At 71.2% G+C, this 89,737-nt stretch carries 82 protein-coding genes and 6 pseudogenes; 40 read left to right on the top strand and 48 right to left on the bottom strand.

Features of this window, described 5'->3' with window-relative positions:
• Both AQJ91_RS52895 and AQJ91_RS39895 read left to right on the top strand, forming a co-directional pair.
• Window positions 1-125, top strand: a pseudogene (locus AQJ91_RS52895) (alkene reductase); the annotation flags it as partial.
• 157 nt (window positions 126-282) lie between these two features.
• A complete protein-coding gene (locus AQJ91_RS39895) occupies window positions 283-711 on the top strand; it encodes an ester cyclase (protein ID WP_067032237.1) in 429 nt (142 codons plus the stop codon).
• 77 nt (window positions 712-788) lie between these two features.
• On the opposite strand, the gene AQJ91_RS54830 is transcribed toward AQJ91_RS39895, so the two are convergent.
• Complete coding sequence (locus AQJ91_RS54830) at window positions 789-1,136, bottom strand: hypothetical protein (protein ID WP_199848146.1); 348 nt, start codon at window positions 1,134-1,136, stop codon at window positions 789-791.
• Window positions 1,137-1,271: 135 nt separating this feature from the next.
• Between AQJ91_RS54830 and AQJ91_RS39885 the strand changes: the two genes are divergently transcribed.
• A complete protein-coding gene (locus tag AQJ91_RS39885) occupies window positions 1,272-2,375 on the top strand; it encodes a winged helix DNA-binding domain-containing protein (RefSeq protein ID WP_067032230.1) in 1,104 nt (367 codons plus the stop codon).
• 94 nt (window positions 2,376-2,469) lie between these two features.
• On the opposite strand, the gene AQJ91_RS39880 is transcribed toward AQJ91_RS39885, so the two are convergent.
• From AQJ91_RS39880 to AQJ91_RS39870, 3 genes are all read right to left on the bottom strand, one after another.
• Window positions 2,470-3,258 (bottom strand): S1 family peptidase, encoded by a 789-nt coding sequence (locus tag AQJ91_RS39880; protein ID WP_067032227.1) that lies wholly within the window; start codon window positions 3,256-3,258, stop codon window positions 2,470-2,472.
• A gap of 206 nt (window positions 3,259-3,464) precedes the next feature.
• Window positions 3,465-6,323: a helix-turn-helix transcriptional regulator gene (locus AQJ91_RS39875; protein ID WP_067032224.1), complete on the bottom strand. Its 2,859-nt coding sequence runs from the start codon at window positions 6,321-6,323 to the stop codon at window positions 3,465-3,467.
• A 141-nt stretch (window positions 6,324-6,464) separates the two neighbouring features.
• Window positions 6,465-7,310, bottom strand: coding sequence for a response regulator transcription factor (locus AQJ91_RS39870; protein WP_067032221.1), 846 nt, complete (start codon window positions 7,308-7,310; stop codon window positions 6,465-6,467).
• Between the two features lie 177 nt (window positions 7,311-7,487).
• Here AQJ91_RS39870 and AQJ91_RS39865 point away from each other — a divergent pair, with 177 nt between their 5' ends.
• The 3 genes and pseudogenes from AQJ91_RS39865 to AQJ91_RS39855 all read left to right on the top strand — a co-directional run bounded on the left by AQJ91_RS39865 (window position 7,488) and on the right by AQJ91_RS39855 (window position 11,339).
• Window positions 7,488-9,164 (top strand): AMP-binding protein, encoded by a 1,677-nt coding sequence (locus AQJ91_RS39865; protein WP_067032218.1) that lies wholly within the window; start codon window positions 7,488-7,490, stop codon window positions 9,162-9,164.
• A pseudogene (locus AQJ91_RS39860) lies at window positions 9,161-9,868 on the top strand (AMP-binding protein); the annotation flags it as partial. The gene AQJ91_RS39865 and the pseudogene AQJ91_RS39860, both read left to right, overlap by 4 nt.
• Before the next feature lie 31 nt (window positions 9,869-9,899).
• A complete protein-coding gene (locus AQJ91_RS39855; protein ID WP_067032215.1) occupies window positions 9,900-11,339 on the top strand; it encodes a recombinase family protein in 1,440 nt (479 codons plus the stop codon).
• Between the two features lie 156 nt (window positions 11,340-11,495).
• On the opposite strand, the gene AQJ91_RS39850 is transcribed toward AQJ91_RS39855, so the two are convergent.
• The gene (locus AQJ91_RS39850; protein ID WP_234383329.1) at window positions 11,496-12,230 is read right to left on the bottom strand and encodes a hypothetical protein; all 735 of its coding nucleotides are present in this window, start codon (window positions 12,228-12,230) and stop codon (window positions 11,496-11,498) included.
• A gap of 160 nt (window positions 12,231-12,390) precedes the next feature.
• Here AQJ91_RS39850 and gcl point away from each other — a divergent pair, with 160 nt between their 5' ends.
• Window positions 12,391-14,175, top strand: coding sequence for a glyoxylate carboligase (gcl, locus tag AQJ91_RS39845; RefSeq protein WP_067032212.1), 1,785 nt, complete (start codon window positions 12,391-12,393; stop codon window positions 14,173-14,175).
• Window positions 14,176-14,254: 79 nt separating this feature from the next.
• On the opposite strand, the gene AQJ91_RS39840 is transcribed toward gcl, so the two are convergent.
• The 16 genes from AQJ91_RS39840 to AQJ91_RS39765 form a co-directional block, all read right to left on the bottom strand.
• Window positions 14,255-14,848, bottom strand: a complete 594-nt coding sequence (locus tag AQJ91_RS39840) for a DUF2207 domain-containing protein (RefSeq protein ID WP_067032209.1) — start codon at window positions 14,846-14,848, stop codon at window positions 14,255-14,257.
• Between the two features lie 174 nt (window positions 14,849-15,022).
• Entirely contained in the window at window positions 15,023-15,259 is a 237-nt protein-coding gene (locus AQJ91_RS39835) for a hypothetical protein (protein WP_067032206.1), read from the bottom strand.
• Between the two features lie 400 nt (window positions 15,260-15,659).
• The gene (locus AQJ91_RS39830) at window positions 15,660-16,577 is read right to left on the bottom strand and encodes a 2-hydroxy-3-oxopropionate reductase (protein WP_067032203.1); all 918 of its coding nucleotides are present in this window, start codon (window positions 16,575-16,577) and stop codon (window positions 15,660-15,662) included.
• A 26-nt stretch (window positions 16,578-16,603) separates the two neighbouring features.
• Window positions 16,604-17,425 carry a TIM barrel protein gene (locus AQJ91_RS39825; protein ID WP_067032199.1) on the bottom strand — a complete coding sequence of 274 codons (822 nt, stop codon included), beginning with the start codon at window positions 17,423-17,425 and terminating at the stop codon, window positions 16,604-16,606.
• Between the two features lie 154 nt (window positions 17,426-17,579).
• Entirely contained in the window at window positions 17,580-18,245 is a 666-nt protein-coding gene (locus AQJ91_RS39820) for a hypothetical protein (RefSeq protein WP_067032263.1), read from the bottom strand.
• 76 nt (window positions 18,246-18,321) lie between these two features.
• Window positions 18,322-18,840: a hypothetical protein gene (locus AQJ91_RS39815; RefSeq protein WP_067032196.1), complete on the bottom strand. Its 519-nt coding sequence runs from the start codon at window positions 18,838-18,840 to the stop codon at window positions 18,322-18,324.
• Entirely contained in the window at window positions 18,837-20,114 is a 1,278-nt protein-coding gene (locus AQJ91_RS39810) for an MCE family protein (RefSeq protein WP_067032193.1), read from the bottom strand. The genes AQJ91_RS39815 and AQJ91_RS39810 overlap by 4 nt, the downstream gene beginning before the upstream one ends.
• A complete protein-coding gene (locus tag AQJ91_RS39805; RefSeq protein ID WP_067032190.1) occupies window positions 20,111-21,388 on the bottom strand; it encodes an MCE family protein in 1,278 nt (425 codons plus the stop codon). The genes AQJ91_RS39810 and AQJ91_RS39805 overlap by 4 nt, the downstream gene beginning before the upstream one ends.
• Window positions 21,385-22,509, bottom strand: coding sequence for an MCE family protein (locus AQJ91_RS39800; RefSeq protein WP_407696994.1), 1,125 nt, complete (start codon window positions 22,507-22,509; stop codon window positions 21,385-21,387). Before AQJ91_RS39800 ends, AQJ91_RS39805 begins: the two co-directional genes overlap by 4 nt.
• Window positions 22,509-23,561 carry an MCE family protein gene (locus AQJ91_RS39795; protein ID WP_079085568.1) on the bottom strand — a complete coding sequence of 351 codons (1,053 nt, stop codon included), beginning with the start codon at window positions 23,559-23,561 and terminating at the stop codon, window positions 22,509-22,511. Before AQJ91_RS39795 ends, AQJ91_RS39800 begins: the two co-directional genes overlap by 1 nt.
• Window positions 23,558-24,595, bottom strand: a complete 1,038-nt coding sequence (locus AQJ91_RS39790; RefSeq protein ID WP_067032184.1) for an MCE family protein — start codon at window positions 24,593-24,595, stop codon at window positions 23,558-23,560. The genes AQJ91_RS39795 and AQJ91_RS39790 overlap by 4 nt, the downstream gene beginning before the upstream one ends.
• Window positions 24,592-25,827: an MCE family protein gene (locus tag AQJ91_RS39785; RefSeq protein ID WP_067032260.1), complete on the bottom strand. Its 1,236-nt coding sequence runs from the start codon at window positions 25,825-25,827 to the stop codon at window positions 24,592-24,594. The genes AQJ91_RS39790 and AQJ91_RS39785 overlap by 4 nt, the downstream gene beginning before the upstream one ends.
• Window positions 25,828-25,832: 5 nt before the next feature.
• Window positions 25,833-26,648 (bottom strand): MlaE family ABC transporter permease, encoded by an 816-nt coding sequence (locus AQJ91_RS39780; RefSeq protein ID WP_067032181.1) that lies wholly within the window; start codon window positions 26,646-26,648, stop codon window positions 25,833-25,835.
• Between the two features lie 3 nt (window positions 26,649-26,651).
• On the bottom strand, window positions 26,652-27,422 hold the full coding sequence (locus AQJ91_RS39775) for an MlaE family ABC transporter permease (protein ID WP_067032178.1): 771 nt from the start codon (window positions 27,420-27,422) through the stop codon (window positions 26,652-26,654).
• Complete coding sequence (locus AQJ91_RS39770; protein ID WP_067032175.1) at window positions 27,419-28,348, bottom strand: ABC transporter ATP-binding protein; 930 nt, start codon at window positions 28,346-28,348, stop codon at window positions 27,419-27,421. The genes AQJ91_RS39775 and AQJ91_RS39770 overlap by 4 nt, the downstream gene beginning before the upstream one ends.
• Window positions 28,349-28,761: 413 nt before the next feature.
• Window positions 28,762-29,793 carry a sigma-70 family RNA polymerase sigma factor gene (locus AQJ91_RS39765; RefSeq protein WP_067032172.1) on the bottom strand — a complete coding sequence of 344 codons (1,032 nt, stop codon included), beginning with the start codon at window positions 29,791-29,793 and terminating at the stop codon, window positions 28,762-28,764.
• 215 nt (window positions 29,794-30,008) lie between these two features.
• Here AQJ91_RS39765 and AQJ91_RS39760 point away from each other — a divergent pair, with 215 nt between their 5' ends.
• Window positions 30,009-30,767, top strand: coding sequence for a hypothetical protein (locus AQJ91_RS39760; RefSeq protein WP_067032169.1), 759 nt, complete (start codon window positions 30,009-30,011; stop codon window positions 30,765-30,767).
• A gap of 220 nt (window positions 30,768-30,987) precedes the next feature.
• Here the strand turns inward: AQJ91_RS39760 and AQJ91_RS54080 are convergent, their stop codons facing one another.
• Together AQJ91_RS54080 and pgm are read right to left on the bottom strand one after the other, a co-directional pair.
• On the bottom strand, window positions 30,988-31,131 hold the full coding sequence (locus AQJ91_RS54080; RefSeq protein WP_159054763.1) for a hypothetical protein: 144 nt from the start codon (window positions 31,129-31,131) through the stop codon (window positions 30,988-30,990).
• A gap of 239 nt (window positions 31,132-31,370) precedes the next feature.
• Window positions 31,371-33,011 carry a phosphoglucomutase (alpha-D-glucose-1,6-bisphosphate-dependent) gene (pgm, locus tag AQJ91_RS39750; protein WP_067032163.1) on the bottom strand — a complete coding sequence of 547 codons (1,641 nt, stop codon included), beginning with the start codon at window positions 33,009-33,011 and terminating at the stop codon, window positions 31,371-31,373.
• 114 nt (window positions 33,012-33,125) lie between these two features.
• Between pgm and AQJ91_RS39745 the strand changes: the two genes are divergently transcribed.
• The 8 genes and pseudogenes from AQJ91_RS39745 to AQJ91_RS39710 form a co-directional block, all read left to right on the top strand.
• A complete protein-coding gene (locus AQJ91_RS39745) occupies window positions 33,126-33,803 on the top strand; it encodes a class I SAM-dependent methyltransferase (RefSeq protein WP_067032160.1) in 678 nt (225 codons plus the stop codon).
• A gap of 303 nt (window positions 33,804-34,106) precedes the next feature.
• On the top strand, window positions 34,107-34,358 hold the full coding sequence (locus AQJ91_RS39740) for a YkoF family thiamine-binding protein (protein WP_067032157.1): 252 nt from the start codon (window positions 34,107-34,109) through the stop codon (window positions 34,356-34,358).
• Window positions 34,355-34,723, top strand: a complete 369-nt coding sequence (locus AQJ91_RS39735) for a helix-turn-helix domain-containing protein (protein WP_067032154.1) — start codon at window positions 34,355-34,357, stop codon at window positions 34,721-34,723. The genes AQJ91_RS39740 and AQJ91_RS39735 overlap by 4 nt, the downstream gene beginning before the upstream one ends.
• Window positions 34,724-34,827: 104 nt before the next feature.
• A complete protein-coding gene (gene uraD, locus AQJ91_RS39730) occupies window positions 34,828-35,340 on the top strand; it encodes a 2-oxo-4-hydroxy-4-carboxy-5-ureidoimidazoline decarboxylase (RefSeq protein WP_067032151.1) in 513 nt (170 codons plus the stop codon).
• A 15-nt stretch (window positions 35,341-35,355) separates the two neighbouring features.
• Entirely contained in the window at window positions 35,356-35,772 is a 417-nt protein-coding gene (gene uraH, locus AQJ91_RS39725; protein ID WP_067032148.1) for a hydroxyisourate hydrolase, read from the top strand.
• A 6-nt stretch (window positions 35,773-35,778) separates the two neighbouring features.
• Complete coding sequence (pucL, locus tag AQJ91_RS39720; protein WP_067032145.1) at window positions 35,779-36,735, top strand: factor-independent urate hydroxylase; 957 nt, start codon at window positions 35,779-35,781, stop codon at window positions 36,733-36,735.
• Window positions 36,736-36,852: 117 nt separating this feature from the next.
• On the top strand, window positions 36,853-38,232 hold the full coding sequence (locus AQJ91_RS39715; protein WP_067032143.1) for an 8-oxoguanine deaminase: 1,380 nt from the start codon (window positions 36,853-36,855) through the stop codon (window positions 38,230-38,232).
• 271 nt (window positions 38,233-38,503) lie between these two features.
• Window positions 38,504-38,840: pseudogene (locus tag AQJ91_RS39710) on the top strand (solute carrier family 23 protein); the annotation flags it as partial.
• Here the strand turns inward: AQJ91_RS39710 and AQJ91_RS39705 are convergent.
• On the bottom strand, window positions 38,806-39,195 hold the full coding sequence (locus AQJ91_RS39705; RefSeq protein ID WP_234383326.1) for a 3'-5' exoribonuclease domain-containing protein: 390 nt from the start codon (window positions 39,193-39,195) through the stop codon (window positions 38,806-38,808). The pseudogene AQJ91_RS39710 and the gene AQJ91_RS39705 sit on opposite strands and share 35 nt — an antisense overlap.
• 83 nt (window positions 39,196-39,278) lie before the next feature.
• Here AQJ91_RS39705 and AQJ91_RS39700 point away from each other — a divergent pair, with 83 nt between their 5' ends.
• Window positions 39,279-39,749, top strand: a complete 471-nt coding sequence (locus AQJ91_RS39700; protein WP_067032137.1) for a hypothetical protein — start codon at window positions 39,279-39,281, stop codon at window positions 39,747-39,749.
• A 47-nt stretch (window positions 39,750-39,796) separates the two neighbouring features.
• Here AQJ91_RS39700 and AQJ91_RS39695 read toward each other — a convergent pair whose 3' ends face one another.
• The 5 genes from AQJ91_RS39695 to AQJ91_RS39675 all read right to left on the bottom strand — a co-directional run bounded on the left by AQJ91_RS39695 (window position 39,797) and on the right by AQJ91_RS39675 (window position 45,053).
• On the bottom strand, window positions 39,797-40,219 hold the full coding sequence (locus AQJ91_RS39695) for an acyl-CoA thioesterase (RefSeq protein ID WP_067032133.1): 423 nt from the start codon (window positions 40,217-40,219) through the stop codon (window positions 39,797-39,799).
• A gap of 55 nt (window positions 40,220-40,274) precedes the next feature.
• The gene (locus tag AQJ91_RS39690; RefSeq protein WP_067032131.1) at window positions 40,275-40,904 is read right to left on the bottom strand and encodes a hypothetical protein; all 630 of its coding nucleotides are present in this window, start codon (window positions 40,902-40,904) and stop codon (window positions 40,275-40,277) included.
• Between the two features lie 113 nt (window positions 40,905-41,017).
• The gene (locus AQJ91_RS39685; protein WP_067032128.1) at window positions 41,018-41,410 is read right to left on the bottom strand and encodes a hypothetical protein; all 393 of its coding nucleotides are present in this window, start codon (window positions 41,408-41,410) and stop codon (window positions 41,018-41,020) included.
• A gap of 11 nt (window positions 41,411-41,421) precedes the next feature.
• Complete coding sequence (locus tag AQJ91_RS39680; protein WP_407696992.1) at window positions 41,422-43,719, bottom strand: hypothetical protein; 2,298 nt, start codon at window positions 43,717-43,719, stop codon at window positions 41,422-41,424.
• A gap of 125 nt (window positions 43,720-43,844) precedes the next feature.
• A complete protein-coding gene (locus AQJ91_RS39675; protein WP_067032125.1) occupies window positions 43,845-45,053 on the bottom strand; it encodes a pyridoxal phosphate-dependent aminotransferase in 1,209 nt (402 codons plus the stop codon).
• Window positions 45,054-45,140: 87 nt separating this feature from the next.
• Here AQJ91_RS39675 and AQJ91_RS39670 point away from each other — a divergent pair, with 87 nt between their 5' ends.
• Entirely contained in the window at window positions 45,141-45,779 is a 639-nt protein-coding gene (locus tag AQJ91_RS39670; protein WP_067032122.1) for a winged helix-turn-helix transcriptional regulator, read from the top strand.
• A gap of 93 nt (window positions 45,780-45,872) precedes the next feature.
• On the opposite strand, the gene AQJ91_RS39665 is transcribed toward AQJ91_RS39670, so the two are convergent.
• From AQJ91_RS39665 to AQJ91_RS39655, 3 genes are read right to left on the bottom strand one after another with little or no spacing between them, the layout of a single operon-like run.
• Window positions 45,873-46,676, bottom strand: coding sequence for a hypothetical protein (locus tag AQJ91_RS39665; protein WP_067032119.1), 804 nt, complete (start codon window positions 46,674-46,676; stop codon window positions 45,873-45,875).
• The gene (locus AQJ91_RS39660) at window positions 46,676-47,941 is read right to left on the bottom strand and encodes a VWA domain-containing protein (RefSeq protein WP_067032116.1); all 1,266 of its coding nucleotides are present in this window, start codon (window positions 47,939-47,941) and stop codon (window positions 46,676-46,678) included. The genes AQJ91_RS39665 and AQJ91_RS39660 overlap by 1 nt, the downstream gene beginning before the upstream one ends.
• Before the next feature lie 45 nt (window positions 47,942-47,986).
• On the bottom strand, window positions 47,987-49,483 hold the full coding sequence (locus tag AQJ91_RS39655) for an IucA/IucC family protein (protein WP_067032113.1): 1,497 nt from the start codon (window positions 49,481-49,483) through the stop codon (window positions 47,987-47,989).
• A 102-nt stretch (window positions 49,484-49,585) separates the two neighbouring features.
• Between AQJ91_RS39655 and AQJ91_RS39650 the strand changes: the two genes are divergently transcribed.
• On the top strand, window positions 49,586-51,073 hold the full coding sequence (locus AQJ91_RS39650; RefSeq protein WP_067032110.1) for an IucA/IucC family protein: 1,488 nt from the start codon (window positions 49,586-49,588) through the stop codon (window positions 51,071-51,073).
• 36 nt (window positions 51,074-51,109) lie between these two features.
• Here AQJ91_RS39650 and AQJ91_RS56680 read toward each other — a convergent pair whose 3' ends face one another.
• The 3 genes from AQJ91_RS56680 to AQJ91_RS56675 all read right to left on the bottom strand — a co-directional run bounded on the left by AQJ91_RS56680 (window position 51,110) and on the right by AQJ91_RS56675 (window position 52,429).
• Entirely contained in the window at window positions 51,110-51,490 is a 381-nt protein-coding gene (locus AQJ91_RS56680; RefSeq protein ID WP_067032107.1) for a hypothetical protein, read from the bottom strand.
• Between the two features lie 442 nt (window positions 51,491-51,932).
• Complete coding sequence (locus AQJ91_RS54075) at window positions 51,933-52,100, bottom strand: hypothetical protein (RefSeq protein ID WP_159054762.1); 168 nt, start codon at window positions 52,098-52,100, stop codon at window positions 51,933-51,935.
• 5 nt (window positions 52,101-52,105) lie between these two features.
• On the bottom strand, window positions 52,106-52,429 hold the full coding sequence (locus tag AQJ91_RS56675) for a respiratory nitrate reductase subunit gamma (RefSeq protein ID WP_234383325.1): 324 nt from the start codon (window positions 52,427-52,429) through the stop codon (window positions 52,106-52,108).
• Here AQJ91_RS56675 and AQJ91_RS56670 point away from each other — a divergent pair.
• From AQJ91_RS56670 to narI, 5 genes are all read left to right on the top strand, one after another.
• Window positions 52,418-52,720, top strand: a complete 303-nt coding sequence (locus AQJ91_RS56670) for a hemerythrin domain-containing protein (protein ID WP_234383324.1) — start codon at window positions 52,418-52,420, stop codon at window positions 52,718-52,720. The two genes, AQJ91_RS56675 and AQJ91_RS56670, sit on opposite strands and share 12 nt — an antisense overlap.
• A 232-nt stretch (window positions 52,721-52,952) precedes the next feature.
• Complete coding sequence (locus AQJ91_RS39635) at window positions 52,953-56,636, top strand: nitrate reductase subunit alpha (protein WP_067032104.1); 3,684 nt, start codon at window positions 52,953-52,955, stop codon at window positions 56,634-56,636.
• Window positions 56,636-58,333: a nitrate reductase subunit beta gene (narH, locus tag AQJ91_RS39630; protein ID WP_067032100.1), complete on the top strand. Its 1,698-nt coding sequence runs from the start codon at window positions 56,636-56,638 to the stop codon at window positions 58,331-58,333. Before AQJ91_RS39635 ends, narH begins: the two co-directional genes overlap by 1 nt.
• Window positions 58,330-58,971, top strand: a complete 642-nt coding sequence (narJ, locus tag AQJ91_RS39625) for a nitrate reductase molybdenum cofactor assembly chaperone (RefSeq protein ID WP_067032097.1) — start codon at window positions 58,330-58,332, stop codon at window positions 58,969-58,971. The genes narH and narJ overlap by 4 nt, the downstream gene beginning before the upstream one ends.
• Complete coding sequence (gene narI / locus AQJ91_RS39620; RefSeq protein WP_067032094.1) at window positions 58,968-59,735, top strand: respiratory nitrate reductase subunit gamma; 768 nt, start codon at window positions 58,968-58,970, stop codon at window positions 59,733-59,735. Before narJ ends, narI begins: the two co-directional genes overlap by 4 nt.
• Before the next feature lie 312 nt (window positions 59,736-60,047).
• Here the strand turns inward: narI and AQJ91_RS39615 are convergent, their stop codons facing one another.
• Together AQJ91_RS39615 and AQJ91_RS56665 are read right to left on the bottom strand one after the other, a co-directional pair.
• Complete coding sequence (locus tag AQJ91_RS39615) at window positions 60,048-61,517, bottom strand: nitronate monooxygenase (protein WP_067032090.1); 1,470 nt, start codon at window positions 61,515-61,517, stop codon at window positions 60,048-60,050.
• 768 nt (window positions 61,518-62,285) lie between these two features.
• Window positions 62,286-62,535, bottom strand: a pseudogene (locus tag AQJ91_RS56665) (DNA-binding protein); the annotation flags it as partial.
• 143 nt (window positions 62,536-62,678) lie between these two features.
• Between AQJ91_RS56665 and AQJ91_RS39610 the strand changes: the two are divergent.
• Both AQJ91_RS39610 and AQJ91_RS39605 read left to right on the top strand, forming a co-directional pair.
• Window positions 62,679-63,593 carry a HipA family kinase gene (locus AQJ91_RS39610; protein WP_067032087.1) on the top strand — a complete coding sequence of 305 codons (915 nt, stop codon included), beginning with the start codon at window positions 62,679-62,681 and terminating at the stop codon, window positions 63,591-63,593.
• Window positions 63,594-63,604: 11 nt separating this feature from the next.
• Complete coding sequence (locus tag AQJ91_RS39605; protein WP_234383323.1) at window positions 63,605-63,880, top strand: Rdx family protein; 276 nt, start codon at window positions 63,605-63,607, stop codon at window positions 63,878-63,880.
• A gap of 7 nt (window positions 63,881-63,887) precedes the next feature.
• Here the strand turns inward: AQJ91_RS39605 and aceB are convergent, their stop codons facing one another.
• Window positions 63,888-65,519, bottom strand: a complete 1,632-nt coding sequence (gene aceB / locus AQJ91_RS39600) for a malate synthase A (protein WP_067032081.1) — start codon at window positions 65,517-65,519, stop codon at window positions 63,888-63,890.
• A gap of 187 nt (window positions 65,520-65,706) precedes the next feature.
• Entirely contained in the window at window positions 65,707-66,306 is a 600-nt protein-coding gene (locus AQJ91_RS39595; protein WP_067032078.1) for a nucleotidyltransferase family protein, read from the bottom strand.
• A gap of 188 nt (window positions 66,307-66,494) precedes the next feature.
• On the opposite strand from AQJ91_RS39595, the gene AQJ91_RS39590 reads away from it, so the two are divergent.
• Complete coding sequence (locus AQJ91_RS39590; RefSeq protein WP_079085564.1) at window positions 66,495-66,809, top strand: DUF5955 family protein; 315 nt, start codon at window positions 66,495-66,497, stop codon at window positions 66,807-66,809.
• A gap of 3 nt (window positions 66,810-66,812) precedes the next feature.
• Here AQJ91_RS39590 and AQJ91_RS39585 read toward each other — a convergent pair whose 3' ends face one another.
• Window positions 66,813-67,484 carry an SUKH-4 family immunity protein gene (locus AQJ91_RS39585; RefSeq protein ID WP_067032073.1) on the bottom strand — a complete coding sequence of 224 codons (672 nt, stop codon included), beginning with the start codon at window positions 67,482-67,484 and terminating at the stop codon, window positions 66,813-66,815.
• Window positions 67,485-67,489: 5 nt separating this feature from the next.
• The gene (locus AQJ91_RS39580; protein ID WP_067032069.1) at window positions 67,490-68,293 is read right to left on the bottom strand and encodes an IclR family transcriptional regulator; all 804 of its coding nucleotides are present in this window, start codon (window positions 68,291-68,293) and stop codon (window positions 67,490-67,492) included.
• A 250-nt stretch (window positions 68,294-68,543) separates the two neighbouring features.
• Here AQJ91_RS39580 and allB point away from each other — a divergent pair, with 250 nt between their 5' ends.
• The 3 genes from allB (at window position 68,544) to AQJ91_RS39565 (ending at window position 71,887) form a co-directional block, all read left to right on the top strand.
• Complete coding sequence (allB, locus tag AQJ91_RS39575; protein ID WP_067032066.1) at window positions 68,544-69,881, top strand: allantoinase AllB; 1,338 nt, start codon at window positions 68,544-68,546, stop codon at window positions 69,879-69,881.
• 61 nt (window positions 69,882-69,942) lie between these two features.
• Window positions 69,943-71,058, top strand: coding sequence for an allantoicase (alc, locus tag AQJ91_RS39570; RefSeq protein WP_067032063.1), 1,116 nt, complete (start codon window positions 69,943-69,945; stop codon window positions 71,056-71,058).
• Between the two features lie 208 nt (window positions 71,059-71,266).
• Complete coding sequence (locus AQJ91_RS39565) at window positions 71,267-71,887, top strand: dihydrofolate reductase family protein (protein ID WP_067032060.1); 621 nt, start codon at window positions 71,267-71,269, stop codon at window positions 71,885-71,887.
• On the opposite strand, the gene AQJ91_RS39560 is transcribed toward AQJ91_RS39565, so the two are convergent.
• From AQJ91_RS39560 to AQJ91_RS39535, 6 genes are all read right to left on the bottom strand, one after another.
• Window positions 71,880-72,848: an ABC transporter substrate-binding protein gene (locus AQJ91_RS39560; protein WP_067032057.1), complete on the bottom strand. Its 969-nt coding sequence runs from the start codon at window positions 72,846-72,848 to the stop codon at window positions 71,880-71,882. The genes AQJ91_RS39565 and AQJ91_RS39560 overlap by 8 nt on opposite strands.
• An 82-nt stretch (window positions 72,849-72,930) precedes the next feature.
• Entirely contained in the window at window positions 72,931-73,734 is an 804-nt protein-coding gene (locus tag AQJ91_RS39555; protein WP_067032054.1) for a formylglycine-generating enzyme family protein, read from the bottom strand.
• 83 nt (window positions 73,735-73,817) lie between these two features.
• The gene (locus AQJ91_RS39550) at window positions 73,818-76,178 is read right to left on the bottom strand and encodes an arylsulfatase (protein ID WP_067032251.1); all 2,361 of its coding nucleotides are present in this window, start codon (window positions 76,176-76,178) and stop codon (window positions 73,818-73,820) included.
• 259 nt (window positions 76,179-76,437) lie between these two features.
• Entirely contained in the window at window positions 76,438-77,304 is an 867-nt protein-coding gene (locus tag AQJ91_RS39545) for a LysR family transcriptional regulator (RefSeq protein WP_067032050.1), read from the bottom strand.
• 138 nt (window positions 77,305-77,442) lie between these two features.
• On the bottom strand, window positions 77,443-77,838 hold the full coding sequence (locus AQJ91_RS39540) for a guanyl-specific ribonuclease (protein WP_067032046.1): 396 nt from the start codon (window positions 77,836-77,838) through the stop codon (window positions 77,443-77,445).
• A gap of 115 nt (window positions 77,839-77,953) precedes the next feature.
• Window positions 77,954-78,154, bottom strand: coding sequence for a hypothetical protein (locus tag AQJ91_RS39535; protein ID WP_067032042.1), 201 nt, complete (start codon window positions 78,152-78,154; stop codon window positions 77,954-77,956).
• A gap of 180 nt (window positions 78,155-78,334) precedes the next feature.
• On the opposite strand from AQJ91_RS39535, the gene AQJ91_RS39530 reads away from it, so the two are divergent.
• The 4 genes from AQJ91_RS39530 (at window position 78,335) to AQJ91_RS39515 (ending at window position 82,163) form a co-directional block, all read left to right on the top strand.
• A complete protein-coding gene (locus AQJ91_RS39530; RefSeq protein ID WP_234383322.1) occupies window positions 78,335-79,585 on the top strand; it encodes a histidine kinase in 1,251 nt (416 codons plus the stop codon).
• 210 nt (window positions 79,586-79,795) lie between these two features.
• On the top strand, window positions 79,796-80,743 hold the full coding sequence (locus AQJ91_RS39525; protein ID WP_234383321.1) for a hypothetical protein: 948 nt from the start codon (window positions 79,796-79,798) through the stop codon (window positions 80,741-80,743).
• 3 nt (window positions 80,744-80,746) lie between these two features.
• Window positions 80,747-81,412, top strand: a complete 666-nt coding sequence (locus AQJ91_RS39520) for an RES family NAD+ phosphorylase (protein WP_067032036.1) — start codon at window positions 80,747-80,749, stop codon at window positions 81,410-81,412.
• Window positions 81,413-81,473: 61 nt separating this feature from the next.
• Window positions 81,474-82,163: a response regulator transcription factor gene (locus tag AQJ91_RS39515; RefSeq protein WP_067032033.1), complete on the top strand. Its 690-nt coding sequence runs from the start codon at window positions 81,474-81,476 to the stop codon at window positions 82,161-82,163.
• Window positions 82,164-82,357: 194 nt separating this feature from the next.
• Here AQJ91_RS39515 and AQJ91_RS39510 read toward each other — a convergent pair whose 3' ends face one another.
• Window positions 82,358-83,380, bottom strand: coding sequence for a Gfo/Idh/MocA family protein (locus tag AQJ91_RS39510; protein WP_067032030.1), 1,023 nt, complete (start codon window positions 83,378-83,380; stop codon window positions 82,358-82,360).
• 129 nt (window positions 83,381-83,509) lie between these two features.
• Here AQJ91_RS39510 and AQJ91_RS39505 point away from each other — a divergent pair, with 129 nt between their 5' ends.
• From AQJ91_RS39505 to AQJ91_RS56650, 6 genes and pseudogenes are all read left to right on the top strand, one after another.
• The gene (locus tag AQJ91_RS39505; protein WP_199848145.1) at window positions 83,510-84,247 is read left to right on the top strand and encodes a GntR family transcriptional regulator; all 738 of its coding nucleotides are present in this window, start codon (window positions 83,510-83,512) and stop codon (window positions 84,245-84,247) included.
• A 119-nt stretch (window positions 84,248-84,366) separates the two neighbouring features.
• Window positions 84,367-84,507, top strand: a pseudogene (locus tag AQJ91_RS56655) (ATP-binding cassette domain-containing protein); the annotation flags it as partial.
• A 142-nt stretch (window positions 84,508-84,649) separates the two neighbouring features.
• Window positions 84,650-85,801, top strand: coding sequence for an ROK family glucokinase (locus tag AQJ91_RS39500; RefSeq protein WP_067032023.1), 1,152 nt, complete (start codon window positions 84,650-84,652; stop codon window positions 85,799-85,801).
• Window positions 85,798-86,379, top strand: a complete 582-nt coding sequence (locus AQJ91_RS39495; protein WP_067032020.1) for a sugar kinase — start codon at window positions 85,798-85,800, stop codon at window positions 86,377-86,379. Before AQJ91_RS39500 ends, AQJ91_RS39495 begins: the two co-directional genes overlap by 4 nt.
• A gap of 135 nt (window positions 86,380-86,514) precedes the next feature.
• Entirely contained in the window at window positions 86,515-89,358 is a 2,844-nt protein-coding gene (locus AQJ91_RS39490; protein WP_067032017.1) for a DEAD/DEAH box helicase, read from the top strand.
• A pseudogene (locus tag AQJ91_RS56650) lies at window positions 89,355-89,737 on the top strand (hypothetical protein); the annotation flags it as partial. The gene AQJ91_RS39490 and the pseudogene AQJ91_RS56650, both read left to right, overlap by 4 nt.

The raw sequence follows: 89,737 nt of genomic DNA, 5'->3' as shown, positions 1-89,737 counted from the left end.
CCCTCGCCAACCCCGACCTGGTCGAGCGCGTACGCACCGGCGCGCCGCTGAACACCCCCGACCCCGCCACCATCTACGGCGGCGGCGCAGCCGGCTACACCGACTACCCCACCCTCACCGCCTGACAAACCCCGACCGGGCGCTTCGCCGCCGCGAGAAGAAGCAGCCGCTGCCCGGCGCCATCGCCAGACCCTGCTCGTCCAACCCGCCAGCTCGACCCGATTCCACTGTCCATCACCGGGGCGGAGCCGCTCCGTCCATCCATCCATATTGGAGAAGCACATGTCTTCCTCGAACGTCGAGACCCGAACGTCCACCGCCGACTTGCACCGACTTGCCGATGAGTACGTCAGGCGCGTCAACCTGCGTGACCTCGACGCCCTGTTCGCCCTGTACGCGCCGGACTTCCGCAACCACGCCGCCGACGGCACCGCCACCGGCCTCGAGGAGACCCGCGCGGTGCTGGCGTCGTTCCTCGACGCGGTCCCCGACTTCGCCGCCACGCCGGTCCGTGTCATCGCCGAGGACGACTGGTTCGCGGTCAGCTTCATCCTCACCGGCACGAACACCGGGCCCTTCAACGGCACTCCCGCCACCGGCCGATCGATCAAGGTGCTGGAGGTCCGCATGTTCAAGGTGGCCGACGGGAAGCTCACCGAGCACTGGGGCCTCATCGACCTGGCGACGCTCTTCGCCCAGTTGCAGTCCTGAGAGGGTCGTACGTGAGTTGATGTCTGTTCCACCCTTTCGGGAGGAGCAGGCGGGCCGGCCGCAGCGTCGCCGGGCGGCTACGGCCGCGGCTGGGTGCACAAGCCCTGCTCGGTCTCGACCAGGATTCCGCGCTCGGTCAGCCGCGTGGGATTCAGGCGGGTGTTGTTGATGTCGCTGGGCGCGATCTCCATGCCCATCGCCTCGCACACCCGCCGCACCCACAGCGGCGCGTCGGCCGCAGCAAGCAGCGCCGTGATCTGCTGGTAGGCCGGTTGGGCCGGCAGTTTCGGGGCCGGCGCGGGCGGCTGCGGATCCGGCAGCTCCAGCAGCGTCGAGCCCGTCGTGGGGGAGCACGACGTGCTCGTGCGGGTGGAGGCCGCCGGGCTCAGCCCGCTGGGCGAGAAGGCCCGCGCAGGTGAGTTCAAGCAGGTCCTGGCCGACATGCTGCCAGCGCGACGCCCACCGCGCAGGAGGCTCCGTCGTACGCGTGGCCACGCACTGCGGGATTCGGTGAGAGTTGCGGACCGAGGGTGTCCGCAAGTCTCACTAGCGTGGGCCGCATGACGAAGACGACCGCGACGGCCCCCGTGCTCGGCACCCGCGCCCTCAACCGCGCGACCCTCGACCGGCAACTGCTGCTGCGCCGCTCGCCCCGGTCGGCGAAGGCGGCCGTCGAGCACCTCCTCGGCCTCCAGGCGCAGAACGTCAAGCCGCCGTACTACGCGCTCGCCACCCGCCTCGACGGGTTCGCCCCGCGGGAGCTGTCCACGCTCATGGCCGACCGCGAGGTCGTCCGCATCGTGACCATGCGCTCGACCATCCACACCCACACAGCTGACGACTGTCTCACCCTGCGCCCGCTGGTGCAGGCGGCCCGGGACCGTGAGCTCACCAACTTCCGCGAGGGTCTCGTCGGCGTCGACCTCGACCGCCTCGCCGCCCTCGCCCGTGACTTCGTCGAGACTGAGCCGCGCACCATGAAGCAGCTGCGCGAGGCCCTGCTCGCCGAGTGGCCGGCCGCCGACCCGCAGGCCCTGGCCGTCGCCGCCCGCTGCAAGCTCCCGCTCGTCCAGGTCACCCCGCGCGGACTGTGGGGCAGCAGCGGCCAGGTCGCCCTCACCACCGCAGAGCACTGGCTGGGCCGCCCCGCCGAGCCCGTCCCGGTGCCGGACGCCACCGCCCTGCGCTACCTCGCCGCCTTCGGGCCGGCCTCCGTCAAGGACATGCAGACCTGGGCCGGGCTGACCCGTCTGCGCGACGCCTTCGAACGGCTCCGCCCCGACCTCGTCACCTTCCGCGACGACAACGGCGTCGAACTCTTCGATCTCCCCGACGCCCCGCGCCCCGACCCGGACACCCCGGCCCCGCCCCGCTTCCTCCCCGAGTTCGACAACCTCCTGCTCTCCCACGCCGACCGCACCCGAGTCGTACCGCCCGAGCACCGGGGCAGCAACTGGCAGGGCAACCAGGCATACCGCACCCTCCTCGTCGACGGATTCCTGGCAGGCGTATGGAAGTTGGCGGAGGACACGCTGATCGTCGAGCCCTTCGGCACGCTCACCGAGGCGCAGCGGGCGGACGTCGCCGCCGAGGGGGAGCGGATGCTGAAGGTCCTGCACCCGGAGGTGTCGCACGACATCCGGTTCGGGACCGTACGGGCATGACGGCCCCATGGATAGGGGGCGCTGCGGGCCGCTCGTGGAGGCCCGCAACGCCCCCTGGTTTTTCACCTGAGGGGTGCTCAGGAGTTCAGCCGGGTTACGAGTTGACCTGTGTGGTCACCAGGTTGGAGAAGGTGGTCAGCCGGGTGTAGACACCCGGGTAACCGGCCGCCGCGCAGCCCTCGCCCCAGGAAGTGATCCCTGCCAGGACGCCCCCGATGAGCAGGGGACCGCCGCTGTCGCCCTGGCAGGTGTCGGTGCCGCCGGAGGTGTATCCGGCGCAGACCATGTCGCTCGCGATGTAGTCGGAGCCGTACGAGCCGCCGCAGCTGGAATCGGAGACCGTCGGCACGGTCGCCGTGCGCAGCTGGTTGGAGGAGCTGCCGCCCGAGGAGGTGGTGCCCCAGCCGACGATGCGGGCCGTGGTGCCGGCCGCGTACACGCCTGTCTGGGAGGAGGAGACGTACGACGCCGTGGTGTAGGGCATCGAGGTCGACAGGGTCAGCACGGCCACGTCGTCGCCGTTGGTGGCGTCCGTGTAGCTGGGGTGGATCCAGATCTTGCTGACCTGGCTGACCGTGCCGTTCGTGCCGTTGCGGTAGGTGCGGCCTCCGACGACGCGGACGCTGCTGGTGGACTCGCCGACCATGCAGTGGGCCGCGGTGACGACCTTCGTGGGCGAGACGAGGGTGCCGCCGCAGAACTGGTTCTGCGAGGCGTCCGTGATCTGCATCATGAACGGGTACGCGGTCGTCGTGGTGGTCGTACCGCCGACGATGGGCTGGGGAGCGGCCTGAGCGGTGGGGGCGCTCAGCAGGGCCGCGGCAGCGGCGGCGACGGTCGCCGTGGCGGCGGCGGTCCTCTTGGCACGGGTGAGCCCGAACATGAGTCTCCTCATTGGGAATTGCCGGTGGGGGGTCGCGCGGGTGTGGGGGGTTGAGCACGGGGGCCGCGGGACCGGCCCCCGTGTGCCCGAGCGAGCGGCACATCCATAAGCTAGAACCTGGAGGTTCCCGTTCCCAATGAGGGAACCCCCTAAGGGAGTTGGGCAGGGATAACCCTCGGTCGGCGCTCAGTGAACCCGCGAGCCGTTCACTGTGTACGCCGGCCCGCCGCGAGTCTGACGATGTCGACCCGCGATCGGATCCCCAGTTTCCGGTACACCCGGGTCAGGGTCGCTTCGACCGTTTTGACGCTGATGAACAGCCGTGCGGCGATCTCCCGGTTGGTCGCGCCCTCCATGACGAGCGAGGCGACCTGACGCTCCATCGAGGCGAGGCCGTCCAGACCGTCCGGGCCGGCCGGTGCGGGGGCGGGGGTGGGGACCGCCTCCGCGGGACGCGCCTCGGCGGCCGCCTCGACCTGCCGCAGCCAGGGCAGCGCCCGGCAGCGCCGGAACAGCCGTGCCGCCTCGTCGTACGACGTCGGCCCCGGCCTGGGGGTCCCGCCCGCCCGGGCGAGGCCGATGGCCCGGGGGAGGGTGCGCAGCTGGGCCAGCGCGAACGCGGCCCGCGCCTCCTCCAGGCCGTAGCCCAGCTTGGCGAGCCGGTCCTGCACGGACGTCAACTGGGCGACAGCGGCGTCGTGTTCACCGCGGGCCGCCCGCACCAGCGCCTCGGTCCGGTCGATGACGGCCAGCACACTCTCCCGGCCCAGCCGCAGCGCGTGCGCGCGGGTGACGTCGATGACGTCCTGCGCCTCCGACACCTCGCCGATCCGGACCAGTGCCTCGGCGAGATCGCCGTGCCAGCGCCCGCGCGCCGGGTCGGTGATGCCCAGGCCCTGCTCCAACTCCCTTACCCGGCGCAGCGATTGGACGGCACCCTGCGCGTCCCCGGCGACCAGCTGGGCGTACCCGAGGGCGGCCAGGGCGCGGGAGACGTACATCTGGTCGCCGTCCTCCTCGGCGTGCTCCACCGCCTCCCGGGCCAGCGCCAGCGCCTGCTCGACGTCGCCGCCGGAGGCCTCGGCGAGCGAGGTGAGGACGGCGGAGGCGACCTCGCCGATGGCGGTGTCCCGGGCCAGCATGAGGCTCTCCCGGGCCAGGTCCAGGGCCCGGCCGCAGTGCCCGGAGCGCAGCTCGGTCTCGGCGACCCCGCGCAGGAAGTGCACCTCGCTCTCCACCGACCCGCGCCGGCGCACCTCACGCAGCAGCGCGGTGACCGTCGCGCGGGCCTCGGGCAGCTGGTCGCTCATGATCAGCCAGCGGAACCGCGAGTACCCGGCCCCGTTGTGGTGGCAGGCCACCCTTGGGTCCTGCGGCTCCTTCAGCGCCCGTTTGATCGTCGCGGGCGCGTCCGGGTGGCCCATCAGGGTCTCGATCTGCGCCTGGAAGGCGAGCGCCATCAGCTCGGTGTACCGGTCGCCGGCCCGCTCGGCCAGCTCCGCGGCGTACGCGGCCTCCCCGCGCGCCTCGTCGAAGTCGCCCTCGACGAGCAGCGCCCGCCAGGTCAGCTGGTAGTGGATCAGGGCGAGCAGCTTGGGGTCGTCGCCCGCGTCGGCCAGGGCCTGCGGGAAGACGGCGTCGACCTCCGTCATGGCGTGGCCCGCGGTGTCGATCACGATGATCCAGGCCCGCACCCGGTCCGCGGGCAGCGTCGCCCGGCTGAGCACCTCGCGGGCGACGTCCCGGGCGAGGTCCAGCTCACCGGCGGTGATCGCGTCCTCGGCGGCCTGCAGACGCAGCACCTCCGGGCTCGGGGTGCCGTCCGCCGGGGTGTGCCGGGCGGCGAGCAGCCCGAGCTGCGCGGCCACCGAGGGCGCCCCGCGGTCCCTGGCCAACGTGGCCGCCTCGGAGAGCCGGGCCGCCACCTCCGGGTCGGTGCCGGTGGTCGCCAGGGCGAGGTGCCGGGCCCGCTCGATCGGGTCGGAGGCCGCGGTGGACAGCGCGGCGTGCGCGGCCCGCCGTTCCTGCGCGGGCGCCTCCGCGTACAGGGCCGCCGACACCATCGGGTGCGCGAACCGTACGGCGGGACCCTCCGGCTCGGTGGCCAGCAGCCCGAGGGCGGCCGCCTGCGCGGTCTCGGCCTCGGCGTTCTCCCGGCCGGCCGCGTGCAGCAGGGCCAGGGTGGGGCGAGCGCCCGCGCTGGCCACGAGGAGGGTGCGGCGGGCGTCGTCCGACAGCATCTCCAGGCGGTTCAGGACCAGGGCCCGCAGCGAGGTGGGCACGGGCAGCGGCTCACCGGGCCGGGGCGGGGTGGGGTTGTCGGCGAGGGCGCGGCCCAGTTCGAGGGCGAACAGGGCGTTGCCGCCGCTGGTGCGGTGGATGTCCCGGACGGTGGAGCGGGGCAGGCCGGTGTAGCCGCGTTTCTCGAGCAGTGTGGACAGCTGGGCGCGGGACAGCGGGCCCAGCCGGACGGCGAGGGTGTCCGGCGGGGACGCGCGTAGATGACGGTCGTGCTCCTGTCCCTCGGTCCGCACCGCGCACAGCATCCGCACCGGGGTGTCGCCCAGGCGGCGGGCGGCGAAGCCGAGGAGTTCCGCGCTGGCCGGATCCAGCCACTGGAGGTCGTCGGCGACGACCAAGACGGGGCCCGCGGCGGCGAGGGCGCGCAGCGCGGAGAGCACGGCCAGGCGCAGCGCCAGTCCGTCGCGCTGGAGGGTGGACTCGCCGCGGCCGGTCAGCGCCGACTCCAGGGCGGTGAGCTGGGCGGCGGGCAGCTGGTCGGACACCTCGTCCAGCACCAGGCCGAGGAGGTCGGCGAGGGCGAGGAAGGGGAGATGGGATTCGGACTCGGTGGGCGAGCAGCGCAACACGGTGCGTGCCGCCTCGCCGCTTTCCGCGGCCAATGCCCGCAGGACGGTCGACTTTCCTATTCCGGCGGGGCCGTGGAGCAGCACGCTGCCGCCCGAGGCGAGCTGCTCACGCGCCGCGGTGAACAGCTCCGCCCGGCCGATGACCTGGTCGGGGCGGTCTCTCGCAGGCTCCTTGAAGTCCCGTCCCACGGGCACCGCTCCCCTCCGTGTGTCGTGTCTCGGCCAATATTAGGCAACCAGCCTTTGAATTTATGACCCACGACGTCGTGAGGGAAATAACAGCCATGAAGCATAGGTAAATTCAAGGCCTGGCTGAATGAATCGTGGGTCGACGGGCTACGGCAGCAACCCCGCCCTGCGGGCCGCGGCCACGGCCTCGGTGCGGGAGTGGGCGCCGAGCCTGCGCATGGCCGAGCGCAGATACCCCTTGACCGTCTCCGCCCGCAGGCCCAGCCGCTCGGCGGCCACCGCGTTCGTGGCGCCGGCGGCCACACAGGCCAGAACGTCCAGCTCGCGGGGTGCGAGGCGGACCTCAGCCGTCGGGGGCCCGGCGGTGAGCAGACCGCAGGCGTCGAGGAGTTCGGCCCGCAGTGCCGGGTCGGTGATCCGCGGCGCCAGCGCCCGCAGCGCCGTGTGCGCCTCCCGGACCTGCTCCCAGGAAGCGGCGCCCGCCGGGTCCGAGGCGGGAGGTCCTGCGGCCGCCGGGTGCGTGGCCGCCAGCAGCGCCCGCACCTCCTCCCGCAGCAGCAGCGCCTGCTCCACGTCCCGCGCCGCCTCCACCGCCGCGCTCAGCGTGCGGTCGCCGAGCGGCTGGGGTGTGCGCAGGGCGCCGTAGAGCACGCCGCGGACCCGGCGCCGTACGACGACGGGTACCGCCACCACGGAGCACAGTCCCTCGGCGGCGACGGCGGTGTCGTACTCGTGGCTGATCTGCCGTGAGGTGGAGTAGTCCGTCACGGCGCACGGGCGGGCCAGGGCCACCGCCTTGCCGCCCAGGCCGTTGCCGGCGACGACCGCGAATCTGCTCAGCGACTGGGTCGCGGTCCCGTTCAGTTCGCTGATGCGCATCTGCCGTCGCCCGGATTCCACCAGGCCGCCGAAGGCGACCGGAAGTCCGGTCGTGCGCCGCAGCCGTGCCAGCGCACCCCGTATCTCCACGGCCCCGGTCGCGTCTGTCGCCACGTGCTCGCCCCTTCATTGCGGCTTCCTGCGGGCGCACACCCCCGTTCGGGGGTAGTGAGACCCGCATCACGGATTACACGATGGCAGAGAGCCGCCCGGCAAGGTCCGGCACCACGGGAGTGAGCCGCAGGGGCTGAGAGCGCCCCGAGGTGAACGACCAGAGAGCAAGGAGGACACATGACGACGGCGACGGCGACGGAGCTGTTCCGCAGTGCTCGGGATTTCCTGCTGGAACACCGCGAGGACTACGCCACGGCGTACGAGGGCTTCGCCTGGCCCCGTCCCGAGCGCTTCAACTGGGCGCTCGACTGGTTCGACGTCATCGCGGACGGGAACGACCGCACCGCCCTGCACATCGTCGAGGAGGACGGCGGCGAGACCCGGCTGACCTTCGCCGAGATGTCCGAGCGCTCGAACCGGGCCGCCAACTGGCTGCGCGCGCGGGGCGTCCGCCCCGAGGACCGGATCATGGTCATGCTCGGCAACCAGGCCGAGCTGTGGGAGACCGCGCTGGCCGCGATGAAGCTGCGCGCCGTCGTCATCCCGGCCACCCCGCTGCTCGGCCCCGCCGACCTGCGGGACCGGGTGGAGCGCGGCCGCGTCCGGCATGTGCTCGTACGGGCCGAGGACACCGGCAAGTTCGACGAGGTGCCCGGCCGTTACACCCGTATCTCGGTCGGCGGCGCGCGCGAGGGCTGGCAGTCGTACGAGGACGCGTACACCGCCTCCGCCGACTTCACCCCCGACGGCCCGACCATGGCCGACGACCCGCTGATGCTCTACTTCACCTCGGGCACCACCGCCCGCCCCAAGCTGGTCGAGCACACCCACACCTCGTACCCGGTCGGCCATCTGTCGACCATGTACTGGATCGGCCTGAAGCCCGGCGACGTGCACCTCAACATCTCCTCGCCCGGCTGGGCCAAGCACGCCTGGTCGAACCTGTTCGCACCGTGGAACGCCGAGGCGACCGTCTTCATCCACAACTACACACGCTTCGACGCCGCCCGTCTGATGGCGGAGATGGACCGCGCGGGCGTGACGACGTTCTGCGCCCCGCCGACCGTGTGGCGCATGCTCATCCAGGCCGACCTGACCCAGCTGGGCACGCCGCCGCGCGAGGCAGTCGCCGCCGGTGAGCCCCTCAACCCCGAGGTCATCGAGCAGGTCCGCCGTGCCTGGGGCGTGACCATCCGGGACGGCTTCGGCCAGACCGAGACCGCCGTCCAGGTCTCCAACAGCCCCGGCCAGCCCCTGAAGACCGGCTCCATGGGCCGCCCCAGCCCCGGCTTCCGCGTCGAACTCCTCGACCCCGTCTCCGGCGCACCCGGCGCCGCGGAGGGCGAGATCGCGCTGGACCTCGCGGCGCGGCCGGTCGGCGTGATGACCGGCTACCACGGCGACGCCGACCGTACGACGGAGGCGATGGCCGGCGGCTACTACCGCACCGGCGACATCGGCTCGCGCGACGCGGACGGCTACATCACGTACGTGGGGCGCGCGGACGACGTGTTCAAGGCGAGTGACTACAAGATCTCGCCCTTCGAGCTGGAGAGCGCCCTGCTGGAGCACGACGCGGTGGCCGAGGCGGCCGTCGTGCCCGCGCCGGACGAGCTGCGGCTCGCGGTGCCGAAGGCGTACGTCGTCCTGGCGGACGGCTGGGAGCCGGGCGCCGACACCGCGAAGGTGCTGTTCGAGCACTCCCGCGAGGCCCTCGCCCCCTACAAGCGGGTCCGCCGCCTGGAGTTCGCCGCCCTGCCCAAGACCGTCTCCGGCAAGATCCGCCGGATCGAGCTGCGCGAGGCCACGGCGGCCGGCTCGGCGGACGAGTACCGCGAGGAGGACTTCCGGTGACCGAACCGTCGTACACGCACGGAACGAGCGGGACCCTCCTGCTCGGCGACACCATCGGTGCCAACCTCGACCGGGCGGTGGCCGGCTGGCCGGACCGCGAGGCGCTCGTCGACGTCCCGTCCGGGCGGCGCTGGACGTACGCACAATTCGCCGCGGACGTCGACGAGTTGGCGTACGCGCTGCTCGCGAGTGGCGTCGCCAAGGGTGACCGGGTGGGGATCTGGGCGGTCAACTGCCCCGAGTGGATGCTCGTCCAGTACGCCACCGCCCGCATCGGCGCGATCATGGTGAACATCAACCCGGCCTACCGCACCCACGAGGTCGAGTACGTCCTCAAGCAGGCCGGGATCTCCCTGCTCTTCGCCTCCCTCAGCCACAAGGCGAGCGACTACCGGGCGATGGTCGGCCAGGTGCGCGGCAACTGCCGGGAGTTGCGCGAGGTCGTGTACATCGGCGACCCGAGCTGGGACGCGCTGACCGCACGCGGGACGCCCGGGCGGCGCGAGGAACTCCGGGCGCGCGAGGGCGAGTTGTCGTGCGACGACCCCATCAACATCCAGTACACCTCGGGCACGACGGGCTTCCCCAAAGGGGCCACGCTCTCCCACCACAACATCCTCAACAATGGCTATTTCGTAGGGGAGTTGGTCGCCTACACCGAACAGGACCGGATCTGCGTCCCCGTGCCCTACTACCACTGCTTCGAGCAGTACCGATTGCAGGTAATATCCCGCCATGAGGAAACCCAAGGGGGGCGGCCCCGTACGGGCCAGCATCTACGTCCGTATCTCCAAGGATCTCACCGGCGAAGAACTCGGCGTAGCGAGGCAAGAAGAGGAGTGCCGGGAGCTCTGCGCGCGCCTCGGCTTCGATGTGGGTGAGGTGTTCTCGGACAACGACATCAGCGCCACGAAGGGGAAGGTCCGGCCAGGCTTCGAGGCGCTGTTGGCCAGTCGGCCGGAAGCGGTCGTGTGCTGGCACACGGACCGGCTAGTCCGGGTGACGAAGGACCTTGAACGAGTGATCGCGCTCGGCGTGAACGTGCACGCGGCGCGTGCAGGACACCTCGACCTGTCGACTCCCGCCGGTCGAGCCGTAGCCCGCACAGTCACGGCGTGGGCGACCTACGAGGGAGAGCAGAAGGCGGAGCGTCAGGCTCTCGCGAACCTGCAAGCGGCGAAGGCGGGCAAGCCCTACACGGCTGGCATCCGACCCTTCGGGTACGGCGAGGATCACGCGACGATCGTTCCGGCCGAGGCTGCGGCCGTCCGCGAAGGTGCCTCGATGATCCTTGCCGGTGAGTCCCTGTCCGCCGTCGCCCGGAAGTGGACCGGGGCCGGTCTCCTGTCGCCTCGCTCGGTCGCCGCCGGAGCGAAGGCGTGGACCCTGCGAGGAGTGAAGAAGGTACTCACCTCCCCGAGGTACATCGGCCAGCGAACCTACCGAGGTGAAGTCATGGGCGAGGCCGAGTGGCCCGCCATCCTCGACGACGCCACCCACTATGCGGTGGTGGCCATCCTGTCGAGCCCCGACAGGTTCAGCGGAGGGCCGAGGACCGGTAGGACGGCGACGACGCTCCTGTCCGGCATCGCCCTGTGCGGTGTGTGCGGCGAGACCGTGAGCGGCAGGGGGCACCGGGGAACGAAGGTCTACGGATGCCGTCAGACCCACACGCGTACGCCTCGGGACGTTGCCAACAGGAGGGCCGAGAAGGCGACGCTCGCCCGCATGGTGCGGCCAGACTTCCTGCCGGCCGTCCTGGCCATGCACGCGGGGGGCGGAGACGGCGACACGGCACACCTCCACGCCGAGGTGGAGAGCCTGCGGGAACGGCTCGACGGCCTCGCCCTGGCTTACGCCGAGGGAGCCATCAGCCTCTCGCAGATGACGGCTGGAAGCGAAGCGCTGCGGGCCAAGCTGGAGGATGTCGAGTCCAAGCTGACCGGGGTCACCGGTCTGCCTCCCCTTGACCCCGTTACCGGCATCGCCGGACTCATCGAAGGATGGGCCGACACTCCCTTGCCCGTGCAGCGGTCATGGGTCCAGTTCTGCACCGTCGTGACCCTGATGCCGGCCAACGGGAGGCATGCCCGGAACATGACCCCGGACGATCATGTGTCCGTCGACTGGCATCACCTCGACACGTCCGAGGAGGAGGATGGCGAGGGGTTGTAGGCCGAACGCAAGGCAGAGCCTCAGTTGTCCAGTTCCGGCCCCCTTGACCAGTGCTGTCCGGCGGAGTGAAGGTCGTGCAACGAGCTTCTCCGCCATGACTCTCAACTTCCCCTGCAGTCACAGCCTCAACGCTACGAGGGGAAGGTCAGCCCCGGCCTACCGCGCCCCCGTCGCGTCGAGTTCGTCCGCGTGGCTATTGACCGGCTGGGGCGCGCCCGTGAGGTCGAGGACGAACAGGGGGACGCCCAGAGCGTCGGCGCGGGTACGGGCGTCGGGGGTGTAGCCGGCGAGGGAGAAGTACACGCAGTCCGCCGTTTCCGTCATTGCTGTCAGCCACAGGCATTCCACGTCCCGTAGGGAAGCCGGGCGTATCGTCGGGTCGACCTGGGCCAGCAGGCCGCGGGCGGCGATGCCGATGCCGGACGAGGGGCGTCGGTCGGCGCGGCGGATGTCGCGGTAGCCGAGCCAGCGCAGATAGACGGCGGCGGCCGTGACCGCGTCGCGGGCGGTGCGGGTCGTGACCGGCTGGAAGGCGCGCCGCCGCGGGGTCCCGACGGCGGTGTTCCCGGCGGCCGGGGCTGACGACGCGTCCGGGCCCGCCACCGGGATCCGCAGTACCGTCCCGCACGGGCAGCCCAGCTCCGGGTACGGCCACTGGTCCCGGCGCCCGCAGGCCCCGCACCTGACCGCCGCCCATTCCTCGTCCCACACCCGGTGCGTCACAGCCGTCGGCGTCCCGCGCTGATCGAGCCGCGGCGCGACGGACGCGCCGCACACGCACGGGTACGACGGTGCCGCGTAGAGACGCTCGCGCCGGCAGGCCGGGCAGCGCACCGGCACGCTCTCGGTCATGGCCCACTCCAGGACGTCACGGCTGGACAGCGGTCCCATCGTCCTCCAGGTGACCCCGGCTTGTCCGTCTCTTGACGGCCTTCCCCCACCCACCTACATTACTTCCAGATCGTAGAAAAGGTTTTCCGTAATGCGGAAGAAGTGCTCACCGCGGGGCGCGACGGGAGTGCGTATCCGACAGCCGAAGCAGGAGTACTCAATGGCTCGTATGACCGCTGCCCGCGCGGCAGTCGAGATCCTCAGGCGCGAGGGCGTCAGCAACGCGTTCGGAGTCCCGGGCGCGGCGATCAACCCCTTCTACGCGGCGCTCAAGGCCTCCGGCGGCATTCAGCACACCCTCGCCCGCCATGTGGAGGGCGCCTCGCACATGGCCGAGGGCTACACCCGCACCCACCCGGGCAACATCGGCGTCTGCGTCGGCACCTCAGGACCGGCCGGCACCGACATGATCACCGGCCTGTACTCGGCCATCGGCGACTCGATCCCGATCCTGTGCGTCACCGGGCAGGCCCCGACCGCCGTGATCCACAAAGAGGACTTCCAGGCCGTCGACATCGCCTCCATCGCCGAGCCGGTCACGAAGATGGCGGTGACCGTGCTGGAGGCCGCGCAGGTTCCCGGGGTCTTCCAGCAGGCCTTCCATCTGATGCGTTCCGGGCGTCCCGGTCCGGTCCTCATCGACCTGCCGGTCGACGTCCAGCTGACCGAGATCGAGTTCGACCCGGAGACGTACGAGCCGCTCCCGGTCTACAAGCCCGCCGCGAGCCACGCCCAGATCGAGAAGGCGATCGGGATGCTGAACGCCGCCGAGCGGCCGCTGATCGTCGCCGGCGGCGGTGTCATCAACGCCGACGCCGCCGAACTCCTCGTCGAGTTCGCCGAGTTGACGGGCACTCCGGTCGTCCCCACCCTCATGGGCTGGGGCGTGCTGCCCGACGACCACGACCTCAACGCCGGCATGGTCGGCCTCCAGACCTCGCACCGCTACGGCAACGCGACCTTCCTGGAGTCCGACTTCGTCCTCGGCATCGGCAACCGCTGGGCCAACCGCCACACCGGCAAGCTGGACGTCTACACGGCCGGCCGGAAGTTCGTCCACGTCGACGTCGAGCCCACCCAGATCGGCAGGATCTTCGCCCCGGACTACGGCATCGCCTCCGACGCCAAGGCCGCGCTGGAGCTGTTCGTCGAGGTGGCACGGGAGTTGAAGGGGGCGGGCAAACTGCCCGACCGCTCCGCCTGGGCCGCCGCCGCGCAGGAGAAGAAGGCCACACTCCAGCGCCGTACGCACTTCGACGACATCCCGATCAAGCCGCAGCGCGTCTACGAGGAGATGAACAAGGCCTTCGGACCGGAGACCCGGTACGTCACCACCATCGGCCTCTCGCAGATCGCGGGCGCCCAGATGCTGCACGTCTACCGGCCCCGCCACTGGATCAACTGCGGCCAGGCCGGCCCCCTCGGCTGGACCGTCCCGGCCGCACTGGGCGTGGCGAAGGCCGACCCGGAGGCGTCCGTGGTCGCGCTCTCCGGCGACTACGACTTCCAGTTCATGATCGAGGAACTGGCCGTCGGGGCGCAGCACAAGATCCCGTACGTCCATGTTCTCGTCAACAACGCCTACCTGGGCCTGATCCGCCAGGCGCAGCGGGCGTTCGACATCGACTTCCAGGTCAAGCTGGAGTTCGAGAACATCAACTCGCCCGAGCTGGGCGTCTACGGCGTCGACCACGTCAAGGTCGCCGAGGGCCTCGGCTGCAAGGCGATCCGGGTGACCGACCCGAACGAGCTGGGCGCGGCCCTCGAGCAGGCCAAGAAGCTCGCCGCCGAGCACCAGGTGCCCGTCGTCGTCGAGGCGATCCTGGAGCGCGTCACCAACATCTCCATGTCGACCACCAACGACATCAGCAACGTCGTCGAGTTCGAGGAGATCGCGACCGAGCCCGGCCATGCGCCGACCTCGGTCAAGACGCTGAAGGTCTGACAGGGCGCAGCGATCACGGTCTGAGTGAGGGGCGGGTCCGTCCGGGGGACGGGCCGCCCCTTCTGGAGTCCTCGTGCGCTCAGTCCGCGGGCCCGCCCCCGCTGCACGCGTACGCCCCGCCTCCGCCGCCGCCCCAGGAGTGCGGGAAGAGTCCGTCGTCCGCCACCTTGGCCCGGCCGGTCAGCCCGGCCCGCATGGCGAAGCGCGCCGCGAGGAGGCGCAGCGCCGGATCGCCGTGGAGGGCCACCGCGAGCAGCATGTCGTCCTGCGGTACGCCCTTCCGCCGGGTCGGCAGGGGATGGGCGGCGCGCAGCGCCTGGAGGGCGCTCCGGGCGGCGCGGGTCCGTCCCGGCGGCAGGGCGCGCAGGAACCCCGCGTCCCTGAGCTCGCTCCGCAGCTCGGCGAGCGCCTGCCGCACACCGGGCCGTTTCAGCAACTCGGCCAGGCCCGCGGGCTGGTGCAGCGTCCCGTGCACGGCCGTCATCAGAGGCGGCAGGGCCGGCCCGGCGTCGTCTGCGGACACCCCCGTCGTCCGCATCGTCCCGGGCCGGCCCGCGTCCACGGCGCCCCGCAGATGCAGGGCGAGCGCGGTCACCGTGAGCGCGGCGCGCGAGCCGCCCCGCAGCAACGCGATCTCGTGCGGCGCCAACCGGACCGTCGTACCGCCGCTCATCGCATCCCCCTCGAACAGGGGCCCGCCGCCCCCGTGCCGGCGGGCCCCGTGTGACCGAGAATGTGCCCTGCCACGGGGTGGGTTGAAGCCCCTGGCGCCGTGTTCAGAGCTTGATTTGAGGGTTGCGTAGCCCGGGTACGCACCGCGGCGTACATGGCCGGGACATGGCCGGCCTCACTGCTCGTGGTGCTCCGACAGCCCGGGCCAGTCGTCCGGCCCGCCACCCTGCCACTCGATGAGATCGCTCTCGGCCACGTCGGTCACGTACAGGTCGGCCAGCCGCAGGATCTCGCTGACGTCGTCGGCGTGCGAGGCGATCCCCAGCGTCTCGTCGCCCGAGGTGACCCGCCGGGAGCCGTCCAGGGCCGGGGCGTGCACCACGATGTGCGGATGCTCGATGGGATGTGCCATGCCTTCAGGCTCCTGCGGACGGGGCCGTTCCGCACCCCGGAGACGCCGGAGAGCGCCGGATACGGGACCGTCCGTATCCGGCGCTCGCTCTCTTGAACGGGTGCTCGGGAGATGTCGGGACCGCGGCGGCCGCGATGGAGTCCGGGATGCCCTTCCTTCGGGTCAAGAAGTCAAGAAGGGGATCCCGGGTCCTTCACCACCGCACTGGCTCGCACGCCGCCGCGGTCCACACCCTGCCCGCGCCCCGACCGAAGCCGGTGACGTCGTCGGTCACCTCGAGGAAGCCGGCGTGGTCGCGCCGTCAGCAGTTTGTTGAAGTGGATTCCGGGCGGCGCCGGCGCCTGGGCGCGACAGGACAGATGTCAGCGCCGACGCCGCCCGGAGGCTTTGGGGGCCCGGATCAGACCTGGGTGCCGGAGAGGCGCTCGACGGCCCGCAGCAGGGCCGAGTGGTCCAGGCCGCCGTCGCCCTGCGTACGCAGGCTTGCGACCAGCTGGGCGACCACGGCCCCGACCGGCAGGGCGGCACCGACGTTGCGGGCGGCGTCCGTGACGATGCCCATGTCCTTGTGGTGCAGGTCGATCCGGAAACCCGGCTTGAAGTCGCGGTTCAGGAAGTTGTCCTTCTTGCGCGTCAGCACGGTCGAGCCCGCCAGGCCGCCGTTCAGGACGTCCAGCGCCGCCTTCAGGTCCACGCCGGACTTATCCAGGAAGACCACGGCCTCGGCGCACGCCTGGATGTTCACGGCGACGATCAGCTGGTTGGCGGCCTTCACGGTCTGACCCGAGCCATGCGGACCGCACAGCACGATGGTCCTGCCCAGCGCCTCGAAGATCGGCTTCGCGATGTCGAAGTCCGCCTGCTCGCCGCCGACCATGATCGACAGCACGGCCTCGACGGCACCGGCCTCACCGCCGGACACGGGAGCGTCGAGGACACGGATGCCCTTGTCCTTGGCGGCCTTCGCGAGGTCGACCGAGGTCTGCGGGGTGATGGACGACATGTCGATCAGCAGGGCGCCGGACCCGGCGTTCTCCAGGATGCCGTCCGGGCCGTACGCGATGGCCTCGACCTGCGGGGAGGCGGGCACCATCGTGATGACGACGTCGGCGTCCTTGACGGCCTCGGCGATCGAACCGGCGGCCGTGCCCCCGGCGGCGGCCAGGCGGTCCAGCTTGTCCTGCTCCAGGGTGAAGCCGGTGACGTCGTAACCCGCCTTGATGAGGTTCTCGGACATGGGGGAGCCCATGATGCCGAGGCCGATCCAGGCAATCGCCGGGCGGGCCGGGTGGGAAGAAGCTGCGAGTGCGTTGCTCATAAGTGGGCGCCTCTCAGTGCGGGGGATCAGTGGGAAAGCCAGTCGAAGGCCTCGGCGCTCGGGCGGTCGCCCGGCTTGTACTCGAGGCCGACCCAGCCGTCGTAACCCGCCTTCTTCAGCTGGTCGAGGAGGTCCTCCAGCGGCAGCGATCCCGTGCCCGGGGCGCCGCGGCCGGGGCTGTCGGCGATCTGGACGTGGCCGGTCCTCGACGCGTACCGCTCGATCACCGACGGCAGGTCCTCGCCGTTCATGGACAGGTGGTAGAGGTCCATGAGGAAGCGCGCGTTGCCGAGGCCGGTGGCCTCGTTGACCTTGTCGACGAGGCCGACGCCGGCCGGGGCGGTCACCAGCGGGTAGCGCGGCGACTCCGGCTGGTTGAGCGTCTCGATCAGCAGGATCGCGCCGATCCCGTCGGCCGCCCGGGCCGCGAGAACGAGGTTCTCCAGCGCGAGCGCGTCCTGCTCGGCCGGGTCCACGCCCTCGACGCGGTTGCCGTACAGGGCGTTGAGCGCCGTACAGCCCAGGGAGGCGGCGAAGTCGGCGGCCACGTCGATGTTGGCGCGGAACTTCTCCGACTCCGTGCCCGGGATCGACAGGGCGCCGCGGTCCGGGCCGGGCAGCTGTCCGGCATAGAAGTTCAGGCCGGTGAGCTGGACGCCCGCGTCCTCGATCGCCTTCTTCAGGGCGTCGAGCTCGGACTGCTCGGGGGTGGGGGAGTCGACCCAGGGCCACCACAGCTCGACCGCGGTGAAGCCGGCCGCGGCGGCGGCCGCGGGGCGCTCCAGGAGCGGGAGTTCCGTGAAGAGGATCGACAGGTTGACGTTGAAGCGCTGCTCTGCGAATCCCATCTGAGTCGGCGCTCCCTCCCGTGTTGAAATTCCGTATGGCGGAAGTTTGTTTCTGCGTAATGGAAGATTGCCTGTGGTTGTGGACGGCTGTCAAGAGCGCGCGCACGAAAATGCCCCCGCGCGGGATGCGCGGGGGCAGGTCCGAAAGGGCTGATCACAGGGCGTCGACGGCACTCACCTTCCATCCCTCTGACGTGCGGCTCATCGTCATCCGCACCCGGTTCAGATCCAGGCGGGACCCCGAGACCTGGGTGCTCTGCGTGACCTGGTTGACGAAGAGCAGGACCACGACCTTCTCCGGAGCGGCCGACACGACGGAGGCCGTGGCGACCGTCGCCTTCACCACCCCGTGGTACTTCTCGGCGGTCGGCGCGACCACGGCCGTCGTGGTCTTGCGGTACTCGTCGCGGAAGCCGCCGGTCAGATGGGTACGGGCCCGGGTGAAATCGCGGTCCAGGTGCTGGTAGTCGTACGACAGCACGACGGGCGCCGCCTGCCGGGCGGCGGTGAGCGCCTCGCCCCGGGCGTCCTGGGTCCGCCGCGCCTCCCGGTACTGCCACCCCAGAACCGCGACCGCGACCAGGCCCGCCACGAGCAGGAGGGCCAGGACCGCCGTGAGCAGCCGTCGTCGGCGCGGCTCCTCGGACGCGTCTGCCTCGAAGGCCTCTGGTGTCGGCTCGGGCGGGTCGTCCCAGCCGTCCTTCGGGGCCTCGACGAGCACGGTGCGTCCGGCGAGCGGCGCCTCTTCGTCGGTGGCCGGGCCGGGGGCGTGCTGGCCGCGCTCCGCGCGCTTGGCCGCGGCCCGGGCGGCCGCGGTCATGGTGCGCCCGCGGGCTTGCGTCGTCGTCGTCTTCGTCTTCGGCACGGTCGTACTCCTCACTGGGCGGCGGGGCCGGTCAGCCGACGAACTCGACGTCGGAGGTCAGCCAGCGGCCGTCCCGGTGCACGAGGTCGAGCTGCAGCCGGTAGGTGCGCGCCGCCCCCTCGGGCACGGCGGTGTTGGTCACCTTGCTGTCGGCGACCACCAGGACGCGGGCCGAGTCCGCGTCGGAGCGCACGATGCCCGCCTCGAGGACCTGGCCGTCGGACACGGACTTGTTCTCGGCGACGAGCCTGGTCAGCTCCTTGGTCTGGGCGGCGAACTGCTTCTTGAAATCGCCGGTGGCGCCTTGGAGCACATGCGCGCTGTCCCGGTCGTAGTGCCGGTAGTCGAGCGAGGTGAAGTTGAGCGCGGACTGGCGGGCCGCGGCGAGGATGTCCTGGCGCCGCTGCTCCGCCTCGCGCCCTTCGTAGAGCCCGAGGCTCAGCCAGACCGACAGCGCGGTGGTGAGCACGGTCGCCACCACCAGCCCCACCGACCAGGCCCTGCCTGACCGGGTCCCACCCGACAGGGCCCTGTGCACGGCCCTTCTCATGCCATCGGTCCGACGAGCAGCCATTGCCACGACTCCTTTCCGAATACGGCCTGTTGGCCGCCCGTCGAGCCGAACTCGACCGGTGTTCCGTCCGGGCCGGTGGCGGCACCGGTCTCCGGGTCGTACGGCGTCACGAACGCCGCCTGATTCGCGCCGCCGGAACCGGCCGACGCGCCGGGGGCGTTCTGCGCGCCCCGCACCGACGTCTCACTGCCGCGCGGCGCCGTGCAGCGCGCGTCGGTGTTCGCCTCCCGCGTGCTGGTGTCGGCGGGGTCGCGCCGTGCCGTGCCGTAGCCCTGGGTGCAGGCAGGCGGGTCGTCGGCGTTCACCACCAGGCCGAAGTGGGTGGTGCCGTCGCCGGGGACGACGGTGTAGCTGCCCGCGACCATCAGCGGGAAGGTGACCAGCGCCTGTTCCACGCCGGGCAGCCGGGCGACCATGACCTGGCCGCCGCTGATCAGGTTGGCCAGCAGGACCGACAGCCGCGGCGAGATGGACTTCAGGAGGGAGTTGAGCTCCTGCGAGGCCGGCCGGGCGTTGCCGATCAGCTTGCGCAGGTCCGCGTCGCTCGACTTCAACTGCTCGGTGAGCGCCGCCAGATCGCGGGCGAACGACTTGATGGACGAGCCCTGGTCGGCCTGCGTCTTGAGGACCTTCCGCGAGTCCTCGATCAGCGAGATCGTCTCGGGCAGCGACTCGGACGCCGACTCCACCAGCGCGTTGCCCGAGTCCACCAGGCGGCTGAGGTGCGGCCCGGTGCCGGCGAACGCCTCGCCCAACTCGTCGACGGTGACCCGCAGATCGTCCTTGCCGACCGAGTTCACCAGCCGGTCCAGGCCGAGGACGAGGTCCGTCACGGGCAGCGGCACCCGGGTGCTCTCGCGCGGGATGCCGCTGCCGTCGAGGAGATACGGCCCGCCGGCCGTGCGCGGCTGCAGGTCGACGTACTGCTCACCCACCGCCGAACGGTTCGCGACCACCGCGAGGGTGTCCGCGGGGATGCGCGGCGCCTCGTCGTCGATGTCGAGGGCGACCGAGACACCGCCGGACCCGGTCAGCGACAGCGCGCCGACGCGGCCCACCGGCACCCCGCGATAGGTGACCTCGGCGCCGGGGAAGATGCCCCCGGAGTCGGCGAAGTCCGCCCGCACGGTGTAGCCGCGGTCCAGGAGGCCGTCCACCAGGCCGGTGTACTCGGCGCCGACGTACGACACCCCGACGGCGGTGACGGTGGCGAAGGCGAGCAGTTGGGTCTTGACCGTACGGGTGATCACGGCTGAACCCCCTTCAGCATCAGCTCGGCGAGTGCGAGGTCGATGCCCTCGGGCAGGCCACCGCCCGCGGTGGAGTAGCTACTGCTGCACACCGGCGGACACAGCAGGTCGCCGCCGGAAGGAGCGGACGGCACGCCGGGCGTGCTCGGCAGCGCGGTGGGCGTCGGGACGGCCGGCGGGTCCGGGAGGTCCGGCAGATCGGGTACGCCGGGTACATCGGGGACATCGGGCTCCTGGGGGTTCCCGTCGCCCTCGCCCGGGTCGCCGGGCTCGTCCGTCAGGTTGCCGTAGAGGCCGGCCAGGTCGAGGTCGGCGGTGAGGTGGAGGTTGACGTAGTCGCCCTTGATCGCGTCCACCACGTTGCGCGGGAACGGGTAAGTGGTGAGCAGTTCGAGGGAGTTGGGCAGGTCGGCGCCCGCGGCGTTCAGCTGCCGAAGGATCGGCCTGAGCTGCTTCAGGATCGCGACCGTGTCGTCGTGGGAGGCGTTGATCACCTTGGTGCCGGTCTTGCCGAGCTTCGACAGGGCGGTGAGCATCCTCGTCAGATCGCGCCGCTGGTCGGCGAGCACCTTCAGCGCCGGCGGCATCGTGTCGACGGCCTCGGCGATCGCCTTCTGCTCCTTCCCGAGCCGCTTGGCCAGCCGGTCCACGGCCTTGAGGGCGCGGACGATGTCCGCGCGCTGGTCGTCCAGGCCGCCGAGGAAGGTGTCCAGTTCCCCGAGCAGGGACCGGACCCGGTTCTCCCGGCCGTCCAGGGCCTTGTTCAGCTCCACGGTGATCGTCTTGAGCTGGGCCACCCCGCCGCCGTTGAGCAGCGCGGACAGGGCGGACAGCACCTCCTCGATCTCCGGGTTGCGGCCGCTGCGGGACAGCGGGATGCGGTCGCCGTCGCCGAGCCGGCCCACGGGCGCGGTCCCGGTCGGCGCGGCGAGCGCCACGTACTTCTCGCCGAGCACGCTGGTCTGCCGCAGTTCGGCGACCGCGTTGGCGGGCAGCTTCACCGAGTCGGCGATCCGGAGGCGTACGCGCGCGTGCCAGCCCTCCAGCTCCACCTTCTCGACCGCTCCCACGGTGACGTTGTTGACCTTCACCGCCGACTGCGGCACCAGGTCGAGGACGTCCCGGAACTCGACGGTGACGTGGTAGGCGTGGCCGTCCGCGGCGGCACCGCCGGGCAGCCGGACGTCGTACCAGCCGTTGAACCCGCAGCCCGACAGCAGCAGCGAACCGGCGGCCGCCCAGGCGACGGCCCCGCCCTTGCGTCCCGCGCTCATGCGCTCGCCCCCAGGATGCCGCCGAGGGTCCGGTCCACCGTGCCGGTGACGGCCGGGCCCCGCGGCACCTCGGGCAGGGAGTCGAAGAGTTCCCTCAGCTCCTGGCAGTCGGGGTTCTTGCCGCCCTCGTCGCCGGTCGTCCGCAGCATGGAACACAGCAGCGACGCCGGATCCTGCGGCTGGTTGGGGTTGTTGCGGGTGTCGAGGGTGCCCGCGGACGGGTTGTAGGCGTTGTTCAGGTTCGACATGCCCGTGGGCGCGACCTCCAACAGCTCCTCCAGCGCGGCCCGTTGGGTGACGAGCACCTTGGTCACCTTGCTCAGGCCTTTCACGTTCGAGGTCAGCGACTTCTTGTTGTTCTTCACGAAGGCGGACACGTCGCCCAGCGCCGTCCCCAGGTTCTTCAGCGCGGCCGCGAGGTCCTTGCGTTCGCCCGCGAGCTGCTCGGCGACCTCGGCGAGGCTGGTGTTGAACGACCGCACGCTCTTGTCGTCGGCGGCCAGCGCCGCCGTGAACACCTGAAGGTTCCGGACCGTGCCGAACAGGTCGGTGCGGCCGTCGGACAGCGTGCTGACCGCCGCCGAGAGGTCCTCGACCGTCTGGTTGAGCTGCTCGCCCTGGCCGTCGAGGTTGTCGGCGCTCACCCCGAGCAGCCGCGACAGCGAGCCGTCCTTGTTGGCGCCGTCGGGGCCGAGGGCCTCGGCCGTGGTGTGCAGGCTGTCGAAGACCCGGTCCAGCTCGACCGGTACGGCCGTCCGCGCCTCGGGGATGACGTCCCCGTCCCGCATCGCCGGACCCGTCCGGTACACCGGCAGCAGCTGCACGTAACGGTCGCTGACCACCGAGGAGTTGATGATCGCGGCCTGCGCGTCCGCCGGTACCCTGCGGCCCGCGTCGTACTCCAGCTCGACCCGCACCCGGCCGCCCTCCGGCGTGATCCCCCTGACCTCGCCGATCCGGACGCCGAGGACACGGACGTCCGAGCCGGGGTAGATGCCGACCGTGCGCGGGAAGTAGGCGGTCACCTGGACCTTGTCGGGCCCCGGCCAGAGCACGGATGCGACGACGGCGACGACGGCCAGTGCCGTGAGCAGGGCCAGAGGCCGCTTGAAACGCTTGATCACTGTCCGCCTCCCGTGCGCGGCACCACCGGAGCGGCGACCATGTTCTGGACGTAGGAGTCGAACCAGCGCCCGTTGCCGAGGGTGTTGGTGAAGACCCGGACATAGGGCGCGAGCAGCCGCACACTCCGGTCGAGGCTCGCCTGATTCCGTTCGAGCATGTCCACCACGCGGTTGAGGCTCTTGAGCGCGGGCCCGATCTCCTTCTCGTTGTCCTCGACCAGGCCGGAGAGCTCGATGCCGAGCGCGGCGGAGCCCTTCAGCAGCTTGTGGATCGCCTCGCGCCGCTTGCTGATCTCCTTGAACAGCGCGTCGCCGTCCTTGACCAGCGCGGTGAAGTCCGAGGAACGCTCCGCCAGCACGCCCGTGACGCCGTTGGCGTGGTCGAGCAGCTCCCGCAGTGCCTTGTCGCGTGAGGCGACCGTCCGGGAGATCCTCGACAGGCCCTTGATGGACGCCCGTACCTCGGCGGGGGAGTCCTCGAAGGTGGTGGAGATGGTGTCCAGCGCCGTCGCCAGCCGGTCGGTGTCGACCTCCTCCGACGTGGTCGTCAGATCGCTGAACGCCTGCACGACGTCGTACGCCGGAACCGTCCGCCCGAGCGGGATCTCACTGCCGGGCCTCAACTGCCCCCGCCCCTTGGGGTGCAGGGCGAGGTACTTCGCACCGAGGACCGTCTTGACTCGGATCGACGCGCCGGTGTCGGTGCCGAACCCGGGCTCGCCCTTGATCTTGAAGGTGACCTTGACGTGGTCGCCGTCGAGGTCGACGTCCTCGACCTTGCCGACCTTGACCCCGGCGATCCGCACCTCGTCGCCGGGCTTCAGTCCGCCCGCCTCCGAGAAGGCCGCGCTGTACGTGTCGCCGCCGCCGATCACCGGCAGGCTGTCGGCGTTGAACGCGGCCACCGTCAGCAGCGCCAGGGTGGTGAGGCCGACGGCGCCGATGACGACGGGGTTGCTCCCCCACTGCCCGAAAGGCATGGGAGGTGCCCCCACCCGGAAGGGGCCCAGGCGTGGGCGGCGGATCCGCAGGCGGGGGAGCCGTATCATGCGCCGCACCTCGCCCTCGCCACGTGCAGCTCGGGAGTGAGCACCTGCTTCGTCTTCGGCAGCACGATCCGGCCGTCGAAGTCGCAGAGGTAGAAGTTGAACCACGAGCCGTAGGACGCCGTCCCCGTCAGCTCGTTGAGCTTGTTCGGCAGCCTCTTCAGCACGCCCTCCACGGTCTCCTCGTTGTCGTTCAGCGTTCCGGTGAGCTCGGTCAGCTCGGCGATGTCGTCCTTCAGCGGCGGACGGGCGTCCGTCAGCAGCCCCGAGGTGGCCTCCGTCAGATCGCCGATGCTCACCAGCGACTCCCCGATGGGCTTGCGGTCGGCGGACAGCCCCGAGATCACCTGGCGCAGCTGCTTGAGCAGCCCGGAGAAGCGGCCACCGCGCTGATCGAGGGTCTCCAGCACGGTGTTGAGGTTGTCGATCACCGAGCCGATCAGCTGATCCCGCCCGGCCAGCGTCGTGGTGAGCGACGCCGTGTGCGCGAGCAGGCTGTTGACGGTGCCGCCCTCGCCCTGGAGCGTCTTGATGATCTCGGTGGCCAACTGGTTGACGTCCTTGGGGCTGAGCGCGGCGAACAGCGGTTTGAAGCCGTTCAGCAGCGCGTTGAGGTCAAGGGCCGGCTGGGTGCGGGACAGCGGGATGGTGGCGCCGGGCCGCATCCGGGTGCCGTCGCCCGTGCCCTCGGTGAGCGCGACGTACCGCTGCCCGACGAGGTTGCGGTAGCGGATGACCGCGCCGGTGCCGGTGAGCAGCGGCCGCTCCGCGCTCACCGTGAAGGTGATCTCGGCCAGGGTCCGGTCCTTGATCCGGATGCCCTCGACCTCGCCGACCCGCACCCCGGCGACCCGGATGTCGTCGCCCTCCTCCAGCCCGGTGACGTCGCTGAACACGGCGCGGTAGGTGCGCTCGGGAGTGAAGGAGATGTTGACGATGGTGGCGGCGAGCAGGGCCGTCGCCAGGATCGTCACCAGCGCGAAGAGACTGAACTTGATCAGCGGGGCGGCGGTCTGCCGGGCTCCTGCGGTCCTCATGCGACGCTCACCGCCGTCCCGCGCGCCATCGGCCCGAACAGCAGGGTCGCGACCGGCGGCACCTCGTCGGCGGGCACACCGAGGACGGGCGCCACCAGCGAACCGACGGCGCGCTGCTCGGCCCGGGTGGCGGAGACGCCGGACGAACCGGACGAACTCCCGTTCTTCGAACCGTCGTTGAGGTGAGCGCCGGGTGCCGGCACCGGCGGGTTCGGCAGGGCACGGCAGTTGGGCCCCGACCGCTCCCGGTAGCGGGGTTCCTCACCGGGCTCGTACGCCCCCTGCTGGCGTACCACTTCGAGCGTGATGTGCATCTTGCCGCCCCGGAACGCCGCCTCGGACGCCTTCTCCTGCCGGACCAGACCGGCGAAGAGGCACGGGTACTCGGGCGAGTAGCGGGCGAAGAGGTCCAGCGTGGGGCGGGAGACCCGGCCGAGGGTGATCAGCCGGTCGCCGTTCACGTCGAGGAAGTCCTCCGCGGTGCCCGCGACGGTCGCCGTCGAGGTGAGCGCCGCCGCGAGCTGTTCCTTCCGCTCGACGATCGTGCGGCTGGTGGTGACGGTGTTGCGCAGGATCTCCAGCAGGTCGGGCGCCGCGTCGCCGTACACCTCGGCGACGTCGGCGAAGCGGGCGATGTCCTCCTTGAGGGACGGCAGATGCGGATTGAGCCGGCGCAGATAGGCCTCCAGGCGCGTGAGGTTGTCGCCGATCCGGTCGCCGCGCCCTTCGAGGGCGGTGGCGAACGCGGAGAGCGTGGCGTTGAGCTTGCCGGGCTGGACGGTGCGCAGCAGCGGCAGCAGGTCGTTCATCAGCTGCTGGAGCTCGATGCCGACGCGGGTGCGGTCCTGGGTGATGACGTCCCCGGCGCGTATGGGCCGAGCCGAAGAGTGCGCCGGCGGGACCAGGTCGACGTACTTCTCGCCGAACAGGGTCTTGGGCAGCAGGCGGGCGTGCACGTCGGAGGGGATGTACGCCACGTGCTCCGGCTTGAGCGCGATGTCGAGCGTCGCCTTCGTCCCGTCGGCGCGCACCTCACGCACCTCGCCGACCAGCAGCCCGCGCAGCTTGACGTCGGCCCGTGGATCGAGCTGGTTGCCGAGGCTGCCGGCCTCCAGCGTGATCCGTACGACCGGCGTGAACACCTGCCGGTAGACGGCGACGGACAGGGACAGCAGCAGCGCGAGCACGGCGATGAAGACGACGCCGTACAACCGCAGTCTCAGCACTCTCACCCGGCTCACCCCGCTATCCGTACGGTCGTGTTGGCGCCCCAGATCGCGAGCGACAGAAAGAAGTCGAGGACGTTGATCGCCACGATCGAGGTCCGCACCGCGCGCCCCACCGCGACGCCGACGCCTGCCGGGCCGCCGCTCGCGTAGTAGCCGTAGAAGCAGTGCACCAGGATGATCAGCACGGCGAAGACGAGCACCTTGCCGAACGACCACAGCACGTCGACCGGCGGCAGGTACTGCGCGAAGTAGTGGTCGTAGGTGCCCGCGGACTGCCCGTAGTAGCCGGTGGTGATGGTGCGGGCGGCGAGGTAGGAGGACAGCAGCCCGACCACGTACAGAGGGACGACGGCGACGAAACCCGCGATCATCCTCGTCGTCACCAGGAACGGCAGCGAGGGCACGCCCATGACCTCGAGGGCGTCGGTCTCCTCGCTGATCCGCATCGCGCCGAGCTGCGCCGTGAACCCGGCGCCGACGGTCGCGGACAGCGCGAGCCCGGCCACCAGCGGGGCGATCTCACGGGTGTTGAAGTACGCCGACAGGAACGCCACGAAGTTGGAGGTGCCGAGCTGGTTGAGCGCGGCGTAGCCCTGGAGGCCGACCTCGGTGCCGGTGAAGAAGGACAGGAAGGCGATCACACCGACCGTGCCGCCGACGACGGCGAGCGCGCCGCGGCCGAAGCTCACCTCGGCGAGCAGCCGCAGGATCTCCTTCTTGTAGCGGCGCAGAGTGCGGGGCGTCCAGGCCAACGAGCGGCCGTAGAAGGCGAGTTGGGTGCCGAGCGCTTCGAGGGAGCGCAGGGGTCTTTCGAGCAGTCGCATCGGCTAACCCCTCTGGGGGACGACCTGGAAGTACACCGCGGTCATCACGAAGTTCGTCACGAACAGCAACATGAAGGTGATCACCACCGACTGGTTCACGGCGTCGCCCACGCCCTTCGGCCCGCCCTTCGCGGTCAGTCCCTTGTACGAGGCGACGATCCCGGCGATCGCGCCGAACACCAGTGCCTTGACCTCGGCCGCCCACAGGTCGGACAGCTGGGCGAGCGTGGTGAAGGAGGCGAGGTAGGCGCCCGGGGTGCCGTTCTGCAGGACGACGTTGAAGAAGTAGCCGCCGGCGACGCCGACCACCGACACCAGGCCGTTCAGCAGCACCGCCACCAGCATCGAAGCCAGCACGCGCGGGACGACGAGCCGATGGATGGGGTCGATGCCCAGGACCTGCATGGCGTCGATCTCCTCGCGGATCTTCCGCGCCCCGAGGTCCGCGCAGATCGCCGTACCGCCGGCGCCCGCGATCAGCAGCGCGGTGACGATGGGCGAGGCCTCCCGCAGCACGGCCAGCACCGAGGCGGCGCCGGAGAAGGACTGTGCGCCGAGCTGTCGCGTCAGGCTGCCGATCTGCAGTGCGATGACCGCCCCGAAGGGGATGGAGACGAGGGCCGTCGGCAGGATGGTCACGCTCGCGACGAACCAGGCCTGCTGGATGAACTCCCGTGCCTGGAACGGCCGTCGGGGGAAGGTCCGGACGACGTCCAGAGCCATGGCGAACAGGCTCCCGGAGTGCCGCAGCGCTCCGATGGGGGACAGGCTCATGCGTTCGCCCCGCTCTTCCGGTGCAGCTCGGCTTCGCGCCTCGCGATCGCCTCCCAGCGGGGCGACCGGGGGATGCCCGGCCCCGGCAGCAGGCGGGGCGTCAGCTCCTGAACGGGCGCCCTGTCGACGAGTTGGGCGAGCTCCTGCTCGACCTGCCCGGCGTCCTTCTCCTCCGCCATCCCGATCGGACCCTGCATCCGGCCGTTCAGGAACTGCCGCACCACCGGCTCCTCGCTGGTCAGCAGCTGCTCGCGGGGCCCGAACATGACCAGCTCACGGCGGAACAGCAGCCCGATGTTGTCCGGCACCTGGCGGGCCGAGGCGATGTCGTGCGTGACGATCAGGAAGGTCGCGTCGATCTGGGCGTTGAGGTCGACGATGAGCTGGTTGAGGTAGGCGACGCGTACGGGGTCGAGGCCGGAGTCGGGCTCATCGAAGAGGATGATCTCGGGGTCGAGGACCAGGGCCCGTGCCAGCCCCGCCCGCTTGCGCATCCCGCCCGAGATCTCCCCGGGCAGCTTCTCCTCGGCGCCGATCAGACCGACCAGGTCCATCTTCTCCAGCACGATGCGCCGGATCTCGCTCTCGGCCTTGCGGGTGTGCTCGCGCAACGGGAAGGCGATGTTGTCGTACAGATTCATCGAGCCGAACAGCGCGCCGTCCTGGAACAGCACGCCGAAGAGCTTCCGCACCTCGTACAGCTCGTGCTCACGCAGCTTGGTGATGTCCCGGCCCGCGACCTTCACCGACCCCCGCTCCGGCTTCAGCAGCCCGACGAGCGTCTTGAGGAACACCGACTTGCCCGTGCCCGAGGGGCCGAGCATGACCGAGACCTCCCCGGCGGGCAGCGTCAGCGAGACGTCCCGCCAGATGACCTGGTGACCGAAGGACTTGGTCAGCCCTTCCACACAGATCTCGACACCCATCCGGTTCACCCTTCAGCCCGTGGAGCAGCTCCGACATCTGCTCTACGGGGAGGGGCGGGGGGTCCGTCGCTGCGGACGCGGATTTTTTTCCGACGTGGCAGTGCGGGGATGCGGGGGAGCTGAGGGAGCTCCCGGCCGGGGGCCGTGGCTGGTGTCAGGGTGGCCTGGGTGGACCTCCGGTACTGCCACGGTGGGCAGTCCCGTCACCGGCATCTCCGGCAGGGCCGGCGCGGACAGTGGGAGCGGCGCTCCGTTGGTGGCCGGCCCGGTCGGCAGGGCTGTCACTGGCACCGCGGGTAGGGGCGGCACGGATACGGGGAGTATCGGACCGTCGTCGGCCGGCCCGGTCGTCTCCCGGCCGAGGCGCGGCATCCGCCGCTACGGACCCGGTTCTTCGAGCGCCCTCAGGGCGTCTACGGCAGGGCGGCCGGGGTGCCGCCGGGCAGTGAGGCGGATGGAACGGCGGGGACGGCGGACCGGACCGGCAGCTCCGGCGTGGTGGGCCCGTCCTCGACGTCCGGTAGGTCCGTGACCTGCGGGAGAGAGGGGACGCTGGGCAGCTGCGGGACCTCCGGTGCCGCCACGGTCGGCAGTGCCGTCACCGGCACCTCGGGCAGGGGCGGCACGGACAACGGGAGCAGTGGAGCGTCGTCGGCCGACCCGGTCGTCTCCCGGGCGGGTGCCGTGGCCGACGGCTCGCCCGGTCGCAGGGCACCCGATCCGTCGCCGGAGCCGTCGGGGCGTAGCGCCTCCGGGGCGTGCGACGCCGGCGGGCGGGGTGCGGGGGCGGTTCCGTTGCCGTCGCCGTCGAGCGCGTACGGCAGTACGAAGCCCGCCACCGCCAGGGTCGCCGCCGTAGATGCCGCCGCTACGGCCTGGGCCCTGCCGGTTCCGCGCGGTCGCCCCCAGCCGATCAGGAACAGCGCGAATCCGAGCGTCGCGGCCAGTGAGTTCCGCAGGGTCCGGCGGGCGCGGGCCAGCAGGGACTCGACGGTCCGGTAGCTCAGCCCCATCTTCACGGCGACCTGGCCGACGTCCAGGTCCTCGGACTTCAGCCGGAGCGCCTCCGCCTGCCGGGCGGGCAGCTCCCCACTGCGCACCGCCAGCCACCTCGCCTCGGCCCGGTCGCACACCGCCTCCTCGACGGGCACCGGGCCGGGGGCGTGCAGCGTAGGGCGGGTGTGGACCTCGGCCTCGCGGTTGACCTGCCGGTAGCGGTCCACGCACAGCCGCATCGTCACCGTCGTCAGCCAGGCCGCGAGCCGCTCGTCGTCCAGGTCGGGGCGCTCGGCGGCGCGCAGCATCGCCTCGTGCACCGCGTCCTCGGCGTCCTCCTGGCTCACCGACCTGCGCCGGGCCACCTTGAGCAGCTGCTCGCGGTGGCTCCACATGCGTTCCCAGCGGTCCCCGGCCGCTGCCGTCTCCGCGGACATGTCCGTCGCCATGAGGGCCCCTTCGCGCTCATCCGCCGGAATCTTGCTGTCCGGCGAGGGGCGACATTACCTGCCAGTAGTCGCGGTTGTGGAGGGGGAGGCGGTCATCCTGTTCGCGTTCGCTGAAGATCCTCAGGTATCACGTGCTTGACTCCGCTCTTCGGGGAAGGCGAACGCCCATGGCCGGCAGGGGACTTGGGGGGCGGACGATGAATGGATCCCGGGCTGTGCCCACGGACGGACTCTGCCCGGTCTACGACGAGACCGGCGCCGCGTCCGCACGCTTCCTGCTCTGGCTGACCGGGGAGACCGGCGGCACCGCCGGACACCGGGTGCCCAGCGCCGCCTACGCACCCCACGAGCCGTGCAGCCTGGACCTCGTCGAGGGCGTCGTGGAACGCCTGGCCGCGCTCGGCTGGATCGCCGTGCACAACGACTCCGGCGCCGTGCCACCCCTGGTCAGCCCCACCGGCACCGGGCTCGAAGAGGCCCGCGCCTGGGACGAGGCGTACGCCGACCGGGACGCCCGGCGCCGGTACGCCAAGGCGGCCCTGTTCGCCTGGTGGGACCGGGCCGGGCAGCATCGGGACGGCGAGTCGGACGCCGAGGACTTCCTCTGGGCGCGGGAGGCCTTCTACTGCGGCCGGCAGCTCGGGTTGGAGGACCTGGAGTACGCCAGGGACCACCTGGACCTGCCCACCCCGGTGCATGTCGGCGTCGGAGAACAGGGCGCCGGGGTGTTCCTGTCCTTCGAGCAGCTGGCCCAGCTGGTGCAGGCGTCCCGCCCCGACCTCTCCGAGAGCGACAGCGAGGTACGGCAGGTGCGCGAGCTCGCCGGCGCCCTGACCGAGGCCTCACGGCGCGGCGCCGAGCCGGACGCGGGCATGCTGGAGCGCTTCCTGAAGCACAGCAGGGACCTGGTGGGCCGGGACATGGCGTCCGGCATCGTCTCCGAGATCATCAACTCGATGCTGAGGCTGGGATGAGGGACCCCGCGGGCCGCACACCCGCGTCGGAGGAGCAGATCCCGGAGGCGTACGCCCGCCAGCCGCTGCTGCGCCAGCTGGTGCCCCGCCTGGTCGGCCTGGAACGTGACCGGCACCGCAGACGACGTCACCACGAGTTCGCCGAGGACCTGCCGGTGGTCCTGCTCAGCGGGCGGCACGGCACCGGTAAGAGCGCCATGCTGGACGACCTCCAGCAGGCCTACGCCCCCGACGCCGGCCCCTGGCCGGGACCGCGCGTGCCGTTCGCGCGGATCAACTGCACGGAACTCCAGGAGCGGGCCCGGGTGGGCCCGGAGATCTCCAACAACTCCTTCGCGGTGGAGGTCCTCGTCGAGCTCGTCACCCAGCTGTCCCGTCCGGTCGCCGGGTTCGGGCGGCTCCGCTTTCCCCGGACCACCGCCGGGCTGCTCGCCGTGGTGTCCGCCCGGCGCCCCGGCAACGACGACGAGCTGCGGGTGGCCGACCGGCACACGGCCGCCCTGATGGGCCCGACTCGGACGCCCCTCCCGATCCACCGGACCGGCAGCTGTACGTCAGGGCCGCCACCACGGCCTCGTCCATCCCCGCCCCCCTCTTGTCGCATCAGGCGCCGAGCGCCGCCAGCACGACGGACCCGGCCTCCTCCTGGACCTGGCGCAGATGGTCCGGGCCGAGGAAGGACTCCGCGTAGATCTTGTAGACGTCCTCGGTGCCCGAAGGGCGGGCCGCGAACCAGGCGTTGGCGGTGGCGACCTTGATCCCGCCGAGGGCGGCGCCGTTGCCGGGGGCCTCGGTGAGCACCGTGGTGACCGGTTCGCCGGCGAGGGTGTCGGCGGTGACCTGGCGCGGGGACAGCTTGGCGAGTAGCGCCTTCTCCTCGCGGGAGGCCGGGGCGTCGACGCGCGCATAGGCGGGGGCGCCGAAGCGGTCGGTGAGCTGCGCGTAGTGCTCCGAGGGCGTCTTGTCGGTGACGGCCGCGATCTCGGAAGCGAGCAGCGCCAGGATGATGCCGTCCTTGTCGGTGGTCCACACCGAGCCGTCGCGGCGCAGGAAGGACGCGCCCGCCGACTCCTCGCCGCCGAAGCCGAGCGTTCCGTCGGACAGGCCGTCCACGAACCACTTGAATCCGACCGGGACTTCGACCAGCGGTCGGCCGACGTCCGCCGCGACCCGGTCGATCATGCCGGACGACACCAGGGTCTTGCCGATCCCGGAACCCGCGGGCCACTGCTCCCGGTGCGAGAACAGGTAGGAAATCGCCACGGCCAGATAGTGGTTGGGGTTCATCAGGCCCCCGTCCGGTGTCACGATGCCGTGCCGGTCGGCGTCGGCGTCGTTGCCCGTGGAGATGTCGAACCGGTCGCGCTGCTCGATGAGCGAGGCCATGGCGTACGGCGAGGAACAGTCCATGCGGATCTTGCCGTCCCAGTCCAGCGTCATGAAGCGCCAGGTGGGATCGGTGAGCGGGTTCACCACCGTCAGGTCGAGCCCGTGCTGTTCGGCGATCCGGCCCCAGTAGGCGACCGCGGCGCCGCCGAGCGGATCGGCGCCGATGCGCACGCCGGCGGCGCGGATCGCCTCCAGGTCCAGCACGTTCGGCAGGTCGGCCACATAGGTGCCGAGGAAGTCGTGGCGGCCGGTGCCGGGTGCGGCCAGGGCGCGGCCGTAGGGGATGCGTCGTACGTCCTTCAGACCGCCGGTGATGATCTCGTTGGCGCGGTCCTGGATCCAGGAGGTCGCCTCGGAGCCGGCCGGGCCGCCGCTCGGCGGGTTGTACTTGAAGCCGCCGTCGGCGGGCGGGTTGTGTGAGGGGGTGACCACCACGCCGTCCGCGAGGCCGGACGTGCGGTTCCGGTTGTGGGTGAGGATGGCGTGCGAGACCGCCGGGGTGGGCGTGTAGCCGTCGGCCTGGTCGATGAGGACGGTCACGTCGTTGGCGGCGAACACCTCCAGTGCCGTGATCCGCGCGGGCTCGGACAGGGCGTGGGTGTCGGCGCCGAGGAAGAGGGGGCCGTCGGTGCCCTGGGCGGCGCGGTACTCGCAGATGGCCTGGCTGGTGGCCGCGATGTGGTCCTCGTTGAACGCCGCCGCGAGGGACGAGCCGCGGTGTCCCGAGGTGCCGAACGCCACCCGTTGCCCGGGGTCGGCCGGGTCGGGGTGCAGCGCGTAGTACGCCGTGACCAGGCGGGCCACATCGATGAGGTCCTCGGGCCCGGCGACCTGCCCCGCTCGCGCGTTCTGCATTGCCCCGCTCCTCCGCAAGAGTCGACCGTTGGGTACGGCCCTCATTCTCCCCTGCCCGGCCCGCAGGGACGCACACCGGGCGGCCGTTGTGCCACGCGTCCGGCGGGTGCGACGATGCAGGTCGGCGAGCGAAGGGACACCGACGTGAGGCACGAGGACCAACGGCCGCCCGCCGCGGTGCTGTTCGACGCACTGGGCCCTGACTACGAGAAGGCGTTCGGCCATGCCCCCGCGCACCTGTCCGCGCTGGAGTGGCTGATCGAGCGGCTGCCGCCCGCGGCGCGGACGCTGGACGTGGGCAGCGGTACCGGGCGGCCCACCGCGGCCGCGCTCATCGAGGCAGGGCACTCGGTGCTGGGCGTCGACATCTCCCCCGTCATGGTCGAACTCGCCGCCCGTCAGGTCCCCGAGGCCGAGTTCCGCTGCGGCGACATCCGGGATCTCCCGCTCGAGGCGGACTCGTTCGACGGCGTGTGCGTGTTCTTCTCGCTGCTGCAGATGACCCGCGCCGAGCAGTCGGCTCTGACGCGGCGCCTGGCCCTGGCCCTGAGGCCCGGCGGGCATCTGGTGCTGGCCACCGTGCCCGCGGACGTGGAGGACGTCGAGGTGGTCTTCATGGGCCGGCCGGTCCGCGCGACGAGCTTCGCCGAGGAGGACGTCACCGGCATGGTGGGGGCGGCGGGGCTGACGGTGCTGTCCCGACACAGCACCACCTTCACCCCGGACCACCCCGGCGGCAGGCCCGAGCCCCACCTCTTCCTGCACTGCCGCCGCGACGAGACCGGGCGCTGACACTCAGGCGCTTTCCACCAGAAGGTCACCGCCCTCGACCTGCTGGGTCCGTACCGGGATCTCGTGGCATGACCTGCCGGACCGCTCTGGGCCGTGGAAGAAGGTGCAGGGCGGAGGGATGCCCTGGTCGGTTAGGGTCGCGTTGTGGCGGACGAAGCGACTCCGTCCCGGTGAAATTGATTGGCCTGGGGTGCATTGCGGCTGTGAAGCGGTCGACTGGTGCACCCCCGTTGTGCCCTGATGTGCCCCCGCGGTGGGTGATCTGGGTAAACGTGCAGGTCAGAGGCGCGTTCTGGGGGCACAATGCGATTGAGAGTGGAGTTCACGACCGAGCCCTTCGACCTCGACGAACCACCCGCGCACGCGCTGGTGGCCCGCCAGGTCGTCGAGGCGGCCGAGCTGGACTCGGTGGACGTCGGCCCGTTCGGCAACACCGCCGAGGGCGGTGCCGACGGGGTCCTCACCGCCGTGGACGCCCTGCTGCGCAAGACCCTGGAGGCCGGGGCCACCCGGATCTCGCTCCAGGTCAACGTGGTCGGGGAGGACGAGCAGTGACCGGCGCCGCGGACGAGCCGTTCATCGCGGCCGTGAAGCCGCTGGTCGACGCCATGGGCGGCGAGCTGCTCCCGCCCGACGAGGCCGGCCCCGACGACGTCGTCCTGTCCTGGGAGGGCACCGACGTGGTCGCCGTACGCCTGCCCCAGCTGGCCGACTCCCTGGACCACATCCTGGCCGCCATGGAGCGCAAGAAGGGCAAGCCGCTCGCCGACCTGGACCGCAAGGCCAAGCAGGAGGTCGTACGGATACTCGAGGCGCGCGGCGCCTTCTCCGTACGGCACGGCGTGGAGACCGTCGCGAGCGCACTGGGCGTCAGCCGCTTCACCGTCTACAACTACCTCAACCGCGAGAAACAAGCCTGATCGACGGGTCTTGTAACCCGGAATTTTCAACAAAGTGTTGACGCGGTCTTTCGGAGGGCGTTAGCTGGCGGCAGCCCTTTCAGTACAAGGCCGCGGAGGCTCCCGTGACGTCCACACCCACGCCGTCGGGCCTGGCCCGGTTCAACGCCATCGAGGAGCACGCGGTCTTCGCCGCCCTCCACGAGGTGTGCGCCTCCACGGCATGGGCCAAGCGGCTGCTCGCCGCCCGTCCGTACGCCACCACCGACGACCTCTACGCCGAGAGCGACGCCGCGATGGCCGAGCTGACGCCCGGGGACCTGGCGGAGGCGATGGCCGGGCACCCGCCGATCGGCCGCCCCAAGGACGGCGACCCGACCTCGGCCCGGGAGCAGCGCGGCATGGCCGGCGCCTCCGAGGAGCTCGGGGCGGAGATGCTCGAACTGAACCTGGCCTACCAGGAGAGGTTCGGCCATGTCTTCCTGATCTGCGCCAGCGGCCGCACCGGCGAGGAGATGCGCGACGCGGTCAAGGAACGGATCGGCAACTCGCCGGAGCAGGAGCGGGAGATCGTCCGCACCGAGCTGGGCAAGATCAACCGTATCCGCCTGGCCCGACTCGTCGAGGACGACGACTGAAGAGGACGCCTGACCATGAGCACCAGCACCACAGCCTCCGTGTCCACGCACATCCTGGACACCAGCATCGGCCGCCCCGCCGAGGCCGTCGCCGTCCACCTCTCCGCCCGTAGCGGGCGGGCCGCCCATTACGGGCAAGGGGGAGACTGGCAGGCGCTCGGCGGCTCCGCGACCGACGTGGACGGGCGGTGCAAGGACCTCCCGGCACTGCCGGAGGGGACCACACACGTACGGCTCGACTTCGCGGTCGAGGCGTACTTCGAGAAGTTCGCGAACAAGCAAGCCGATGCGCAGCAGGACGCCCCCGCGAATCGGGACAGCGGTGCGTTTTTCCCAGAGGTAGCGATCACCTTCGCCGTGAAGCCCGGCGAGCACTACCACGTACCGCTGCTGCTCAACCCGTTCGGCTACTCCGTTTACCGAGGGAGCTAGCAGAAGATGACTGACAATTCCCGGCCCGCCCGCCCTGTGATCCTGGGACAGAACCAGTACGGCAAGGCCGAGAACCGAGTCGTGAAGATCACGCGGGACGGCGCCACCCACCACATCAAGGACCTCAACGTCTCGGTGTCGCTGAGCGGCGACATGGACGAGGTCCACTACTCCGGCTCGAACGCCCACGTCCTGCCGACCGACACCACCAAGAACACGGTGTACGCGTTCGCCAAGGAGCACGGCATCGAGTCCGCCGAGCAGTTCGGCATCCACCTCGCCCGGCACTTCGTGACGAGTCAGGAGCCGATCAAGACGGCCCGTATCCGTATCGAGGAGTACGCCTGGGAGCGGATCGAGGCATCGGACGCCAACTCCCGGTTCATCGGCGCGGACGAGGCCAAGCACTCCTTCGTGCGGAAGGGCCAGGAGACCCGGCTCACGCAGATCACGTACGACGGTGAGTCGTGGGAGGTCGTCTCCGGCCTCAAGGACCTGGTCGTGATGAACTCGACCAACTCCGAGTTCTGGGGCTACGTCAAGGACAAGTACACGACGCTCCAGGAGGCGTACGACCGCATCCTGGCCACCCAGGTCTCCAGCCGCTGGCGGTTCAACTGGACCGACGACGAGCAGCGGATGCCCAACTGGGAGAAGTCCTACGAGCAGACGCGGAAGCACATGCTCCAGGCCTTCGCCGAGACGTACTCGCTGTCGCTCCAGCAGACCCTTTACCAAATGGGTTCACGGATCATCGACAACCGCAGCGAGATCGACGAGGTCCGCTTCTCCCTCCCGAACAAGCACCACTTCCTGGTGGACCTGGAGCCGTTCGGGCTGAAGAACGCCACCGAGGACGGTGCCGTGTACTTCGCCGCCGACCGCCCCTACGGCCTGATCGAGGCGACCATCCTGCGGGACGGCTGCGAGCCGAAGATCCCGGTGGACCTCACCAACCTCTGATCAACTCCATTTTCGGCACCCGTGGCCGGGGAATCGGTCCTCCCGGCGCCCCGGCCACGGCACTCAAAACTCCCGGGGTCCTGCCGTGCCCTCTCCACAGAACGCAAAGGACGAACCATGGCAGCAGACCGGCGCATCGTCATCGAGAACTGTGCGATCGCGACCGTCGACGCGAACGACACCGAACACGCCTCGGGACATGTGGTCGTCGCCGGCAACCGCATCGAGTCGGTCGGCGCGGGCCGGGCCCCCGAGGGCCTGGAGAACGTCGCACGCCGTATCGACGCCTCCGGCCACCTCGTGACCCCCGGCCTGGTCAACACCCACCACCACTTCTACCAGTGGATCACCCGGGGCCTGGCCACGGACCACAACCTCTTCAACTGGCTGGTCGCGCTGTACCCGACGTGGGCGCGCATCGACGAGCCGATGGTGTACCAGGCCGCGCAGGGCTCGCTCGCGATGATGGCCCGCGGCGGCGTCACCACCGCCATGGACCACCACTACGTCTTCCCGCGGGGCTCCGGCGACCTGTCCGGCGCGATCATCCGCGCCGCCCGCGAGATGGGCGTCCGCTTCACCCTCGCCCGCGGCTCCATGGACCGCAGCGAGAAGGACGGCGGCCTGCCCCCGGACTTCGCCGTCGAGACCCTGGACGGCGCGCTCACCGCCACCGAGGCCACCGTCAAGGAGCACCACGACGCCTCCTTCGACGCGATGACCCAGGTCGCCGTCGCCCCCTGCTCCCCCTTCTCCGTCTCCACCGAACTACTCCGCCAGGGAGCCGAGTTGGCCCGTCGGCTCGGCGTACGGCTGCACACCCACGGCTCGGAGACCGTGGAGGAGGAGCAGTTCTGCAAGGAACTGTTCGGCATGGGCCCGACCGACTACTTCGAGTCCACCGGCTGGCTCGGTGAGGACGTGTGGATGGCGCACTGCGTCCACATGAACGACTCCGACATCGCCGCCTTCGCCCGCACGAAGACCGGCGTCGCCCACTGCCCGTCCTCCAACGCCCGCCTCGCCGCCGGCATCGCGCGCGTCCCCGACATGCTGGCGGCCGGCGTCCCGGTCGGCCTCGGCGTCGACGGTACGGCGTCCAACGAGTCCGGCGAGCTCCACACCGAGCTGCGCAACGCCCTCCTCATCAACCGCCTCGGCGCCCACCGCGAGGCCGCCCTCAACGCCCGTCAGGCGCTGCGCCTCGGAACGTACGGCGGCGCCCAAGTCCTGGGCCGGGCAAGCGAGATCGGCTCCCTTGAGCCGGGCAAGCTGGCCGACCTGGTGCTGTGGAAGCTGGACACCCTCGCCCACGCCTCGATCGCCGACCCGGTGACCGCGCTGGTCTTCGGCGCGGCGGCGCCGGTCACGGCCTCGTTCGTGAACGGCCGTCAGATCGTCGAGGACAACCGCCTGCTGCACGCCGACGAGGACGCGATCGCCCGCTCCACGCGCGCGGAAGCACAGCGGCTGGCGCGGATCGCCGTGCAGGGCTGACCAGTTGAAGAACTCCGGGTGGGAGGGACGGCTCCCGACCGGAAGCCGTGGACCCGAGCGGGGTCCATGGCGGCCGTCGCCGGGGCGTGCGTAGGACGCGTACGCCCCGGAACGGTCCTCCCGTCCGCCCCCGGTCCTTCCCCCCACTCTCGGCTTCGCTCGAGCGGGAGGTGCCCCCATGCCCGCGCAGCACCTCCATGACACCTACGTCGGAGCCGACGTGTTGACCGACCGGAGGAGAGCCGCAGTGCCAGCCCAGCCAGTCCACCCGCTCATCGCCGTCGTACCCCGCCCGGTGCTCGGCGGCGCGGGTGTGGTCCTGTTCGGCTCGGTCGCGGGCCAGCGGTATCCAGACCCTGGCCCGGGCCGGCCTGGACCAGGACAACAACGTCCTGGTCGTCGCCGTCTCCCTGGCCGTCGGCATCATCCCGATCACCGCGCCGGAGTTCTACCACGCCTTCCCGGAGACCGCGAAGATCGTCCTGGACTCGGGCGTCTCGACGGGCTGTGTGGCCGCCGTCCTGCTGAACTTGGTCTTCAACCACCTCGGCAGGAACCCGGACGCGGACGACGTCACGGCACCGATGGAGCCGGTGACCACATCATGAGGTTGGCGAGCAACTCCGCCTGCTCGACGGCGTCGTCCAGGGCATGGTGCGTGTGCCGGCGCCGCGACAGCAGCTCGCGCGGCATCGTGCCCTTGGCGACGGCCCGCAGCGGGAGCCGTGCCTTCGTCGCGTAGAGGGTCTTCATGTCCAGACAGCCGGAGTGCCCGAAGGGGCTCGTGCCGGTGAAGCGGATCAGATACCAGTACAGGAAGGTCCAGTCGTACGACGCCGGATAGCCGGCCATCACCGGCTGGGCGCCCGCGCTCACCTCGTGGACCCAGTCGGTGAACTCGGCGAGTGCGACGGCCGGTTCGGCGCCCTCGGTACGGAGCCGCTCCCGGTCGAGGCCGCTCACCTGGACTGACCTGGACGGTCAAGGACGCGGGGGACAGGTTCCGCGACTGGGTCGCGGGCTCACCGTCGACGCCGGGCCCGTCGGTGTCCGCGTCGGCATCGTCATCGGCGTCGGGGGCCAGTGGTGACCGGACACCGGAGGCGTCGCAGCCCACCTCGACCGCGCCCGAGGAACCGACAGCCGTCGCCTACCCCCTCCAGCTGCTGAACGAGGAGAACTCGCTGAGCTTCCAGGACCCGAGGCAGCCCAGGGAGGACCGCAAGGGCGACATCCGCTTCGCCTGCGAGGGGACCAGCTGCGCGCTGGCGAGCGACACCAGCGTGATCGCCATGCTGTACGGCGAGCCGGGCGCCACCTTGGACACGTGCCGGTCCGCCGTCACCGGCCACAACGCCGGCCGCAGCCTCCCGCTGGCCGCGGCGGCGGCCGGCAGCGAGATCTGCATCAAGCACAACTCCGGGGACATCGCACTGTTCGTGATCCAGGTGAAGTCGACGGCGATGCCGAACATCGGCTTCGTCACCGGGGACCTGACGGTCTGGCGGGCGGCTTAGGGGTCCAGGAGTGCTAGGAGTTCCAGGAGTTGTTGCCTGTTAGGGCACTAGAGCCCGAACAGGCTCGGGTCCGCGGCGAGTTCCTTGAACAGCTCCCCGGGGTCCGAGACCAGCTTGCGGGCCTTGAGGTCCATCAGTCCGCCGACCGCCGTGATCTCGGCGGCCACCGTTCCGTCGCTCTTGCGGATCGTCTGCTCCATACGGAACGTCTTGCCCCCGCCCCAGGTGAAGCCGCACGTCACCTCGACGTCGTCGCCGGCCAGCAGTTCGCGCCGGTAGCGGATGGTCGTCTCCAGTGCCACCGGGCCCACGCCCTTCCCCACGAGGCGGGCCTGGCTGATCCCCGCCTCCCGCAGCAGGCACCAGCGGGCGTGTTCCGCGTAGCTCAGGTACACGGCCTGGTTGAGGTGACCCTGCACGTCCGTCTCGTACCCGCGGACGGTCACCGGAACGGAAAACGGTTCGGTCACGGCTTCCCCTTCTCCTGCAACGGTTGTTGGTTGAACCGATCCTGACACGTGGCCTTTACATCCGTCTCGGGGACGCCAAGAGATAGCGGGCCCTCGTCCGGGGCTCGGTGTGCTCGCCGACCTGCCAGCCGGCCTTCTCCAGGGTGGCAGCGCAGGCCCGCAGCGCGTCGGTGTCCGGCTCGTGCACGGCGACGGCGTCGGGCTGCGGGGTCGCCCGTACGCGGTAGCCCTTCAGGTCCGGGCCGGCGGGCGGGTGCCCGGCCGCCTCCAGGGCGAGCGCGGCGGCCGGCACCAGATGCCTACGCTCCCAGTCACACGGCCGGTCCGTGGCACCGTCCGGGTTCGTCATCCGGCGCAGTTCCAGCAGCCCGTGCCAGGCGCTGTGCACCTCACGGCTACGGGCGGGGCCCGCCTCCGGCGCGTCCTCCTCACCCCCGACGCGCGCGGCGAACACGCCCCGGGCGGCAGGGGGGTCCGGCTCGGGCGGCGGCGCCTCCGGTTCGGCCTCCCGGATCCGGTGCCCGGCCGGCGTCAGAAAGTGGTCGTGCGGCGGCCGCGGATGCCGGAAGGCGAGCCCGCGCTTCACCAGCGCCGCGAGCTGCGCCTCCGTACCCCTCAGCCGTCCGCTGACGGGATCGGCGGCATCGATGACACGCCGCTGGGCTGCGGTCGGTGGTCTTGTCACGGCGTGCTCCTTCCCGGGCGCTGGGGCACTGGCCCCATCCGCTTCGAAGGCTACGACCCGGGTCTGACATTCCGCCCGGCGATCACCGTGCCGCACGGTTCCCGTGCGCGGCCTCAGCTCCCCGGGAGGCCCTGGACCGACTGCGCGAGTTGTCCGACCGCGACGACGAGCGGGGTCACGGGCTGGACGAACTCGTTGAGGCGGTCCAGAGCGCGCCGCAGGACCGTGGGCTCCGGTTCGGCCTCGTCGAGTTCCTCGCGCAGGCGGCGCAGTTCCCGGGTGGTGCCCTCGGGATCGGCGAGTTCCGTGCTGTGCTCCTCCAGCAACCGCTCGACGAGCGCGAGGAGTTCGGCCGTCCGTTCGGGGTCCTGTTGCTGGAAGGAGACCGAGCCGGAGAACGCCTGGGCGCCTGGCCCCACGGCCTGGTTGCCGACGTAGTGGGTGCCGCCGCTGATCATGAGGCCGTTGTTGACCGGAGGGTCCTGTCGCCCGTCGTCGTTGCGCATGATGAGGCCCCCTACTTGTCGGAACCACCGGCGGCGCTCCGGGCGGCCGCGCCGGACTGCTGCGGGATGTTCTGTGTGGCGGTCGCGCCCGCGCCGATCGCCTGGTTGCCGATGATGCTCGTCCCGCCCTGCTGGATGACGCCCTGGTTGAGGATGGTCTGCTGCTGGGCGCGGAAGTCGGTGGTGTCGTAGCCGTGCGAGTCGAGGAACTCGCGGATGGCGGCCAAGGTGTGGCGCTGCACCAGGGAGGTGATCCGCTCGGCGTCCACGACCTGGAAGTAGTTGTGGTACTCGGGGCTCATCGCCATCTCCCGGATGCTCACCCGGGCGCCGTAGTCGTAGACCGGGTCCTGCTCCATCGCCTTGATCTCGTCCGCCATCCGCCGGTTGTGGCGGGCCTCGAAACGGGCGTGGCGCCCCGCCCGGAACGGCGCGCCGATGAACGCCTTGCCCGTGTCGAGGAGGGCGTTCACCAGCAGCCCCCGCTTCGCCGCGGGAGTGAGGGGGCCGCGCAGGCGGTCCACGACGTGGTAGGCGGCGTGCACCGGGCCGAGCACGTGGTTGTCGATGTGCAGATGGAGCGTCTTGCCCACGGTCGAGAAGTGCAGGAACACGCTCGGCACCACGTCGCCGCCCCACAGCGGCACGTGGATCGCCAGGTAGTGGCGGACCGTGCCGGTCGGACGCAGCATGATCTGCTCGACCGCCTCGGCCGACAGCCGGGTGGCCGGGGCCAGGGTCGTGGGCCTGATGAACCGGTCGTCGTCCTCGATGGTCGTGCCGCTCGCGAAGACCCGGTCCTCGATGAGGAGGGAGCCGAGCATCTCCTCGCCGGAGGGTGCCGCCCCGTCCGAGGCGGCGCGCGCAGCGACCGCGTGGAGCCGTTCGCGCACGTGGTCGACGAGCTCGGTGACCGTGAAGGGCTGCGGCTCGGCGGGGCGCGCTCTCATGCCGGCGGGATCGTCGGCGGGCAGGAGCGGCACGGTGAGCGGCCACCTGGACCTGCTCGCCGCATAGCCGATGAAGGGGGTGTATCCGCTGTACAGGGTGACGTTTCCGTCCCGCGCCTCCTTGATGGCCGCGAGCCGGTTCGCGATCCAGTTCCGCCGGGGCACCGTGGGGCGGGGCTGCCGGGCGAACGTCTCGCGGGTCATGGTGGTGCGCAGCAGCCGGTCGATGTCGAGGTGATGGCGTACGACCGTCGCGTACGCGAACGCCACCGTGCCGAGGGACGCGAGCGCGGCCGGTACCCCGGCCAGATAGGAGCCGAGCAGCCAGCGCACGAATCCGGGCGCGGGCACGAGGGAGAGGATGGCGCCGATGTAGAAGGCGAGGAGTACGACCACCCCGGCCGCGATCCCGGTGCGCATCAGCACCTTGCGGTCGGGCTGGCGTTGGCCGCGGGTGGCCAGGCTCGGCTGGGAGCCGGGGCGCCCGGTGATCCCCAGGAACAGCAGGGAGAAGACGAGCCACAGCGGCGCGACGACGGCCACGACGGCGAAGGCCGCCGCGAGGCGCAGATCGCGCCGGTGGCGGATCTCCTGGGCCGCCAGGCAGTGGCGGACCACCGCCACCAGGTCGACGTCGGGCGAGGGGGCCACGGCGCTGGCCTCGTCGGCCAGGACGTCCTCCACCACCCGGTCGGCGAAGCCGTCGTCGACGTAGGCCGCGGCGCACAGATACCGGGTGACGTCACCCGGGGTGCTCCCGACCGGCATGTGGACCGGCGCGGTCGTCATGCCGAGCCCTCCCTCTCTCCTCCGTCGCGGCGCCGTCGCGGCGCCGATGGACCTCGTGGCGGATCTCCCCGGCAGCCCGGTGATCAGGAGCGCCAGCAGCACGCCGGCCGCGAGGCCGAAGATGAGAGCACTGCGCAGCAGGTTCTTCAGCAGCGTCTCGGTCGGCGCCAGGGTCACGTTGTCGACGAAGGCCTCGTGCATGCCCCACCACAGGAGGTTCGCGAGCAGCGCCGCCAGCACGCCCACCGTGAGACAGGCGAGCCATCCCGGCGTCCGGCGGGCCGCCAGCCGCGATGTGAAGAACGCGAGCCCCGCGAGCAGCACCAGGACACCGAGATCGTTCACGACCAGGGGAGCCGTGCCGCCGTACCGGTCGGAGGACACCCACCACCCCGGGGAGAAGGCGGCCTCGACGAACCAGCGCAGCGTCTCGTTCTCGGACCCCTCGATGTAGAACTTCTCCACGTAGAAGTCCGAGAGCGGCCGCTGCACCCATGGGCTGCCCGCGACGACCAGGAGCAGGACCAGCAGCGCGAGGCGGCCGCGTAAGCCCGATGGCGTGGCCGACACACGCCGACGAGACATCAACACCTGGGGTTCCCCCATCCCCGATCCCCGAGATCAGTGGCCGCACTCTATGACATCCCCGTTCTCCGCGACCGCGAATCCGCGAACATCGCCAAGCCTGACGACCACTACTGCCGGTACCCGCTCAGGAACCGCCCGATCCGCCCGACAGCCGCCTCCAGATCATCCGCGTACGGCAGGGTGAGGATGCGGAAGTGGTCCGGCGTCGGCCAGTTGAAGCCGGTCCCCTGGACGACCTGGATCTTCTCCCGCAGCAGCAGGTCCAGGACGAACTTCTCGTCGTCGTGGATCTTGTGCACCTTGGGATCGATGCGGGGGAAGGCGTACAGGGCGCCCTTGGGCTTCACGCAGGACACGCCGGGGATCTCGTTGAGCTTCTCCCACGCGACGTTGCGCTGTTCGTGGAGGCGGCCGCCCGGCGCGGTCAGCTCGGCGATGGACTGGCGGCCGCCCAGCGCGGCCTGGATGGCGTACTGCGCGGGCGCGTTGGCACACAGCCGCATGGAGGCCAGCATGGTCAGGCCCTCCAGATAGTCCTTCGCGTGCTGCTTGGGGCCGGTGACCACCAGCCAGCCGGAGCGGAAGCCCGCCACCCGGTACGTCTTCGACAGGCCGCAGAAGGTGAGGACCACCAGGTCGGGGGCGAGGGCCGCGGCCGAGTGGTGTACCGCGTCGTCGTAGAGGATCTGGTCGTAGATCTCGTCGGCGAACACCATGAGGCCGTGGCGGCGGGCGAGGTCGAGGATGCCCTCGATGATCTCCTTGGGGTACACCGCGCCGGTGGGGTTGTTCGGGTTGATGATGACCACGGCCTTCGTACGGTTCGTGATCTTCGACGCCATGTCGTCCAGGTCCGGGTACCAGTCGGCCTGTTCGTCGCAGAGGTAGTGCACCGCCTTGCCGCCGGCGAGCGTCGTCACCGCCGTCCAGAGCGGGAAGTCCGGGGCGGGGATGAGGATTTCGTCGCCGTCCTCGACCAGCGCCTGTACGGCCATCGAGACCAGTTCGGAGACGCCGTTGCCGAGGAAGACGTCGTCGACGTCGACGTCCAGGCCCCGCTCCTGATAGCGCTGGGCCACCGCCCGGCGGGCGGACAGGATGCCTCGCGAGTCCGTGTAGCCGTGCGCCTGGGGCAGCATCCGGATCATGTCCTGGAGGATCTCCTCCGGTGCCTCGAAGCCGAAGAGCGCGGGGTTTCCGGTGTTGAGGCGCAGCACGCTGTGGCCCGCCTCCTCCAGCGCGTTCGCGTGTTCGATCACCGGACCGCGGATCTCGTAACAGACCTCGCTGAGCTTGTTCGACTGCCGGAACTCCATGCGCGCTCGCCCCTCCGGTATCTGGTGTTGCTTGGTTTTACCAAGTTCGAGCTTGGAAAGTCCAACGACATGTCTAGACTGCGTCACATGTCACCTCGCCGAAGCTACGACCAGTACTGCTCCGCCGCCCGCGCGCTCGACGTCGTCGGCGACCGCTGGACCCTGCTGATCGTCCGGGAGCTCCTCGCCGGTCCCCGGCGCTACACCGATCTGCACGCGGACCTGCCGGGCGTCAGCACGGACGTACTCGCCTCGCGGCTGAAGGACATGGAGCGGGACGGGCTGTCGACCCGGCGCCGGCTGCCGCCGCCCGGTGCGGCGTACGTGTACGAACTGACCGGACGGGGGCGGGAGTTGCTGCCGGTCCTGCAGGCGTTGGGGGAGTGGGGGCAGGCCGAGCTGGGGGAGCGGCGGCCCACCGACGCCGTACGGGCGCACTGGTTCGCGCTGCCGCTGTCGCGGGCCCTGCGGGAAAGAGGGGCGGGCGAGGGGCTCGTCGAAGTCCGGCTGGAGGAGGGGGAGTTCCATCTGTACGTCGGTGCGGAGGACGGTCCTGTCTACGGCGACGGGCCCGCTCCCGGTGAGGCCGACGCGCGGCTGGTGCTGGACGCGGAGACGTGCGCGGCGATCGCGCGGGGGGAGCTGACCGTGACCGACGCGGTGCGGGGCGGCCGTATCGAGGTGAGCGGCGACGGCACGCAGGCGAAGGCGTTGCGGGACATGTGAAAGGCCCGCTGTGCCGGAGCACAGCGGGCCTCTTGACGGTCTGTCGGGCGTCCGGTGGGCGCAGCTGCGACGCCGTCCGCGCTTGACTGTCTGTCAGGCCCCCGGAGGCACCCGCGACGGCCGTCCCGCCCCACGCGTCAGCGTGTACCCGCCGACACCCGCGAGCGCGGCCAGCATGCCGCCGATCGCGGTCCACACCCACCGGTCGGACCACCAGCCGGACGCCCAGCCGCCGCTGGGTTCGAGGCTCGCGAGCAGTGCCTCCTTGGTCGACTCCTCCTCGCCGCCCTGGGAAACGGCCCCGGCCCCCGGTACGAGCGGATGTGCCAGTGAACCGTCCACCGCCGCCGACCCGCCGATGTCCTTGGAGCCGACCTGGACCGACGCGTCCACTGGCAGACCCAGGTCGGAGGCCGCCAGGTTCACGACCGTCAGCCGGATGTAGTACGTGCCCGGCAGCGGGTCATTGGCCCACGGCTCCGACCAGGCGCGGACGGTCCGCAGGACGCAGGCCAGTTCGACCGACGCGGCGTCCGCCGCGGCGGTACGCGTCTGCGCCCCGTACTGGCAGGCCTGGCGGCGGCGCAGACCGTCGTACACGTCGATCTGCCAGGTCTCGGCGGCATGCGTCTCCGGCAGCTTCACCGTCGCGCTGACGGTGGGCCGCTGACCGGCGTCCGCGGGGAACGACCAGTACAGGTAGTCGCCCGCGGAGCCGTTCGCCGTGGCCGTCTGGCCCTGCTCGATCTCGGTCGCCGTACGGAAGGACGTACCGGCCGCCGTGGGCGCCGAGCCGTCCTCCGACGCGCCGGGTGACGGCGTGGAGTCGGCGGCGGCCGGGGAGGCCGCAAGGCCGAGCATCAGTGCAGCGGTGCTCAACACACGTGTGATCCACATCAGTTGGTCCTCCAGACCGCGACGCGCCAGCGCGACAGCCAGCCCCAGACGAGACCGGCGAGGAAGCCGGCGAGGATCAGCGCGCCGAGCAGCCACCAGCCGCGCCCGAGACCGAAGGAGGCCACGTCGCTCGCCTCGCTCGGCGCGTCCACGACGTCGACCGTCAGTTCCAGCGGCAGACCGGGTGTGGTCTGCACACCGGAGGCCGCCGAGAAGGACTGGGTGACCTGGAGGCACACGGCCTCGGCCGGAGCGTCCTCCTCGTCGCTCTCCGCCTTCGGGTAGCGCAGACCGGTGGAGACGACGTCCGTGCGGCCGTTGCCCGCCGACTCGCCGCGCACGATCTCGCGGCCGTGCGTCGTCACCGCCCGCAGCAGCACCCCGTAGGAGGGGTTCACGGCCCGGTCGGCGCCCACGCTCACCGAGGCGCGCAACTCCTGGCCGGGCTCGACGTCGACGCGGTACCAGCGCTGCTTCCCGAACTCCTCGCGGTCGGTGTACAGACCGGACTTCAGGGTCGGCGCCTGCGCACACGCGGCGGCACCCTCGGTGGCCACCGGCGTCACCACCGGCGCGGCCGCCCGGTCCACCAACTGGTTGACCTTATCGGTGAGTTCGTCGGTGTGCTCGACCGACGTGTACGTCCCGCCGGTCGCCTCGGCGATGCAGCTCAGCTGCTGCCGCAGCTTGGTGTTCGGGACCAGGCCGAGGGTGTCGATGGTCAGCCCGATGCCCTTGGCGGCGATCTCGCGGGCCACCTCGCACGGGTCGAGCGGCGCGCAGGTGTCCTCGCCGTCGCTGATCAGCACGATGCGCTTGGAGCCGTTGCCACCGTCGAGGTCGTCGGCCGCCTTCAGCAGGGCGGGGCCGATCGGCGTCCAGCCGGTGGGCGAGAGGGTCGCCACCGCCGTCTTGGCCTCGGTACGGTCCAGCGGGCCCACCGGATAGAGCTGCGCGGTGTCCTTGCAGCCCGTCTGCCGGTCGTCGCCCGGGTAGTCGGCGCCCAGCGTGCGGATGCCGAGCTGGACCTCCTCGGGCGTCGCGTCGAGCACCTCGTTGAACGCCTGCTTCGCCGCCGCCATCCGCGACTGGCCGTCGATGTCCCGCGCCCGCATGGAACCGCTCACGTCGAGGACGAGGTTCACCTTCGGCGCGTCCTCGCCCGTGGGTTCGCCGGCCAACGCTCCGGCCGGGAAGGCGAGCCCGGCCGTCAGCGCGGCGAGCAGGGCACAGGCGCCTGCCGCCAGCCGTGTTCTTGTGATCATCGGCGGATCCTATTGACCCGGAGGGCCGGGCTCCAAAACGGGGCGTCAGAGGGCCCTCCAGCTCAGCGGATTGGGCAGCTGCGCCCACTGGTCACCGGGCGTCCCCGGTGACAGCCGCATCAGTGTCAGCGCCTTCGCGGGCAGCGGCTCCTCGCACAGCGCGACGAGATCCGGGGTGCGCGGCAGCTCCCGTACGGCCGTCTCCAGCGCCCCGCGCAGCGCCGCCGCCGACCCCGCCGTACCCGCCAGCGCGCCCGCCACCAGCGACCCGAACAGCTTGCGCCGCAGGGTCGTCTCGTCGTCGGTGACGATCCGTCCGGTCAGCTCCGGCACCGGGATGCCGCGCCGGGCCAGCCGGACCGGGCTGACGCGGATGTCGGCGAGGTCGCGGTAGACCAGCCGCAGCGGGGCCCCGGAAGCGGACAGCACGACGAGCAGGTTCTGACCGTGCGCCTCCAGCGCCACGCCCAGCTCCAGAAGCCGCAGCCCGACGGCGAGAGCGAGCCGCGTGAAGTCGGCGAGCCACGCCGGGTCGTCGGGCAGCCCGGTGGTGGCGAGCGCCGCCACCGGTACCACCCGGTCCCCGTACACCTGCGGCGACTCCCGCAACACGGCAGCGAGATCAGGGGAGTTGGCGGTGGCCGCCCCCAGCGTGCGGGTGACGTGCAGCAGCCCGTCGGTCCGGGCCGCCAGTGCCTCCGCGAACTCCGACAGGGTCGCCGACAGACCGATCGAGTACACCGAGATGTCCCGCACCGACGACGTCAGCCGGGCGCTCAGCGCCGTCTTGACATGCGGGCCGCCCGGTAGCGCGAGCGTCCGCAGGGACATCAACGGGTGCGCGGCGAGCCCCCCGTCGTACGGACGCTTGAGCACATGCTCCGCCTGCCACGGATGCACCGGCAGCAACAGCCGCTCCCCGTACCGCAGTTCGTCCGGCCAGCCGCCCGTCACCAGGCACTCCGCCGCCGGCACCGGCACCAGCCCCAGCTCCACGACCGGCCGGTGCTCGGGCCCGTACGCCAGCTGCTCGGCGACCGAGAAACCGGGCCGGGAACGGCAGTTGGGGTGATACGGATGCCCGTCGACCACCCCCTGCTCCCACTCCCAGTCGTGCACCGGCCACTCCTGCGAACGGTCCTCCTGCCCGGCCCGCGACAGCGCCAGCGACGCGACACTGTGGCCGAGCTCGGCGGCGAAGCCGGTGCCGTGCGGTACGCCCAGGTCGGTCAGCAGCCGGGCCGGATCGTCGTACGACACGCCGTCCAGCCGTACGGCGGTGACATACGCGCCGGTCGCGTACGGGTCGGCGTGCGGGCCGTGCAGCCGGCGGCCGTCGGAAAGGCGCAGGGTGAGGCCCTCCCGGCCGGACGCGCGGCCCGCGACCCACGGCAGCGGCTCGTACGCGAGGGCACGCCACAGCCGGGCCAGCACGGCGGCCCGGGCGCCGGGGAGCCCGGCCGCGTACCGCGGCACGAGGCCGGGGCGCACGGCCGCCAGCTCGGCGGCGACCTCGGCCTCGGCGGTGGGGGGACGGTGCACGGGCGGGCTCCTCGGGTACGAGTAGGACGTCAGGGCGGGCGGGCACGGCAGACATACTGATCGTCCCCCGCCCGCACGGACCGTAGTGACCGCAGAGAACGAGTGGATCGCGTGGACCTCACCACCCCGCCCGCCGCCGATGACGCCGCACGCGCCGACGCGCACGCGGTCGCGCCCCTCCTCAACTGTCTCCTGCGGGAGGTGGCACGGCCGGAACCCGGCGAGCGGTCCGTGTACCGGCTGCCCGGCACCGGCCGGCTGCTGCGCGTCCGCGGCGAGCGCCGGCCCGCCGAACCCGAACTGCGCGCCGACGGCGCCTGGCACCGCATCGGCCACCCCGAGCTCGTCAAACTCGTCGCCGAGGAACTGCGCCGCCACACCGGCCTGTCCAACCACGAACTGCCCGCCGAGATGATCGACAGCCGGGACGCGGTGGCCGCCCTGCTCACCGCACGCGCGCGTGCGACGCCGCCCGCGGACCCGTACCTGCTCTCCGAGCAGTCCCTCATCACCGGCCACCCGCACCACCCGGCCCCCAAGGCGCGCGGCGGCGGCCCCGTCGCCGGCTGGCTGCCGTACGCCCCCGAGGCGCACGCCCGCTTCCCGCTGGCGCTGCTCGGTCTGCGCGCGGACACGGTCGTCGAGGAGGGTGACACCTCGGCCCTCGACACCCTCGGCGAGGCCCCGCCCGGCTACCGGCTGCTGCCCGCCCACCCCTGGCAGCTGGACCTGGTGGACCTGGAACCGGCCTTCGCCGACGGCCGGCTGATCCGGCTCGGCACCACCTGCTTCGACACCTGGCCGACGGCCGCGATCCGTACGCTGTACGCGCCCGAGCGGGACCTGTTCCTCAAGTTCAGCCTGGACGTGCGGATCACCAACGACATAAGGCGGCTGTGGCGCCACGACCTGCTGAGGCTGCGCCGCACGGACGCGGCGGCCGGACGGGCCTTCACCGCGGGCCCCGCGGCCTGGCTCAGCGACCGCGGCTACCGCACCGCCGACTTCGCCTTCGAGGAACTCGCGGTCCTCGTCCGCGACGGCCTCCACGACCGCCTCCTGCCCGGCGCGACCCCCCTCCTCGCCGCCGGACTCATGGAGGGCTTCGCGGGCAGCCCCCTCGACGGTACGGCCGACCCGGCGGCCTGGTGGGAGGCGTACCTGCGCACGGTCGTACCGCCCGCCCTCACGGCCTTCGCCGACCACGGCGTCGTACTCGAGGCACACCTGCAGAACACCTTGGTCGCCGTCGACGCCGACGGCACCCCCGTGCAGGCCCTCTTCCGGGACGCGGAGGGCGTGAAGCTGCTGCCGGAGGTGGCGCGGGCGGAGGGCTGGGAGCGGCTGGTGTACTGCCTGGTGGTCAACCACCTGAGCGAGATCGCGGGCGCACTGGCGGAACGCCACCCCACGCTGGACCCCTGGCCCGCCGTACGCCACGAGCTGTCCCGCCACGACCTCCCCGAGATCCCGGACCTGCTGTCGGCGCCCACGCTCCCCGGCAAGACGAACCTGCTGCTGCGCTGGGCGGGCGCGGACGGTGCGGCCGCCCGCTATCTGCCCCTGCCGAACCCGCTGGCCCGCACGTGATCCGCACGGCCCCGGCGCCATCGCCGCGCTCTGTGGTCAGGCCGGATGAGGCCGGGACTGGACCGACGCCGAGTAACTCCAGGGGTTCTGGTGCCTGTTGGTGGACGAGCTGGAGGAGCTCGTTCTCAGCTCGCGAGCTTCGGCCTGCAGGTGCCGGACGCGCTGGGCAGTGGACCGCAGGGCGCGGATGGTCATGCGGTGCTCGGTGGACAGTGCGGAGCGGTCGCGGAGGCTGGCGCAGCGTGTGACCTGCTGCGATCGGCTCAGGCGCCGCAGTTCGGTGCGGAGGTCGTCCGGTGCGGCGATGCTCAGGGCCTTGAGCTGGTTGATGGCCGCGGTGGAGGCGTGCACGGCGCCCTGTCGGGTGGCCAGCAGCACGCGCATGGCCTCGCAGGCTGTGCGGATGGCGTCGAGCACGTCCGGGCCGAAGGTCCCGACTGGTGGGCCCAGTGGGAGTTCGAGGGCTCGCGGCCGGTGCTACGCGCGGGGAATGTGCCATCGGCCTCTTCCGGCTGCGCGGCGCCCCTGCTGCGGCACGGTGACGCTTCCTCCCGGGACCGAACGGCAGGAGGCCACGGAACGCCGCTGCCGTCTGCAGGCTGCGCGTTCACCCAGAGGCCGCAGTCGGAAGCGGTGGCCTGCCCGCTCGGTCACTGTCCGGCGCCTGCCACACCCGCACCAGGTGGTCGGCCACCCGCCCGGTACGCCCGGTGGCGACGTGGGCTGCTTTGCCCAAGACTCCCAGGCCACCTGCACCGGAGCGCCGAGGAAGTCCCCGCGTCGGCGCGTGCCCGGTGGGAGGCCACGAGGTCACGGTGGGCGTTCGGGTTCGGTCACCGCAGCAGGTGCGGGCTGCGGATCAGCCGTCCGGGATCCCGTGCCAGTCGTCCACGGTGAGCTGGAAGGAGGCGAGCCAGCCGACGATCGCGGCCCGCAGCATCACCAGGCTCGTTCGGCGGCTCGCTCCCACCGCGCTCGTGCGCCGGGCGGTCGTGGCGGCCGGTGCGAGCGCGGGTCCGTGGCTCATGCGGTTCACCGGGAGCCGGAGGCCGACCGGGTCCGGCTCGCGGACGTCGGGGCTGCTGCCGGTTTGGCCCGCTTGCGGTAGACGAGGTACGGGCGGGCAAGGTAGCCGATCGGGGATGACCAGATCCGGAGCCCCGTGATGTGCGAGTACTGCGGCTGCCAGGCCCTGGAGACGATCGACGAACTGACCCAGGAGCACGAGGAGGTCGTCCGCCTGATCAGCCACCTCCGCCCCGCCCACCAGGACGGTGACGTGGCCCGCATGGCGGAGTTCGCCCGCGAGATCACGACCGCGACCGTGCTGGGCCCCACACCCAGGTGGAGGAGCACGGCCTGTTCCCCGCACTGGCCGAGGACTTCCCCGAGCAGATCGCCGCCCTGGAGGCCGAGCACCGCCGCATCGAGGCGGTGCTGGCCGAGGCCGCCGACGGCGTGACGCCCGTGGATCCGGCCTGGCCGGAGTGCCTGTTGGAGGCCATGGCGATGCTGCGCGACCACATCCTGAAGGAGCAGGACGGCGTGTTCCCGGCGGCGCTCGCGAACCTGAGTACCGAACAGTGGGAAGCGGTCGAGGCCGAGCGCGTCCAGGTCGGCGGCACCCTGTCCCGGCCCGCCGCCTGACCGAGCCGCGCTGTCGCCCCGGCCGGGCGGCATCCCACGCAGCCCCTTGTCCCCGCTCGTCCGAGCGGGGACAAGGGGCTCGCTGTTCGTGGTGTGGCTGTTGACCTCCCGGGGGACAGCGGTCGTAGAGTCGTGTGCGGCCGGACCGATCAGGACACGCACGGGCCCCCGCGCCCGGGAGCGGAGTGCTTCGGTGAGCACGGACACCAGCCCAGAGCGGGCGCAGGCGGGCATGGACGGCGAGTTGGCAGAGGCGCTGGTGCGCTCGCGCCGGTTCTTCACGCGAGCCGAGGTCTCCGAGGACCTGCGCACCCTGCACCGCAGGGGCGGTCGGGAGGCGGACGAGTTCTACCGGGACCGCTGGTCGCACGACAAGGTGGTGCGCTCCACCCACGGGGTGAACTGCACCGGTTCGTGCTCGTGGAAGGTGTATGTCAAGGACGGCATCATCACCTGGGAGGCGCAGCAGACCGACTACCCCTCGGTCGGCCCGGACCGCCCGGAGTACGAGCCGCGCGGTTGCCCGCGCGGTGCGGCGTTCTCCTGGTACACGTACTCGCCGACCCGGGTGCGCTACCCGTATGTGCGTGGTGTGCTGCTCCAGATGTACCGGGAGGCGAAGGCGCGGCTCGGCGAACCTGTGGCGGCCTGGGCGGACGTCGTCTCCGATCCGGAGCGCGCCCGCCGCTACAAGGTAGCGCGGGGCAAGGGCGGGCTGGTGCGGGCGAGCTGGGACGAGGCGGTGGAGCTGGTCGCCGCCGCGCACGTGCACACCGTCAAGGAGTACGGGCCGGACCGGCTGGCCGGGTTCTCGCCGATCCCGGCGATGTCGATGGTCTCGCACGCGGCCGGAGCCCGTTTCTACTCGCTGCTCGGCGGGGTCATGCTGTCGTTCTACGACTGGTACGCCGACCTTCCGGTGGCCTCGCCGCAGGTGTTCGGCGACCAGACCGATGTGCCGGAGTCGGGGGACTGGTGGGACGCCGGCTATCTGATCATGTGGGGTTCCAACCTGCCGGTGACCCGCACGCCGGACGCGCACTGGATGGCGGAGGCCCGCTACCGCGGCCAGAAGGTCGTCGCCGTGTCGCCCGACTACGCGGACAACGTGAAGTTCGCCGACGAGTGGCTGCCCGCGCAGCCCGGCACGGACGGCGCACTGGCGATGGCCATGGGGCACGTGGTCCTCAAGGAGTTCTTCGTCGACCGGGGGACGGAGTACTTCAGGTCGTACGTGAAGCGGTACACCGATCTGCCGTTCCTGGTCACCCTCGACGAGACGGAGGGTGAGCCGGACACGTACACGCCGGGCAAGTTCCTGACCGCCGCCGACCTCGGCGGCGAGCCCGCCACGACCGAGCACGCCGAATTCAGGACCGTTCTGCTGGACGCGATGACCGGGCAGCCGGTGGTGCCCAACGGGACACTCGGCGACCGCTTCGGCGAATCCGGGGCCGGGAAGTGGAACCTGGACCTCGGCGACACGGACCCGCTGCTGTCCGCCGAGGGCGGTGGTGAGGCCCCGGTCGCGGTCGACATGCCGCGTTTCGACGCGCCGGACGGCAGTGCGGGGCGGCTGAGCCGCGGGGTGCCGGTGCGGCAGGTGGCCGGGCGCCTGGTGACCACGGTGTACGACCTGCTGCTGGCCCAGTACGGGGTGGCCCGCGACGGCCTGCCCGGCCGGTGGCCGGCGTCGTACGAGGACGCGGAGGAGCCGTACACTCCGGCCTGGCAGGCGGCGATCACCGGCGTGGACGCCGAGCGGGCGGCCCGCATCGCGCGGGAGTTCGCCGCCAACGCCGAGGAGTCCGGCGGCCGTTCGATGATCATCATGGGGGCGGGGACGAACCACTGGTTCCACTCCGACACCATCTACCGGGCGTTCTTGACCCTGACCACGCTGACCGGCTGCCAGGGTGTCAACGGCGGCGGCTGGGCCCACTACGTCGGCCAGGAGAAGGTCCGCCCGATCACCGGCTACTCGGCGATCGCGACGGCCGCCGACTGGAACCGGCCGGCCCGGCTGATGATCCAGACCGCCTACTGGTACCTGCACAGCGATCAGTTCCGCTACGACCCGTTCTCGGCCGACATGCTCGCGGCGGCGGGGCAGGCAGGCCCGTTCGAGGGGAAGGCCACCGCCGATGTGATCGCGCAGTCGGCGCGGATGGGCTGGATGCCCTCGTATCCGACCTTCGACCGCAACCCGCTGAACCTGGCCGACGAGGCCGATGCCGCGGGCCGCCCCGTCGCCGACCACGTCGTGGACGAACTCAAAGCCGGGCGGCTGCGGTTCGCGGGGGAGGACCCGGACGCACCGGAGAACTTCCCGCGGGTGCTGACCGTGTGGCGGGCCAATCTGCTCGGCTCCTCGGCGAAGGGCAACGAGTACTTCCTCAAGCACCTGCTCGGCACCGACCACGCCGTCCGTGCCCCCGAGGCGCCGCCCGACGCCCGGCCGAAGGACGTGGTGTGGCGGGAGGAGGCCCCGGTCGGCAAGCTCGATCTGCTGCTGGCCCTGGACTTCCGCATGACCAGCACCACGGTGTTCTCCGACGTGGTGCTGCCGGCCGCGACCTGGTACGAGAAACACGACCTGTCCAGCACGGACATGCACCCCTTCGTGCATGCCTTCAACCCGGCGATCGCCCCGCCCTGGCAGACCCGCACCGACTGGGACGCCTTCCACACCCTCGCGGGGGAGTTCAGCCGCCAGGCCGCCGGTCATCTCGGCGTCCGCAGAGACGTCGTCGCCGCTCCGCTGCTGCACGACACGCCGGACGAGATGGCCAACCCGCGAGGGAAGGTGCGGGACTGGAAGGCGGGGGGGTGCGACCCGGTGCCCGGCCGCACCATGCCGAAACTCATCACGGTCGAGCGGGACTACGGGGCGGTGGCGGAGAAGATGGCCGCGCTCGGCCCGCTCCTCGACACCCTGGGCGCCACCACCAAGGGCATCACCTTCAAGGTCGACCGCGAGCTGGAGTACCTGCGGCACAAGAACGGCACCGTGCGCGGCGGAGCGGCCGACGGGCGGCCCTCGATCGCGCGTGACACACACGCCTGCGAGGCGATCCTCGCCCTGTCCGGCACCACCAACGGCCATCTGGCCACCCAGGGCTTCCACGCCCTCGAGGCACGCACCGGCACGCAGCTCGCGGACCTGGCCGCCGAGCACGAGGGCAAGCAGATCACCTTCGCCGACACCCAGGCCGCCCCCGTGCCGGTCATCACCTCGCCGGAGTGGTCCGGTTCGGAGACGGGCGGGCGCCGCTATTCGCCGTTCACCGTCAACGTGGAGCGCCTCAAGCCCTGGCACACCCTCACCGGCCGCCAGCACTTCTATCTCGACCACGACTGGATCACCGCACTCGGTGAGCAACTGCCCGTCTACCGGCCGCCGTTGAACATGCACGCCCTGTTCGACGAGCCCCACATCGGCGACACCGGTGAACTCGGTGTGACCGTCCGCTACCTGACCCCGCACAACAAGTGGTCCATCCACTCCGAGTACCAGGACAACCTGTTCATGCTCTCCCTCTCCCGGGGCGGGCCGACCATCTGGATGAGCACCCAGGACGCGGCGAAGATCGGCGTGCACGACAACGACTGGATCGAGGCCGTCAACCGCAACGGCGTCGTCGCCGCCCGCGCGGTCGTCTCGCACCGCATGCCCGAGGGCACCGTCTACATGCACCACGCCCAGGACCGGCTCATCGACGTGCCCCGCACCGAGACCACGGGCCGGCGCGGCGGCATCCACAACTCCCTGACCCGCCTGCTGATCAAGCCGAGCCATCTCATCGGCGGCTACGCCCAGCTGTCGTACGCCTTCAACTACCTGGGCCCGACGGGCAATCAGCGCGACGAGGTCACGGTGATCCGCCGCCGTACGAATCAGGAGGTGGAGTACTGATGCCCCGTGACGGAATCACTGTTGGACGCTGCATGGCCCAGATGGCGATGGTGATGAACCTCGACAAGTGCATCGGCTGCCACACCTGCTCGGTCACCTGCAAACAGGCGTGGACCAACCGCACCGGCGTCGAGTACGTGTGGTTCAACAACGTCGAGACCCGCCCCGGCCAGGGCTACCCGCGCCGCTACGAGGACCAGGACAGGTGGCAGGGCGGCTGGGAAGTCAACAAGCGCGGTCGGCTCGCGCTGAAGGCGGGCGGCCGGTTCAAGAAGCTGATCCAGATCTTCTCCAACCCCAAACTGCCCTCGCTCGACGACTACTACGAACCGTGGACGTACGACTACGAGACCCTGACCAACGCGCCCCTTCAGGAGCACACGCCGGTCGCCCGCCCGAAGTCCCTGATCTCCGGCAAGGACATGAAGATCTCCTGGTCGGCGAACTGGGACGACGACCTTGGCGGCTCGCCCGACCACGGTGACAAGGACGTCCTGCTGAACCAGGTCGCGGAGAAGATCAAGCTCGAGTTCGAGCAGACCTTCATGTTCTACCTGCCGCGGATCTGCGAGCACTGCCTCAACCCGTCCTGTGCGGCCTCCTGTCCCTCCGGCGCCATCTACAAGCGCACCGAGGACGGCATCGTGCTGGTCGACCAGGACCGCTGCCGGGGCTGGCGGATGTGCGTGACCGGATGCCCGTACAAGAAGGTGTACTTCAACCACCGCACCGGCAAGGCCGAGAAGTGCACCTTCTGCTTCCCCCGCGTCGAGGTCGGCCTGCCCACCGTCTGCTCCGAGACCTGCGTGGGCCGGCTGCGCTACATCGGCCTCGTCCTCTACGACGCCGACCGCGTCCTGGAAGCCGCCTCCACCCCGGACGAGACCGGTCTGTACGAGGCCCAGCGACAGGTGTTCCTCGACCCGCACGACCCGCAGGTCATCGCGGCGGCGGAGCGGGCGGACATCCCCCGGGACTGGATCGAGGCCGCCCAGCGCTCCCCGATCCACGCCCTGATCAACACCTACAAGGTGGCACTGCCGCTGCACCCCGAGTACCGGACGATGCCCATGGTCTGGTATATTCCGCCGCTGTCCCCGGTGGTGGACGCCGTCCGCGACACCGGCCAGGACGCCGAGGACCACCAGAATCTCTTCGCCGCCGTCGACGCCCTGCGCATCCCCGTCGACTACCTCGCCCAGCTCTTCACCGCCGGCGACCCCGCCCCCGTCGACGCGGTCCTGCACCGCCTGGCCGCCATGCGTTCCTACATGCGCGACATCAACCTGGGCCGCGAGCCCGACGACGCCATCCCCAAGGCGGTCGGCATGAGCGGCGAGCAGGTCTACGACATGTACCGGCTGCTGGCCCTGGCCAAGTACGACGAGCGCTACGTCATCCCCCCGGCCCACGCCGAACAGGCCCACAAACTGGAGGAGTTGGCCACCCAGTGCAGCCTCGACTACGAGGGCGGCCCCGGCATGGGAGGCTCCGGCCCCTTCGGCGAGACCTCCGGCGGCGCCGCCCCCATCGCGGTGGAGACCTACCACGCCCTGCGCGACCGCCAGACTTCCGACACCCCGGCCACCCCCACCGACAAGGCCACCCGCGTCAACCTCCTCGACTGGGACGGAAAAAGCTCCCCGCCCGGCCTCTTCCCATCCGCTGCGGACGACGAGGACGGCCCCGCGTCATGAGGCGGCCGCGCGCAGGCGACGCCCTGGCCTGGCAGGCCCAGTCGCTGCTGCTGGCCTACCCCGACGAGCAGTTCCAAGAGCGCCTCACCCTGGCCCGCCGAGTTGCCGCCACCCAGCCGAAGGCGATCGGAAGTCCCCTCGCGTGCTTCGCCGAGCACACCGGCCGCATCCCGCTGCCGGAGCTGGCCGCCGCTTTTGTGGCCACCTTCGACCACCGCAAACGCTGCTGCCCCTACCTGACCTACTACGCCAACGGCGACACCCGAAAACGCGGCATCGCCCTACTGCGTCTGAAACAGACCTACGCTGCGGCCGGATGGCGTCTCGCCGACGACGAACTGCCCGACCACCTCGCCGTCGTCCTCGAATTCGCCGCCACCGAGCCCGCCCTCGGATTCCGGCTGCTCACCGATCACCGCGCCGGCCTGGAACTCCTGCGCCTGGCCCTGAACGACGACGGCTCGCCCTGGGCGCACGTCCTGGACTCCGTCTCCGCAACCCTGCCCGCCCTCGCCGGTGACGAACGCACAGCCGTCATGCGCCTCGCCGCCCAGGGCCCACCCGAGGAACAGGTCGGCCTCGACCCCTACGCATCCCCCGTGTTCCTGCCCGACCCCGTCGTAGGAGGCCCCCGATGACGCCACCCGCGCAGCCCCTGACCCTGGCGGCCGAGACCGGCACCGGCGGCATCCTGCTGTGGGTCGCCCTGCCGTACGTGGCGCTCGCGGTCTTCGTCCTCGGCCACATCTGGCGCTACCGCTACGACAAGTTCGGCTGGACCACCCGCTCCTCCCAGCTGTACGAGCGGCGCCTGCTGCGCATCGGCAGCCCGCTGTTCCACTTCGGCATCCTCATCGTGCTCCTCGGCCACATCGGCGGCCTGGCCATCCCCGAGAGCTGGACGGAAGCGGCCGGCATCAGCGAGGACGCCTACCACGTCTCCGCCGTCGTCCTCGGCACCATCGCGGGCGTCGCCACCGTCGGCGGACTGGCCATTCTGATCTACCGCCGCCGCACCGTCGGCCCGGTCTTCTCGGCCACCACCCGCAACGACAAGGCCATGTACCTCTCCCTGACCCTGACCATCGCCCTGGGTCTGGCCGCCACCGTGGCCGCGAACATCGTCGGCGGCGGTTACAACTACCGCGAAACGATCTCCCCCTGGTTCCGCTCCATCTTCTACCTCCAGCCCGACCCGGACCTGATGAGCGAAGCGCCAGTGCTGTTCCAGCTGCACGCGCTCAGCGCCCTCCTCCTGTTCGCGTTCTGGCCCTTCACCCGCCTCGTCCACATGCTCACCGCACCGCTGGGCTACCTCAGCCGCCCCTATATCGTCTACCGCAGCCGCGACACCGGCCTCGGTGCCCGGGCCCCGCGCCGCGGATGGGAACGCATCGGCTGACGTAGCACCCCTTCGGGAGCAGAGGTGACGCCGAGGAGAGCGGTCGGTCATCGGCGGGTGACCCGGCGGGAAGCCCGCGGACGCCGGGTGTTCCGTCAGGTCGGCCGGGCGCAGGGTTTCCGGGTGACGGATGAGCAGGCCCAGGATGCCCTCGCCGCGCGGGTAGCGACCGATCCGGGCGATGGTCTCCTCGTCGACGCCCACGGTGAAAAACTGTGGTCCGGCCCGGCGCTCGTGTCTCTCCCTTCCCGACCATGGCGACGGCTCCCGAGGGGAGAGGTGTAGTGGCGCGGCGGCCCCTGGCCGTTCTGCTCACGCACGGGAGGCGGCTGCCTCGGGCAGTCCCGCGGACAGCCACCGCACCACCGTCTCGGCGCTGTACGGGCCGCCGTCGGGGGCGATGTGCCGCAGGAAGTCCAGATCCTGGCCGATGGTGACGACGGGTGGCTCCACCACGCCCCGCGGGCGGCGCTGCCCGAACCCGACGGCGGCCAGCAGCCCGTTGCACAGACATTGCCGCCCTTCGGTCCGCTCGGCGTCCCCGCCCTTACGGACGTACGCAGCAAGGGGCTCCGCAGGGCAGCGGTAATCGACGGTGCCGCGAGGGGTGCGGTAGGGCGTACGCAGATAACCGAGGTCACACACGCGGGCGCGGGCGGCACCGACACCGGGGTCGGCCAGGGTGCCGGGCAGGTCGGCGACCTTGAACGGGAACGCGGTCGGGGAGGCCGCCGGATCGTTGCGCACCGTCAGTCCGCCGGCCGGCGCACGCTCCATCAGCTGCCGCCGCAACCCCGCGTCCATACCCGACTCCTCGCAGAGCGCGAAGACACTGCCGAGTTGGACACCGGCCGCCCCGGCGGCCCTGGCCTCGCGGAGCTGCTCCGGTCCGCACTGGCCGCCGGCGATCCAGAACGGCAGACCGAGGCGGGCCATCTTCGCGAAGTCGGGGACGTCCCGGGGCCCGTAGACGGGATCGCCGTACTTGTCGAGGCTCAGCGGCCCGCGCGGCGGGGCACTGTGGCCGCCCGCGGTGTGGCCCTCGACGATGAACCCGTCCGGCCTGGTCTGCTCGTCGCGGTTCAGGTACGCGGCCAGCGCCGGCAACGAAACGATGGCCAGGACGCCGGGGCGGCGCAGGGGGGCAACGCGGCCCGGGTCCGCACCGCGCAGCACCGAGGCGGGGTCGAAGCGCAGCTCAAGGGGCTGCTCGTCGCCCGCCACGTCCACTCGCGTGGTGACCGGCTCCAACCGGGCGAGCCCGGTGGCGATCCCAGGGATCTGCGCGGGGATACCGGCGCCGACCAGGACGTGGTCCACACCCGCCAGGATCGCGCCGAACATGGCTGGGACGGTGGCGAGTTGGACCTTCTCCAGGTAGTTGACGCCGACCGGTCCGTCATGGCCCTCCTTGGCGAGCCAGACCTCGCAGAAGTTGGCGACAACGGTCAGTGACCGGGCCGGACACGCTTCGTCGGCCGTCAACATGGGGGTGGCCGCGAACAGCTCACCGGACCCGACCCCTCCCTCCACGAAGTAGCGCTCCCGCAGGGCGTCGGCGAGCTTCGGTACGGGGAAGGCGGCCAGCGCCCGCCTGAGGTGACCGCCCGGATCGCCGCTCTGGAGCACACGGATCAGCAGAGAGTCGAGAGCGGTGCCGGAGACGACCCCCAACTGCCCGGTGCGCGCGACCGCCCGGGCAAGCCGCCAGCCGGACACCCCCACACCCATTCCTCCTTGGATCAGCCATGGCAGGCCGGTCGCTGTCTGGAGTGCACTCATGGGTCCTCCCAAAACGTCGCAGCCGAACCAGGGAGAGACGAACCTCGGATCCGTACCCTCAGATCGGTAACCTACGGTTTCGTAACCTACGACAGCGTAACCTACGGCATCGTAAGTTGGTGCCCGGAGCCCTTGTTGTGCGGGGGCAGGCACCGGACGGGTCCGTCCGGTTGGGGCGGCGAGGCGCAAAGAAGCCGGTCCTCACGATCCCGTGGGGAGGGTGGGGACCGGTGAGCGACTGGCGAGTGCTCAGGAATCCGTGAACAGACCCTCAGTGGCGATGACAGACTCCGGCGTCGCCCGTGGCGCTGAAACCGCTACTGCTTGGCCTTCCCACAGCCGAGGCCGACGGGCAGGACGCCGGGGCGGCTCCCCGCCCACGGCGGCATATGGCACGATGCCGGTGACGGGCGCGGAGAAACGCCGGTGCGGGTCTGATGGCCCCAAGTCCGGAGCGGGCCCGCCCCTGTGACCGGGGGGCCGCCTCCCGCCGATAGCCACTGGCAGCCGGCACGAGTCGGCCGCTGGCAAGGCCGGGAGTCGGCGCCGACACTCAGGCCGTACAAGCGGCCGGGTACCAGTTGAGCCCTTCCTCCAACCTCCAGGGGAAACGCACCCAAGCCATGCCGAGCATCCGACAATCCGCACTCGTCGACCAGGCGACGCCGGAGTCCCCTCTGGCCGGGGGATGTTCGAGCAAAAAGGGCGGGCGCGGACCTGACCGAGTCGCCGATCGTGCCGCGGGCGGGCATTGAAGGGCTGTGAGCTGGGACCGGAGGTCAGGACCGTGGCCGGTCCGGGGTGCAGGGAGGGCCGTGGCGCTGAGCATGGCGTCGATCGCGTCCTTGTTGCCGCGCGGGCCGGCGTCGGCGAGGAGAGCGGCAGCGTGGCGCCCGATCGGCTCGACGACCAGGCGGGACAGCCTCCACTCCAGAGCCGGCCGGTTGATCCGAGGGTGGATCAGGACGGCTTTGGCCAGCCCCTCACTGTCCAGGACGAGTGTGGCCGCCGGAGGCACTCCTCACCAGCGGTCACCCTCGGTTACTATGCTCACTTCATGCCGGAGGCCGGAAGCCGGCTGATGACGGGCGATTCCCGCTGTTGTGCGCCTCCGAGGCCGAGCGTGGATTTCAAGGCTGAAGAGGCAGGTGGCCTGGGAAAATGCTAAGAGAGGTCTTCGCAACCCGCTACATCGAGCCCCTGCGGTCCGGCGGCTCCGTGCCCGGAGTCGTCGAGGCCGACGACCTGGGCACGTACGTCGTGAAGTTCACCGGCTCCGCGCAGGGCCGCAAGGCGCTGGTCGCCGAGGTGATCGTCGGCGAACTGGCCCGTGCCCTGGGCCTGCGCTTCCCCGAGCTGGTCCTGGTCCACTTCGACCCGGCGCTCGGCGCACACGAACCGCACCAGGAGGTACGCGGCCTCCTCGACGCCAGCCACGGCCTCAACCTCGGCATGGACTACCTGCCGGGCGCGAACGACTTCACGCCGGAGGTCGCGAAGGGCTTCCCCGTGGACCCGCTGGAGGCGGGCCGGATCGTCTGGCTGGACGCCCTGACGGCCAACGTCGACCGTACGACCCACAGCTCCAACCTGATGATCTGGCCCACGTTCGGCACCGTGCCGCCCCGCCTGTGGCTGATCGACCACGGCGCCGCCCTCGTCTTCCACCACCGCTGGAACGGCTCGGACCCCGCGAAGGCCTACGACTTCCGCCACCACGCCCTCGGCCACTACGGGCCCGACACGCGGGCCGCGGACGCCGAACTCGCGCCGAAGGTGACGGCGGAACTGCTGCGGGACATCGTGGCGGAGGTGCCGGACGCCTGGCTGGCCGGCGAGGAGGGGTTCCCGACCCCGGACGCCGTCCGGAAGGCGTACGTGGACTATCTCCACGCGCGCGTGAAGGCCTCCACCGCATGGCTCCCCACCGACTTCCCCAGCCGGGAGGAACTCGCCGCCGAGGAGGCCCTCCAGGCGGCGCGCACACAGCGAGGACGGCCGGACTGGCTCAAGCGGGTCCCCGACCTGCACGGCAAGCCGACCGCGGAACAGGATTGGTCGGTACACCTCGAATGACAGGCGCCCCTTTGGAAGACGTTCAGCGCGTCGAGATCGAGTACTGCACCCAGTGCCGCTGGCTGCCGCGTGCCGCCTGGCTGGCCCAGGAACTCCTGACGACGTTCGAGACCGAACTCACGGAGCTGGCCCTCAAGCCCGGAACGGGCGGCGTCTTCGTCGTCCGCGTCAACGACGAGGTGGTCTGGGACCGCCGCGAGCAGGGCTTCCCGGAGCCCACGGCGGTGAAGCAGGCGGTACGCGACCGAGTGGCCCCGGGGAAGTCCCTGGGCCACTCGGACAAGTGACTGCTGCTCAGCCCCTGAGCTGCTCGTACGCCGGCAGCGTCAGGAAGTCCGCGTAGTCCTCGTCGAGGGAGACCTCCAGGAGCAGGTCGTGGGCCTGCTGCCAGTGGCCGGCCGCGAAGGCCTCCTCGCCGATCTCGGCGCGGATGTTCGCCAGCTCCTCGGCGGCGACCTTGCGGGCCAGCTCCGGGGTGGCCTTCACTGTGTTTCCTGCGTGCTCGAACTCGACGCCCGCGTTGATCCACTGCCAGATCTGGGAGCGGGAGATCTCGGCGGTCGCCGCGTCCTCCATCAGGTTGAAGATGGCGACCGCGCCGAGGCCGCGCAGCCAGGCCTCGATGTAACGGATGCCGACCTGGACGGCGTTGACGAGGCCGTTGTACGTCGGCTTGGCGTCGAGGGAGTCGACGGCGATCAGGTCGGCCGCCTCGACGTGGACGTCCTCGCGCAGCCGGTCCTTCTGGTTGGGCCTGTCGCCGAGGACGGCGTCGAAGGAGGCCATGGCGATCGGGACCAGGTCGGGGTGGGCGACCCAGGAGCCGTCGAAACCGTCGTTCGCCTCGCGGTCCTTGTCGGCCTCGACCTTCTCGAAGGCGACCTTGTTGACCTCCTCGTCACGGCGGGACGGGATGAACGCCGCCATGCCGCCGATCGCGTGCGCCCCGCGCTTGTGGCAGGTACGGACGAGGAGTTCGGTGTACGCCCGCATGAACGGGGCCGTCATCGTCACCGCGTTGCGGTCCGGGAGGACGAACTTGGCACCGCCGTCACGGAAGTTCTTGACGATGGAGAACAGGTAGTCCCAACGGCCGGCGTTCAACCCCGAGGCGTGGTCGCGGAGTTCGTAGAGGATCTCCTCCATCTCGTACGCGGCCGTGATGGTCTCGATCAGCACGGTGGCGCGGACGGTGCCCTGCGGGATGCCGACGTAGTCCTGCGCGAAGACGAAGACGTCGTTCCAGAGGCGGGCCTCCAGGTGCGACTCCGTCTTCGGGAGGTAGAAGTACGGGCCCTTGCCGAGGTCGAGCAGGCGCTGGGCGTTGTGGAAGAAGTACAGGCCGAAGTCGACGAGGGCGCCCGGGACCTGCTGGCCGTCGACCTGGAGGTGACGCTCGTTCAGGTGCCAGCCGCGCGGACGCATGACGACCGTCGCCAGCTCCTCATTGCCCTTCAGGGCGTACGACTTGCCGGTCCTCGCGTCCGTGAAGTCGATGTTCCGGGTGTACGCGTCGGCCAGGTTGAGCTGGCCCAGGATCACGTTCTCCCAGGTCGGCGCGGAGGCGTCCTCGAAGTCCGCGAGCCAGATCCTCGCACCCGAGTTGAGGGCGTTGATCGTCATCTTGCGGTCGGTGGGGCCGGTGATCTCGACGCGCCGGTCGTTCAGGGCCTCGGGCGACGGGGCGACCTTCCAGGAGTCGTCGGCGCGGATCGCGGCGGTCTCCGGGAGGAAGTCGAGCGTGGACGTGCGGGCGATCTCGGCGCGGCGCTCCGCGCGGCGGGCGAGGAGCTCGTCACGCCGGGGGGTGAACCGGCGGTGCAGCTCGGCCACGAAGGCGAGGGCCGCTTCGGTGAGGACCTCCTCCTGCCGGGGCAGGGGCTCGGCGTCGACGATGGCCAGCGGGGACGGCGCTGGTGCGGACATGAGCTGTCACTTCCTTCAGCGAGCTTGGCACCGGGTGCCAGTCGACCACGGTACGGCGGTGAACGCCCGGGGAGCGGTCGGGCGCTTCTGAAAAGTGGATACTAGTTTCCTCATGGTGGAAGTTCAATGGTTTGTTGACGTTGAGATTCTCCTGATCGAGGCAATGTGGTGCTCGGTGCCACCCCGCTCACTCAAGGTGCGCGAGATCCGCCTCGGTGTCGATGTCGTAGGACCGCGCCACGTCTCCGCACTCGACGAGCCTGATCGCCTCCTCGTGCTCCTTCAGATAGGCGCGTGCCCCCCGGTCCCCGGTGGCAGTCGCGGCGACGCCCGCCCAGTGCGCGGCACCGAAGAGGACCGGATGCCCGCGTACGCCGTCGTAGGCCGCCGACACGAGCGACTGCTCGCCCTCGTACGCGGCGAGTACCCGGGCCACCGCCTCCGGCCCGATGCCGGGCTGGTCGACGAGTGAGACGAGCGCGGCCGTGGCCCCCGCACCGGTGAGCGAGGTGAGCCCGGCCCGCAGGGAGGAGCCCATGCCGTCGGCCCAGTCCGGGTTCTCCACCAGGACGCAGGTGCCGAGTTCCGCCCGCTCCCGTACGGCGGCGGCCTGTGCGCCCAGGACCACATGGACGCGAGTGCAGCCGGCCGCGCGCAGGACGCCGACCGCGTGTTCGACGAGTGGCCGTCCCCGGTGTTCGAGCAGGGCCTTGGGGCGCCCGCCGAGCCGTCGTCCGCCCCCGGCGGCGAGGAGGAGGCCGGCGACCTGCTGTTCGTTGTCCGTCATGGGTCCTGCATACCTGACGTCCGTCATGATGCCGTGCTTCGTCGGACTGAATTTCGGTCCGCGCGGTGGCGATCCGCTGTCGGGTGGCGTTTACTGACCCGCGTCCCCAGGCGTCCGACCAACGCCACGGGGGGCGTGGGGCGGGATCACGACGGACTTGCACACAAGGGCGTGCGAGGGGGAGAGCTGTGTTGCGGAGCTTGGGGCAGAGGCCAGTGACCGGCAGCGACGAGGATCCGAGGGTGGCGGGCCTGCGAACCGCGGTGTCCCGGCTGCGCCGCGAACTCGCCGCGCACCCGGCCGAGTTCCCCGACCGCGGGATCGCCGAGGAAGAACTCGCCGCCCTCGCCGCGATGACGGTCGATGGCGCCCCCGAGATTCCGCGGCTGCGCCGCTCCCTGTTGCTGATCGCCGGCGCGATCGGCTCCGTGAGCGCGCTGTCCCGGGGGATGTCGGAGGTCCGTGACGCGGTGGACCTGTTCGGGGAGCCGCCGGGGCGGTGAGGCTCAGCAGCCCCGGTCCCGGATCAGTTCGCCCCAGAGGGTGTGCGGGTCGTCGGCGGGGATCGCGGGGTCGATGCGCTCGACCGCCGTGCGCACGAGGCGCTCGCACGCGTCGCACCGGTCGAGGTACGCCTCGAATTCTTCCGGCGGGCACCCGACAGCGGGTTCCGCGAGGTCGACGAAGACGGGGATGGCCGCTCGCCAACGCCAGCTGAGCTCGACGAGCTGGGCGACGGAGGAGCTGATGAAGTCGACGGCCGGGCGATACAGGTCCGCGTGGACCTCGCGAAGGACCGGAGGCAGGTCGGCCGCGGTGAAGGGCGCCGGCCGGATGGCCAGGACCGGCCCGTCGTCCCGTACCGCGCCCATCTTCGGCGTCAGGTCGTGGCCGCCCCAGCGGCCGAGGTCGTACAGCCGGTCGTCCGGCGTCACCAGCCGGCGCTCGCGCGGCCCTGCCAGGTTGGGCACCAGTGTCGGCTCGGCCCCTCTCTGGAAGGCCGGAGTCATCAAAACGTCGTCCGGGAGCCCGTGCTCGGCCAGCGCCCGCAGGCCGGACTCCGGGAGTCGCCAGGCGCACACCGCCTCCGGGGGCGGCCGCAGCCGATGGCCCGCGTCGACCAGGGTGCCGAGCGGCGCCGACATCACCGCCTCCAGGCGGTCCTCGATAGACGGCACCGGACTCAGGCCGCCGAGCCGCCCGAGGCCGCCAGCGCCTCCGACAGCTCCACCGCGACCTGCTGGAGCACCGGCACGATCTTCTCCGTCGCCGACTCGGTGACGCGTCCCGCCGGGCCCGAGATCGAAATGGCCGCGGCGGTGGGGGAGTTGGGGACCGAGACCGCCAGGCAGCGGACGCCGATCTCCTGCTCGTTGTCGTCGACCGCGTAGCCCTGGCGCCGCACGCCTTCGAGGGCCGCGAGGAAGCCGTCCGGCGTGGTGATCGTCTTCTCCGTCGCGGCCGGCATGCCGGTGCGGGCGAGCAGGGCACGCACCTCGTCGTCCGGGGTGTTCGCGAGGAGGGCCTTGCCGACGCCCGTGGAGTGCGGGAGGACACGCCGGCCGACCTCGGTGAACATCCGCATCGAGTGCTTGGACGGCACCTGGGCGACGTACACGATCTCGTCGCCGTCGAGCAGCGCCATGTTCGCCGTCTCACCGGTCTCCTCGACCAGTCGGGCGAGGTAGGGGCGGGCCCAGGTGCCGAGCAGCCGGGACGCGGACTCGCCGAGCCGGATCAGACGCGGGCCGAGCGCATACCGCCGGTTGGCCTGCTGGCGTACGTATCCGCAGGCCACGAGCGTGCGCATCAGACGGTGGATGGTGGGCAGCGGCAGCCCGCTGCTCGCGGACAGTTCACTCAGACCGACCTCGCCGCCCGCGTCCGCCATCCGCTCGAGCAGGTCGAAGGCGCGCTCGAGGGACTGGACACCACCACTGGCGGAGGATTTGGCGGAGTCGGTGGTGCTGGCGCTGGACGTCGGCACGGCGCGTTCCTTTCGGGACCGGTGAGAAGGGCAGAAGCCTACCCGTCGGTCGGTTGACTCCCTGCTGGTGCGTAGCTACGTTCTGCGTGCTGGAATTGTAATTCCGCTTTGTGGAAATATCCAGAGAGTGGGCGTTGGGCGCACTGTGGAGAAGTGTGCCCTTGACGGCGCGGGAACGGGAGTGAAGACTCCTTCAACAGAAAGTTGAATTCCGTTACGTGGAAGTTAACGGCGGCAGAGAGGGGTCCGGGTGTCCGACGTAGAACTGGTGCTGCGCTCGACGCGCGTCATCACTCCGGAGGGGACACGGGCCGCTTCGGTCGCGGTTTCCGCCGGGAAGATCACGGCCGTACTCGGGTACGACGCCGAAGCGCCGCCCGGCGCCCGGCTGGCGGACCTCGGCGACGACGTCCTGCTGCCCGGCCTGGTCGACACCCACGTGCACGTCAACGACCCCGGCCGCACCGAGTGGGAGGGCTTCTGGACCGCCACGCGCGCGGCGGCGGCCGGCGGCATCACCACGCTCGTCGACATGCCGCTGAACTCCCTCCCGCCGACCACGACGGTCGGCCACCTCCGTACGAAGCGGGATGTCGCCGCCGACAAGGCGCACATCGACGTCGGCTTCTGGGGCGGCGCCCTGCCCGACAACGTCAAGGACCTGCGCCCGTTGCACGAGGCCGGCGTTTTCGGCTTCAAGGCCTTCCTGTCCCCGTCCGGCGTCGACGAGTTCCCGCACCTCGATCAGGACCGGCTCGCCCAGTCCCTGGCCGAGATCGCGTCCTTCGGGGGCCTGCTGATCGTGCACGCGGAGGATCCGCACCACCTCGACGCCGCCCCGCGGCAGGGCGGTCCGAAGTACGCCGACTTCCTGGCCTCACGCCCGCGTGACGCCGAGGACACGGCGATCGCCCAGCTGATCGCGCAGGCCCGCAGGCTGGACGCGCGGGTGCACGTCCTGCACCTGTCCTCGTCCGACGCGCTGCCGCTGATCGCCGCCGCCAAGGCCGAGGGCGTCCGCATCACGGTCGAGACCTGCCCGCACTACCTCACCCTCACCGCCGAGGAGGTCCCGGACGGCGCCAGCGAGTTCAAGTGCTGCCCACCCATCCGCGAGGCCGCCAACCAGGACCTCCTGTGGCAGGCGCTGGCCGACGGCACGATCGACTGCGTGGTCACCGACCACTCCCCGTCCACGGCCGACCTGAAGACGGGCGACTTCGCGACCGCCTGGGGCGGCATCTCCGGGCTCCAGCTGAGCCTGGCGGCGGTGTGGACGGAGGCGCGCAAGCGGGGCCACGGGCTGGAGGACGTGGTCCGCTGGATGTCCACGCGGACCTCGGAACTGGTCGGGCTCGGCCAGAAGGGCGCCATCGAGGCCGGCCGCGACGCCGACTTCGCGGTCCTCGCGCCCGATGAGACGTTCGCCGTCGACCCGGCCGCACTCCAGCACCGCAACCGGGTGACGGCGTACGCGGGCAGGACCCTGTACGGCATCGTGAAGTCGACCTGGCTGCGCGGCGAACGCATCGTCACGGAGGGCGAGTTCACCGAGCCGAAAGGCCAACTGCTCACTCGAGACCACTGATTCCCCACGGCCTCTTTCCGCACCCGCAGCGGCCGACTCCCGAAAGGCAGACCTGATCACCGTGACGGCGATACCTGGCTTCACCGGCGACGCGAACCCCTACGGAGGCGGTGACCCGTACGCGGACTACCGCACCGCCGACTTCCCCTTCACCCAGTACGCCAACCTCGCCGACCGGCAGCTCGGCGCCGGAGTCATCGCCGCAAACGACGAGTTCTTCGCCGAGCGCGAGAGCCTGCTGGTGCCCGAGCGAGCCGAGTTCGATCCCGAGCACTTCGGGCACAAGGGCAAGATCATGGACGGCTGGGAGACGAGGCGTCGGCGCGGTGCCTCGGCGGACCACCCCTGGCCGACGGCCGAGGACCACGACTGGGCGCTGGTACGGCTCGGTGCGCCGGGCGTGATCCGCGGGATCGTCGTCGACACGGCCCACTTCCGCGGCAACTATCCGCAGGCGGTGTCGGTCGAGGGCACGTCGGTGCCGGGTTCGCCGTCGCCGGAGGATCTGCTGGCCGACGACGTGAAGTGGACGACGCTGGTGCCGCGCACGCCGGTGGGCGGGCACGCGGCGAACGGTCTCTCCGTGGCGGTGGAGCAGCGCATCACACACCTGCGGGTCAACCAGCATCCCGACGGCGGCATCGCGCGCCTGCGGGTGTACGGCGAGGTGGTCCCGGACCCGGCCTGGCTGGAGGTCCTGGGCACCTTCGACGTGGTTGCCCTGGAGAACGGTGGCCAGGCCGAGGACGCCTCCAACCTCTTCTACTCGCCCGCCACCAACACCATCCAGCCGGGCCGCTCCCGCAAGATGGACGACGGCTGGGAGACGCGCCGGCGCCGTGACCAGGGCAACGACTGGATCCGGTACCGGCTGGTGGCGCAGTCCCAGATCAGGGCCCTTGAGATCGACACGGCGTACCTGAAGGGCAACAGCGCGGGGTGGGCGTCGGTGTCGGTGAAGGACGGCGATGACGGCGACTGGCGGGAGATCCTCCCGCGCACCCGCCTCCAGCCGGACACCAACCACCGCTTCGTGCTGCCCGCCACGGCGGTCGGCACGCACGCGCGCGTGGACATTTTCCCGGACGGCGGCATCTCGCGCCTGCGGCTGTACGGCACCCTGACGGAGGAGGGTGCGTCGACGCTGACGGCCCGCCACCAGGGGCTGGGCGGCTGATCCAAGGTCCACCTTTCTCCCGACAGCAGACGGGTGGTGGGTGGGCACAGGCCGGGGGTCTGGGGGCGGAGCCCCAGGGCCACCAGCCCCCACCCACCCCGGCACCCGAGTGCGAGGCGGGCACCTGCCCGCCGATGAGTTGCGGGCGCCGGTGGGGTCTGAGCTGATGACAGCAGACCTCACCCGCAGAGAGAAGGCAGCACCCGCCATGGGCAACCTCGTCTCCACCATCTTCGTCACCCTCGACGGCGTCTACCAGGCCCCCGGAGGCCCCAGGGAGGACCGCAGGGACGGCTTCGAGCAGGGCGGCTGGAGCGTTCCGTACGGCGACGAGGACTTCGGACGGTTCATCACCGAGGTCTTCGGCAACGTCGGCGCGTTCCTCCTGGGCCGCCGGACGTACGACATCTTCGCCGCCCACTGGCCGAGGGTCACCGATCCCGCCGACCCGGTCGCAAGCAAGCTCAACGCCCTGCCGAAGTACGTCCCCTCCGCCACCCTCACCGCCCCCACCTGGGCCGGCACCACCGTGCTCGGCGGCGACCTGGGCAAGGAGGTCGCCGCCCTCAAGGAACGCACCGACGGCGAGCTCCAGCTCCACGGCAGCGGCGCCCTGGTCCGCTCCCTACTGGACCTCGACCTCGTCGACACCGTCCACCTGCTGACCTTCCCGGTCGTGCTCGGCGCCGGCCACCGCCTGTTCACGGAGGGCACGCTGCCGACGGCCTTCCGGCACACCGGCGGACGCGTCACCGCCGCCGGCGTCTCCATCCAGTCGTACGACCTGGCAGGACGCCCGGAATACGGCTCGTACGAACTCCCTACCTGAGCCAGGCGCCGACCTTGTCGGGGTTCGCCTCGACCCACTTCTTCGCCGCCGCCTCGGGCGACATCTTGTCCACGGCGATGTACTTCGCCACGACGTTCTGGTCGTCGTTGGTCCAGTTGAAGTTCTTCACCAGGTCGTAGGCCGGGCTGCCGGACTCCGCGAACTTCGTGCTGACAATCTTGTCGAGGCTGAATGCGGGATAGTCGCAGGCCACCTTCGCCGCATCGGCGTTACAGCCCTCGGTGTACTTGGGCAGTTCGACCTTGACCAGTGGTACTTCCGCGAAGAACCACTGTGGCTCGTAGAAGTAGCCGATCACCCATTCCTTGTTCTTCTCGGCGCTGCGGAAGGCCTGGATGAGGGCGGTCTCGCTGCCCGCGTACACCACCTTGAAGTCCAGCTTCAGGTTCTTCATCAGCGCCTCGTCGTTCGTCTGGTACGACGGATCGCCGTCCAGGAACTGACCCTTGCTGCCCGACTCCGAGGTCTTGAAGTTCGACGCGTACTTGTTCAGGTTCTTCCAGTTCGTGATGTCGGGGTGCGCCTTCGCCAGCCACGGCGGTATGTACCAGCCGATGATGCCTTTGTTGCCGGTCTGGCCGAGGTTGACGGCGGATTTCTGCTGGGTGATGTACTTCTTCTTGAGATCTTCGTGACCCCAGTTCTCCAGGATGGCGTCGACCTCGCCGGTGTCGAAGCCCTGCCAGGAAATCTCGGCCTTGAGGTCCTTCTCCTCCACTGTGCAGCCGAGTTCGTGCTCCGCGACATACGCGACGACCGCCGCGTCCGCCTCGTAGCCCACCCAGGGGTTGACCGCGAGGTTGAAGGTGCCGCACTTGCCCGAGCTGCCCGCGTCGGCGGAGTCGCCACCGACCTTCGCCCCGCCGCAGGCGGTGAGGGTGAGGCCGAGGACGGCCATACCGGCCGCGCCGGTTCGCCACTGTCCTGTTTGCACTGTCATGGTCCGAGCTCCTTACACCTGGTTTTGCGCTGTTGCCTGAGTGCGAGTGCGGGCCCGCCGGGTTTTCACTTCTGCCTGGGGATCAAGCCATGTCCAGAGCGCACCGGAATCCCACGTTCCCCGTCGCCGAATCCGGGGTGAGACCTTGCCTCGCGGCAACCCGGTAGCGGCGGCAGTAGGACGCGTGGCACAGGTAGGAGCCGCCCTTGGCGACGCGCTGCTGCCCGTCAGATGAGGGTGAGAATCGATCCGCGCACCACTCCCAGACGTTGCCGGTGGTGTTGTACAGACCAAAACCGTTGGGTTCGAAAGCGTTCACCGGGCAGGTGCCGTACCAGCCGTCGGCTTTCGTGTTCCGGTGCGGGAATTCGCCCTGCCACACGTTCATCCGGGGGCGACCGCCCGGTTCGAGCTCGTCGCCCCAGGGGAACACCTTTCCGTGCAGACCTCCTCGTGCCGCGTGTTCCCATTCCGCTTCGGTGGGCAGACGTTTACCTGCCCAGGAGCAGTAGGCGCGGGCGTCGTGCCAGTCGATGTGCACGGCCGGATGGTCCGCCCGGCCTTCCAGCGTGGATTGCGGTCCGTCCGGATGACGCCAGTCAGCACCCTCGACCTGGCGCCACCACGGTGCGCCCACCACCCCCCGGGTCGGCGGGAAGTCGTCCGGGAGCAGACCGGCGAAGACGAACGACCAGCCGATGTGCTCGGCCGAGGTGCGGTACCCGGTCTCGGTGACGAAGCGGCTGAACTGTGCGTTCGACACCGTGCGGGCATCGATCCAGAACGCGTCGACGTGCACGGTCCGCACCGGCCCCTCCCCGTCGCCGGGGTAGGCGAGTGCGTCCTCACTGCCCATGAGGAATGCGCCGGCAGGAACGGCCACCATGTCCTCGGTTGTCGCCTCCCCGGCAGCGACCCCTTGGGACGGTTGCCGGTCCGCCGCCTGGCCGCCGGACGGCGCACAGCAGTTCACTGGGCCCCCATCACGCGCCGGTGCAGTCCGCCGTCGAATTCGGTGGAGTGGGTGCTCTCGCCGTTCAGGTCGATACGGACCGAATAAACGGTCCCGGTGAACTCGTTGTCGATGACGGGATAGTCGTCGGTCACCGGCGTGCTCAGGTCCACTCCGACATTCAGCGTCTCGTCGAAGGAGAAGTAGTACGGGATGGTCCGCGGGACCTGTCCGGTCGCGTACTTCTCACCGTCGACCAGGAGCACGGCAGTCCCCCCCTTGCCGAGTCCTCCGCCGTCGTAGTCGAATTCGAGCCGGACCTCATGCCGTCCCGGCGCCACGGGCTTCCCGCCGCGCACGGTGTACAGGCTCATCCCGAAGTAGTTGTAGGCGTAGGCCGGCTTTCCCCCGGTGAAGTACAGGGACCAGCCGCCGAATCGGCCGCCCTGTGCGATGAGCACGCCTTCGGCCGCTGTTTCCGGTACGTCGATGTCCGCGGTGATGCTGTGTGAGCGGTTCTTGACGTTGGGTGTGGTCTCCTCGGTGAACCGCCGCATTCCGCCGCGGTAGGTCACGGACGTCCGGTCGCCGAGCAGGTCGATGCGGCCGGCCACGGCGGGGTTCTCCCGCTCGGTGACCCGGTCGTCCAGGGGGAAGACCTGGTACTTCGCCGCCTCGATCAGGAACAGGTCCTGCAACTGGCGCAGCTTCTCGGGGTGTTCGGCGGCGATGTCGTGCGCCTGGCTCCAGTCGTGGTGCAGGTCGTAGAGTTCCCAGACGTCGTCGGCGAACCTCCGGCCGTGTGTCGGCACCATCTCCCAGGGGATGCCGTGCCGGGTGACCGCCATCCAACCCCGGTGGTAGATACCCCGGTTGCCGCACATCTCGAAGTACTGCGTCTGATGGAACTCGGGCGCGTCGGGATCGGCGAGCGTCTGCGACATGCTCGTCCCTTCGAGGGGCTGCTGTGGCACCCCGTCGACGCTGAACGGCGCCGGGATCCCGACGCAGTCCAGGATCGTCGGCAGCACATCGATCACATGGGAGAACTGGTGACGAAGCCCCCCGCGCTCGGGCACCCCGCGCGGCCAGTGCAGGATCATGCCGTCCCGGGTGCCGCCGAAGTGTGAGGCCACCTGCTTGGTCCACTGGTAGGGAGTGTTCAGCGCCAGCGCCCATCCCGCCGGGGCGATGGGATAGCTGTGCGGGCCGCCGATCTCGTCGAGGTGGTCGATCATCTCGTCCGGGTCGTCCACCACGCCGTGACCGAGCCGGTGCTCGACGATCGTCCCCTCGATGCCGCCTTCGCCCGAGGCGCCGTTGTCACCGAGGATGTAGAGGAAGAGCGTGTTGTCCAGCTCGCCGAGTTCCTCCAGCGCTTCGACGAACCTGCCGACCTGTACGTCGGCGTGTTCGGTGAACCCGGCGAACGTCTCCATGAACCTGGCCGCCAGCCGGCGCTGGTTGTCGGTGAGCTCGTCCCAGTGCGGAACGCCTTCGGCCCAGCTCGCGAGCTCTGTGTCCTCGGGCACGACACCGAGTTCCTTCTGGAGCCGCAGGGTCAGTTCGCGCTGACGATCCCAGCCGTGGTCGAAGCGTCCGCGGTACTTCTCCTGCCATTCCGGGCCGACGTGCAGGGGAGCGTGCGCGGCACCGAGTGCGAGGTAGGTGAAGAACGGCCGGCCCGGGGTCAGCGTGCGCTGCGTGCGTACCCAGTCGATGGCGTGGTCGACGAGGTCCTCGGAGAGGTGGTACCCGTCCTCGGGCCGGCGATCCGGCTCGACCGGGGTGGTGCCCTGGTACAGCAACGGGTACCAGTGGTTCATCTCGGCGCCCATGAACCCGTAGAAGGTGTCGAACCCCTCCCCGGTCGGCCAGCGGTCGAACGGCCCGACCGCGCTGATCTCCCGTGGCGGGGTCTGGTGCCACTTGCCGAAGGCCGCGGTGCTGTAGCCGTTCTTCTGCAGGATCTGGGCCATGGTCGCCGCGCTTCGGGGCCGGAACCCGTTGTACCCGGGGGCCGCGGTGGTCATCTCGGTGGTGCCGCCCATGCCGACCGAGTGGTGGTTGCGTCCGGTCAGCAGGGCCTGCCGGGTCGGCGAGCACAGTGCCGTCACATGGAAGCGGGTGTAGCGCAGCCCGTCGTCGGCGAGTCGTTCCGCGGTCGGCATCTCGCACGGCCCGCCGAACGAGCTGGAGGTGCCGAACCCGAGGTCGTCGACCAGCACGATCACCACGTTCGGCGCGCCCTGCGGTGGAGGGACCGGACCGATGGGGGTGAATGCGGTCTCCTGGTCGTGGACGTCCATCGCGGTCGTCAAGGGCCGACGCGTGTCCGGCCGGGGCAGTATGTGCCGTCCGGCGTCGAACTCAGTCATGTGCTTCTCCCTCATGGGCGGCGACAACGCTTATTCCTCCGCCCACGCGACGCACAGCATTCGGCGGCGCCTGACATCAGAATGTTACGCGCTCTTATCCTGATGGAATTCCTGGCCGGTAACAGGCAGGTGGGCGAAACGGCGGGAAACCTGAGATCCGGGTCTGCGGTGCAGTAAAAATGGCACCCGCCATCGATCCGGTCAATAAGACGGCCGAAATCATCCCGGACCTGTTTTGAATGAGGCCCATAGAAAACTTCTATAGGGTCAGGTCGACGAACGCCTGGGCGGCGGGGGACAGCGGGCCGGATCGCCAGACCAGCCGGCCGTGGCGCAGCAGCCGCGGGCGCGTGGACAGCATGCGGGCCCCGCGGAGTGCGGCGTCCGACGCCATCGAGGTGGGGAGCAGTGACGCTCCGACACCGGACAGGATCAGCGGGACGATCATCGCGCGGTGCGCGGTCTCCACCACGATCCGGGGCGGGACGCCCAGTGCGGTGAACAGGTCGTCCACCGCCGCCCGGGTCTCAGTGCCCGGCGGTGTCACGATCAGGTCCAGCTGGGCCAGTTCGCGCGCGGTGATGGTGCTGCCTGCCGGGTGTGGGTGGTCCTGGGGCACCACGACGTGCATCTCGTGCTCCGGCAGGTCGATGCCGCGGAGATCCGTCGTGGGCACCGAGGCGTCCACCAGGCCGAGTTCGCACTGGCCGGACCCGACCATGGTGACGACCGCGGATCCCCGCTCCGGGTCGACCACGCGCACCGCGACCTTCGGATGTGCGCGGTGGAAGCGGCCCAGCATGTCGGCCAGTGGGTCTACCGAAAGGGTCGTCTGCGACACGATGTCGAGTCGCCCGCCGCCGATCCCCAGGACTTCACGGACCGAGGAACTCGCCGTGGAAAGGTCACGCAGAACCTGTTGTGCGGGCCGCACCAATGACTCACCCGCCGCGGTGAGGACAACGCCGTGCGGGAGCCGGTGAAAAAGGGCTCCGCCCAATTCCCTCTCCAGCGTCCGGATCGAATGCGAAAGGGAAGGCTGTGCGACATGGAGCGCAATGGCCGCAGCCGTGAAACCGCCGTGCTCGACCACGGCGATGAAATACTCCAGCTGACGTCGCTCCATCAGATCTCCAACCCTCCGGGCGACATTGTCACCCGGAGGGTTGTACCACGGAGGAACGGCCTCGCCCCGCGTCCGGTGGTGCTGTGGGGGGTACGCGGGGCAAGGGGTTCGGGACTGGTTGCGGCGGAGGTGGGGGACTCAGCAGCTGTGGTCGACCAGGTCGAACGAGGCGTAGTGGTCGGCGGTGTAGTAGTCCTCCCGATTCTCCTCGCCGGTCACGATGCGGCGCGCACCGCGCGTGGAGGAGCCCGGCGTGATCACGGTGTACTCGTGGTAGTAGCCGGAGGACTGGCTGGGCAGGATGCCTTCCCGGTTCTGGAAGACGGTCCCGTCCTGCGTGTAGGGGTAGGGCCCGCCCTGTTCGATCAGGTCGAGCGTGTCGTGGGCCTGGGAGGGCAGGGCGCTGTAGCAGATGTCACCGACGGCGGTCGCAGCGGCGCCCGCGGGTGTGGCGGCGACGGTGCCGCCCACGAGGAGAGCGGACAGAAGAGCGGCTGCGGCGCCGATCCGGGTGGCGCGTGGGGGGAATCTCATGCCCTCATGATGACGCGCGTAGACAGTGGCATGTCAATGACAACTCAGGATTTTCCCGTCAAGTCCGATGGGTTTTCGGGAAGTTAACCTGGCGCGCGGCGTCTCCATGCGGTCCTCACCTGGACTTCTGGCTCTCGGCGGCGGCGAACAGCGCGAACGCCAGCACGAGCAGTGCGACGCTCGCGTAGATCTCGTAGCCGTCGAGGAAGCCGAGGCGTTGGACAAGGCCCCAGTCCCAGTCGGTGAACTCGTGCAACAGCCCGGCGCCGCCCTGCACCAGGGCGATGAATCCCAGGATCTCCAGCAACTGCTTCATGAGGATGACTCTCGCCCCGCGGATCCCCTGCACACATCGGCCGCCGGGCCGGCCATGTCCGACGGAAGACTGCGGTCCGCCTGGGCCCGCAGCGCCGAAAGTCTCCGATGACGCGACTTTCGTCGACGATCACGGCCGCGGAGGGGTGTCACGGGCTCGCACCGCATAGATTCGTCAACCGTGAGTGGTGACATGCCGGAGCCGGTCCCCCAGGCGTTCGTGGGGCGGCGCTGGCTGCTGCCCTCCGCCCTGGTGAAGGAACTCGACCCCGACGCCGCCGCAGGACGCTCCGGACGGCCCCGGCGCACCGCGCGCGACTGGGTGGTCGACTTCTCCTGCTTCCTGCTGGCCGTGTTCGTCGGTCTGCTGGCCGCGGACACGCTGGATGCCGAGAACCTCCCGCGGGGCTACGGCATCGCCGACCAGTTGCTGGGCGTGCTCGCCTGCGCCGCGGTCTGGCTGCGGCGCCGCTGGCCGCTCGGGCTCGCGGTGGCGATGGTCCCGGTCTGCTTCGTGTCGAACACCGCGGGCGGCGCGGGCCTCGTCGCCCTGTTCACGCTCGCCGTGCACCGGCCGTACCGGTACGCGGCCTGGGTGGGCGGCGCGTCCGTGGCGCTGACGCCGCTCTTCTTCTGGTTCCGTCCCGACCCCGAAGTGCCGTACGGCTGGGCGGTGTTCGCCGCCGCGCTGCTGACGGCCGCGCTGGTCGGCTGGGGCATGTTCGTCCGCTCCAAACGGCAGCTCATGCTGAGCCTGCGCGACCGCGCCCGGCGCGCCGAGACGGAGGCAGGGCTGCGGGCCGAACAGGCGCAGCGGCTGGCGCGCGAGGCCATCGCCAGGGAGATGCACGACGTGCTCGCGCACCGGCTCACCCTGCTGAGCGTGCACGCGGGCGCGCTGGAGTTCCGGCCCGACGCACCCCGCGAGGAGGTCGCCCGGGCGGCGGGCGTCATCAGGGAGAGCGCCCACGAGGCGCTGCAGGACCTGCGGGAGATCATCGGCGTACTGCGGGCGGGCGACCCCGACGACGCCGGGCGCCCCCAGCCGACGCTCGGCGCGCTGGACACGCTGGTCGCCGAGTCCCGCGAGGCCGGCATGAAGGTCACCCTCGACAACCGCGTCACCGACCCCGCCGCCGTGCCCGCCTCCGTCGGCCGCACCGCCTACCGCATCGCCCAGGAGGGCCTGACCAACGCCCGCAAGCACGCGCCCGGCACGGAGGTCACGGTGACCGTGACAGGTGCGCCGGGGGAGGGCCTCGCCATGTCCGTACGGAATCCCGCGCCCGACGGCGAGGTCCCGCACGTCCCCGGCTCCGGACAGGGCCTGATCGGGCTGGCGGAGCGGGCGACGCTGGCGGGCGGCCGGCTGACGCACGGGTCCGCGGCGGACGGGGGGTTCGAGGTGCGGGCCTGGCTGCGCTGGGCGTGAGACGGTCCGCGCGGGGGTGAAGTGGCTTGTGGGCGGCCCGATTGAGGTGGCCCCGAATTCCGCACCGCCCCCTCCGGGGCCTCCGCAGGGGATAGCGTGGGCAGGTCCGGCACGCCGCCTTGGTGGCCGGTGAGGCGGGCGCACGCGTGTGGGTGGACGTCCCCTGGTGCTCCGCAGTTCGACGTCGCGTCGGTCCTCCGGGAGGTGCAGATGGTGCGGGTGGCGGGCCTGGTCCGGATCCGCGACCTCCACCTTCCGCTGCTGAGGCGGGCGGGCGCTCCACACTCCGGGGCCCTGACCGATGCCTGGCCCGTCGAGGTGGAGAACCTGCTGCGGGCGGCGCCCGGGTACCCGCGAGCTCTGGCGCCCGGCCTGCGCAACAGCCACCTCGCCCGGCCCGAGGTGTTTCAAGTCCTCGGTCTCGGCATCTCCGCGTCGCACCGTTGTGCCCACCGGGCCCCACCCAAGAGCAGAGTTACCCGACGGAGAAGAGAAAGGGCACAGGTGCGGGTGAACCCCTACATGGTGCTCGCCGCGTTCGCGGCCGACTGGAGCAGACTGTCCCGGCTGCTCGCCCCCGGCGCCCGGCAGGCGCTCGGCAGACACCTCGCCGAGCTGCGGGACAACGGCGTCCAGCAGGAACGGGCCGCCGAGCGGGCGGCACGGACCGTACTGGAGGCGCTCCCGGCTGAGGAGGGCGAGCGGCTGCGCCGGCACGCCGGGACACGGCACGCGGGCGCACCCACGACGGGCAGCCGGTACGAGGGGTACGGCGCCGCGGACCTGTGCCTGCTGGTCCTCGACAACAACCCCATGGTCGGCCCCGTCCTGGGCCCGATCCGCCAGCGCCTGCTCCGGGAACCGTCGTTGGAGTGGATGGAGGGAGCCACGGACCGGCGGCTGATCGTGCTGTCGGACGACGGCGGGCGCCGGCGGCTGCCGTCCTTCCAGTTCGAGGCCGGCAGCATGCCCTGGGAGATCGTCCTGGACGTCAACTCCGTACTGCACGCGGGTACCGACCCGTGGGGCGCCGCCGACTGGTGGCTGTCCCGCACCACCTGGTGGGACGGCACCCCGGCCGGACTGCTCGGCCGCGGCCGCGACATCGAACTGCTGGGCGCCGCACGGGCCTTGGCCGCCACCGAAGGGGAGTGGTAGCCGATGGGCAGGTACCCGCCCCCCGACGCCCCGCCGGACGAACCCATCCGGGCCACCCTGCGCGCGGGCACCCCCGTCTACCGGGTGCACTCCACGCACCGCGCCCCGACTGCGTACCACACCCGCCCCTCGCACGCCTTCTCCTACGGCGGCCGCTTCGACAGCACCCCCTACGACCCCTACGGCTATCTCTGCGTCGGATTCGGCGTCGGCGCCGCGGTGTCCGAAGTGCTGCTGCGTTCCCTGGTGTTCGAGGGCGACGGCACCGAGCGGCTGCTGCCGCGCGTCGCGTTCGAGGGGCGCAGTCTGTCCTTCCTGCGGCTGGCCGCCGACATCGAGGTCGTGTCGCTCATGTCCGGCGCGGATCTCGCGGCGGTGGCGCAGGACTCGTGGCTGGTGCGCACCGAGGGCGCCGACCGTCCGCGGACCCGCGACTGGGGCCACTGGATCCGCCGCCAGACCAAGCCCTGGGCGCAGGGCTTCGTCTGGCCGTCGAAGCACGAGCCCGCCGACCGGATGGCGATCCTCTTCGACGACCGGGGCGATCCGCCGCCGCTCGAACCCACCGGCGCCGACCCCGTCGACTTCGGCACCCAGGACGGCGAACGCCGGCTCAACGGCATCCTCGCGCCGTACCGGACGCGCACCGCACCGGCCGTGCCGCGGTGAGCGCCGGCCGGCTTCGGCGCCTGCGCAACTCACCTCCCGCAACCGTGATTACGTAAGGCCCATGACTGCGATCAGACTGCTCCTCGTCGACGACGACCCGCTGGTCAGAGCCGGCCTGTCCTTGATGATGGGCGGGGCGGGCGACATCGAGATCGTCGGCGAGGCCGCCGACGGAGCCGAGGTCGAGGCGCTCGTCGAGCGGACCCGCCCGGACGTCGTCCTCATGGACATCCGGATGCCGTCGGTGGACGGCCTCACGGCCACCGAGCGGCTGCGCGGCCGCGAGGACGCCCCCCAGGTCGTGGTCCTGACCACCTTCCACGCCGACGAACAGGTGCTGCGCGCCCTGCGCGCGGGCGCCGCCGGGTTCGTCCTCAAGGACACCCCGCCCGCCGAGATCGTCGACGCCGTACGCCGGGTCGCGGCCGGCGACCCGGTCCTGTCGCCCACCGTGACCCGGCAGCTCATGGAACACGCGGCAGGAACCGCCGCCGACACCGGGCACGCACGCGCGCGTGACCGGATCGCCGCCCTCAACGACCGCGAACGCGAGGTCGCCGTCGCGGTCGGCCGGGGCCTGTCCAACGCCGAGATCGCCGCGCAGCTCTTCATGAGCGTCGCCACCGTCAAGACCCACGTCTCCCGCATCCTGGCCAAGCTCGACCTCAACAACCGGGTACAGATCGCCCTGTTGGCGTACGACGCGGGACTGCTGGAGGGAGAGAGGCGAGCGGAGGAGGACGGGCACTAGGGGGTGTTTCGAAAGTCCTGTGCGGTGCCCGCGGTGTCCGGTGCGTGCTCTCGGCGCGCCGGACGAAAGCCCTCGCACGGCACGCCGAGAGCACGCACCGGACGCCGCTCCTTAACGGGCGAACGTTGCCTGCTGGGGCACTAGCAGCGTGTCCAGGGGCGGAACCCCCGGCGGCCGGGGGGAAACAGGCCTTCTCACATGGCCGACGTCGCGCCACCTCCGGCGATCTCCCCAAGCCGCACAGGTCTTCGCTCCCGCCAGGACACCTCACAGGCCTCCGCGATCCGCAACGCCTGCAGAGCCTCACGCCCATCGCAAGGATTGGCCCGCTCCCCGTGCAGCACCTCGACAAACGCGTTCAGCTCAGCCTCGTAGGCGGGCCCGAACCGTTCCAGGAACCCGGCCCACGGCTTGCCCGCCGCCGGCGGCCCCGTCGGCTCCGTGGACGCGATCGGCGTACGGTCGTCCAACCCGACCACGATCTGGTCCCGCTCCCCGGCGAGCTCCATCCGCACGTCGTACCCCGCACCGTTCAGCCGCGTCGCCGTAGCCGTCGCCAGGGTGCCGTCGTCGAGTGTGAGCACCACGGCCGCCGTATCGACGTCGCCGGCCTCGCGGAACATCGAGGGCCCGGCGTCGGACCCGGCCGCGTACACGTCGACGACCTCGTGCCCGGTCACCCACCGCAGCACGTCGAAATCATGGATCAGCGTGTCCCGGTACAGTCCGCCGGACACCGGCAGCCACGCGGCCGGCGGCGGCGCCTGGTCGCTGGTCAGCGCCCGTACGGTGTGCAACCGCCCGAGCCGCCCGGACCGCACCGCCTCTCGCGCCCCCGCGTAGCCCGCGTCGAAGCGCCGCTGGAACCCCATCTGCAGAATCGTCCCGGCCGTCTCCACCTCGGTGATCGCATGCAGCGTGCCGGGCAGGTCGAGCGCGATGGGCTTCTCACAGAACACCGGCAGCCCCGACCGTGCTGCCCGACCGATCAGTTCGGCGTGGGCCGCCGTAGCCGTGGTGATCACCACGGCGTCCACGCCCCACTTGAAGATCTCGTCCACTCCCGGCGCCGCCGTCTCACCCAGCCGGTGTGCCAGTTCCTGGGCCCGTGCCGGGTCTACGTCCGTGAGGATCAGGGAGCCGACGTCGCGATGACGGCTCAGCGTCCTCGCATGAATGGTGCCGATACGGCCCGTACCGATGACCCCGATGCGCATAAAAACAAAGTGGGGGTTCAGTGCGTACCCTGTCAATGCATATGTCCTGACAACCGAACTACACAACTTCCCGTCAACACCTCACGGAGCTACGCTCGGCCCGTGCCGAAACCAGGAGTGGACCCGACTGTGGAACTCGAGCTCAGCGTGGACCGGAGCAGTCCGGTGCCCCTGTACTTCCAGCTGTCGCAGCAGCTCGAGGCCGCGATCGAGCACGGAGCGCTCACCCCGGGCAGCCTGCTGGGCAACGAGATCGAGCTCGCCGCCCGCCTCGGCCTGTCCCGCCCCACCGTCCGCCAGGCCATCCAGTCGCTCGTCGACAAGGGCCTGCTGGTGCGCCGGCGCGGCGTCGGTACGCAGGTCGTGCACAGCCAGGTCAAGCGCCCCCTGGAGCTCAGCAGCCTCTACGACGACCTGGAGTCGGCCGGCCAGCGCCCGGCGACCAAGGTGCTCGTCAACACCGTCGTCCCGGCCTCCGCCGAGGTCGCGGCCGCCCTCAACGTGGCCGAGGACAGCGACGTCCACCGCATCGAGCGGCTGCGCCTCGCGCACGGCGAGCCGATGGCGTACCTGTGCAACTTCCTGCCGCCCGGTCTGATCGACCTGGACACCGCACAGCTGGAGGCCACCGGCCTGTACCGGCTGATGCGCGCCGGCGGGATCACCCTGCACAGCGCCCGCCAGACCATCGGCGCGCGCGGCGCCACCGCCGACGAGGCCGAGCGCCTCGCCGAGGAGGAGGGAGCCCCGCTGCTCACCATGCAGCGCGTCACCTTCGACGACACGGGCCGCGCCGTCGAGTTCGGCACCCACACCTACCGGCCGTCCCGCTACTCCTTCGAGTTCCAGCTGCTCGTACGGCCGTGACGGCGCCCGGCGTACGACTCTGACGGCCCCCGACGGACCCGCCGGATTCGTCGCAATGTCTGGACAATGCGACGACGGTGTCCTCCCCACGCGAGGCCCTGGACCGCGGCATCGCCACGGTCTCCCACCGCTTCGTACTGCTGAGGAGAGGCACGATGGTCGGTGGTTTCGGGCGTGACGAGATCACTCCGGACGAGCTGACGCGCCAGCCGGCGGGCGGAACGGACCTGGACGATCTACGCCATGAACTGCAGGCTGGTCAGGGGCGCGGAGCTGTGTCGATGTGCGGCTCCGCCGCGTGGGCGCGAGCAACCACACGCACCCGCACCCGGCAAACAACAGCACCACTCCTCTGTAACCCCGCACAGCGCCCATCCCCACGGTGAGGCAGAATCGGCCCCGATGAGCACCTACCGCGACTTCACCGCCGCCCCCATCGGCTCCCGCCGCGCGCCAGCGCTCCGCACCGTCGGCACCCGGGAGCGCCGCTCACACCTGACCGCCCCCCGCGTGCCGACCGTCGGCATCGACATCGGCGGCACCAAGGTGATGGCGGGCGTCGTCGACGCCGACGGCAACATCCTGGAGAAGCTCCGCACGGAGACCCCGGACAAGTCCAAGAGCCCGAAGGTCGTCGAGGACACCATCGTCGAGCTGGTCCTGGACCTGTCCGACCGGCACGACGTGCACGCCGTGGGCATCGGCGCGGCCGGCTGGGTCGACGCCGACCGCAACCGCGTCCTGTTCGCGCCCCACCTGTCGTGGCGCAACGAGCCCCTCCGGGACCGGATCTCCGCCCGGCTCGCCGTCCCCGTGCTGGTCGACAACGACGCCAACGCCGCCGCCTGGGCCGAGTGGCGCTTCGGTGCCGGCCGCGGCGAGGACCACCTCGTCATGATCACGCTGGGCACCGGCATCGGCGGCGCGATCCTGGAGGACGGGCAGGTCAAGCGCGGCAAGTTCGGTGTCGCGGGCGAGTTCGGCCATATGCAGGTCGTGCCCGGCGGCCACCGCTGCCCGTGCGGCAACCGCGGCTGCTGGGAGCAGTACAGCTCCGGCAACGCGCTGGTGCGGGAGGCCAAGGAACTGGCCGCGGCCGACTCGCCGGTGGCGTACGGGATCATCGAGCACGTCAAGGGCCAGATCGACGACATCACCGGCCCGATGATCACCGAGCTCGCCCGCGAGGGCGACGCGATGTGCATCGAGCTGCTCCAGGACATCGGCCAGTGGCTCGGCGTCGGCATCGCCAATCTGGCGGCCGCCCTCGACCCGTCCTGCTTCGTCATCGGCGGCGGTGTCTCGGCCGCCGACGACCTGCTGATCGGCCCTGCGCGCGACGCCTTCAAGCGCCAGCTCACCGGCCGCGGCTACCGCCCCGAGGCCCGGATCGCCCGCGCCCAGCTGGGCCCCGAGGCCGGCATGGTCGGCGCCGCCGACCTCGCCCGGCTGGTCGCCCGCCGCTTCCGCCGCGCCAACCGGCGACGGGTCGAGCGCTACGAGCGCTACGCCCGGTACGCGGAGGCCCGCCGGACGACGCAGGGGCAGGCGTGACCCGTTCCGTACCCCGCCAGGGGGACGCCCCGGACGAACCGGCCCAGCCCGCCGAGGACCGCCGCCACCGCAACCGCCGCCGGGCGCTCACCCTGATCATCATCGTGCTGCTCATCGGTGTCCCGGCCGGGTACCTGGTGATCTCCGCCAACCAGAGCCGCGACAGCGGCAAGGACAAGGAGGCCAAGTACTCGGCGACCGGCCTCACCGCGGGCTGGCCGTCGCGGGTCCAGCGCCGCATCTACCAGGTGCCGATCCCCGTCCCGTCGGGCAAGGTCGCCTACTACGAGACGAACAACTGGCGGACCAGCCGCCTCTACGTCCAGTTCCAGACCCCCGACGCCAACCTGGACGTCTTCCTGAAGTCCATGGGCGTCGGCCGCGACGCGCTGGAGGAGGGCGACATCACCATCAGCGCCCGCGACCAGAAGGTCACCGGCTGGGACCTCTCGGGCCCCGGCCCCTGGTACGGCCTCGTCCACGGGCAGGAGAACCCGGCGCCCACGCATGACGTCGTCGTGAACCTGTCCGACCCGGCGAACCCGTTCGTGTACGTCGTCTCCCGCACGGTTCCCTGACACGGCGGGCTGCGTGACGCCCAGGGATTCCTTGGAACGGCGGGCCCGTGGCCGTCGCCGGGGCCGATTGTCAGACCCCGCCCGTAGAGTCGGAGACGGTTGATCCGACTTGTGGGGCGGGAGGTGGCAGGACGTATGAGCGACGTGGTCGCGAGGGCCGCGGTGGCCGAGCGAACGGGGGAGTCCGTCCCCGTCCGACTCGCGGCCGTCTTCCTGCCCGCGCCCCTCCCGCGCGACGGACGGATGGCCTTCTGGGATCCGGACGGCGGAGCACTCCCCGCCGAGGACACGGAGCTCACTGTTGTACGACGGCATGGCGCCGGCGTCCGCCGCAGGAGCACCCCCGCGCGCTCGCTCCCGCTCGACGAGGCCCTCCCGCTCCTCGTCCGGGCCCGGCGCGACCCCGCTGCCCACCCCGCCACCGCCTGCTGGGGAGCGGCCGCGCTGCACGCCCTGCGGCTCGCCGCGCGCGGCCGTTTGCTGCCCGGCCTGACCGCCACCGGCCACGACGCCTGGCGGGCCGGCCCCCTGGACCCCGACGACATCGCGCACCTGCGGGCGGTCGCCGCCGCCCTGCCGTACGAGGGCCATGCCGTCCCGCTGCCCGGCCCCGGCCCGCTCCGGCTGCCCGAACCGGAAGCCCTGATGCGCGCCTTCCTGGACGCCGTCGCGGACACCCTGCCCCGCACCCCGGCCGCGCCGTACACCTCCGGGAAGCCCTTCGCGGACCGCCGCCCGCAGCGCCTGCCCGACGCCCACGACTGGGCGGCCGAGGTCGCCGCCGGCATGGACGCGGGGGTGCGGATCTCACTGCGCCTCGACCTGTCGGCGTACAACCTCTTCGACGACGATGCCGGCGGCGGCCGGGTGCGCAGCGCGGGCGCGGCGATCGTCCAGGTGCACAGCCTCGCAGACCCCACCCAGGTGGTCGACGCGGTGGCCCTGTGGGCGGGCGAGGAGGACGCGTCCTTCGGGCCACGCGCGCGGGTGGACGCGGCCCTCGCGGTGCGTCGCGCGGCGCGGGTGTGGGCGCCGCTGGACCGGCTCGCCGAGCAGGACGTGCCGGACGTACTGGCCCTGTCGGACGAGGAGTTGGGCGACCTGCTGGGCGTGGCGGCGACCCGGCTCGCGGCGGCCGGGGTCGCCGTGCACTGGCCGCGGGACCTGGCGCAGGACCTGAGCGCGGCCGCGGTCGTACGGCCGGCGCCGGGTTCGGCGACCGACGGCACCGGCTTCTTCGAGAGCGAGGAACTGCTCCAGTTCCGCTGGCAGTTGGCGCTCGGCGGCGACCCCCTCAGTGACGCCGAGATGGACGCGCTGGCCGAGGCTCACCGCCCTGTCGTCCGCCTCCGGGACCAGTGGGTCCTGGTCGACCCGGCCCTGGTCCGCAAGGCCCGCAAGCGCGAACTGGGCCTGCTCGACCCGGTCGACGCGCTGTCCGTCGCCCTCACCGGCACGGCGGAGGTCGACGGAGAGACGGTCGAGGCGGTGCCGGTGGGGGCGCTGGCGACGCTGCGGGCCCGCCTGACCGCGGGCGTACCCCCCGCCGAGCCGCCGGCCGGGCTGCGGGCGACCCTGCGGGACTACCAGCTCCGCGGTCTGGCCTGGCTGGACCTCATGACCTCCCTCGGCCTCGGCGGCTGTCTCGCCGACGACATGGGGCTCGGCAAGACGATCACCGTCATCGCGCTGCACCTGCGGCGGGCGCGCAGCCGGCCGACGCTGGTGGTCTGCCCGGCCTCCCTGCTGGGCAACTGGCAGCGGGAGATCACCCGCTTCGCCCCCGGCGTCCCCGTGCGGCGCTTCCACGGCCCCGACCGCACCCTGACCGACCTGGACGGCGGCTTCGTGCTCACGACGTACGGCACGATGCGGTCGGCGGCGCCGACACTGGCTCAGCAGGACTGGGGGATGGTCGTCGCGGACGAGGCACAGCACGTCAAGAACCCGTACTCGGCGACGGCCAAGGCGTTGCGCACGATCCCGACCCCCGCGCGCGTGGCCCTCACCGGCACCCCGGTCGAGAACAACCTCTCCGAACTCTGGGCGCTGCTCGACTGGACGACACCCGGGCTCCTCGGCCCCCTGAAGTCCTTCCGCGCCCGGCACGCGCGCGCGGTGGAGAACGGCGGGGCCGATGGAAACGACGAGGCAGTGCAGCGCCTGGCCCGACTGGTCCGCCCCTTCCTGCTGCGCCGCAAGAAGTCCGACCCCGGCATCGTCCCGGAGCTGCCGCCCAAGACGGAGACGGACCACCCGGTGCCGCTCACCCGCGAACAGGCCGCGCTGTACGAGGCGGTGGTGCGGGAGTCGCTGCTGGCCATCGAGACGGCGGAGGGCATCGCCCGCCGGGGCCTGGTCCTGAAACTCCTGGGCGCGCTGAAGCAGATCTGTGACCACCCCGCGCTGTACCTGAAGGAGGGAGCCGCGGCACCGGACCGACTCGCCGCCCGCTCCGGCAAGCTGACGCTCCTGGACGAACTGCTGGACACGGTGCTCGCGGAGGACGGCTCGGCGCTCGTCTTCACCCAGTACGTGGGGATGGCCCGCCTGATCACCTCCCACCTGGCCGCCCGGGCCATCCCCGTGGAACTGCTCCACGGCGGCACACCCGTCCCCGAGCGCGAACACATGGTGGACCGCTTCCAGGACGGCGCGACCCCGGTCCTGGTCCTGTCCCTCAAGGCCGCCGGCACTGGCCTGAACCTCACCCGCGCGGGCCATGTCGTCCACTTCGACCGCTGGTGGAACCCCGCCGTCGAGGAACAGGCCACCGACCGCGCCTACCGCATCGGCCAGACCCAGCCCGTCCAGGTCCACCGCCTGATCACCGAGGGCACGGTCGAGGACCGCATCGCCGAGATGCTGGAGGCCAAGCGAGCCCTGGCCGACGCGATCCTCGGCTCCGGCGAGTCGGCCCTCACGGAACTGACGGACCGTGAGCTGTCCGACCTGGTGTCGCTGCGGAGGGAGTCATGACGGGGCGGCAGAACACAGAGGGCACGAAGCCCGAGGTGGCGACCGAAGAGAACTCCCCGGAGCGGGCACCGTCCCCGGTCGCATCGACCAGCCAGGAGGAGACAGCCCGACCCGCCGACGCGGCACGACGGGCGCTGCGGGCCGCGCGGGAGCGGCGGGAGATGGCGTACGGGGGGCCTGAGGGCGGGGGATCGGCGTCGGGGGAGTCCGGGGGCGGGGAGTCGGCGCGGGGGGCGTCCGGGGATGAGCAGTCGCCGCGGGAGCCGTCCGTGGCCGGGTTGCCGGCGCGGGAGTCGGCCGGAGGTGAACCGCCGGTTTGGGAGTCGTCTGTGGGAGGGTTGCCTGCTCGGGAGTTGTCCGGGGCTGAGGAGTCGGGGCT

The sequence above is a fragment of the Streptomyces dysideae genome, from assembly GCF_001514305.1.
Classification (GTDB): domain Bacteria; phylum Actinomycetota; class Actinomycetes; order Streptomycetales; family Streptomycetaceae; genus Streptomyces; species Streptomyces dysideae.
The sequence above is the reverse complement of the archived record's forward strand: the minus strand, read 5'-3'. Positions and strand labels throughout refer to the sequence as shown.

What these genes read in the sequence shown, in the direction of transcription:
- AQJ91_RS39765 (WP_067032172.1), bottom strand. Translation starts at nt 29,793, where the DNA reads ATGGCGACGGACATGTCCGCGGAGACGGCAGCGGCCGGGGACCGCTGG.
- AQJ91_RS39670 (WP_067032122.1), top strand. Translation starts at nt 45,141, where the DNA reads ATGTCACCTCGCCGAAGCTACGACCAGTACTGCTCCGCCGCCCGCGCG.
- AQJ91_RS39685 (WP_067032128.1), bottom strand. Translation starts at nt 41,410, where the DNA reads ATGCGCAACGACGACGGGCGACAGGACCCTCCGGTCAACAACGGCCTC.
- AQJ91_RS39770 (WP_067032175.1), bottom strand. Translation starts at nt 28,348, where the DNA reads ATGGGTGTCGAGATCTGTGTGGAAGGGCTGACCAAGTCCTTCGGTCAC.
- AQJ91_RS39550 (WP_067032251.1), bottom strand. Translation starts at nt 76,178, where the DNA reads ATGACTGAGTTCGACGCCGGACGGCACATACTGCCCCGGCCGGACACG.
- AQJ91_RS39610 (WP_067032087.1), top strand. Translation starts at nt 62,679, where the DNA reads ATGCTAAGAGAGGTCTTCGCAACCCGCTACATCGAGCCCCTGCGGTCC.
- AQJ91_RS39830 (WP_067032203.1), bottom strand. Translation starts at nt 16,577, where the DNA reads ATGAGCAACGCACTCGCAGCTTCTTCCCACCCGGCCCGCCCGGCGATT.
- pgm (WP_067032163.1), bottom strand. Translation starts at nt 33,011, where the DNA reads ATGCAGAACGCGCGAGCGGGGCAGGTCGCCGGGCCCGAGGACCTCATC.
- AQJ91_RS39595 (WP_067032078.1), bottom strand. Translation starts at nt 66,306, where the DNA reads ATGACGGACAACGAACAGCAGGTCGCCGGCCTCCTCCTCGCCGCCGGG.
- AQJ91_RS39815 (WP_067032196.1), bottom strand. Translation starts at nt 18,840, where the DNA reads ATGAGAAGGGCCGTGCACAGGGCCCTGTCGGGTGGGACCCGGTCAGGC.
- AQJ91_RS39500 (WP_067032023.1), top strand. Translation starts at nt 84,650, where the DNA reads ATGAGCACCTACCGCGACTTCACCGCCGCCCCCATCGGCTCCCGCCGC.
- AQJ91_RS39835 (WP_067032206.1), bottom strand. Translation starts at nt 15,259, where the DNA reads ATGGCACATCCCATCGAGCATCCGCACATCGTGGTGCACGCCCCGGCC.
- AQJ91_RS39795 (WP_079085568.1), bottom strand. Translation starts at nt 23,561, where the DNA reads ATGATACGGCTCCCCCGCCTGCGGATCCGCCGCCCACGCCTGGGCCCC.
- AQJ91_RS39660 (WP_067032116.1), bottom strand. Translation starts at nt 47,941, where the DNA reads ATGATCACAAGAACACGGCTGGCGGCAGGCGCCTGTGCCCTGCTCGCC.
- AQJ91_RS39790 (WP_067032184.1), bottom strand. Translation starts at nt 24,595, where the DNA reads ATGAGGACCGCAGGAGCCCGGCAGACCGCCGCCCCGCTGATCAAGTTC.
- aceB (WP_067032081.1), bottom strand. Translation starts at nt 65,519, where the DNA reads ATGTCCGCACCAGCGCCGTCCCCGCTGGCCATCGTCGACGCCGAGCCC.
- AQJ91_RS39885 (WP_067032230.1), top strand. Translation starts at nt 1,272, where the DNA reads ATGACGAAGACGACCGCGACGGCCCCCGTGCTCGGCACCCGCGCCCTC.
- uraH (WP_067032148.1), top strand. Translation starts at nt 35,356, where the DNA reads ATGAGCACCAGCACCACAGCCTCCGTGTCCACGCACATCCTGGACACC.
- AQJ91_RS39775 (WP_067032178.1), bottom strand. Translation starts at nt 27,422, where the DNA reads ATGAGCCTGTCCCCCATCGGAGCGCTGCGGCACTCCGGGAGCCTGTTC.
- AQJ91_RS39865 (WP_067032218.1), top strand. Translation starts at nt 7,488, where the DNA reads ATGACGACGGCGACGGCGACGGAGCTGTTCCGCAGTGCTCGGGATTTC.
- AQJ91_RS39490 (WP_067032017.1), top strand. Translation starts at nt 86,515, where the DNA reads ATGAGCGACGTGGTCGCGAGGGCCGCGGTGGCCGAGCGAACGGGGGAG.
- AQJ91_RS39855 (WP_067032215.1), top strand. Translation starts at nt 9,900, where the DNA reads ATGAGGAAACCCAAGGGGGGCGGCCCCGTACGGGCCAGCATCTACGTC.
- pucL (WP_067032145.1), top strand. Translation starts at nt 35,779, where the DNA reads ATGACTGACAATTCCCGGCCCGCCCGCCCTGTGATCCTGGGACAGAAC.
- AQJ91_RS39805 (WP_067032190.1), bottom strand. Translation starts at nt 21,388, where the DNA reads ATGAGCGCGGGACGCAAGGGCGGGGCCGTCGCCTGGGCGGCCGCCGGT.
- AQJ91_RS39665 (WP_067032119.1), bottom strand. Translation starts at nt 46,676, where the DNA reads ATGTGGATCACACGTGTGTTGAGCACCGCTGCACTGATGCTCGGCCTT.
- AQJ91_RS39840 (WP_067032209.1), bottom strand. Translation starts at nt 14,848, where the DNA reads ATGAGCGGCGGTACGACGGTCCGGTTGGCGCCGCACGAGATCGCGTTG.
- AQJ91_RS39540 (WP_067032046.1), bottom strand. Translation starts at nt 77,838, where the DNA reads ATGAGATTCCCCCCACGCGCCACCCGGATCGGCGCCGCAGCCGCTCTT.
- AQJ91_RS39565 (WP_067032060.1), top strand. Translation starts at nt 71,267, where the DNA reads ATGGGCAACCTCGTCTCCACCATCTTCGTCACCCTCGACGGCGTCTAC.
- AQJ91_RS39545 (WP_067032050.1), bottom strand. Translation starts at nt 77,304, where the DNA reads ATGGAGCGACGTCAGCTGGAGTATTTCATCGCCGTGGTCGAGCACGGC.
- AQJ91_RS39675 (WP_067032125.1), bottom strand. Translation starts at nt 45,053, where the DNA reads ATGGAGTTCCGGCAGTCGAACAAGCTCAGCGAGGTCTGTTACGAGATC.
- AQJ91_RS39740 (WP_067032157.1), top strand. Translation starts at nt 34,107, where the DNA reads ATGCGATTGAGAGTGGAGTTCACGACCGAGCCCTTCGACCTCGACGAA.
- AQJ91_RS39850 (WP_234383329.1), bottom strand. Translation starts at nt 12,230, where the DNA reads ATGGGACCGCTGTCCAGCCGTGACGTCCTGGAGTGGGCCATGACCGAG.
- AQJ91_RS39825 (WP_067032199.1), bottom strand. Translation starts at nt 17,425, where the DNA reads ATGGGATTCGCAGAGCAGCGCTTCAACGTCAACCTGTCGATCCTCTTC.
- narH (WP_067032100.1), top strand. Translation starts at nt 56,636, where the DNA reads ATGCCCCGTGACGGAATCACTGTTGGACGCTGCATGGCCCAGATGGCG.
- AQJ91_RS39515 (WP_067032033.1), top strand. Translation starts at nt 81,474, where the DNA reads ATGACTGCGATCAGACTGCTCCTCGTCGACGACGACCCGCTGGTCAGA.
- AQJ91_RS39715 (WP_067032143.1), top strand. Translation starts at nt 36,853, where the DNA reads ATGGCAGCAGACCGGCGCATCGTCATCGAGAACTGTGCGATCGCGACC.
- AQJ91_RS39555 (WP_067032054.1), bottom strand. Translation starts at nt 73,734, where the DNA reads ATGGTGGCCGTTCCTGCCGGCGCATTCCTCATGGGCAGTGAGGACGCA.
- AQJ91_RS39820 (WP_067032263.1), bottom strand. Translation starts at nt 18,245, where the DNA reads ATGACCGCGGCCGCCCGGGCCGCGGCCAAGCGCGCGGAGCGCGGCCAG.
- AQJ91_RS39880 (WP_067032227.1), bottom strand. Translation starts at nt 3,258, where the DNA reads ATGTTCGGGCTCACCCGTGCCAAGAGGACCGCCGCCGCCACGGCGACC.
- AQJ91_RS39895 (WP_067032237.1), top strand. Translation starts at nt 283, where the DNA reads ATGTCTTCCTCGAACGTCGAGACCCGAACGTCCACCGCCGACTTGCAC.
- AQJ91_RS39520 (WP_067032036.1), top strand. Translation starts at nt 80,747, where the DNA reads ATGGGCAGGTACCCGCCCCCCGACGCCCCGCCGGACGAACCCATCCGG.
- AQJ91_RS54075 (WP_159054762.1), bottom strand. Translation starts at nt 52,100, where the DNA reads ATGAGCCACGGACCCGCGCTCGCACCGGCCGCCACGACCGCCCGGCGC.
- AQJ91_RS39780 (WP_067032181.1), bottom strand. Translation starts at nt 26,648, where the DNA reads ATGCGACTGCTCGAAAGACCCCTGCGCTCCCTCGAAGCGCTCGGCACC.
- narJ (WP_067032097.1), top strand. Translation starts at nt 58,330, where the DNA reads ATGAGGCGGCCGCGCGCAGGCGACGCCCTGGCCTGGCAGGCCCAGTCG.
- AQJ91_RS39635 (WP_067032104.1), top strand. Translation starts at nt 52,953, where the DNA reads ATGGACGGCGAGTTGGCAGAGGCGCTGGTGCGCTCGCGCCGGTTCTTC.
- AQJ91_RS39560 (WP_067032057.1), bottom strand. Translation starts at nt 72,848, where the DNA reads ATGACAGTGCAAACAGGACAGTGGCGAACCGGCGCGGCCGGTATGGCC.
- AQJ91_RS39745 (WP_067032160.1), top strand. Translation starts at nt 33,126, where the DNA reads ATGCAGGTCGGCGAGCGAAGGGACACCGACGTGAGGCACGAGGACCAA.
- AQJ91_RS39615 (WP_067032090.1), bottom strand. Translation starts at nt 61,517, where the DNA reads ATGAGTGCACTCCAGACAGCGACCGGCCTGCCATGGCTGATCCAAGGA.
- gcl (WP_067032212.1), top strand. Translation starts at nt 12,391, where the DNA reads ATGGCTCGTATGACCGCTGCCCGCGCGGCAGTCGAGATCCTCAGGCGC.
- AQJ91_RS39525 (WP_234383321.1), top strand. Translation starts at nt 79,796, where the DNA reads ATGGTGCGGGTGGCGGGCCTGGTCCGGATCCGCGACCTCCACCTTCCG.
- narI (WP_067032094.1), top strand. Translation starts at nt 58,968, where the DNA reads ATGACGCCACCCGCGCAGCCCCTGACCCTGGCGGCCGAGACCGGCACC.
- AQJ91_RS39535 (WP_067032042.1), bottom strand. Translation starts at nt 78,154, where the DNA reads ATGAAGCAGTTGCTGGAGATCCTGGGATTCATCGCCCTGGTGCAGGGC.
- AQJ91_RS39510 (WP_067032030.1), bottom strand. Translation starts at nt 83,380, where the DNA reads ATGCGCATCGGGGTCATCGGTACGGGCCGTATCGGCACCATTCATGCG.